General features: G+C 37.5%; 112 protein-coding genes, 1 tRNA gene and 1 riboswitch (1 of these 114 running past the window's edge). Of the genes, 49 read left to right on the top strand and 64 right to left on the bottom strand.

The window, feature by feature from the left end; all coding sequences use genetic code 11:
* On the top strand, nucleotides 1-708 hold the 3' portion of the coding sequence (gene lolE / locus CW745_RS12335; RefSeq protein ID WP_101108989.1) for a lipoprotein-releasing ABC transporter permease subunit LolE. Its footprint begins 537 nt before the window's first position; 708 of the gene's 1245 nt are visible here — the last part of the coding sequence; the start codon falls outside the window, past its left edge; its stop codon occupies nucleotides 706-708.
* 425 nt (nucleotides 709-1133) lie between these two features.
* On the opposite strand, the gene CW745_RS12330 is transcribed toward lolE, so the two are convergent.
* The gene (locus CW745_RS12330) at nucleotides 1134-1793 is read right to left on the bottom strand and encodes a Bax inhibitor-1/YccA family protein (RefSeq protein WP_101108988.1); all 660 of its coding nucleotides are present in this window, start codon (nucleotides 1791-1793) and stop codon (nucleotides 1134-1136) included.
* Between the two features lie 215 nt (nucleotides 1794-2008).
* Between CW745_RS12330 and CW745_RS12325 the strand changes: the two genes are divergently transcribed.
* Nucleotides 2009-2887 (top strand): hypothetical protein, encoded by an 879-nt coding sequence (locus tag CW745_RS12325; RefSeq protein ID WP_101108987.1) that lies wholly within the window; start codon nucleotides 2009-2011, stop codon nucleotides 2885-2887.
* 73 nt (nucleotides 2888-2960) lie between these two features.
* Here CW745_RS12325 and tpiA read toward each other — a convergent pair whose 3' ends face one another.
* The 11 genes from tpiA to yegQ form a co-directional block, all read right to left on the bottom strand.
* The gene (tpiA, locus tag CW745_RS12320; protein WP_101108986.1) at nucleotides 2961-3713 is read right to left on the bottom strand and encodes a triose-phosphate isomerase; all 753 of its coding nucleotides are present in this window, start codon (nucleotides 3711-3713) and stop codon (nucleotides 2961-2963) included.
* A gap of 137 nt (nucleotides 3714-3850) precedes the next feature.
* Nucleotides 3851-4780, bottom strand: a complete 930-nt coding sequence (gene ttcA, locus CW745_RS12315) for a tRNA 2-thiocytidine(32) synthetase TtcA (RefSeq protein ID WP_101108985.1) — start codon at nucleotides 4778-4780, stop codon at nucleotides 3851-3853.
* 89 nt (nucleotides 4781-4869) lie between these two features.
* Nucleotides 4870-6714 carry an EAL domain-containing protein gene (locus tag CW745_RS12310; protein WP_101108984.1) on the bottom strand — a complete coding sequence of 615 codons (1845 nt, stop codon included), beginning with the start codon at nucleotides 6712-6714 and terminating at the stop codon, nucleotides 4870-4872.
* A gap of 128 nt (nucleotides 6715-6842) precedes the next feature.
* Complete coding sequence (locus tag CW745_RS12305) at nucleotides 6843-7622, bottom strand: ATP-binding cassette domain-containing protein (protein ID WP_101108983.1); 780 nt, start codon at nucleotides 7620-7622, stop codon at nucleotides 6843-6845.
* Between the two features lie 3 nt (nucleotides 7623-7625).
* Entirely contained in the window at nucleotides 7626-8621 is a 996-nt protein-coding gene (locus CW745_RS12300; RefSeq protein WP_101108982.1) for an oligopeptide/dipeptide ABC transporter ATP-binding protein, read from the bottom strand.
* The gene (locus CW745_RS12295; RefSeq protein WP_101108981.1) at nucleotides 8621-9511 is read right to left on the bottom strand and encodes an ABC transporter permease subunit; all 891 of its coding nucleotides are present in this window, start codon (nucleotides 9509-9511) and stop codon (nucleotides 8621-8623) included. Before CW745_RS12295 ends, CW745_RS12300 begins: the two co-directional genes overlap by 1 nt.
* Nucleotides 9498-10460 carry an ABC transporter permease subunit gene (locus CW745_RS12290; protein ID WP_101109044.1) on the bottom strand — a complete coding sequence of 321 codons (963 nt, stop codon included), beginning with the start codon at nucleotides 10458-10460 and terminating at the stop codon, nucleotides 9498-9500. The genes CW745_RS12295 and CW745_RS12290 overlap by 14 nt, the downstream gene beginning before the upstream one ends.
* Nucleotide 10461: 1 nt before the next feature.
* Nucleotides 10462-12090, bottom strand: coding sequence for an ABC transporter substrate-binding protein (locus CW745_RS12285; protein WP_101108980.1), 1629 nt, complete (start codon nucleotides 12088-12090; stop codon nucleotides 10462-10464).
* Between the two features lie 71 nt (nucleotides 12091-12161).
* Complete coding sequence (locus CW745_RS12280; protein WP_238596807.1) at nucleotides 12162-13472, bottom strand: MATE family efflux transporter; 1311 nt, start codon at nucleotides 13470-13472, stop codon at nucleotides 12162-12164.
* Between the two features lie 59 nt (nucleotides 13473-13531).
* Nucleotides 13532-13780 (bottom strand): YfhL family 4Fe-4S dicluster ferredoxin, encoded by a 249-nt coding sequence (locus CW745_RS12275; protein WP_101108978.1) that lies wholly within the window; start codon nucleotides 13778-13780, stop codon nucleotides 13532-13534.
* 1 nt (nucleotide 13781) lies between these two features.
* Entirely contained in the window at nucleotides 13782-15128 is a 1347-nt protein-coding gene (yegQ, locus tag CW745_RS12270) for a tRNA 5-hydroxyuridine modification protein YegQ (RefSeq protein WP_193755605.1), read from the bottom strand.
* Between the two features lie 279 nt (nucleotides 15129-15407).
* On the opposite strand from yegQ, the gene proQ reads away from it, so the two are divergent.
* From proQ to CW745_RS12255, 3 genes are all read left to right on the top strand, one after another.
* Nucleotides 15408-16043, top strand: coding sequence for an RNA chaperone ProQ (gene proQ / locus CW745_RS12265; protein WP_101108976.1), 636 nt, complete (start codon nucleotides 15408-15410; stop codon nucleotides 16041-16043).
* An 11-nt stretch (nucleotides 16044-16054) separates the two neighbouring features.
* A complete protein-coding gene (gene prc, locus CW745_RS12260; RefSeq protein ID WP_101108975.1) occupies nucleotides 16055-18049 on the top strand; it encodes a carboxy terminal-processing peptidase in 1995 nt (664 codons plus the stop codon).
* 68 nt (nucleotides 18050-18117) lie between these two features.
* Complete coding sequence (locus CW745_RS12255; RefSeq protein WP_101108974.1) at nucleotides 18118-19770, top strand: AMP-binding protein; 1653 nt, start codon at nucleotides 18118-18120, stop codon at nucleotides 19768-19770.
* A gap of 5 nt (nucleotides 19771-19775) precedes the next feature.
* On the opposite strand, the gene CW745_RS12250 is transcribed toward CW745_RS12255, so the two are convergent.
* Nucleotides 19776-20504, bottom strand: coding sequence for a UDP-2,3-diacylglucosamine diphosphatase (locus CW745_RS12250; RefSeq protein WP_101108973.1), 729 nt, complete (start codon nucleotides 20502-20504; stop codon nucleotides 19776-19778).
* Between the two features lie 2 nt (nucleotides 20505-20506).
* Nucleotides 20507-21001 (bottom strand): peptidylprolyl isomerase, encoded by a 495-nt coding sequence (locus CW745_RS12245; RefSeq protein ID WP_101108972.1) that lies wholly within the window; start codon nucleotides 20999-21001, stop codon nucleotides 20507-20509.
* Between the two features lie 125 nt (nucleotides 21002-21126).
* On the opposite strand from CW745_RS12245, the gene cysS reads away from it, so the two are divergent.
* Together cysS and CW745_RS12235 are read left to right on the top strand one after the other, a co-directional pair.
* A complete protein-coding gene (gene cysS, locus CW745_RS12240) occupies nucleotides 21127-22515 on the top strand; it encodes a cysteine--tRNA ligase (protein WP_101108971.1) in 1389 nt (462 codons plus the stop codon).
* Nucleotides 22516-22771: 256 nt separating this feature from the next.
* The gene (locus CW745_RS12235; RefSeq protein ID WP_101108970.1) at nucleotides 22772-24172 is read left to right on the top strand and encodes an undecaprenyl-phosphate glucose phosphotransferase; all 1401 of its coding nucleotides are present in this window, start codon (nucleotides 22772-22774) and stop codon (nucleotides 24170-24172) included.
* Between the two features lie 52 nt (nucleotides 24173-24224).
* Here CW745_RS12235 and rsmF read toward each other — a convergent pair whose 3' ends face one another.
* From rsmF to CW745_RS12215, 4 genes are all read right to left on the bottom strand, one after another.
* Complete coding sequence (gene rsmF / locus CW745_RS12230) at nucleotides 24225-25670, bottom strand: 16S rRNA (cytosine(1407)-C(5))-methyltransferase RsmF (protein WP_101109043.1); 1446 nt, start codon at nucleotides 25668-25670, stop codon at nucleotides 24225-24227.
* 82 nt (nucleotides 25671-25752) lie between these two features.
* Nucleotides 25753-28419: an MlaD family protein gene (locus CW745_RS12225; RefSeq protein WP_101108969.1), complete on the bottom strand. Its 2667-nt coding sequence runs from the start codon at nucleotides 28417-28419 to the stop codon at nucleotides 25753-25755.
* The gene (locus tag CW745_RS12220; protein WP_101108968.1) at nucleotides 28412-29089 is read right to left on the bottom strand and encodes a paraquat-inducible protein A; all 678 of its coding nucleotides are present in this window, start codon (nucleotides 29087-29089) and stop codon (nucleotides 28412-28414) included. The genes CW745_RS12225 and CW745_RS12220 overlap by 8 nt, the downstream gene beginning before the upstream one ends.
* Nucleotides 29086-29586: a paraquat-inducible protein A gene (locus CW745_RS12215; protein ID WP_238596804.1), complete on the bottom strand. Its 501-nt coding sequence runs from the start codon at nucleotides 29584-29586 to the stop codon at nucleotides 29086-29088. The genes CW745_RS12220 and CW745_RS12215 overlap by 4 nt, the downstream gene beginning before the upstream one ends.
* 224 nt (nucleotides 29587-29810) lie before the next feature.
* On the opposite strand from CW745_RS12215, the gene CW745_RS12210 reads away from it, so the two are divergent.
* The 17 genes from CW745_RS12210 to secF all read left to right on the top strand — a co-directional run bounded on the left by CW745_RS12210 (nucleotide 29811) and on the right by secF (nucleotide 47929).
* Nucleotides 29811-30080 (top strand): YebG family protein, encoded by a 270-nt coding sequence (locus CW745_RS12210; RefSeq protein ID WP_101108967.1) that lies wholly within the window; start codon nucleotides 29811-29813, stop codon nucleotides 30078-30080.
* A 175-nt stretch (nucleotides 30081-30255) separates the two neighbouring features.
* Nucleotides 30256-32187, top strand: coding sequence for a threonine--tRNA ligase (gene thrS, locus CW745_RS12205; RefSeq protein ID WP_101108966.1), 1932 nt, complete (start codon nucleotides 30256-30258; stop codon nucleotides 32185-32187).
* The gene (infC, locus tag CW745_RS12200; RefSeq protein WP_101108965.1) at nucleotides 32178-32726 is read left to right on the top strand and encodes a translation initiation factor IF-3; all 549 of its coding nucleotides are present in this window, start codon (nucleotides 32178-32180) and stop codon (nucleotides 32724-32726) included. Before thrS ends, infC begins: the two co-directional genes overlap by 10 nt.
* Before the next feature lie 68 nt (nucleotides 32727-32794).
* Nucleotides 32795-32992: a 50S ribosomal protein L35 gene (gene rpmI / locus CW745_RS12195; protein ID WP_025564055.1), complete on the top strand. Its 198-nt coding sequence runs from the start codon at nucleotides 32795-32797 to the stop codon at nucleotides 32990-32992.
* A gap of 15 nt (nucleotides 32993-33007) precedes the next feature.
* A complete protein-coding gene (rplT, locus tag CW745_RS12190) occupies nucleotides 33008-33364 on the top strand; it encodes a 50S ribosomal protein L20 (protein ID WP_101108964.1) in 357 nt (118 codons plus the stop codon).
* 149 nt (nucleotides 33365-33513) lie between these two features.
* Nucleotides 33514-34695: a PLP-dependent aminotransferase family protein gene (locus CW745_RS12185; protein WP_101108963.1), complete on the top strand. Its 1182-nt coding sequence runs from the start codon at nucleotides 33514-33516 to the stop codon at nucleotides 34693-34695.
* Between the two features lie 122 nt (nucleotides 34696-34817).
* On the top strand, nucleotides 34818-35750 hold the full coding sequence (locus CW745_RS12180) for a dihydroorotate oxidase (protein ID WP_101108962.1): 933 nt from the start codon (nucleotides 34818-34820) through the stop codon (nucleotides 35748-35750).
* A gap of 94 nt (nucleotides 35751-35844) precedes the next feature.
* On the top strand, nucleotides 35845-38070 hold the full coding sequence (locus CW745_RS12175) for an ABC transporter permease subunit (protein WP_101108961.1): 2226 nt from the start codon (nucleotides 35845-35847) through the stop codon (nucleotides 38068-38070).
* Nucleotides 38071-38130: 60 nt separating this feature from the next.
* Nucleotides 38131-39789, top strand: coding sequence for a phosphate ABC transporter permease PstA (gene pstA / locus CW745_RS12170; RefSeq protein WP_101108960.1), 1659 nt, complete (start codon nucleotides 38131-38133; stop codon nucleotides 39787-39789).
* A gap of 56 nt (nucleotides 39790-39845) precedes the next feature.
* Nucleotides 39846-40658 carry a phosphate ABC transporter ATP-binding protein PstB gene (gene pstB / locus CW745_RS12165; RefSeq protein WP_101108959.1) on the top strand — a complete coding sequence of 271 codons (813 nt, stop codon included), beginning with the start codon at nucleotides 39846-39848 and terminating at the stop codon, nucleotides 40656-40658.
* Between the two features lie 159 nt (nucleotides 40659-40817).
* On the top strand, nucleotides 40818-41525 hold the full coding sequence (gene phoU, locus CW745_RS12160; protein WP_101108958.1) for a phosphate signaling complex protein PhoU: 708 nt from the start codon (nucleotides 40818-40820) through the stop codon (nucleotides 41523-41525).
* Nucleotides 41526-41746: 221 nt separating this feature from the next.
* Nucleotides 41747-42187: a DUF4124 domain-containing protein gene (locus tag CW745_RS12155; protein ID WP_101108957.1), complete on the top strand. Its 441-nt coding sequence runs from the start codon at nucleotides 41747-41749 to the stop codon at nucleotides 42185-42187.
* Nucleotides 42188-42325: 138 nt separating this feature from the next.
* Nucleotides 42326-43384 (top strand): tRNA preQ1(34) S-adenosylmethionine ribosyltransferase-isomerase QueA, encoded by a 1059-nt coding sequence (queA, locus tag CW745_RS12150; RefSeq protein WP_101108956.1) that lies wholly within the window; start codon nucleotides 42326-42328, stop codon nucleotides 43382-43384.
* A 74-nt stretch (nucleotides 43385-43458) separates the two neighbouring features.
* Nucleotides 43459-44586 (top strand): tRNA guanosine(34) transglycosylase Tgt, encoded by a 1128-nt coding sequence (gene tgt, locus CW745_RS12145; RefSeq protein WP_101109041.1) that lies wholly within the window; start codon nucleotides 43459-43461, stop codon nucleotides 44584-44586.
* Between the two features lie 96 nt (nucleotides 44587-44682).
* The gene (gene yajC, locus CW745_RS12140; protein WP_101108955.1) at nucleotides 44683-45018 is read left to right on the top strand and encodes a preprotein translocase subunit YajC; all 336 of its coding nucleotides are present in this window, start codon (nucleotides 44683-44685) and stop codon (nucleotides 45016-45018) included.
* Nucleotides 45019-45099: 81 nt separating this feature from the next.
* Entirely contained in the window at nucleotides 45100-46962 is a 1863-nt protein-coding gene (secD, locus tag CW745_RS12135) for a protein translocase subunit SecD (protein ID WP_101108954.1), read from the top strand.
* Between the two features lie 19 nt (nucleotides 46963-46981).
* Nucleotides 46982-47929 carry a protein translocase subunit SecF gene (gene secF / locus CW745_RS12130; RefSeq protein WP_101108953.1) on the top strand — a complete coding sequence of 316 codons (948 nt, stop codon included), beginning with the start codon at nucleotides 46982-46984 and terminating at the stop codon, nucleotides 47927-47929.
* Between the two features lie 494 nt (nucleotides 47930-48423).
* Here secF and CW745_RS12125 read toward each other — a convergent pair whose 3' ends face one another.
* Nucleotides 48424-48705, bottom strand: coding sequence for a peptidylprolyl isomerase (locus CW745_RS12125; RefSeq protein WP_101108952.1), 282 nt, complete (start codon nucleotides 48703-48705; stop codon nucleotides 48424-48426).
* A gap of 131 nt (nucleotides 48706-48836) precedes the next feature.
* On the opposite strand from CW745_RS12125, the gene htpX reads away from it, so the two are divergent.
* The 5 genes from htpX (at nucleotide 48837) to CW745_RS12100 (ending at nucleotide 59045) form a co-directional block, all read left to right on the top strand.
* Nucleotides 48837-49706, top strand: coding sequence for a protease HtpX (gene htpX / locus CW745_RS12120; RefSeq protein ID WP_101108951.1), 870 nt, complete (start codon nucleotides 48837-48839; stop codon nucleotides 49704-49706).
* Nucleotides 49707-49899: 193 nt separating this feature from the next.
* Nucleotides 49900-50877, top strand: coding sequence for an ABC transporter substrate-binding protein (locus CW745_RS12115; RefSeq protein ID WP_101108950.1), 978 nt, complete (start codon nucleotides 49900-49902; stop codon nucleotides 50875-50877).
* Complete coding sequence (locus CW745_RS12110) at nucleotides 50870-53341, top strand: EAL domain-containing protein (protein WP_101108949.1); 2472 nt, start codon at nucleotides 50870-50872, stop codon at nucleotides 53339-53341. Before CW745_RS12115 ends, CW745_RS12110 begins: the two co-directional genes overlap by 8 nt.
* Before the next feature lie 17 nt (nucleotides 53342-53358).
* Nucleotides 53359-55080 carry an autotransporter assembly complex family protein gene (locus CW745_RS12105; protein WP_101108948.1) on the top strand — a complete coding sequence of 574 codons (1722 nt, stop codon included), beginning with the start codon at nucleotides 53359-53361 and terminating at the stop codon, nucleotides 55078-55080.
* Entirely contained in the window at nucleotides 55077-59045 is a 3969-nt protein-coding gene (locus CW745_RS12100; protein ID WP_101108947.1) for a translocation/assembly module TamB domain-containing protein, read from the top strand. Before CW745_RS12105 ends, CW745_RS12100 begins: the two co-directional genes overlap by 4 nt.
* A gap of 956 nt (nucleotides 59046-60001) precedes the next feature.
* On the opposite strand, the gene CW745_RS12095 is transcribed toward CW745_RS12100, so the two are convergent.
* Nucleotides 60002-60238 carry a hypothetical protein gene (locus CW745_RS12095; RefSeq protein WP_101108946.1) on the bottom strand — a complete coding sequence of 79 codons (237 nt, stop codon included), beginning with the start codon at nucleotides 60236-60238 and terminating at the stop codon, nucleotides 60002-60004.
* A gap of 252 nt (nucleotides 60239-60490) precedes the next feature.
* Between CW745_RS12095 and CW745_RS16685 the strand changes: the two genes are divergently transcribed.
* Nucleotides 60491-60664: a hypothetical protein gene (locus CW745_RS16685; RefSeq protein ID WP_193755600.1), complete on the top strand. Its 174-nt coding sequence runs from the start codon at nucleotides 60491-60493 to the stop codon at nucleotides 60662-60664.
* Nucleotides 60665-61023: 359 nt separating this feature from the next.
* Here the strand turns inward: CW745_RS16685 and CW745_RS12085 are convergent, their stop codons facing one another.
* From CW745_RS12085 to CW745_RS12065, 5 genes are all read right to left on the bottom strand, one after another.
* The gene (locus CW745_RS12085; protein ID WP_101108944.1) at nucleotides 61024-61695 is read right to left on the bottom strand and encodes a cold shock and DUF1294 domain-containing protein; all 672 of its coding nucleotides are present in this window, start codon (nucleotides 61693-61695) and stop codon (nucleotides 61024-61026) included.
* Nucleotides 61696-61734: 39 nt separating this feature from the next.
* On the bottom strand, nucleotides 61735-62340 hold the full coding sequence (locus tag CW745_RS12080) for a class I SAM-dependent methyltransferase (protein ID WP_101108943.1): 606 nt from the start codon (nucleotides 62338-62340) through the stop codon (nucleotides 61735-61737).
* Nucleotides 62341-62358: 18 nt separating this feature from the next.
* Nucleotides 62359-62796 carry a hypothetical protein gene (locus CW745_RS12075; protein WP_101108942.1) on the bottom strand — a complete coding sequence of 146 codons (438 nt, stop codon included), beginning with the start codon at nucleotides 62794-62796 and terminating at the stop codon, nucleotides 62359-62361.
* Nucleotides 62796-63158, bottom strand: a complete 363-nt coding sequence (locus tag CW745_RS12070) for a rhodanese-like domain-containing protein (protein ID WP_101108941.1) — start codon at nucleotides 63156-63158, stop codon at nucleotides 62796-62798. The genes CW745_RS12075 and CW745_RS12070 overlap by 1 nt, the downstream gene beginning before the upstream one ends.
* 403 nt (nucleotides 63159-63561) lie before the next feature.
* Entirely contained in the window at nucleotides 63562-63810 is a 249-nt protein-coding gene (locus tag CW745_RS12065; protein WP_101108940.1) for a DUF3297 family protein, read from the bottom strand.
* A 248-nt stretch (nucleotides 63811-64058) separates the two neighbouring features.
* Between CW745_RS12065 and CW745_RS12060 the strand changes: the two genes are divergently transcribed.
* On the top strand, nucleotides 64059-64562 hold the full coding sequence (locus CW745_RS12060) for a fasciclin domain-containing protein (protein ID WP_101108939.1): 504 nt from the start codon (nucleotides 64059-64061) through the stop codon (nucleotides 64560-64562).
* Nucleotides 64563-64835: 273 nt separating this feature from the next.
* On the opposite strand, the gene CW745_RS12055 is transcribed toward CW745_RS12060, so the two are convergent.
* Both CW745_RS12055 and umuD read right to left on the bottom strand, forming a co-directional pair.
* On the bottom strand, nucleotides 64836-66092 hold the full coding sequence (locus CW745_RS12055) for a Y-family DNA polymerase (protein ID WP_101108938.1): 1257 nt from the start codon (nucleotides 66090-66092) through the stop codon (nucleotides 64836-64838).
* Nucleotides 66092-66502: a translesion error-prone DNA polymerase V autoproteolytic subunit gene (gene umuD / locus CW745_RS12050; RefSeq protein ID WP_101108937.1), complete on the bottom strand. Its 411-nt coding sequence runs from the start codon at nucleotides 66500-66502 to the stop codon at nucleotides 66092-66094. The genes CW745_RS12055 and umuD overlap by 1 nt, the downstream gene beginning before the upstream one ends.
* A 338-nt stretch (nucleotides 66503-66840) precedes the next feature.
* Here umuD and CW745_RS12045 point away from each other — a divergent pair, with 338 nt between their 5' ends.
* Nucleotides 66841-67158, top strand: a complete 318-nt coding sequence (locus CW745_RS12045; RefSeq protein ID WP_101108936.1) for a hypothetical protein — start codon at nucleotides 66841-66843, stop codon at nucleotides 67156-67158.
* A gap of 31 nt (nucleotides 67159-67189) precedes the next feature.
* Here the strand turns inward: CW745_RS12045 and CW745_RS12040 are convergent, their stop codons facing one another.
* Together CW745_RS12040 and CW745_RS12035 are read right to left on the bottom strand one after the other, a co-directional pair.
* Nucleotides 67190-67543, bottom strand: a complete 354-nt coding sequence (locus CW745_RS12040) for an NINE protein (protein ID WP_101108935.1) — start codon at nucleotides 67541-67543, stop codon at nucleotides 67190-67192.
* Between the two features lie 240 nt (nucleotides 67544-67783).
* Nucleotides 67784-68701: a M14 family metallocarboxypeptidase gene (locus CW745_RS12035; protein ID WP_101108934.1), complete on the bottom strand. Its 918-nt coding sequence runs from the start codon at nucleotides 68699-68701 to the stop codon at nucleotides 67784-67786.
* Between the two features lie 269 nt (nucleotides 68702-68970).
* On the opposite strand from CW745_RS12035, the gene CW745_RS12025 reads away from it, so the two are divergent.
* A complete protein-coding gene (locus CW745_RS12025; RefSeq protein ID WP_101108932.1) occupies nucleotides 68971-69906 on the top strand; it encodes a glucosaminidase domain-containing protein in 936 nt (311 codons plus the stop codon).
* A gap of 74 nt (nucleotides 69907-69980) precedes the next feature.
* On the opposite strand, the gene CW745_RS12020 is transcribed toward CW745_RS12025, so the two are convergent.
* Nucleotides 69981-70793: a Cof-type HAD-IIB family hydrolase gene (locus CW745_RS12020; RefSeq protein ID WP_101108931.1), complete on the bottom strand. Its 813-nt coding sequence runs from the start codon at nucleotides 70791-70793 to the stop codon at nucleotides 69981-69983.
* Between the two features lie 390 nt (nucleotides 70794-71183).
* On the opposite strand from CW745_RS12020, the gene CW745_RS12015 reads away from it, so the two are divergent.
* Nucleotides 71184-71396 carry a cold-shock protein gene (locus CW745_RS12015; protein ID WP_101108930.1) on the top strand — a complete coding sequence of 71 codons (213 nt, stop codon included), beginning with the start codon at nucleotides 71184-71186 and terminating at the stop codon, nucleotides 71394-71396.
* Nucleotides 71397-71766: 370 nt separating this feature from the next.
* Here CW745_RS12015 and CW745_RS12010 read toward each other — a convergent pair whose 3' ends face one another.
* Complete coding sequence (locus CW745_RS12010; protein WP_101108929.1) at nucleotides 71767-72612, bottom strand: mechanosensitive ion channel family protein; 846 nt, start codon at nucleotides 72610-72612, stop codon at nucleotides 71767-71769.
* 216 nt (nucleotides 72613-72828) lie between these two features.
* Between CW745_RS12010 and CW745_RS12005 the strand changes: the two genes are divergently transcribed.
* From CW745_RS12005 to CW745_RS11995, 3 genes are all read left to right on the top strand, one after another.
* On the top strand, nucleotides 72829-73821 hold the full coding sequence (locus CW745_RS12005) for a 2-hydroxyacid dehydrogenase (protein WP_101108928.1): 993 nt from the start codon (nucleotides 72829-72831) through the stop codon (nucleotides 73819-73821).
* A gap of 96 nt (nucleotides 73822-73917) precedes the next feature.
* Nucleotides 73918-76182 carry a penicillin-binding protein 1B gene (gene mrcB / locus CW745_RS12000; RefSeq protein WP_238596801.1) on the top strand — a complete coding sequence of 755 codons (2265 nt, stop codon included), beginning with the start codon at nucleotides 73918-73920 and terminating at the stop codon, nucleotides 76180-76182.
* Between the two features lie 7 nt (nucleotides 76183-76189).
* Nucleotides 76190-76606 (top strand): tetratricopeptide repeat protein, encoded by a 417-nt coding sequence (locus tag CW745_RS11995; RefSeq protein WP_101108926.1) that lies wholly within the window; start codon nucleotides 76190-76192, stop codon nucleotides 76604-76606.
* On the opposite strand, the gene yegD is transcribed toward CW745_RS11995, so the two are convergent.
* The 4 genes from yegD to CW745_RS11975 all read right to left on the bottom strand — a co-directional run bounded on the left by yegD (nucleotide 76603) and on the right by CW745_RS11975 (nucleotide 80561).
* The gene (yegD, locus tag CW745_RS11990; protein ID WP_101108925.1) at nucleotides 76603-77916 is read right to left on the bottom strand and encodes a molecular chaperone; all 1314 of its coding nucleotides are present in this window, start codon (nucleotides 77914-77916) and stop codon (nucleotides 76603-76605) included. The genes CW745_RS11995 and yegD overlap by 4 nt on opposite strands.
* A gap of 75 nt (nucleotides 77917-77991) precedes the next feature.
* Nucleotides 77992-78312 carry a hypothetical protein gene (locus tag CW745_RS11985; RefSeq protein ID WP_101108924.1) on the bottom strand — a complete coding sequence of 107 codons (321 nt, stop codon included), beginning with the start codon at nucleotides 78310-78312 and terminating at the stop codon, nucleotides 77992-77994.
* Between the two features lie 203 nt (nucleotides 78313-78515).
* Entirely contained in the window at nucleotides 78516-80036 is a 1521-nt protein-coding gene (locus tag CW745_RS11980) for a carbon-nitrogen hydrolase family protein (protein WP_101108923.1), read from the bottom strand.
* 366 nt (nucleotides 80037-80402) lie between these two features.
* On the bottom strand, nucleotides 80403-80561 hold the full coding sequence (locus tag CW745_RS11975) for a YqaE/Pmp3 family membrane protein (protein ID WP_101108922.1): 159 nt from the start codon (nucleotides 80559-80561) through the stop codon (nucleotides 80403-80405).
* Between the two features lie 542 nt (nucleotides 80562-81103).
* On the opposite strand from CW745_RS11975, the gene CW745_RS11970 reads away from it, so the two are divergent.
* Nucleotides 81104-81283, top strand: a complete 180-nt coding sequence (locus CW745_RS11970; protein ID WP_101108921.1) for a DUF6435 family protein — start codon at nucleotides 81104-81106, stop codon at nucleotides 81281-81283.
* Nucleotides 81284-81415: 132 nt separating this feature from the next.
* On the opposite strand, the gene CW745_RS11965 is transcribed toward CW745_RS11970, so the two are convergent.
* Both CW745_RS11965 and CW745_RS11960 read right to left on the bottom strand, forming a co-directional pair.
* Nucleotides 81416-82687, bottom strand: coding sequence for an aminotransferase class I/II-fold pyridoxal phosphate-dependent enzyme (locus tag CW745_RS11965; protein ID WP_101108920.1), 1272 nt, complete (start codon nucleotides 82685-82687; stop codon nucleotides 81416-81418).
* An 89-nt stretch (nucleotides 82688-82776) separates the two neighbouring features.
* A complete protein-coding gene (locus CW745_RS11960; RefSeq protein WP_101108919.1) occupies nucleotides 82777-83097 on the bottom strand; it encodes a hypothetical protein in 321 nt (106 codons plus the stop codon).
* 402 nt (nucleotides 83098-83499) lie between these two features.
* Here CW745_RS11960 and CW745_RS11955 point away from each other — a divergent pair, with 402 nt between their 5' ends.
* The 3 genes from CW745_RS11955 to CW745_RS11945 all read left to right on the top strand — a co-directional run bounded on the left by CW745_RS11955 (nucleotide 83500) and on the right by CW745_RS11945 (nucleotide 86299).
* A complete protein-coding gene (locus CW745_RS11955) occupies nucleotides 83500-84375 on the top strand; it encodes a DUF3014 domain-containing protein (protein ID WP_101108918.1) in 876 nt (291 codons plus the stop codon).
* Between the two features lie 288 nt (nucleotides 84376-84663).
* The gene (locus CW745_RS11950) at nucleotides 84664-85767 is read left to right on the top strand and encodes a phosphoribosylaminoimidazolesuccinocarboxamide synthase (RefSeq protein ID WP_101108917.1); all 1104 of its coding nucleotides are present in this window, start codon (nucleotides 84664-84666) and stop codon (nucleotides 85765-85767) included.
* Between the two features lie 358 nt (nucleotides 85768-86125).
* Nucleotides 86126-86299 (top strand): DUF2897 family protein, encoded by a 174-nt coding sequence (locus CW745_RS11945; protein ID WP_101108916.1) that lies wholly within the window; start codon nucleotides 86126-86128, stop codon nucleotides 86297-86299.
* Between the two features lie 62 nt (nucleotides 86300-86361).
* On the opposite strand, the gene bamC is transcribed toward CW745_RS11945, so the two are convergent.
* On the bottom strand, nucleotides 86362-87480 hold the full coding sequence (gene bamC, locus CW745_RS11940; RefSeq protein WP_101108915.1) for an outer membrane protein assembly factor BamC: 1119 nt from the start codon (nucleotides 87478-87480) through the stop codon (nucleotides 86362-86364).
* Nucleotides 87477-88358: a 4-hydroxy-tetrahydrodipicolinate synthase gene (gene dapA, locus CW745_RS11935; protein ID WP_101108914.1), complete on the bottom strand. Its 882-nt coding sequence runs from the start codon at nucleotides 88356-88358 to the stop codon at nucleotides 87477-87479. The genes bamC and dapA overlap by 4 nt, the downstream gene beginning before the upstream one ends.
* A gap of 174 nt (nucleotides 88359-88532) precedes the next feature.
* On the opposite strand from dapA, the gene CW745_RS11930 reads away from it, so the two are divergent.
* Nucleotides 88533-89396 carry a tetratricopeptide repeat protein gene (locus CW745_RS11930; protein WP_101108913.1) on the top strand — a complete coding sequence of 288 codons (864 nt, stop codon included), beginning with the start codon at nucleotides 88533-88535 and terminating at the stop codon, nucleotides 89394-89396.
* On the opposite strand, the gene CW745_RS11925 is transcribed toward CW745_RS11930, so the two are convergent.
* From CW745_RS11925 to CW745_RS11915, 3 genes are all read right to left on the bottom strand, one after another.
* Nucleotides 89385-90053, bottom strand: coding sequence for a hypothetical protein (locus tag CW745_RS11925; protein WP_101108912.1), 669 nt, complete (start codon nucleotides 90051-90053; stop codon nucleotides 89385-89387). The genes CW745_RS11930 and CW745_RS11925 overlap by 12 nt on opposite strands.
* 1 nt (nucleotide 90054) lies before the next feature.
* On the bottom strand, nucleotides 90055-90675 hold the full coding sequence (locus CW745_RS11920; protein ID WP_101108911.1) for a glutathione S-transferase family protein: 621 nt from the start codon (nucleotides 90673-90675) through the stop codon (nucleotides 90055-90057).
* A gap of 205 nt (nucleotides 90676-90880) precedes the next feature.
* On the bottom strand, nucleotides 90881-91399 hold the full coding sequence (locus tag CW745_RS11915) for an SCP2 sterol-binding domain-containing protein (RefSeq protein ID WP_101108910.1): 519 nt from the start codon (nucleotides 91397-91399) through the stop codon (nucleotides 90881-90883).
* A gap of 124 nt (nucleotides 91400-91523) precedes the next feature.
* Between CW745_RS11915 and CW745_RS11910 the strand changes: the two genes are divergently transcribed.
* Nucleotides 91524-92519: a peptidase U32 family protein gene (locus CW745_RS11910; RefSeq protein WP_101108909.1), complete on the top strand. Its 996-nt coding sequence runs from the start codon at nucleotides 91524-91526 to the stop codon at nucleotides 92517-92519.
* 15 nt (nucleotides 92520-92534) lie between these two features.
* Nucleotides 92535-93413, top strand: coding sequence for a U32 family peptidase (locus CW745_RS11905; protein ID WP_101108908.1), 879 nt, complete (start codon nucleotides 92535-92537; stop codon nucleotides 93411-93413).
* 645 nt (nucleotides 93414-94058) lie between these two features.
* Here CW745_RS11905 and thiE read toward each other — a convergent pair.
* The 7 genes from thiE to thiD all read right to left on the bottom strand — a co-directional run bounded on the left by thiE (nucleotide 94059) and on the right by thiD (nucleotide 99933).
* The gene (gene thiE / locus CW745_RS11900) at nucleotides 94059-94682 is read right to left on the bottom strand and encodes a thiamine phosphate synthase (RefSeq protein WP_101108907.1); all 624 of its coding nucleotides are present in this window, start codon (nucleotides 94680-94682) and stop codon (nucleotides 94059-94061) included.
* A gap of 9 nt (nucleotides 94683-94691) precedes the next feature.
* Nucleotides 94692-95498, bottom strand: coding sequence for a hydroxyethylthiazole kinase (gene thiM / locus CW745_RS11895; RefSeq protein WP_101108906.1), 807 nt, complete (start codon nucleotides 95496-95498; stop codon nucleotides 94692-94694).
* A gap of 163 nt (nucleotides 95499-95661) precedes the next feature.
* Nucleotides 95662-96324 (bottom strand): thiaminase II, encoded by a 663-nt coding sequence (gene tenA / locus CW745_RS11890; RefSeq protein WP_101108905.1) that lies wholly within the window; start codon nucleotides 96322-96324, stop codon nucleotides 95662-95664.
* 203 nt (nucleotides 96325-96527) lie between these two features.
* Nucleotides 96528-97475 (bottom strand): ABC transporter substrate-binding protein, encoded by a 948-nt coding sequence (locus CW745_RS11885; RefSeq protein ID WP_101108904.1) that lies wholly within the window; start codon nucleotides 97473-97475, stop codon nucleotides 96528-96530.
* Nucleotides 97476-97515: 40 nt separating this feature from the next.
* Entirely contained in the window at nucleotides 97516-98331 is an 816-nt protein-coding gene (locus tag CW745_RS11880; RefSeq protein WP_101108903.1) for an ABC transporter permease, read from the bottom strand.
* The gene (locus CW745_RS11875; protein ID WP_101108902.1) at nucleotides 98324-99091 is read right to left on the bottom strand and encodes an ABC transporter ATP-binding protein; all 768 of its coding nucleotides are present in this window, start codon (nucleotides 99089-99091) and stop codon (nucleotides 98324-98326) included. The genes CW745_RS11880 and CW745_RS11875 overlap by 8 nt, the downstream gene beginning before the upstream one ends.
* 11 nt (nucleotides 99092-99102) lie before the next feature.
* Complete coding sequence (thiD, locus tag CW745_RS11870; RefSeq protein ID WP_101108901.1) at nucleotides 99103-99933, bottom strand: bifunctional hydroxymethylpyrimidine kinase/phosphomethylpyrimidine kinase; 831 nt, start codon at nucleotides 99931-99933, stop codon at nucleotides 99103-99105.
* An 80-nt stretch (nucleotides 99934-100013) separates the two neighbouring features.
* A riboswitch (TPP riboswitch) is annotated at nucleotides 100014-100110 on the bottom strand.
* Between the two features lie 167 nt (nucleotides 100111-100277).
* Here thiD and CW745_RS11865 point away from each other — a divergent pair.
* On the top strand, nucleotides 100278-101000 hold the full coding sequence (locus CW745_RS11865; protein ID WP_101108900.1) for a sulfite exporter TauE/SafE family protein: 723 nt from the start codon (nucleotides 100278-100280) through the stop codon (nucleotides 100998-101000).
* A 491-nt stretch (nucleotides 101001-101491) separates the two neighbouring features.
* On the opposite strand, the gene CW745_RS11860 is transcribed toward CW745_RS11865, so the two are convergent.
* Both CW745_RS11860 and CW745_RS11855 read right to left on the bottom strand, forming a co-directional pair.
* A tRNA-Ser gene (locus CW745_RS11860) sits at nucleotides 101492-101579 on the bottom strand.
* A gap of 73 nt (nucleotides 101580-101652) precedes the next feature.
* A complete protein-coding gene (locus CW745_RS11855; protein WP_101108899.1) occupies nucleotides 101653-102615 on the bottom strand; it encodes a glucokinase in 963 nt (320 codons plus the stop codon).
* 280 nt (nucleotides 102616-102895) lie between these two features.
* Between CW745_RS11855 and CW745_RS11850 the strand changes: the two genes are divergently transcribed.
* Together CW745_RS11850 and pyk are read left to right on the top strand one after the other, a co-directional pair.
* Nucleotides 102896-103756: a MurR/RpiR family transcriptional regulator gene (locus CW745_RS11850; RefSeq protein ID WP_101108898.1), complete on the top strand. Its 861-nt coding sequence runs from the start codon at nucleotides 102896-102898 to the stop codon at nucleotides 103754-103756.
* A 61-nt stretch (nucleotides 103757-103817) separates the two neighbouring features.
* Nucleotides 103818-105251, top strand: a complete 1434-nt coding sequence (gene pyk / locus CW745_RS11845) for a pyruvate kinase (RefSeq protein WP_101108897.1) — start codon at nucleotides 103818-103820, stop codon at nucleotides 105249-105251.
* A gap of 269 nt (nucleotides 105252-105520) precedes the next feature.
* Here pyk and CW745_RS11840 read toward each other — a convergent pair whose 3' ends face one another.
* Nucleotides 105521-105745, bottom strand: a complete 225-nt coding sequence (locus tag CW745_RS11840) for a DUF2835 domain-containing protein (protein WP_101108896.1) — start codon at nucleotides 105743-105745, stop codon at nucleotides 105521-105523.
* On the bottom strand, nucleotides 105745-106512 hold the full coding sequence (locus CW745_RS11835) for a methyltransferase domain-containing protein (protein ID WP_202973196.1): 768 nt from the start codon (nucleotides 106510-106512) through the stop codon (nucleotides 105745-105747). The genes CW745_RS11840 and CW745_RS11835 overlap by 1 nt, the downstream gene beginning before the upstream one ends.
* A gap of 58 nt (nucleotides 106513-106570) precedes the next feature.
* On the opposite strand from CW745_RS11835, the gene elyC reads away from it, so the two are divergent.
* The gene (gene elyC, locus CW745_RS11830; protein WP_101108895.1) at nucleotides 106571-107341 is read left to right on the top strand and encodes an envelope biogenesis factor ElyC; all 771 of its coding nucleotides are present in this window, start codon (nucleotides 106571-106573) and stop codon (nucleotides 107339-107341) included.
* Nucleotides 107342-107355: 14 nt separating this feature from the next.
* Here the strand turns inward: elyC and CW745_RS11825 are convergent, their stop codons facing one another.
* The 7 genes from CW745_RS11825 to CW745_RS11795 form a co-directional block, all read right to left on the bottom strand.
* Nucleotides 107356-107538, bottom strand: coding sequence for a DUF1737 domain-containing protein (locus tag CW745_RS11825; RefSeq protein ID WP_101108894.1), 183 nt, complete (start codon nucleotides 107536-107538; stop codon nucleotides 107356-107358).
* Between the two features lie 214 nt (nucleotides 107539-107752).
* Nucleotides 107753-109207 carry a tRNA uracil 4-sulfurtransferase ThiI gene (gene thiI, locus CW745_RS11820; protein WP_101108893.1) on the bottom strand — a complete coding sequence of 485 codons (1455 nt, stop codon included), beginning with the start codon at nucleotides 109205-109207 and terminating at the stop codon, nucleotides 107753-107755.
* Nucleotides 109208-109256: 49 nt separating this feature from the next.
* Nucleotides 109257-109802, bottom strand: coding sequence for a YaeQ family protein (locus CW745_RS11815; protein ID WP_101108892.1), 546 nt, complete (start codon nucleotides 109800-109802; stop codon nucleotides 109257-109259).
* Nucleotide 109803: 1 nt separating this feature from the next.
* Nucleotides 109804-110232, bottom strand: coding sequence for a VF530 family DNA-binding protein (locus tag CW745_RS11810; RefSeq protein ID WP_238596799.1), 429 nt, complete (start codon nucleotides 110230-110232; stop codon nucleotides 109804-109806).
* A gap of 90 nt (nucleotides 110233-110322) precedes the next feature.
* Entirely contained in the window at nucleotides 110323-110847 is a 525-nt protein-coding gene (locus tag CW745_RS11805) for a lipocalin family protein (RefSeq protein WP_101108891.1), read from the bottom strand.
* 40 nt (nucleotides 110848-110887) lie between these two features.
* The gene (locus tag CW745_RS11800; RefSeq protein ID WP_101108890.1) at nucleotides 110888-111727 is read right to left on the bottom strand and encodes a DMT family transporter; all 840 of its coding nucleotides are present in this window, start codon (nucleotides 111725-111727) and stop codon (nucleotides 110888-110890) included.
* A 50-nt stretch (nucleotides 111728-111777) separates the two neighbouring features.
* Complete coding sequence (locus CW745_RS11795; RefSeq protein WP_343226083.1) at nucleotides 111778-112035, bottom strand: YkgJ family cysteine cluster protein; 258 nt, start codon at nucleotides 112033-112035, stop codon at nucleotides 111778-111780.
* Nucleotides 112036-112289: 254 nt separating this feature from the next.
* Between CW745_RS11795 and CW745_RS11790 the strand changes: the two genes are divergently transcribed.
* A complete protein-coding gene (locus tag CW745_RS11790) occupies nucleotides 112290-112472 on the top strand; it encodes a hypothetical protein (RefSeq protein ID WP_101108888.1) in 183 nt (60 codons plus the stop codon).
* A gap of 199 nt (nucleotides 112473-112671) precedes the next feature.
* Here the strand turns inward: CW745_RS11790 and CW745_RS11785 are convergent, their stop codons facing one another.
* The 4 genes from CW745_RS11785 to CW745_RS11770 all read right to left on the bottom strand — a co-directional run bounded on the left by CW745_RS11785 (nucleotide 112672) and on the right by CW745_RS11770 (nucleotide 115217).
* Nucleotides 112672-113115, bottom strand: coding sequence for a TM2 domain-containing protein (locus tag CW745_RS11785; protein WP_101108887.1), 444 nt, complete (start codon nucleotides 113113-113115; stop codon nucleotides 112672-112674).
* 375 nt (nucleotides 113116-113490) lie between these two features.
* Entirely contained in the window at nucleotides 113491-114210 is a 720-nt protein-coding gene (locus CW745_RS11780; protein ID WP_101108886.1) for a hypothetical protein, read from the bottom strand.
* A 206-nt stretch (nucleotides 114211-114416) separates the two neighbouring features.
* Nucleotides 114417-114662 carry a TIGR03643 family protein gene (locus CW745_RS11775; RefSeq protein WP_343226082.1) on the bottom strand — a complete coding sequence of 82 codons (246 nt, stop codon included), beginning with the start codon at nucleotides 114660-114662 and terminating at the stop codon, nucleotides 114417-114419.
* Between the two features lie 237 nt (nucleotides 114663-114899).
* Entirely contained in the window at nucleotides 114900-115217 is a 318-nt protein-coding gene (locus tag CW745_RS11770; RefSeq protein ID WP_101108884.1) for a hypothetical protein, read from the bottom strand.
* Between the last annotated feature and the right edge of the window lie 126 nt (nucleotides 115218-115343).

Genomic DNA, 115343 nt, shown 5'->3' with positions numbered 1-115343 from the left:
AAAGCACCGAAGGTGATCCCGTTAACGTTAGTCGGACTTTTTGAAATGGGGGGGCAAGTAGATCGTACCTTAGGGTTTATGCATATTGAAGATGCTCAAAATATATTGGGATTAAAGGCTGCCAATGCCATTGCATTTAAAGTGGATAAGGTTTTAGATGCACAGCAAATATCGCGTGATGTCGGATACAATTTAAAAGAGTATATGTATATAAAAAGCTGGATCACCAGCCAAGGCTACCTCTATCAAGATATTCAAATGGTCAAATCATTAATGTATGTCATTCTATTATTGGTGGTTGCAGTTGCTTGCTTTAATATCGTCTCAACTCTAGTTATGGCTGTAAATGAAAAGCGTGGTGATATTGCAATTTTGAAAACCATGGGGGCTTCGCGTTGGACTTTACGCTTTATTTTTATTGTGCAAGGGGCTTTTAACGGATTGATTGGCAGTTTAATTGGTGCTTTAGCAGGTAGTTATGTCGCGCTAAATTTAACAGCAATCATTAAGTCGTTTGAGCAACTAATTGGGCATAAAATTCTTTCCGGGGATATCTATTTCATCGATTTTCTTCCTTCAGAACTGAATATGGATGAAGTCATTATCATTGCATGTACTGCATTTGTGATGAGTGTATTAGCAACATTATACCCTGCATGGCGAGCTAGCAAGATTCAGCCTGCACAAGAGTTAGGTTACTCACATTAGATCTAAATGCTCTTTGCTCTGGGTAAACAAAGGGGGACAATCCCCCTATTTCTGCAACAATTATCTAATAATAACCGGTGCTACGATAATTTGTCTTTAATTCCGTAAAATGAACGGTGCTGTATATTAAAACATGTAATGCCAATCGAATTAAGTATGTGATCTAACTTTTGGGCAAGAAAAGAGATTTAACTCAAGGAAAAAATTGACGTAAACGGTTGTTCCCTTTACGAATTTTTAACGAAGGGGGAAGTTGTTTTATTCAGTAAAATAGTTCATCTATTTATTTCGTCTGGTATAACTCTCTGATTTAAAGAACTATAAAGCTTTCAACAACCAGAATTGAAGTTAAATATTTTTATTTACCAAGAATAAGAGACAAAAAAGCGCACTCGAAGTGCGCTTAAAGAGGCGTTATTAATTATTTAATCATCTAAAATATTTAATAAATTTAATAGGTGTATAAATAGATTAAACAGGTTTAGGTACAAAGAAACTGTTGCACGAATGTAATTAGTTTCGCCACCATTAATGATACGGCTAGTATCAAAAAGGATAAAGCCAGACATAATTAATACGACAACACTACTAATTACTACCTGCATCATAGGAATTTGAAGGAAAATATTAGCAATCATTGCAATAACGACAACAATCATCCCTGTCATTAGGAAACCACCCATGAAAGAGAAATCTTTCTTAGAGGTTAGTGCATAAGCTGATAAGGCGAAGAAAATTAAAGCCGTAGAGCCTAATGCTTGCATAATCAGTGATGCGCCATTTTCCATAGCAAGATAATGGTTAAGCATGTTACCGAGTGATGCGCCCATTACGCCAGTAAACATAAATACCCAGAATAAGCCTTTGCTAGTATCAGCTGTTTTAGAAACAACAAATAATAAGCCGAAACCAACAAGCATTAACACAAGAGATGCAATGCCGCCGATATTCATCATGGTCGCAATCGTTGCTGTTAATGCCGAAAATGCGAGTGTCATGCCTAACAGGATATAAGTATTTTTAAGTACTTTATTAATTGAAACAGCAGGTGCGCCTGTTTGCGTTTGAACAAATGGTGAATTCATTTTATCTCCTAAAAAATAAGTAAGTTACTAATGACATAATACGCCCTTTAATCGTAAAGACAAATAGTTATTAATTTTTATAGTCTCTAATTTTAAGGTCATTTTTTGCAAAACCTTGCGCTTAGCGACAATATAACGAGTTTCTTCGGCAGTATTATAACTTATTGGCTAAACTTAAATTTTATCCATTACCCATGTTTCAGAGGACTATCTCTATGAAAAAATTATGCCTGTTTTTGATGCTTCTATTCCCAATATTTTCTTCCATCGCCAAAATTGACGAAGCAAAGCCTGTATTGCGTGAAGAGCTTATCATTGTAATTCCTGGAGATGTTAAACGTGATTACGATCTGTTTATTGCCGGAAGAGATCCATTAAAAATTAATGACTATAACGGTGAAGGATCTCGACGTGATGTTGTTGAGGTAGTGCTTATCCAGCAAGCATTAGCATTAGGTGGGATTAAAGATCCAATACGTTTTATCGTTGCTTCTTCTCATGCTCGTATAATTAAGCAAGTTCATTCAGGGACAGCGGTCATGTCAGGAAATTCAATTTGGTATGATCTACTTAATGATCGGGATCTACTTTACGTTTCTGAGCCGATAATTGAAAATGGTCAGTTTGAAGCTGGTTTGTACACTATTTTAGAAAACCAAAAGGCGTTAGCTGCTAAATCCTTACAGGATGTGCAAACTTTAACTGCAGTTTCGAGTAAAGCGTGGATCATTGATTGGCAAACATTAAACTCAATGAAAATGAACTCGCTTATAAATACAGTCAAATGGTCCTCAATGGTTAAAATGGTCTCTAAAGGCCGAGCAGACTTTTTATTAGCACCATTCCAACCAAGTAATGATATGTCGTTTACTCCAGAGGGTATTCATTTAGTACCGGTTCCTCGTATAAAGATTGGATTGCAAGGGACGAGACATTTTGCCGTATCAAAGCGACATCCAAAAGGTAAGGAGGTAATAAAGGCTTTAGATACCGGTATTTTATTACTAAAGCAGCAGGGTATAGTTGAAAAAGCGTATACGGATTCTGGTTTTTTCAATGCTAAAGTGAAGGACTGGAAAAAAATTAATTTATAGTTTGGTGATAACTCAAGGTAATAAAAAAGGCGTCTTTAAAAGACGCCTTTTTAGTCGTTATCAGATAAGATGCTTATTTAGCGCCTTCAATAATACCAACGAATTCTTCGATAATTAATGCAGCACCACCAACTAAACCACCATCGATGTCTGTTTGTGCAAATAATTCTTTAGCAGAAGCTGCTTTAACACTACCACCGTAAAGAATTTGTACTTTCTCTGCAACAACTTCGCTTTGAGCTTTTAGCCAGTTACGGATATGTGCGTGTACTTCTTGTGCTTGCTCTGAAGTTGCAACTTTACCAGTACCAATTGCCCATACTGGTTCGTATGCAATAACACAGTTTTCAAGTGCGTCAATACCAGCAAGGTCGATAACTGCTTTAAGTTGTTTTTCTACAACATCAGTCGTTACGTTAGTTTCACGCTCTTCAAGTGTTTCACCAATACAAAGCACAGGAACTAAGCCATTTTCTTGAATAGCAACAAATTTAGCTGCAACAACTGCATCAGTTTCGTTGTGGTACTGACGACGCTCAGAGTGACCTACTAAGCTGTATTTAGCGCCAAACTCTTTAACCATTACAGGTGAAGTTTCACCAGTGAAAGCACCAGAAACGTTAGTGCTTACGTCTTGTGCACCAAATTCAATGCTGTTGTTTGCTGTTAATGTTGCTACTTGCTCGATAAAGATAGCTGGCGGGCAAACTGCCACTTCTACATTCGTTGCTGCGTCTGCAGCTGCTTCAAGACCTTTGATTAGCGTTGAAACTGATTCTTTAGTTCCGTTTAATTTCCAGTTACCCATTACAAGAGGTGTTCTCATTGTTATTCTCCGTTTGTTTTAAAATAAATTTACTAAAGTGTGCTGATTATAAATGACTATTAGCGTAAACCTATAACTTTTTCGATAAATCTGTAATTTTATTACTAAAAGTAACTTTAAAATGATCTAAAACAACTCTAAGTAAGCTCTTTAATATTCAGCGATTGCTGCTCTTGATAATACATTTCATCGATTGTTTTTTCGGTCGTTGCTGGCATTGAAACTGCTTCTTTATCAAAAGCAATGTCGCCACCATTAATGATTCCTGAATCTTTGGTTATTGATTTGAAATCAAAAATATCAGTGTCAGCAAGGTGTGATGGCACAACATTTTGTATCGCAGTAAACATAGACTCTAAACGACCTGGAAATTTATCATCCCATTCATTAAGCATATCTTTGGTGATTTGACGCTGAAGATTTGGTTGTGAACCACATAAATTGCAAGGAATGATTGGGTAGCCCTTAAGTGTTGCATATTGCTCAATCTCTTTTTCTTTGCAATAAGCCAGAGGACGAATAACAACATGCTCGCCATTATCAGAAACAAGCTTCGCTGGCATTGATTTTAATTTTCCTCCAAAAAACATATTTAGCATCATTGTTGCGAGCATATCATCGCGGTGGTGGCCTAATGCAATTTTGCTTGCACCTAACTCTTTCGCTGTTCGATATAAAATACCACGGCGTAATCGAGAGCAAAGGCTACATGTCGTTTTACCTTCTGGGATTTTATCTTGCACGATACTGTAGGTATCTTCTTCGATAATATGGTACTCAACGCCAAGTTCTTTTAGGTATTGCGGGAGGATATGCTCTGGGAAACCGGGTTGTTTTTGATCTAAATTAATAGCTACGATATCAAATTTAATGGGTGCAACAGATTGCAACTCTAATAAGATATCCAACATGGTAAAACTATCTTTACCGCCTGAAAGACAAACCATGACACGATCACCATTTTCGATCATGTTGTAATCAGCGATTGCTTTACCGGTTAAATGGCGCAAGTTTTTATTTAGTTTTTTAATGGTGAATTGTTGTTTCTTTGACAGAGAGTCAGACATGCGCAAACCTGTTAATAATAAAAAGCGCATTGTACAAAAAGTTGATTTAAGATGCAAAGAGCCCTGTATTAAACAGGGCGAAGAAAAGACTAAAGAGGGCTGGGGCGTGCGATTAGGAAGCCCTGAACACCATCAATATACATATTTTCAAGTATCTGTTTTTGTTCTAAATGTTCAATGCCTTCTGCGATGACACGACAGTCCATACGGTGGGCAACATCAATTATCATACGTACAAATTGTTGGTTTGCACTATCACGTTCAATGTTACTGATTAAGCTTGCATCTATTTTAACAAAATCAGGCTTAAGTTCTTTAAATAAGCGGAAAGAGCCGATGCCTTTACCAAAATTACATATAGCTGAGCGAGAGCCAGTCCTTTTGAGCATATCAAATACGCGTTTACTCGCGACTAAATTACTATCTAAGACAACTTCTTGCATCTCAAAGATGAGTGAAGCTGCGATGTTCGATTCTCTGAGTAATAGTCGCTCAAGCCATACAATGAAGCTACTATTTTGGATTGCTGAACTAGTGATATTAATTCCCCACCGTGTACTGCCATCGGTTTTGTGGCGACACTGACTGACAACGGTTTCTAAAATAAGTTGTTCTAATTTGACGCTTAAGTCTACGCGTTGCGCCATTGCAAAAACAGTGTCCGTTGGGATCATGCTATTGTTTTCCCCAATGAAGCGAGTGAAAATCTCTTGATAACCCTTCATATTCCGATGAATGGCTTGGATCGGTTGGTGTAATAGCATCAATGCTCGTTTGGTAATGATGTCTTCAATAATATTACGCCAATGTTGTTGCCCAAATTGACTGTCATCGCTATCTTGCTGTTCAAAGGCCCAGTTGTTTACTCCCTCTGTTTGAGCTTTAGCTAGGGCCATGTCAGTTCTCGCTAATACTTGTTCTGGTAACTGCCCAGAAATAATCGAAGAAATTCCATTGTAAGCAATGCTATCAAGCTTATTTAATGCCTGATATTGGTCAAATTGCATTTTAAGGTTTTTGGCTAAGACCTGTGCGTCACTAATGCTCATGTCTCGCGCAATAAGTGCAAAGTCGGAGCCACTAATACGGTACAAAGATGTCGCAGGGTATCGTTCTGCGACTTTACTGATTAAGTTGGCAATGCTGATGATGTATTCATCACCATGCTGAAACCCTCGTTGAGCATTAATAGTGTTAAGTTCGCTTGCTCGGATGATCGATAATATAGCGTGCTGTTGATCTTCTTCATTACTAAGAATGTCTGTTAGTTCTTTTCGAAAAGCATGACGGTTATTTAGGCCAGTCAGGTTGTCCATATTGACTTGATGCGCCAGTTGTAAAATCTGTTTTTCTTGGTTTTGTAAAGCGCGGTGAAACAGGCGTTTTTGTTCATGTAATTGTTCTGATACTTTGGTAAAAGGGCTGACTGCATCGCTGTCATCCGCTATTTCTTTAATGAGTGTTTTTTCAATGCGTTTGAATAGTCTGTAATAAAGAATGTTAATCATTAAAGACATCAAAATAAGGGTGCTATAAATAACAAATAACACCTGTTTAATAAGTGCAATTAATTTGCTATTTTTAGTTTTGTATTCAATTAATTGAGCCCCATTATCAGAAATAAATGTTGTTGGAGCAATTTGTCCTAGGTAATAATCGATGGGACTCAATTGTTCATTTTCGTAGATGAGCGGAGTATTTAACTCACTGTGGCTAATTTTAATATAATCAAATAAATTTTGTGCAACGAGGGAATCTAGTGCCGTCAAATCGAGAGGGGAGGTGCCAATATTTGTATTAATTTTTTTTGCAGTCAGCTCTTGTTGTTGAATTAACAATTCATTAAAGGTAATTTTACAAGCAAATGTTGCCAAAACGGCAAATAACAACACAATTATGTTGCTAAGCCATAGGCTTTTTTTATATTCATTCATCTAAAATCTACTCCGTGATTTGATGTTTTTCTGTCATTGCTTCTATCTAAAGCGAAAATAATAAATATGTTTTTGTGCTAAATGTTTGTTATTTTTATTTAAAAGATAAAGTATACGCTATGCTAGCTTTATTTCCTATAGTCTGGTTGGTGACTTTGTAACAGGTGTTTTGTTTTATTTGACTTCGGTGAATTATATACATTCTCAGTTGTATCATTTTCAACGATATTACCCTGATGCATAACAATAAGGTTATCACTAACATGCCTTACTAAACTCATATTGTGAGCAACCATAATATAACTAACTTGCTTTTCTTCCTGTATGTTTAACAATAGGTTAACGAGCTTAAAACGCAAAGAAATATCTAAGCCCGCCAATATTTCATCTGCGATAATGATGTCTGGTTCAAGTATCATCGCTCGTGCTAGTGCGACTTGGTGTTGCTGAACACTAGAGAGCATGTTCGGGTAAAAAGCGAGATAATCAGGTAACAGTCCAACTAAATTTAAGGTTTTTTTTATTTGAACTTCCCGTTCTATTGCTGTGAAGTTACTATTTAGTTCTAAAGGTGCTGTTAGTATGCGACCAATCGTTGCTTTTGGGTTAAGTGAATTACTTGGTGCATGGAATAACATACGAATTGATTTACATCTCTCCTGTAAGCTGACATTACTTAATGCTTTGCCATGCAAGTATATTTCACCATGAGTTTGTGTTCTCAGTCCGGCAATTGTTTGTACTAATGTACTTTTCCCTGATCCACTTTCTCCGATGATTGACAAAGTCTTACCCTTATCTAATGAAAAATTGATATTACGATAAGCATCTTGCAGTTGTGAACGAAACAAGCCATTACTGCGTCGGTACTCTTTTGCTAGGTTAGTAATATTGAGTAAATTTTGCATTAATTAATGTTCCAAGGTAGGAAAATGGCAACGAATAATATGTCCTTTATAATTCACTGCATCTGGGTTAGTCACACAGACTCTTTGTGCTTTAGGACACCTAGGGCCAAGCCGACAACCGATAGGCAATTGATTCGCTGGAGGAATACTACCTGGTAAAGTATAAAGTTGTGTCTTGTGGCCAATATTTTCATCAAAAGACAAAATCGTTTTGATCATCGCCTGTGTGTAAGGATGCATAGGTTGTGTGGTGATCTGTTTATAGCTTCCTGACTCAACAGTTTGCCCACAATAAATAAGCGAGATGTAATCAGATAAGTTACTAATACTTCCAAAGTTATTACTTAACAATAGGATAGTCGTGTTGTGTAATTGATTTAATTTATACAAGAGCCTAAATATCTGTGCCTGTGTCACCGCTTCCATTGACGTTGTTGGTTCATCGGCAATCAAAAGGCGAGGGTTGTTGGCGATTGCCATTGCAATCATTACCTTTTGACATATGCCTTCAGATAAATCGTGAGGGTAACTGCTGATTACACTCTTATCATTTTGGATCCCGACTTTGTGTAATAGTTCTTTTATAAGTTGTCGGTGTGCAGATTTTGTAGCTATCTTTTTAAAGATATGCGGTTTAGCAATATTGTCAGGTAACACTTCACGCATTTGATCAAATATTTTCTTGCTAGGATCTAAATATGAACGTGGGTTTTGGAATATAATCGCAATTTCCTTACCCATTATCTTACGTCGCTCTTGCGATGACAGTTTGTTTAAATCGATATTACCTAAATACATCCTATCTGCAGTCACAATCCAATTTTCGTTATGAAGTCCTAATATTGCTTTGGCAATTAGGCTTTTACCAGATCCTGATTCTCCAACCAAGCCGTGAATTGAGCCATCAACGATGTTGAGGTTCGCTTTGTCAATAACACGTATTTTTCCCTGAGCAGTAATAATATCGATGCTCAAGTTTCTGACATCAAGTAACGCCATTATTCTTCTCCTTCAATAACGGCATGACGAACACCTTCTGAAAAAATGTTGAATATGATGATGATTAAAAAAATGGCGATGCCTGGAAAAAGAACTAAATAGGGGGATAGATAAACGAGATCTAAGCTTTTAGCTATCAGTGCACCTAACTCTAACTCTTCAAGGTTTGCACCAAAGCCTAAGAAACCGAGGGTAGTAATTTCAAGCACAGCCATGGTAAATACACGGTTTACGAGGGTAACAAGTGGCTCTATGATATTAGGGAAAATACCAAATCGAAGTAACCGTAGGTTAGTTGCTCCATCTAAGCGAAGTGCAATGACGTGTTGTTTATTAAGTTCATTTTCAATACAGATATAAATGCCACGAATAAATTGTGGCAATAGTGATAACAGCACAGCAAGTAAACTATTCTCATAGCTCATACCAAATAAGACAATTAAGATCAGTGCAGTGAGTAACGTTGGTATGGTTAATAGCGCATCGAGGAGGTGATGCATAACACTGGCTTTTACCCCTTTAGTTAATGCGGCTGTTGCCCCGACCATCAGCCCTAACATGGAAATAATAATAGTAATCGTTAGTGCGCCACCTAATGTTAATTGAAGGCCTTTTAATAAACGAGAAAAAGTATCTCTTCCTAGATCATCGGTCCCTAATAGGTGTGCCGGATTAGCGCCATCAGCCCAATATGGGGGAAGAAGTAACATTTCTGGGTGCTGTAATGTCGGTGGATAAGGAATGATATAGTTACAAAAAAGAGTTATGAGAACTAATAAAATAACTGCCCACATCGAGATTACAGCAATGTTTTTGCCTTTAAAAATAGCCCAAATATATTGCAATGGAGACTGAATCTTTTGTTCGTTAAATTCATTATTGATCAGCATATAAAGTTTTCCGTTTCGTAGGAGAGATGATCACTAACAGCAGATCGACAAGAATGCTGGAGATGAGAATAAAACCAGAGATGATAAGCAGGGCGGTTGACAAGGCGATATAATCCCCTTGTTGAATACTTGCGAATAACCACATTCCCGCTCCTTGATAAGCAAATACAATTTCAATCGCCATAGCAAAAGAAATGATGGTACTAATTTGCAATCGAAGTTGATGAATGATTGGCGGTAATGCATTTTTTAATACATGGCGAAAAACGATTTGTCGTCGTCTTAACCCTTTTGTATGAGCGGCTTTAATATAATTACTTTTCATCACCATCGTAATTGCATGGCGTGTCAATCTAATAATTTCTGACAGTAGAAAGATGGCCAAAACAGAAGACGGTAAAATAATATGGACTAGGTGATTATAAAATGCATCAAGATCGTATTTATCAGAAACTAGCAGGCTATCAAAAAATAGAAAACCAGTGATAACAGGCACTTCAAAGATTGGGCTTATATTGCCATCTATCGGCATAACCCAACCCAATAAATTTGGTAAAATAGTAAAGATGATTGCAACCCAAAAAACAGGTAATGCAAGACCGATTAAGGCAACGCTCATTATTGTGTAATCTAACCCTTGATTACGATCTAAGCCAGCAAAAATACCTAATGGAATACCAACAATACTGGAAAAAAGAAATGCGAAAAAGCACAGCTCTAATGTTGATGCGAAAGCAACAAGCCCTGTTGAAATGATCGGTTTTTGATCCACTGACGAAAGCCCAAAGTCACCATTTAATAGAGCGATTACATAATCAAAATAGTGTGTGAAAATATTTAGATCAGTGTGGTTATGTACCGTCCAATGCTCAATCAAAAAAGCAAGTATACTAAGTATAAAAGCAGTAATCGCAAGCAGGTATAAGCGTCGTATAAAATAGTTAAACATGTTATTGCGCCATTACCTGGTGAATAGGAGGTGTTTTTTGTACTTTATCGAAATTAATACCTGTAAGCGGATCTATTTGTAAGCCACTAATATTTTGATTAAATACATCAAAACGTAATAAGTGCGCGATGGGAAGGTATATTCGTTGCGATTGAATTTGTTCTTGTAGTTGATAATAGTTTTTTACACGTTGGATAAAGTTGGTCTCTAATAAGGTATCGTCAAGTAATGATTGAATGTTGTCATCACACCACTGACTAGTATTCCCCTCTAAAGGGTTTGCGTTACAACTCAATAATGGTCTAAAAAGGTTATCAGGATCTTTGATATAAGGACTGATTCCAGTTAAAAATAGATCATAATCACCACTGAGTAGTGCTGCCTGTAACTCTGCCTGTCTTAACTGTACTATAACACTGCTAACACCAACATCGGTTAGATTGGACTGTATAAGTTCTGCAGTTTTATAAAAATTAGGATTAAAAATAGAGTTTTTAATCGGCGCTAAAATTCGCAATGTACGAGAAAAATCAAATTCATTTTTTTGTAATTCTTGAATACTTTCCTCTGGTGAAAAACGTACTTTTTCGGTACGTGGGTTATAGGCCCATGACTGGTTGGGTAAAAGGTGATCGCTAGCCTCAGCGGTCTCAAAAAAAACAGCATCTATAATCGTCTTCTGATCAATTGCATGACTTATCGCTTGTCGAATTTCAGCACTATTCAAATCTTTTGCTTTGCTGTTAAAGGCTAATAATGCAACATTACCTGTTGGATGACTACTTAACGATACACTTGAATTTCTACTAATTTGTGTAACTTGGCTAGATGCGGGATTGGTGATGATATCGCATTCTCCCGATAATAACTTTGCATATCTTTTAGTCGCATTTGGGGTGATGTCATAAATTAAATTCTTAATAGAAACTGGTTTTTGCCATGGGTTGTGGTGCGCTTCATAGCGAATGACTCTATTGGTACTGTTGGTCTTTAATTGGAATGGTCCAGTACCAATAGGGAAGTAATCAATCTCTTCAGGGTGTCCGGACTGCAAAAGTTTTAAGGCATACTCTTGTGAGTGAATAACTGCATAATGGGCAGCTAAATTGGCAAGTAATGATGCATCGGGTTTATTAAGGTTAAACTGAATGGTGTAATTATCTACCTTTACTATTTTTGTCACCAAATTAGAAAATGGGTGGTTATAAAGGTAAGTCTCAGTATCAGCATTAATATTAATCGCGTGATAGGGATGGTTATCGGAAAGCATGCGTTTAAAGCTAAAAATGACATCGTTTGCATTCAATTTTCGGCTTGGAGTAAAACGTTCATTTTGATGGAAATTTACATCTTTACGTAAGAAAAAAGTATATTTCGTTTTATCATTGTTTATTTGCCATTCATGTGCAATATCAGGAATGAAACGTTGGCTGATAGGATCTATTTTTACTAAGCGGTTAAACAATTGATTGGTGGTGGCATCAAGTGTTGCGACATCATGACTAATTTGAGGATTAAAGGAATCTGGAGCTTTGTCTAAACAATAAAGTAAACTATCAGTCTGAGTAGTTTCAGCCTCATAACAAGCAGATAAAAACGCTAGGCTAAAATATATTGGTAAAAATCGCATGATAGATCAGGCATTCCGTTAATGTATTTGTTTATTAGAACAATAATTGATTAAACAATTAATGAAGTTGATCAAGAACTTGAAGGTTGATCATTTTTTTTTCGTTTATGTTTCATTTGTATCGTAAACATTAAATGTCGAGTTAGAAAAAGGGCAATAAAACCAAAAACAATACTGCCTAATGCTTGCCCATAAAGTATACCTACTCCACCAAACAAAAAAGCACCAATTGTCACAAAAGGGATGGTGCCCAGCGTCATCTTTCCGATATTTAACAAGGTAGCATATTTGGGGTAGCCTAAATTGTTCAAGAATGCCATTGCAATAAAAGTGATCCCTGTAAATATAAATGTAACTGCAATATGCTGACAAAATATTCTAATTAACATCGCTGTCTCGTGTTCTGCATTAAATATTGTCACGATCTTTTCTTGGCCAAAAGATAAAGCAAGTGCGACCACTAAACAGTATCCGGTAGTAAACTTCAACGACTCAGTGAAGGTTTGTTGTAAACGCGAAAAATTCAAAACGCCGAAGTTTTGACTAATAATAGGGCCGATTGCCCCCGAAACGGCAAACATTACGCAAAAAACAACGGGGATTATTCTTCCGATGATAGCCCAGGCAGCAATATACGCGGTACCATATTTAGCTATTTCATAGGTAACATATAAATTACCAAAAGGGGTTGCAAGTTGGGTAAACATCGCCGGTACAGCGATCTGTGATATTTTTTTAAAGTCAGTAATTAATTTTGCATAGTTGAGTTTAATTAGCATTTGGTGCTTGTTAATGACATAAAATAAAGCAATAAATAAAGCACTTATTCGTGCTATTAATGAAGCATACGCTGCACCTTGAAGATCCATCGCAAATACAAAAATAAAAACAGGATCTAATAATGCATTGATTATTGCGCCTGAAACTGTCGCATACATCGCGTGTTTTGCATCCGCTAGGCTACGAAGAGTTGCATTCATTTGCATGGTAATAGCAAGGATTGGAGCGCCAAATATAACAATACGTACGTATGATGTAGCTTGAGTTAGTGTTTCGCCCTGCGCTCCTAGTGCTGACAATAATAAAGGTGCAAAATACCAGATAAAAAATGCAATCAAAGAGGTAAAGAGGGTGGCAAACAGAGTAAGATGGGAGACATAGCGCTTAGCATCTGCTTGTTTTTGTTGTGCAATTAACTTGGCAACTAAAGCACTATTCGCGATGGTTAATCCAATACTCAGTGCCGTGGTAATAAAAATAATAGCGCTCGCGTAACCAACTGCAGCAGTATAATCATTATTTTCCAACAAACTAATAAAATAGATGTCTACTAAATCAACCATGAAAATGGCGAGCAAACCAATGGCATTAGTAGTAGACATAGTGATCACATGTTTAAAAATGGATCCCTTTAAGAACTTGGCTTTTTGCATCTCACTTCTTAAGTGTAGAGTTGTGCAAATTTATCTAACAACTGTGTTTCGCTTTCAACATTGTTAGGATCAACAATAATACAGTTATTGATTGGACAAACTGCCATGCAAGTAGGCTTTTCATAATGCCCAACACATTCAGTGCATCGTGTTGGGTCAATCTCATAAATCTCTGCCCCAAACGAAATGGCTTCATTTGGACACTCCGGATCACACATGTCACAGTTGATGCAATTATCTTTAATTAAAAGTGCCATATTAAGACTTGTGTGGGTTACGTGTATCAGACCCAGTGTTTAAGTTGCGCATTAATAAACCATGGTTTAAATCAATCTCTTTTGGGATTGGCATGTATAAGACATGACCAGAGCCTGGCGCGACATCAACGAGTTCACCTTTGCGATTTTGGAGCTCTTCAAGTTTAAAGTTGATGTTACCTTGAGGCGTCATTAACTCGAGTGCATCACCGACCAAAAATTTATTTTTAACGGCAACTTCTGCTAAACCATTTTCATTTCGTCCGGTCATTTCTCCGACAAACTGTTGGCTTTCACTGATCGAATATCCGTAATCATAATTTTGGTATTGATCATGTGTATGGCGACTGAGAAAACCTTCTGTGTAACCCCTGTGTGCAAGATTTTCAAGGGTCCCCATCAAGCTTGGGTCAAAAGGGCGACCTGCAATCGCATCATCCATCGCTTTACGATAAACTTGTGCTGTGCGTGCACAGTAATAGAAACTTTTAGTGCGTCCTTCAATTTTAAATGAGTTAACACCGATACTAAGTAGACGTTCAACATGCTGAATCGCACGCAAGTCTTTAGAGTTCATGATGTATGTGCCATGCTCATCTTCAAAAGCAGGCATATATTCATTCGGTCGGCCTTCTTCTTGGAGAAGAAATATTTGATCTGTGGTTTGCCCCGTGCCTAAAGTTGGCTCTGGTTTATGTATCGCGACTATATCACCAGTTTCATTTTCAGTCGCTTCATGAGCATCATACTTCCAGCGACAAGAATTGGTGCAGGTACCCTGGTTGGGATCGCGTTTATTAATATAGCCAGATAATAAGCAACGACCAGAATAAGCCATGCAAAGCGCACCATGAACAAACACTTCGATTTCAATGTCTGGGCAGTGCTGACGAATATCTTCTATTTCATCGAGAGATAATTCTCTTGAAAGAATGACTCGTTTAATACCTTGAGACTCCCAAAATTTAACACTTGCCCAATTTACAGCATTTGCTTGTACACTTAAGTGAATTGTCATTTCTGGAAATGCTTCACGTACCATCATTATTAAGCCGGGATCAGACATGATTAAAGCATCTGGTTGAAGATCAATGACTGGTTTCATATCCCTTATAAATGTTTTTAATTTTGAATTATGGGGTTGAATATTACACACCACGAAAAGTTGCTTTCCCTGAGCATGTGCTTCATCAATACCAATTTTCAATTTTTCTAAATTAAATTCATTATTACGAACACGAAGCGAATAGCGAGGTTGACCTGCATAAACAGCATCAGCACCGTATGCAAAAGCATATCTCATATTTTTAAGTGTGCCTGCGGGGGAAAGTAGTTCTGGTTTCATAATTTTCTCTATCTGATTTTATATCAGGGTAGTAAACAGGGAGTCTTTAAAGGCGTAAAGTTTACGCTTTTTTAAATCAAAGAGAAAGGGCAGTCTTATTTTCATTAAATTGTAAAATTAATAGGTTTTATTTTAGTAGCTTATAGTTTAACTAGTTAAAAAATCAGGGAAAGTTAAATTAAGTTTCACATTTCTCCCGCGCATCACTATAATGTGGCAATATTTCGATTTTAAAAAATTACTTTTTCGTCAATACATTGGCATCAATCATTTAGGTTTTACATGGAAAACACAGAAAAATTTACCAACAACAAACAGATTATTGCTTTTTTAACTGAGCAGTTTCCACTATGTTTCACTGCGGGAAGCGTGGACGCTAAACCATTAAAAATTGGTTTGTTTCAAGAGCTTGCAACTCGTTTATCGGAAGAGCCTCGTGTTAGTAAAACACAATTACGTGGTGCACTACGCCAGTACACTTTAAGTTGGAGATACCTACATTGCATTAAGCAATCAGTAAAACGTGTTGATCTAGAAGGTGTTGAAGGTGATGAGGTGTCTGCTGAGCATGCTGAGCATGCATTAAAAACGCTTAAAGAAAGTAAAGAAAAAGCGTTTGCAAATAAGAAAAAAGAAAGCAATACAACAAACAACGAAGAAAAAGCTAAACGCGCACCTAAAAAGGTGAATGTGCCTAGCCGTAATAAGAAGCCTGCGCCAAAAAAAGAGATAGTAGAAGATCTTAGTAAGTATAAAGAAGCGACACACTCTGAACTCTCATTAAATCAAGGTGTCAAAGTTTTATTAGGCAAAGCGCCAGTATCAGGTGTTGTTGTTGAAATCATGAAAGATGATGTTCAAGTTCAATTGAACTCAGGCATGACTGTTAAAGTTAAAGCCAAGCATTTAATCGTATAAAAGGTATTTTAATGAATAAATTTTTTCGTCACTCGTTATTTATTGTCGGTACGTTGTGTGCTGGCTTTGTTTTTGCCACATCAGCAAATTATGATGTCAAAGATATCCCGCAACTCGCACAACAAGAACAACATGCCAAAGTGGTGAAAAGAGTGAGTGACTTATACAGTCGCTCTCATTATAAATTTATTCCCCTTGATGATGGGCTCTCACAAAAAATATTTGAGCGTTATATCGAGCAACTCGACTATAATAAACAACTATTTTTACAGAGTGACATTGATGAGCTAAAAGTTCATCAGTTTGCTTTAGATGATAGTTTAAAGTCAGGTAACGTTGATCCTGCATATATAATTTATCAACTTAACTTAACGCGTCGATATGAACGTTACTCTTATGCACTTTCTTTATTAAATAAAGAGATGAAGTTTGATGTTGATGAGAGTTATCAGTTTGACCGTAGTGATGCGGATTGGGCTAAAACATCAGAAGAGTTAGACCAAATTTGGCAACGTAAAGTTAAATCTGACGCATTATCATTAAAACTAACAGATAAAGATTGGCCTGCTATTAAAGAGCGTTTGAGCAAGCGCTATAAAAGTGCAATTAAGCAGTTGACTCAAACTGAAAGTGAAGATGTCTTCCAAGCATTCATGAATGCATACTCACATACCGTTGAACCCCACACTAGTTATCTTTCACCACGTAATGCCGAGCGATTTAAGCAAGATATGAATCTATCCTTAGAAGGTATCGGTGCCGTTTTACAATTAGAGGATGACTATACTGTAGTACGAAGCCTTGTACCTGGCGGGCCCGCTGATCGTTCTAAGCTTATCGCAAAAGACGATAAAATAATCGGTGTTGGCCAAGATGGCGAAAAAATTGTCGATATAATTGGATGGCGTCTTGATGATATTGTTGATTTGATCAAAGGTCCAAAAGGCACAAAAGTACAATTACAAATACAGTCTGGTAAGGCTGGGGATAAAAACCGCGTGATAGAAATTGTGCGGGAAAAAATACATCTTGAAGATCGTGAAGCTAAGTCATCGGTTGAAGAGATTAACGGGAAAAAAATTGGCGTGATCACTATTCCAAGTTTTTATGTCAAATTGAGTGAAGATATCGATAAAGCACTTACTGAGCTTAAAGAGCAAAAAGTTGAAGGCGTTATCATTGATCTTCGTAACAATGGAGGAGGCTCACTTTCGGAAGCCACTTTGTCTACAGGTTTATTTATTAGCGAAGGACCAGTGGTACAAGTTCGTGATAGTCGTAATAAAATTGAAGTCCAAGGTGATGTAAACGAAACGGTCAGTTATGATGGCCCACTGACAGTACTTGTTAATAGGTATAGTGCTTCTGCTTCCGAAATTTTTGCCGCTGCATTGCAGGACTATGGACGCGCGATTATTATCGGAGAACAAACATTTGGAAAAGGTACCGTTCAACAGCATCGACGTATTTCACGATTTTACGATGAAGATGCCGATGTAATCGGATCTGTTCAATATACCATTGCAAAGTTTTATCGAATAGATGGTGGCAGTACACAGCATAAAGGTGTTATTCCTGACATACTTTTTCCATCTGCTGTTGATCATAAAGACACAGGTGAAAGTCTCGAAAAGAATGCACTACCATGGGATAATATAAAATCTGCAAACTATGAAAAACTAGAAGATCTTAAATCAAATATCGCTAAACTGACTCAGATTCATGATGAACGTATTAAGAATGAAGTAGAATTTAGCTACTTATATAACGATATTAAAGAGTATCAAGAAGAAAAAGATCAAACTTCAATTACACTGATGGAAAGTGAGCGTATTAAACAACGCGAAGAAAAAGAACAACGTGCTCTTGTCAGAGTAAACGAAAGGTTACAGCGTGGTGGTTTAGAAAAGGTAAAATCATTAGATGATATTCCGGATGACTTTGAGCCTATTGATGCTTTTTTACTAGAAGCTGCTGCGATTACATTAGATTATTCAAAAATGTAACTACCAGTAAGTTTTACTGACCGGCTTTATAGTCGGTCTTTTTTTATCTTTTTTTTGTGGTGATCAATATGTTTGCACCTTGGTTTAAACACTTGCCAAAAGATATTTCAAGCAATCAACTCGACTCTACACTGAACTCGCTTAATGAATTATTTGAATTGAGCTTTAAACAATTCTCAGAAAAGCCCGCATTTATAAACATGGGAACAACGCTAACTTTTAGAGCATTAGAGCAACGATCCCGCAACATTGCATGCTATCTGCAACAGTCTCTTAAATATAAGAAAGGGACTCGTGTTGCCATTATGATGCCTAATATTTTGCAATACCCTATCGTTTTATTGGGTATTTTAAGGGCTGGAATGATAGTCGTTAACGTGAACCCATTGTATACAGCGAGGGAGTTAAAGCACCAAGTCAAGGATGCAGGTGCAGAAGTAATCTTCATCATTGAAAATGTTGCACATACACTGTCTGAAGTTATTGAAGAGCTACCTATTAAGCATGTTGTAATCACCCAAGTTGCTGATGAATTACCATTTTATAAACGTAATTTTTTAAATTTCGCTATGAAGTATTTAAAAAGAAAAATCCTTCCTTATTCTTTGCCTAAAGCCAACTCTTATTTAACAGCACTTTCGCTAGGGAAGTTAAACTGCTATCAATGTCCTGCATTAAAAGGAGATGATATCGCTTTTATTCAATATACTGGTGGCACAACAGGACTATCGAAGGGGGCGATCTTATCCCACCAAAATATTATTAAAAGTTTACAGCAAGCTGACCTTTTTTTTGGCCCTTCTTTTAATTGTAAAGAAAACTTAATTGTCACAGCCTTACCGCTGTTTCACGCCTATGCATTAACGGTTAACTGTTTGTATTTTTTAAAGAAAGGGGGCTGCAACTTATTAATTTCCAACCCAAAAGACACTGGTAGCTTCATTAATGAATTGAAAAACTATCAATTTAATTATTTTACTGGACTAAACACTCTTTTTGAAACGTTACTATCAGATTCAAAGTTTCATAAAATTGATTTCAGCCAGTTAAAAATTACGCTCTCAGGCGGAATGTCAACTCAAGCTACTGTTGCAAACCATTGGCATAAAGTGACCGGAAATTACATTATTGCTGGGTATGGCATGACTGAATGCTCCCCGATGATCAGTGTTTCACTACCTTGTATGAATTACTTTAGTCGCAGTGTGGGTATCCCGATGGTTGGCACTCAATTAAGATTGAGGAAAACTGACAATACGCTTGTCGATAGTCTACAAAAAAAAGGAGAAATTGAAGTCAAAGGTCCACAGGTGATGCGCGGTTACTGGAATAATATAACAGAAACTAACGAGGTATTAAAAAATGGCTGGTTTAGTACTGGTGATATTGGTTTTTTCGACGATGAGGGTTTTTTAAATCTTGTTGATAGAAAAAAAGAATTGATCATTGTCTCCGGGTTTAATGTGTATCCCAATGAAGTCGAGACTGTTGTTAATCAATTATCTGGAGTAACGGAATGTGCTGTTGTTGGTGTGAATGATCGATATAGCGGTGAGCGAGTTAAACTTTTTGTCGTCTTAAATAATCCAGACTTAACATTTGAAAAAATTATTCAGCATTGTAAACAGTATTTGACAGCTTACAAATGCCCTAAACAGATTGAAATTGTAGAAACTTTACCTAAAAATAACCTAGGAAAAGTGTTAAAGCATAAATTATGAGCTGGTTAATCAACCTTACTAATATGTAATTGACAGGATTGTTCAGTAACTTCAAGGTAACTATAGTTGTGGAACCAATCACCTACATCATAGCGCTTAAAACTCTCCCCACTAATTTTAAATTGATGTTCCGCAACTTGGTGTGTATGTCCATGGATCAAAGTATGACAGCGATGAAATAGTAGCAACCGTTCAACTTCGTCTTGGGTTACACCCATGATATTATTTTTTTTGTGTACTTTTTTAGATTGGCTTGCTGTTCTTATCTTCCAGCCAATTTTTTTTCTAAAATGTAATGGCAGTAGATTAAAAATCGTTTGTAAAATCGGGTTGTGGATAACTTTTCGCATCTTCTGATAATTTTTGTCGGCTAAACAAAGCGTATCACCATGCATTAATAATACTTTTTGCCCATAAAGCGTTACCACGTAGTGCTCGGGTAATAATTGCATCGATGATTGATTTGCATACTTTTTACCAATCATAAAATCACGGTTACCATGAATATAATATATTGGGATGTGATGCTGTTTAGAATATTGCGATAATTTATCTGCAACTAAATCCATTAACGGGGTATGCTCATCATCGCCTATCCAAACCTCAAAAAGATCCCCTAAAATATATAATGCATCGATATTTGTCGTATGCGAATCTAAAAAAGAAAAAAATGTTTCAGTTATTTTAGGGTGTTGCTCGCTAAGGTGAAGATCGGCGATGAAGAGAGTTGACATTATTAACCCACTGTTACATTAGTAATAAGAACATCTTCAAGTGGTACATCTTGGTGAACAAAGCCAAAATTACCAGTGGCTACATCTTTAATTTTATCGACCACAACAAAACCATCAACAACTTCAGCAAAAACACAATAACCCCAACCATCTGTTGTTTCTGATTTAAAATCTAAAAACTTGTTATCATTTACGTTAATAAAAAACTGTGCAGAAGCTGAATGTGGTTCCATTGTACGGGCCATTGCAACAGAATATTTCTTGTTAGATAAGCCATTATTAGCTTCATTTTTCACTGGCTTATTGGTGCTTTTTTCTTCCATACCAGGCTCGAACCCACCGCCTTGGATCATAAACCCATCAATTACTCGGTGAAAAATAGTGTTGTCGTAATGACCTGATTCTGCGTATTTAATAAAGTTTGCAACCGTTTTAGGTGCTTTTTCTTCATTAAGTTCAAGCTTAATATCGCCAAAGTTTGTATGTAAAGTAATCATTATCAGATCCTATTTGTTTTAAAAAAGCCATCATAACCGATCTCATTAATTCAATAAATACAAAGGGTGAATTTGTTAGCAGAGCAGGTTAGAATATCCTTTTATTTCGCATAGATGGAAAGCTAATGTTAAAGATATACAACACACTAACAAAACAAAAAGAGCAATTTAAACCCCTTATCGCTGGTAAAGTTGGCATGTATGTGTGTGGTGTTACCATTTATGACTATTGTCACATTGGTCATGGACGTACGTTTGTGGCATTCGATACTGTCGCACGTTACTTACGTTTTAGTGGCTATGATCTTACCTTTATTCGTAATATTACAGATGTAGATGATAAAATTATAAAACGGGCTAATGAAAATGGTGAAACCTGTGATCAATTAACGACACGTTTTACACAAGCAATGCATCAAGATTTTGATGCATTAAATATGTTGCGTCCAGACATTGAGCCACGAGTAACGGATCACATGCCTGAAGTTATCGCCATGATTGATACTCTCATTAGCAAAAAACATGCTTATGTTGCTGAAAATGGTGATGTTCTGTTTTCGGTGGCAAGTTATGAAGATTACGGCAAGCTTAGTGGGCAGAATTTACAGATGTTACAGGCAGGCTCTCGCGTTGACATTGATGAAAAAGAAAGTAAAAACAATCCACTTGATTTTGTTCTCTGGAAAATGGCCAAGCCTGATGAACCATTCTGGAAATCTCCATGGGGTAACGGCCGACCAGGTTGGCATATTGAATGTTCTGCAATGAATAATAAGCACCTAGGTGAGGTTTTTGATATTCATGGTGGTGGCTCTGATCTTGCTTTCCCACATCATGAAAACGAAATAGCTCAGTCTTGCTGTGCACATCATGGTAAGTATGTTAATACTTGGATGCATTCCGGTATGGTACAAATTGATAAAGTGAAAATGTCCAAATCGCTGAACAATTTTTTTACTATTAAAGACGTATTAGATGTATACGATAGTGAAACAGTTCGTTATTTTTTAATTTCGGGCCATTATCGTAGCCAATTAAATTATTCAGAAGATAACTTGAAACAAGCGCGTGCGAGTTTAGAACGTTTATATACGGCTATTCGTGATGTTGATTATACCAACGGAATGGTTAATAAAGAGTGCCCTTATTACAAGAAATTCATTAATGCAATGGATGATGACTTCAACACACCAGAGGCATTGGCTGTCATATTTGAGTTAACTAAAGAGTTAAATAGACTTAAAACGAATGATATTGAACAAGCCAAATCTATTGCATTTCAGCTGGTATCATTTGCAAATGTACTTGGCTTATTATTCCAAGACCCTGAACAATTCATGCAGGGCAATGAATCTAAAGATGAAGTTGCAGTTATTGAAGCATTAATTAAGCAACGTAATGATGCCCGGGTCAATAAAGATTGGCCAAGTGCTGATGATGCCCGTGATAAGCTGGCTGCGCTTAATATTATTTTAGAAGATGGGCCTAATGGTACGACTTGGCGTAAGCAATAAGCTTTATTAACGGTAAAGTTTTATTTAAAATTTGATATTCGATTGGGCATATAAAAGATAAGTTTATCTATACTGTCATCTTTGCTTAATCGAATTTCAAACTCATTCCAGCGGATTCAAATAAATATAAATCGCTAATCAGATAAACGTTATTTAACTATTAACATTGTGAATTTATTGTCAAATGCGCTGTGTTTTGGTAAGCTCATCACACTTTTTTGTGTGGCGATTAACATCGCGTTTTCGAAGGGATTTCATGGTTCAACTTAGTTACGTAAAAGATAACATTAATCAATTTTCAGCCGTTTATCGGGTGGTCGATTTTTCAATAATTCAAATTATTCTTTTAATTTGTATTAAATCATATTCCATACAACTTAGTGACACCTATGTAATGATTGGCTTAATTGCAACGATCGCATTTTTCGTCGTAGCAGAAAGTATTCAATTATATCGTTCATGGCGTACTAGTAATGCATTACGCCTTCCTCTTTATACCTTTGCAAGTTGGGTTGTAGCAGTGTTTGCTGTGACTACCTTCCTCTTTTTTAGTAAGACCAGTGTAGAAATATCAAGGCTAGTAATTGGTTTTTGGTTCGTCCTTACTTGTTTTTCTTTAATTAGCTGGCGTTTAGCGGTTAGAGTGTATTTATTCAAACGTCGTCGAATGGGATTTAATTCACGTAAAGTGGCTATTTTTGGATTGACTCATTCAGGCGTCGAGTTAGCAAATCAGTTTCAAAACTCACCTGAAGCGGGTTTTACTTTGAGTGCATTTTTTGATGATCGAGATGCAGAGCGTCTACCTAATCAGTTCAATGATAAATTACAAGGCGATGTAAATCATGGAGTTGAACAAGCACGCTCAGGTCGTTTCAATGCGGTTTATATTGCATTGCCCCTTGATGCGCAAAAACGTATTGAATCTATCTTGCGTTCATTAGGTGATACAACAGTTGATGTGCATTTGGTACCTGATAATTTCATCGGAAATTTATTACACGCTCGCACCTCCTATGTTGGCAATATACAGACTATTAGTGTTTATGAATCGCCTTTGAATCTTTTTACTTCAATGGCTAAACGCTTAGAAGACATCATTGGCTCAATCATGATTCTTTGTGGGATTGCTATCCCGATGCTCATTATTGCAATGCTAATAAAGCTTGATTCATCAGGGCCTGTCTTTTTCAAACAAAAACGTTATGGTTTAGATGGCAAAGCTATTAATGTATGGAAATTTCGCTCAATGACTGTTGCTGATAATGGTGATGTTGTAAAACAGGCTACGAAAGGTGATGCGCGAATTACTAAATTAGGGGCAATGTTACGCCGTACTTCTCTCGATGAATTACCTCAATTTATAAATGTGTTACAGGGGCAAATGTCAATCGTGGGCCCTCGTCCTCATGCTGTTGCGCATAATGAGCAGTATAGGAGCCAGGTTGATTTTTATATGTTACGCCATAAAGTAAAACCAGGGATTACAGGTTGGGCACAAATTAATGGCTGGCGTGGTGAAACAGATACGCTAGATAAAATGGAAAAACGTATAGAATTTGATTTAGAGTATATTAGAAACTGGTCAATTTTATTAGATCTTAGAATTATATTTTTAACAATATTTAAAGGCTTTGTTAATAAAAATGCTTATTAACAACTAAGGCACCTTATATAGTTCGCTGAAAAAGCTATATAAGGTGATCAACTTACTGTTCAAATAGATTATTATCTCGAATTAGTTCCCTTGGTAAGTTGTTTTTAAAACGGTTATTGAGCCCTTTACCTAACCCAATTATCACCCCGCGATAACTCGCTAACGCCTCTCCAGTTGCTTTTGATGTATTAATGTCACGAATATCGACGCCTTGATAAAAGCTTTGAGCTTGTTGTGCAGTTAATTCTATGATGTTTTTAGTTGCTAACTGCCCGAATGTAGTCACAAATTCATGTTGTGTTTTAAATCCGACTTTACGAAGATTACCGAACTCTTCGGCAATCTTAATACCTAAACGAGAAAATCGAATTTCATTGATAAATGGTTTGATATTATCTGGAAACAACCAAAACTCTTTATCGCGTTGATATAACATGCCATCTATATTTTCAATGCCAAACTGTTTCGAAAAATAGCTGTATAACTGAGCTTCTTTTTGTCGAGTTGGCCTGATAAAAGGAATTTTACCAAGTCGCTTCTTAGCATGGCTGACTTCTACCTTTGCTATCTTACGAATCGCTGCAACAAAGAACCCTTCACTATCATAAACCTGTGGCCAAATATGAAGAAAACCCTCTGCAGTTATTACTTTTTCTGCTCCTTCATAAAGTGAACCTAAACTTAAGAACTCAACACTATCAGGGTATTTTGTTTGTAAATGTGTACAAATATTTTGGTTTTCTTCAAGGCTTAATGTACATGTTGAGTAGATTAACACTCCGTCAACTTTTAATGCTTGAAAAGCACTTTCAATCAATCCTTGTTGCATTGAAGCAATATCTTCGATGGCTATTTGACTCCAATTTTTCATCGCTAGTTTGTCTTTACGAATAGTTCCTTCACCAGAGCAGGGGGAATCAAGGAGTATTGCATCAAAACTATCAGGTAACCAAGTGCCGAAAACTTTTGCATCAAAATGAGTAAGAGCAACATTTTTAATTCCACAGCGCTGAATGTTTGCATGGAGCATCTTTATACGACTTGATGAAAACTCGTTAGCAATGATTAATCCTTTGTTGTCCATCTTCGCGGCTATTTGTGTGGTTTTAGATCCAGGAGCGGCCGCTGCATCTAACAGTGTTTTATCTTCATCTGCCTGAAAGTAGTGAAATAAAGCAGACACAGGCATCATTGAACTTGCTTCTTGAATGTAGAAAAGGCCTGCTAGGTGTTCAAAGCTATTACCAAGTGGTGAAGTTTCATTTTCAATTGAGATCCAAAAACCTGTTTCACACCAAGGGATCGGAGATAATATCCAGCCGTGTTCCGCTGCTCGATTGATAAAATCGGTAATTGATATTTTTAAAGTATTGACACGAATTGAACGACGTAATGGTTGATGGCAGCTATCTACAAACTCTTGTAATGACAGCGATTCAGGAAGAATAGTTGCCATCTTTTCGATAAATTCTTGTGGCAATAATGTGTTATTTTCTATTGGTTGGCTCACTGATGATCCTTGATGGTCATGTGAGATGGTTACAGATTTGTAATCATCTCACGTTAATGTTATGTAATACCTAAGGCTTAGGAATTGCGAGTTTCCAAGATAACCATTTTTCATTAAACTCTTTTTTTAACTCAAATCGTTTAAATGCACTGGCAGCCGGTTTTAAGGTTTCTTGATCACTGGTGGTCATGTTAATCCCACCCTTAATTAAAGATGTTAACGAAGTAGATTTAAGGCTAGCACCTGTTATGCCAATATCTAAATTAAAACCTGATGCTGGCCAAAATATTGAGTTATCACGAATGAGGTGAGAATATTGCGGATATATATTAAGCGTGATCTCTACCCCAGATGCATCACTGCTTAATTGCTTGTCGATCACTTCACCAATCTTAATTTGTCGGTGGTATACCGGGCTTGATATATCTGTAGAGCCTGCGTTGGTAGCAAGCAGAATTATGGGTAACCCAACATTTTTGTTTGCAACAGTAGGGGCGTTGCCTTCCCCTGTAAAGTGATTAATCGGCTTCCCTTTGCCAGGGGAAACATTTATATAGACACCTGATACTATAGTAGATAGATTTTTTGCCCCTGAAAGAGAGAGCTCACTGCGAATAATCCAAAATCGGGTTCCAGCTTTTGTTACTTGCTTTACAAACTGTGGCTCGATACTGACCGTTGCCTCTACTTTATTGGCGTTATTTAGCTGTAAGTCTGCGATTCTACCAACCACTAACCCCTTTAGCCTTAGCTTCGTACCAATTTGTAATTCATAACCTTCATCAAAGGTGATGGTGATCTGTTTGCTCGGCTGTGTTGCTTCTTTATAGCTATCATAAAGTCTATAAGTACCATTACTGTGCTTGTTACCTTTTATTTTTGGAACAATATCTACTGCAATGCCGCCACTTGCAATAGATAATAGTGATTCTGCTTCAATATTCACTCCTGATAGATCTGCGTTCACTTTAAAACCACTGATATTCCAAAAAACACTATTCTTTTCAATAAGGTGCTTATATTGGCCTTTTATTGAAAGGATAGTTCGCATCAATCCTGAATTATCAATTGCAAAACCACTCACCTCGCCGATAGGGTACTTATGGTAATATACTGGTGACCCTTTAGAAACAGAGGGAAGGTTTTCACTCAGCAGTGACACATTAAGCGGTTTAGTAAATACATTTTTGCCAATTTTAGCCGTTTCTTTAGAGGGGTATAAACGAAAATATGTATTTCTAGGAAGTTGCGATGGTTTATTGTGTTTTTTTATTGCAAACTGATTATATAAGCCAATACCGCCAGATATCATATGGGTAAGCGGTGAAGATTGGATTTCTAGCCCTTTTAATGACGCCTTTACATTAATGCCACTCAATAAATAAAATTGACTGCTTTTATTAATTAGGTATTGATAGGGGGGAGCGATATGCAATATTGATTCAATAAATTCACCATTTTTTGTGAAGTTGATACTGTTAATCTTACCAATGCTTATACCTTGATATGAAATGGGATCGCCAACATTTAACCCAGAAGCATCATCAGTTAACAGTGTTACTGCTAATATAGGACCAATCGGTGCTTGAGAAGACTGTACTATAAATGTGTCGAGACTTTTTTTATCAACACTCTCTACTGCTGGCGCGAAACCAATATAGTCACCTTTGATAAGGTTGCCAATATTTTCAATTTTTGAAAAAGATATTGCTGTTTTTTCTATCCAAAATTGTGCGCCTTCAGTCATCATGTCGCTAAACTGTGGATTAATATAAGCGGTCGCTATAAACTTTTGCTTTTCTATTGAGTAAGTTATATCTGTTATTCTACCTATACCATGACCTTTAAACATGATTCCTGCCCCCTTAGGCAGATTGGTAATATTGTTTAAAGTAAGTTCGACTTTTATTCCAGCATTACTAGCATCGATATTATCAAATAAGATAAAAGGTGTGTTCCCAGTGACTCGTTTGCTATTTTCAGGAGAGCTAAATGTAATACCGCCAGCAATGAGGGACGAGATGCTAGCCAACTGAATATCAATACCAGATGTTGATATATTAGCGCGCAGGCCACTGATGTTCCAAAACTGACTCTGCTCTTTAATTAAGTGGCTATATTGCTTATTGATAAACGCCTTGATATTGACAAATTGATCGCTTTTATCTAAGCGTACTCTAACGACTTCACCAACCTGGATTTTTTTATAAAAGAGCGGGGTTCCGACACTGATTGAGCCAGCATTTTCACTCTTAAGGTTTACCAACAATGCATTATCCGGAATGGTGATGGGTTGTTCACTCACGGCATTAAAATTGGATGCACTATCACCATCACCCGGGTGTAAATTAATATAGCTGCCTGAAAAAAGGGTATCTAAGCCAGAAATTGAGGTGAGTGATGCTTTTGGAGAGACTAACCAAAATTGTGTTTTTTCACGTAACATAAATTTTGCATGTGATTCTATTTCTGCTATCACATTGACGCCACTGCTACTGTCTAATTCAATTTTTTTGACAGTACCAACAATGACCCCTTTATAACGGATTCGTGTTTTATCAACGATAATGCTGTCTGCATTTTCAAAGTGAATCTTAATGGTAGTATTAGCATGTGTTACGTTTTCAAAAAGTATCCAAAACCCAAGCAATGCAGCCACAATGGGTAAGAACCAAATAGGAGATATTGTCGCGTTTTTAGTTGTTTGCGCTTGTGATACAAGATGTGCTTCAGTCATTATGATTGCAGTCCTGAGAGTGTTGTTGATGATGAATAGGTGTTTTACGCTGTCTGGCGTCCCAAATTAAACGGGTATCAAAGCTATAAGCTGCAAAAAGTGTCGTAATAACAACAATAGTAAAAGAGGTCGCTGCAATACCTGGATAGACAGAAAGCAGATTACCTTTATCGAAAACGGCAACCATAATTGATATTACAAACAGATCCAAAATTGACCATCGACCGATCCAATCTACAAATGAAAAAATAATTAATTGCTTTCGAGCTGAAAGTTGCCAGCGCCTTTGAACTGCAATGACAATAAATATTAGGGCAACTATTTTAAAAATAGGCACTAGTATAGAAGCGATAAAAACAATAATTGCTATCCCCAGCATTTCACCTTCGATTAATGTGATAATACCGCTGAAAATGGTATCTGGGTATAGAATGTTATTTTTAAGCAGGTACGTTATTGGATAAAGATTAGCAGGAAAAATGAAAACGATCGCTGTGATTAATAACGCCCATGTTTTTTGAAGACTTTTGTGCTTACGTAGGTAGATATCATTACCGCAAGTTGGGCATTGCAACTGCTCACTTGAAAATGCTGAATAATTTCCACAAATAGCACATACTTGTAGAGATTGTTGTATGCCTGTTTGTCCTGCTATGGCTTCCTTTGTCATAAGCGACTATATCTTTCCCAATATTGGTGATTGCTGTAATTACTGATAACGGTAGTGTTAATTAATAGCAGAGCAATAAAAAAATAAAACCCAGTGCCAATATATAGATCTGCATAATTCATTAACTTGAACATCGCTACCATCAGGCTCACCATATATACTTCTAACATCGACCAATGGATCAATATACGCGTTATTTTAAAAAGTTTCGGTAATATCAGAAGTTTTAAGTTAAAACTTAGGCATGCACTACTTATAGCAATACTGATAATTAAAAGTGTTGGGGCTATAACCGCACAAAATAAAACGACAAATGAAACGATCGGGGCGCTGTCAATCATCATGAATACCCCTTGTAATAAATTTGTTTCTTCAGTGATCCCTAAAAGATGAAGTGAGATTAAGGGAAGGTTAAATGCTGGGATGGTAATGATAAGTGCTGTTAAACATAAGGCCAACATACCAGAAGGGTTACACCAACTATTCTTATAGATCACGCTATTACATCTTATACAGCGGGCGACATAACCTTTTTCCATCTTGGGAATCTTGGATGTCATATCACAATGTCGACAGATGATTGTTTTCATTATAAAACTTCTTCTTGTTTGTGATCTAAAATAAATGGAATGACATTTCATTATACTAACAAAAGTTGCATTTTTCACAAAAAACATTTACTGTATAAAAAAACATGATTAACCAATAGGAAGAGGCTACCGTGGCAGTCATCATTAAATACATAGTAGAACGCAAGGGTGTTGAAAAAATGACCTTTACTAGCAAAAAAGAAGCAGACGCATATGACAAGATGCTTGACAGTGCAGATCAATTGGCTGAATTTCTGAGTGAAAGTTCAGTAACACTAGACGATCAGCAGCTTGAAGAGTTAGGTTTGTATCTCGCTAGCAACAAAGAGATTGTTCAAGGTTTATTCAAAGGTAATGATTACGCTGTACTTCGAAAAGAGCAAGCAAGCGACAACGAATAATTTTAAGGAGTGTTAACAAGTTAGTGAAGCGCTCCTTTGAGAAATGTTTATCCTCTGAGATTAATTACCCTTTAAAAGTGGACTTGATTGCTTTAAAATGCGCCACGAGTTTATGGATTAATTAATAAATACAAATGCTTCCTGGTTTGAAGCATCACTGTGAGGATAAAATAAAATGCCAATCATTACACTTCCCGACGGAAATCAACGTCAATTCGAAAACACAACTTCTATTATGGAAGTTGCTGCCGATATCGGTCCTGGCCTTGCTAAAGCTTGCATTGCAGGTCGTGTTGACGGGAAACTTGTTGACGCTTGTGACCCAATCGAAAACGATGCAAATATTTCAATCATCACTGCTAAAGATGATGAAGGTTTAGAAATTCTACGACATTCTTGTGCTCATCTTTTAGGTCATGCTGTTAAACAGCTTTATCCTCAAGCCAAAATGGCGATCGGGCCTACCATCGATAATGGCTTCTATTACGATATTGATGTAGATGTCACTATTAACGATGAAGAGTTAGCTAAAATTGAAAAGCTAATGAATAAGTTAGTTAAAACTAATTATACCGTTGTGAAGAAGAAAGTATCAGTTGATGAGGCAAAAGCTGTTTTTGCTGATCGTGAAGAGCCTTATAAGCTTGAGATTCTTGAAGGCATTGATGCTGATGACCGTCCTGGTCTTTACCATCACGAAGAATATATCGATATGTGTCGTGGACCTCACGTACCGACAATGAAATTCAGCCAATACTTTAAATTGATGAAGGTAGCCGGTGCATATTGGCGTGGCGACTCAGACAATAAAATGCTACAGCGTATATATGGCACAGCTTGGGCTGATAAAAAACAACTTAAAGCTTACTTAAAGCGTCTTGAAGAAGCCGCTAAACGCGACCATCGTAAAATAGGTAAGCAATTAGACCTTTACCATATGCAAGAAGAAGCACCAGGCATGGTATTTTGGCATGCTAATGGCTGGACAATATACCGTGAACTCGAAAACTATATTCGTGAACAAACGGTTGCATTTGGTTATCAAGAAGTAAAAGCGCCACAAATATTAGATCGTTCTCTGTGGGAAAAATCTGGTCACTGGGATAAATACAAAGATGGCATGTTCTGTACTTGTAGTGAAAACCGTGATTACGCAATTAAACCGATGAACTGCCCTGGCCATGTGCAAATTTTTAACCAAGGTTTAAAATCATACCGTGACTTACCAATGCGCTTATCTGAGTTTGGCTCTTGTCACCGAAATGAGCCGTCAGGTTCACTGCACGGCTTAATGCGTGTACGTGGATTTACACAAGATGATGCACATATATTTTGTACAGAAGAGCAGATACTTGAAGAAGTATCAGCTTGTATCAATATGGTTTTTGAGTGTTACAAAACATTTGGATTTGAAGATATCGTTGTAAAATTGTCAACTCGCCCAGAAAAACGTGTTGGTGACGACGCTACTTGGGATAAATCTGAAGCTGCATTAGCGAACGCACTTGATGAAAATGGTATTAAATTTGAATATTTACCAGGTGAAGGCGCTTTTTATGGACCTAAAATTGAATTTACTTTGTATGATTGTCTAGGTCGTGCGTGGCAATGTGGTACAATACAGCTCGACTTCTCAATGCCTGGTCGATTAGACGCAACTTATGTTGGTGAAGATAACGAACGACATACACCTGTAATGATTCATCGTGCAATTCTTGGTTCATTAGAACGTTTTATCGGTATTTTAACCGAAGAGTATGCAGGCATTTATCCAACATGGTTATCACCGCAACAGGTCGTTGTGATGAATATTACTGATAAACAATCAGATTTTGTTGCAGAAGTAGTAAATAAATTGAAAAAAGAAGGAATTAGAGCCATTTCGGACTTGAGAAATGAGAAGATAGGCTTTAAAATCCGCGAGCATACATTAAAACGTGTTCCTTACTTACTTGTCGTAGGTGATAAAGAAGTAGAAGCAAATGAAGTTGCTGTTAGAACGCGTAAGGGTGATGATCTAGGTAAAATCAAAGTCGATGACTTTGTAAGCCAAATTAAAGAAGAGATCAGCACACGTAAACAAGAACTTATAGGAGAATTGTTATAAAAGGTGCAAGAAAAGCCCCACAACAGGGCAATAAACATCGCTTGAATGAAGAGATCACTGGAACGGAAGTGCGTTTATCAGACTCAGAAGGCAAGCCAGTTGGTGTTGTTTCTTTAGAAGAAGCGAAAAACATGGCATTTGAGCAAAATCTTGACTTAGTTGAGATTAGCCCTAATGCAGAGCCACCAGTTTGTCGCATCATGAATTATGGCAAGTTTCTCTATGAAAAGAGCAAATCCGCAAAAGAACAGCGGAAAAAGCAAGTTCAGGTCCAGCTGAAGGAAATCAAATTCCGTCCTGGAACTGACGAAGGCGATTATCAGGTAAAACTACGCAACCTGACTCGCTTTTTAACAGAGGGTAACAAGGCTAAAGTAACACTACGTTATCGTGGTCGTGAAATGGCGCACCAATCACTAGGATTAGATCTACTAAACCGTATTAAAGCGGACTTAGCAGAAATATCTAACGTTGAATCTTTCCCGAAAATGGAAGGTCGACAAATGGTAATGGTACTTGGCCCTAAACGTGCTAGCTAAGGCATCAAGTAGTGGTTCGCCACTCGCCTTACTGGTTTATATTAACTTAGAACAATGCGGAGTTCGCAATGCCTAAAATGAAATCGAACAAAGGTGCTGCAAAGCGCTTTAAAAAGACTGCTTCTGGCGGCTTTAAGCGTAAGCAATCACACTTACGTCATATCCTTACTAAAAAATCTACTAAGCGTAAGCGTCACCTACGTGCACAAAGCATGGTAGCAAAAGTAGATGTACCTAGTATTAACAGAATGTTACCATTCGCTTAAGTAAGGAATTAAAAAATGCCAAGAGTAAAACGTGGTGTACAAGCGCGTGCACGTCATAAGAAAGTCTTAAAACAAGCTAAAGGTTATTACGGTGCTCGTTCACGTGTTTATCGCGTAGCAGTACAAGCAGTAACTAAAGCTGGCCAATACGCTTACCGTGACCGTCGTCAACGTAAACGTGTTTTCCGTCAACTTTGGATTGCGCGTATTAACGCTGCATCTCGTGTTAGCGGTCTATCTTACAGCCGTTTCATCAATGGTCTTAAAAAGGCTTCTGTTGAAATCGATCGTAAGATTCTTGCTGATATCGCAGTATTCGATAAAGCAACATTTGCTCATTTAGTTGAAGTAGCTAAAAAAGCACTTGCTTAATTAATCTTTACTTGAAGACTGATTAATAATCGATTTATAAAAGGAGACAATTTGTCTCCTTTTTTTTTGTCTTTGTCTCTTGTTATTTCAAGGTAAATAACATAAAAATAGCCTCTCAGATTTAATCACAGTTAATATGGATAATTTATATGAATGAACTTTTCTCTAATCGAATCTCTAGCGTGCCTCCCTCTTTTATTCGTGAAATTTTAAAAGTCGCTGTCGATCCTCAAATTATCTCATTTGCTGGCGGTTTACCAAATCGTGATCTATTCCCTGTAGAAGCTTTACAAAAAGCAACTAACGATATTTTCAGCGATGATGGCAAAGATATTCTTCAATACACCGGCACTGAAGGTTATTTACCATTACGTGAGATGATTGTTGCCGATTATAAGCGAAAAGGTATTGAAGTTAATGTTGACGAAATTCTGATCACCAATGGTTCACAACAGGGTCTTGACCTTTTAGGTAAGGTGTTACTTAACGAAGGTGATGAGGTGATCATCGAAGAGCCGGGTTATCTGGGGGCTATTCAAGCATTTGAAGTTTATCTTGCTAAATTCAATTCGGTTGCCGTTGGTCAAGATGGAATGGATATCGATGCGCTTGAGAAGACACTACAAAATAGTCAATCAAAGTTGATGTATACCGTACCGAACTTTCAAAACCCATCAGGTATTTCATATACCAATGAAAATCGCCAAGCGGTTGCTGAAGCATTAAGTAAAAGCAAAACATTGTTAATTGAAGACAACCCTTATGGTGATTTGAGATTTGCTGGTGAAGAGAAAACCTCTTTTAAAACACTATTACCAGAACAAACAATTTTGTTGGGGTCATTTTCTAAAATTGTTGTGCCTTCATTCCGCCTTGGTTGGATTGTTGCACCTAAAGTATTGATGGAAAAATTAGTTATTGCTAAACAAGCAGGTGATTTACACTCAAACTATTTTTGCCAACGTGTGCTGCACCGTTTCTTACAAGATAATGACCTACAGGCTCATATTAAGAAAATTATTAATGTTTATGGTAAACAAAAGTTAGTAATGGAAAATGCGATAAAGCGTTGTTTCCCAAAACAAGTTACTTACTTGAACCCCGAGGGGGGAATGTTCCTTTGGGTGACTTTGCCTGAGTCACTTACAGCTACAGCTGTTTTTGATAAAGCGATTGCAGAGAAAGTTGCTTTTGTACCTGGCGACCCTTTCTACGTGACTAAACGCGGAATGAATACATTACGTTTAAATTTTTCGAGTGTTGATCCGGATATTATCGAAGAGGGAATTGAACGTTTAGGTAAAGTATTACATGATTTACTTGATGACTAATTCTATGTAACGTATTAAATTCTTTATAAAAGCCAATCAATTGATTGGCTTTTTTGTTTCTAATCAAATTGAAAAATGTGATCTGTATTACACTGTGCCGAAATTAAACATCGGAGAATGAAATGCGTGTAGATCTATCAACATCAATTGCGGGTATTAACCTTAGTAGTTATTTAATGAATGCTTCTGGGCCTAAATGTACTACTTGGGAAGAACTCGAAGTAATCGGTCAGTCTAACTCTGCCGCTATTGTCACTAAATCTTGTACGATTTCTTTTCGTGAAGGTAACCCTGAGCCACGTTATAGCGATTTACCGTTAGGCTCAATCCAATCTATGGGATTACCCAACCTTGGCTATAAAGCTTATCTTGAAATGGTTCCAAAACTTAAGAGGCTTGGTAAGCCAGTTGTTGTTAGTATCTCTGGTTTTAGCATTGAAGATAATATTGAAATGGTGAGTGCATTCCAAAACAGTGATATCGATTTAATAGAAGTTAACTTTTCATGCCCAAATATTCCAGGTAAAGCACAAGTTGCTTATGATTTTTCTCAAGTAGAGAGTGCGCTGCAAGCACTCACTGTATTAGGTGATAAACCTTTAGGTATTAAACTTGCTCCTTATTTCGATATGTCGCATTTTGTTGCAATGGCTGAAATATTAAACAAATTTCCTGTAAAATTTATTACCTGTGTTAACTCTATTGGTAATACGCTCATTATTGACCCTGAAACGGAATCTCCTATCATTAAGCCAAAAGGTGGTTTTGGTGGTTTATGTGGTGATTATATTAAACCCATTGGCCTTGCTAACGTACGTGCTTTTCGGGAATTATTATCTGACGATATTCAAATCATTGGCGTTGGCGGTATTAAAACGGGTATCGATGCCTTCGAATACTTACTTGCTGGAGCGGATGCGGTACAGATTGCGACCTGTTTTGAAAAAGAAGGGGAAGGATGTTTTCAACGAATTGAAGCAGAACTTAAGCACTTTATGGCTACAAAGGGTTACTCAAAGCTTTCTGATGCAAAAGGGAAACTAAAACCGCTTTAAAAATAGCGACAATTAACACAATTGTGACACCTGTAATATAACTGTCACAAAAGCGCAATATACTCTCCTCCATCAATAACATTGGAGAGTTTTAATGCAAAGCGATTTGTCAAATCGATTACGCGCCAATCAAAAGCGTGTTATCAAAGATAAACTAGTTAAGTACAGTATTAGTAGTGGTGGAGCACTTGTATTAGTGACGCTACTGCTTATATTTGGTTACTTACTCTACGTAGTTTTACCTATTTTTGCACCGGTAAGCATCGAAGTCGAACGTCAGTTCACACAGAATAAGAGTGAGCAAATATATGCTCTTGGACTTGATGAACAAAATGATGTTAGTTACCAGATCAATGAACAAGGTATTATCTCATTTTACTCTTTACGTGAGCATGATTTAGGTGAGTTGCTGCTATCTAAAACTATACTCGAAAATCCCATTGCGTTTGCGCAATCTTCACCAGGTCATAATACTCATCTTTTAAGTAATGATGCTGGGCAAGTGGTCATCTTTAAACCTGAATTTGACACTACTTACCCTGATGACAAGCGTCTAATCACTCCTCGTATATCTTACCCGCTTGGTGAAGAATCTATCGACATTGATCCTCAAGGTAAAGCAATTACTGTCGCTAGTTTTGAGATCACAGATGAAGCCGGTGCTATTGCTGCAATTACTAGCGATAATCGTGGATTGATGCTTTTTTTAACTGCGACAGAAGATATGATGACGGAAGAGGTTGTATGGGAGCCTGAGCTTGTTGAATTGCCTTCATTACCAAACAACGTTTCACAAATGCTGTTAAGTCCCGATTTAAAAAATCTCTTCATTCGCGCTAATAACGACCTTTTAGTTTACGATGTTTCGGATAGTAACGATATCAGTCTTAAATCTGCATTACCCATTAATGCGCCAAATACCCATGTCACAGATATCCAGTTATTAACCGGTGCAAGCTCTTTGATCGTTGCAAATGATAATGGCGTGGTGAGTCAATGGTTTGAAGTGTTAAAAGATAACCAACGTACCTTCACATTTATCAGGGACTTTACAGCAGAAGAAAGCGTTGCTGATATCGTGCCAGAGTACTTTAGAAAAGGTTTCCTAACGACTGATCAACAGGGGTACTTATCAATTTTCCATACCACTGGCGATACCCGTTTACTGCATGAAAAAGTAAGCGATAATCAAAACCTTGCTGTTGCTTTCTCGCCACGTGCCAATGCTCTGCTAGTCGCAGATGCTAAACAAGTTACATTATATAAACTAGACAATGAACACCCTGAAGTGACATGGTCTGCTCTTTGGCAGAAGGTTTGGTACGAAGGTTATCCTGAGGCAAGTTACCTTTGGCAGTCAACATCAGCAAGTGACGACTTCGAAGCTAAAATGAGCTTAGTGCCAATCTCTTTTGGTACCATTAAAGCGGCTTTCTACGCAATGTTATTTGCGGTGCCAATCGCTATTTCTGGTGCTGTATATACGGCATACTTTATGTCGCCAGCGATTCGCTCATATGTCAAACCAACAGTTGAAATTATGGAAGCATTACCAACTGTAATACTAGGTTTCCTTGCTGGTTTATGGTTGGCGCCCCTGATTGAGAATCAATTACCGGGCATTATATTATTGTTGCTCACTTTACCGTTAAGTATCTTAGCAACCGCGATGCTTTGGACGTTATTACCTAAATCATTCAAGGAAGCTATACCAGAAGGCTTTCACCCTCTGATTCTGCTACCGGTATTACTATTTGCTGGCTACATCTCAATGAGTTTTAGCGATACATTAGAATTGTGGCTGTTTAATGGTGATACACGTATGTATCTGACTAATGAGTTAGGTATTAACTTTGATCAACGTAACTCATTAATTGTTGGTATTGCGATGGGATTTGCTGTTATTCCAACTATCTACTCAATTGCAGAGGATGCGATATTCAGTGTTCCTAAAAGTCTAACTATGGGCTCATTAGCATTGGGTGCTACACCATGGCAGACACTCGCCAAAGTTGTAATTTTAACAGCAAGTCCAGGTATTTTCTCTGCTGTAATGATGGGAACTGGACGCGCTGTTGGTGAAACAATGATTGTACTAATGGCTACGGGTAATACGCCAATTATGGATTGGAACATCTTTGAAGGGATGCGCTCTCTATCGGCAAATATTGCGGTGGAAATGCCAGAGTCTGAAGTAGGAAGTTCACACTACCGCGTACTGTTTTTAGCTGCTTTTGTATTGTTCCTGTTCACCTTTGTATTTAATACGGTGGCTGAATTGGTACGTCAACGTTTACGTGAAAAATATTCAAGTCTGTAACGTAATACAAGCAACCAAATTGTTAAGTCATAGCAGTAATGTCTGTTAATAGGAAATTTTATGAATAAGTGGTTTAAATCGGGTACCCCATGGATATGGATGACCGGTGGTGCAGTGAGTTTAAGTTTGATCATGGTGATCGGCTTGTTTGTTCTGATTGGTTGGAGAGGCTTAAGCTTCTTCTGGCCTGCGACGGTATATGAGTTTGATATGCTCGATGCGCAGGGCAACCATATGAATGTGATTGGTGAAATTTATGACAGCGAAACCGTACTAAAGCAACAACTTAAAGAGGCTGGTATTGCTGGCCTTGAAAATCGCGGTGATACGTTAGAGCGTTACTTGATAAAAGTGGGTAACAGAGAATATGTTGATCTGGATTTTCAGTGGGTACTCGAAACGGTTATCGTCGAAAAGCATATCCCAAGTGATATTGTCGTATTAGAGCGAACTAAGAACGGTAACTTCTATGGCTACATCAAAGAGATTCAAGAAAATGGTGTTGTGTTGCCAATAACAGGAGAGGCGCTTGAAGCTGAGCTTGAAGCACGACTTGCGGTTACTAAAGCACTTAAAGATAAAGAAAATGATCTATTGAAGGGTGATATTGGACGTATTAACTTTGATCTTGAGCGAATTCGTCTTAAAAAACGTAAGCTTGATTTAGAAGGGCAGTTAACTGCTGAAGCATTAGTTGAACTTGATGGACAGGCTCAAGCGTTACGCGATGAGTATCTAGTATTAGAAAAGGAACTTTTTGCCTATCGTACAGAAGCGCAAAGAGATGCTGTTGTGATAACAGATATGACCGGACGTAATGTTGTAATGCCAATGGCTAAGGTATTAGATTTCTACCTACCAAATAAAATGACATTTATTGAGAAGATACAACATTGGTTCCATCAGACTGCAAAATTTGTTAGTGACGATCCACGAGAAGCTAATACAGAAGGTGGTGTATTCCCTGCTATTTTTGGTACTGTGTTTATGGTAATGCTAATGGCGGTAATCGTGACTCCCTTTGGTGTTGTTGCCGCTATTTACCTTCATGAGTATGCGCCTAAAAATACAATTACTAAGTTTATTCGTATCGCCGTGATTAACTTAGCGGGTGTACCTTCAATTGTATATGGTGTATTTGGTTTAGGTTTCTTTGTATATATTGTTGGTGGCAGTATTGACCAACTCTTATATCCTGAAGCATTGCCATCGCCAACATTTGGTTCACCGGGCGTATTATGGTCTGCATTAACCTTAGCTATCTTAACGCTACCAGTTGTTATTGTATCAACCGAAGAAGGGTTAAGTCGTATCCCAAGTTCATTGCGTGAAGGTTCATTAGCATTAGGTGCAACAAAATCAGAAACGTTATGGCGTATCATTGTGCCAATGGCAAGTCCTGCGATCATGACTGGTCTTATTTTAGCGGTTGCACGTGCTGCCGGAGAAGTTGCTCCATTGATGCTTGTTGGTGTAGTAAAAATGGCGCCAACATTACCAGTTGATGGAAACTTTCCATACCTACATTTAGAACGTAAGTTCATGCATTTAGGTTTCCATATTTATGATGTTGGTTTCCAAAGCCCGAATGTTGAGGCCGCACGCCCACTGGTTTACGCAACCTCATTTTTATTAGTAACCGTTATTATTGGTTTGAACTTAGCTGCCATCGGTATCCGTAATAGCTTACGCGAAAAATACCGTGCTTTAGAGCACTAAATCAAACTTGCACACAAAATTACAAGATAAATATAAAGAATTAGTAGGAAAAAAAGATGATCACATTACCAAAGTCAACAAGTGAAAAAGATGTACTAACACATTTGAGTGCAGATAAAACAGCACTAGAAATTAAAAATTTAGATTTATATTACGGCGATAAACAAGCGCTATTCGATGTGTCGATGAAGATACCAAAGGGTAAAGTAACTGCCTTTATCGGTCCTTCAGGTTGTGGTAAATCAACACTATTACGTTGTATCAACCGTATGAATGACCTGGTAGATATTTGTCGTGTAGATGGCAATATTGAACTACAAGGGACTAATATTTATGATAAATCAGTTGATGTAGCCGCATTACGTCGTCGTGTTGGCATGGTTTTCCAGAGACCAAACCCCTTTCCTAAGTCTATTTACGAAAATGTAGTTTATGGTCTGCGTTTGCAAGGCATTAAAGATCGTCGTGTATTAGACGAGGCTGCTGAGACATCACTACGAAGTGCCGCGTTATGGAATGAAGTAAAAGACCGTTTACATGATAATGCTTTTGGTTTGTCAGGTGGTCAGCAACAACGTCTTGTAATTGCTCGCGCTATTGCAATTGGACCTGAAGTGCTTTTGCTAGATGAACCAACGTCTGCATTAGACCCAATATCTACATTAACAATCGAAGAGTTAATCACTGAACTAAAGTCTAAATTTACGGTTGTTATTGTTACTCATAACATGCAACAAGCTGCACGTGTTTCTGATCAAACTGCCTTTATGTATATGGGTAAGCTGATTGAGTACTCTGACACTAATACGCTCTTTACAGCACCAAAAGAGAAGCAGACAGAAGACTACATTACTGGCCGTTATGGCTAATAACAGTTCAAGGCGACGCCATTAAACTTATTTTGGCGTCGAAAAATGCACATTTAGGCAAACTAAAGTGCACTTTTTCTTGAACTAAGCATAAATGACTTAGTTCTGAATAGTTATACTTTAACGTGATCTTAAAAAGAATTAGGAAAGGAAAATACAATGGAAGCATCAAATATTAATCGTCATATCTCTGGGCAGTTTAACACTGAGTTAGAGAGTGTTCGAAATCAAGTTATGCAAATGGGCGGCCTAATAGAGCAACAATTGAACGATGTATTGGCCTCGATGGCAGAGAATAATGTCGAATTGGCTAAAAAAGTGATTAGTAAAGATAAAGAAGTTAATCAGTTTGAGTCTAATGTTGACCGTGAATGTTCACGTATCATCGCTAAGCGTCAACCAGCCGCAAGTGATTTACGTTTAATTTTAACCATTATGAAAAGCATCACTGAACTCGAACGCATCGGTGATGGTGTTGCTGGTATCGCATCAATGGTTATTGAAAATCATGATAAAGAAGTACCATCTTTGATTGGTCTAGAAAATATGGGGCAAATTGTATTAAAAATGCTTCATAACTCATTAGACGCGTTTACACGTTTAGATTTAAAAGCAGCAATCGAAATTCACAACGAGGATAAAAAAGTAAATCGTCAATATGAAAGTATACTTCGTGAGTTAATGACTTTCATGATGGAAGATCCCCGTTCTATTCCCTTTATTTTAAAGGTACTGGCTTCTGCACGCTCAATTGAGAGAATCGGGGACCGATGCCAAAATCTATGTGAACATATCGTTTACTTAGTAAAAGGGGTGGATGTACGACATGCTACAGAAGAAGAATTAAATTCTTTATTAGCGGATTAATGCTAAGTATTTGACCCACATCGCTTAAATTGACTTTTTTAGTATCTTTAGCAAAATTTCTAAATTCGTAGCGAGAATAATGTCGAGAGCTTTATGTGTAAATGCAGACTAGCTCTCGTTTCATAGGTCCTTAACCCCATAAAAATAGTTACTTTTTGACATTAACTTGGTTATAATGCTCAAAATACATAAGGAAATACGAATTTCAGGGATTTGAAGTGATGAAATATATATTATTAATGCTGTCAATTTTGGCCTTCTCGCCAATTGCAAATAGTAATACTACAACGACTACCGTTTTCAGTTGGGTTGATGACAATGGTGTTATGCATTTCACCGATAAAAAGCCGAAAGAAAGTGTTGTCGCTGCTGAATTTTTAACAACTATCGACATCGAAGTTGCTAATGTTCCTGAAGCTCCTCGCATGAACACTCAACCTGCTCAATTACCTGCGGTTGCTCAAAACGTTCGCTCTATAGCTGAGAAAGATTGGACATATAAAGAATTATCTCCAACCTGTCGTTGGATTGCTAAACGTATTTCATTACTTGAAAACATGATCGAACAAAATTCAGATGTATATGATGAAATATTCCGACAAGAACTAAGTAAACGTCAAAAAGACTGGAACTCACAAAGCTGTTTTTCTGGTATTAGTTAAGACTTATTGATGCATCTCTCGGGAAGTTGTTGTCAACTTCCCTTTGTAACCCTCTGGTCATATATCTTCATCTCCTAATCAAGTTGCACCACTTTCATAGTAGGGTATAATCCTCGCTTTATTTTGCGGAAGCTACTCATGAAAGTCTCTGATTTCTCTTTTCAATTACCCGAATCATTAATAGCTCGTTATCCCAAAGCTGAGCGAACTGGTAGCCGTTTATTATCACTATGTGGTATTTCGGGTGACATTAAGCACCAACAATTCCCTGATATTATTGATTTAATTAATTCAGATGACCTTCTCATATTCAATGATACTCGGGTTATACCCGCACGTTTGTTTGGCGAAAAGGAAACAGGCGGTAAAATTGAAGTATTAGTCGAACGCGTAATAGACGATAAAAGCTTTCTTGCTCACGTACGAAGCTCTAAGTCCCCTAAACCGGGTTGTAAATTACGCCTAGAAAACACAGTTGATGCTGTGATGGTGCAACGTCAAGGCCCTTTATTTGAGATTTGTATTGATGATACATCATCGGTTTTAGAGGTATTAGAAAATATTGGTCATATGCCATTACCACCCTATATCGACAGACCGGACGAAGATGCGGATAAAGAGAGATACCAAACTGTTTATAATAAAAACCCGGGTGCTGTTGCAGCACCCACAGCAGGTTTGCATTTCGATCAAACAATATTAGATAAAATACAAAAAAAAGGGGCTGAGCTTGCTTTTGTTACCTTGCACGTTGGTGCTGGTACTTTTCAGCCTGTTAAAGTTGATAACGTCCTTGAACATCATATGCACAGTGAATTAGCGCAGGTATCTCAAGAAGTTGTTGATAAAATTATCGCGACTAAACAAAAGGGGGGCCGTGTTATCGCAGTTGGTACTACTTCAGTGCGCTCTATCGAAAGTGCTGCACAGGCAACACTTGCTCAAGGGTTACCGCTCACGCCCTATTTTGCAGAGACCGATATTTTTATTTACCCTGGATATAAGTTTCAATTAATTGATGCGATGGTGACTAATTTTCACTTGTCGGAGTCAACATTACTGATGTTAGTAAGTGCCTTCGCAGGAAAAAAACATATCGAAAAGGCCTATCAGGTCGCTATCGAAGAGCAGTATCGCTTTTTTAGTTATGGTGACGCGATGTTTTTAACTAATGCAAACTCAACCGCTGAACTTTAAGCATAATTTGAAGAAAACTAAAATTTTTACAACCAACTGTCGGACTGTTTTTCCGACGAGGAATCGCAATGAAAATGAAATTTGATTTACTAGCCACTGCCGGACGCGCTCGACGTGGTCGCCTTACATTTGAACGTGGTACAGTGGAAACTCCCGCATTTATGCCAGTAGGGACCTACGGGACAGTTAAGGGAATGACACCAGAAGAAGTGGATGCAACGGGAGCTGAGATATTATTAGGTAATACGTTTCACCTTTGGCTTCGACCTGGGCAAAAGGTGATCAAACAACATGGTGACCTTCACGACTTTATGAAGTGGAACGGACCAATCTTGACTGACTCTGGTGGTTTTCAAGTTTTTAGTCTTGGGAAAATGCGTAAAATTAAAGAAGAGGGGGTTTATTTTAGAAGCCCTGTGAACGGAGATGAAGTTTTTTTATCTCCGGAAATCTCAATGGAAATTCAGTACGATTTAGGCTCAGATATCGTAATGATATTCGATGAATGTACACCTTATCCTGCTACCGAGCAAGAAGCTGATACCTCGATGAAATTGTCTTTGCGTTGGGCTGAACGTAGTCGCAAACGTTTTGATGAACAAGAAAATCCGAATGCACTTTTTGGCATTATTCAAGGCGGATGTTATGAAAATCTTCGAGATGTTTCACTCGCAGGTCTTGAGAAAATTGGTTTTGATGGATATGCAATTGGTGGCCTTGCGGTTGGCGAGCCGAAAGAAGATATGCACCGCATTTTAGATCATGTCACTACAAAAATACCTGAGGGAAAACCTCGTTATTTGATGGGGGTAGGTAAACCACAGGATTTAGTTGAAGGTGTTCGTCGTGGCGTTGATATGTTTGATTGTGTGATGCCAACACGTAATGCGCGAAATGGTCATCTATTCACAACAGATGGCGTTATTAAAATCCGTAACGCTAAACACCGCGAAGATACAAGCCCTTTAGATTCAGAATGTGATTGCTACACGTGTAAAAATTATAGTCGTGCATACCTATATCATCTTGACAAATGTGGAGAAATCTTGGGTGCAAGGTTAAATACGATCCATAACCTACGTTATTACCAACGTTTAATGAAAGGTTTGCGTGATGCCATTGAGCAGGGTACATTAGATGAATTCGTCGATACCTTTTATAAACGCATCGGTGTTGAAAAACCAGTAATAGACGAAGCATAAAATAAGGGCCAATTAATCAATACGCATTGAAAAGTGTTAAATTGACCCAATAATAAATATAACAATTTTTAATTTTAATAAAGAGGGGATATCTCGATGAGTTTTTTCATTTCACAGGCACATGCAGCAGCTGAGGGCGCACCAGAGCAAGGTGGTTTTTCGTTTATCTTTATGATGGTAATCTTTGCAGGTATTTTTTACTTCATGATTTACCGTCCACAAGCTCGCCGTACAAAAGAGCATAAAAGCTTAATGGAAAGCATGGGTAAAGGCGATGAAGTATTAACATCAGGAGGTTTAATTGGCCGTATCGTTAAAATCAGTGCAGAAAACGATTATGTTCAAATTGAATTAAACGAAAATAACGTTATTTCATTGAAAAAAGATTTTATCTCTGCTGTGCTACCAAAAGGCACTTTGAAATCTATTTAATTTAACAAAGCGAAATCGATACCGATTTCGCTTTTTTCATGCCAATGTGAACTGATATTGGCAGACATAAAGGACTGTATTGTGTTAAATAAATACCCAATGTGGAAGTATATTCTGCTAAGCATTATCGTGCTAGTCAGTTTACTCTACGCAGCGCCAAACCTATATGGTGAAGACCCCGCTATTCAAATCTCTGCAACACGTGGTGCCAAAGTTGAATTAGCTACCCTCGATAAAGTTGAAACCTTACTTACTCAAGCAAATATTACACCTAAAAGTACTGTACTTGAGAATGGCCAGATTTTAATTCGTCTTAATTCAAGTGAAGATCAACTAGTTGCACGTGAAACGATTGGTGAGCAACTCGGTGATGGATTTGTAAGTGCGTTAAATCTTGCTCCTGCTACCCCTGCTTGGTTAGAAGCGATTGGAGGCTCACCGCTTAAACTTGGATTAGATTTACGTGGCGGTGTTCATTTCTTAATGGAAGTGGACATGGATGAGGCGGTTGCCAAAGCTCAAGAGCAAATGGTTCAAGATTTCCGTTCGGAGCTACGTGAGCAAAAAATCCGTTTTCGTGGTATCCGTAAAGACAGCAGTGAAACAGGTGTTGTTTTGCGATTTGTCGATGAAGAGACCCTTGATAAAGCGGTTAATCACTTAAAACCAATTAACCCTGGTTTCTTATTTGTTGATAGTGAAGCTAACGGTGAATTCGTATTAACTGTTTCAATGGGTGATGAAGAGCTTAAAGCAACAAAAGAAGATGCATTACAACAAAACTTAAGCATTTTACGTAATCGTGTAAATGAACTGGGTGTTGCAGAACCTCTTGTTCAACGTCAAGGTGCAGATCGTATCGTTGTTGAACTACCTGGTGTACAAGATACTGCTCGTGCTAAAGAAATTTTAGGTGCAACGGCAACACTTGAATTCCACCCTGTTGACTCTACAACTGATATCAGTGATGCACTGGCCGGACGTTTACCTTCTTCAAGTGTCGTTTATAAGGAACGTAATGGACGCCCCGTTGTTGTAAAGAAAAATATTATCTTAACGGGTAATCATATCGTTGATGCACAATCGAGCATGGATGAATATGGCCGTCCACAGGTAAATATTTCTCTTGATGCTAAAGGTGGCAGTAAAATGTCGCGTTTCACAAAAGACAATATCGGCAAGCCAATGGCTACTTTGTTCATCGAATATTTACCAACAGGTAAAAAGAAAGCAAATGGTAAATCTGAAATTGCAAAGCGTGAAGAAATAGCGAACGTTGCAACAATTCAAGCACAGCTTGGTCGTAGTTTCCGTATCACCGGACTTGATAATGCAGCTGAAGCGCATAACTTAGCATTGCTATTACGTGCTGGTGCATTGATTGCCCCGATTCAAATCGTCGAAGAGCGAACGATTGGTCCTAGCCTAGGTAAACAAAACATTGATAACGGTGTTAAAGCGATGATTTACGGTCTATTAGCTGTTGTTATCTTTATGTTTATCTACTATCGAAAATTCGGTGCCATTGCTAACACAGCCCTATTGTTTAACATTGTCATGATTGTCGGTTTAATGTCGATGATTCCTGGTGCAACGTTAACTCTACCGGGTATTGCGGGTATCGTATTGACCGTCGGGATGGCTGTCGATGCAAATGTGCTTATTTTTGAGCGTATTCGAGAAGAGATAAAAGCCGGTAAATCAATTCAGCGAGCGATCAATGAAGGCTATTCAAATGCTTTCTCGACTATTGCTGATGCAAATATTACCACCTTGATCACTGCAATGATTTTGTTTGCTGTTGGTACAGGTCCAATTAAAGGCTTTGCAGTAACACTGATGATCGGTATTGCTACCTCTATGTTTACCTCAATATTTGGTACTCGTGCATTAGTGAATGCAATATGGGGCGGACGTAATGATATTAAGAAACTGTCTATCTAAAACGAGTTAAGGAAAAATTATGTTTGAATTATTTAAAGGAACGACTCCTATTCGTTTTATGAAATATTCAAAGCCAGCAACTTGGCTTTCAATGTTTCTTGTGATCGCATCTATTGTTACATTAAGTATCAATTGGATTAACTGGGGACTTGATTTCACAGGCGGTACACTCATTGATGTGGGTTTTGAACAACCCGCGGTATTACCTGAAGTACGTGAAACGTTAGCACAGGCGAATTTCCCGGGTGCAGTTGTTCAACACTTTGGTAGTAGCCATGAAGTTATGATCCGAATTGCACCGCAGGATGGTGTAAAAGGTGTGGTCGTTGGTAATCAGGTTTTAGATGCTTTGCAAGCTGCCGATTATGGTGAAGTGGTTATGCGTCGTATCGAATTTGTTGGTCCAAACGTTGGTGCTGAACTAGCAGAAGATGGTGGACTGGCAATTATTATCGCACTAATCTGTATCATGATTTATGTAAGTGCTCGGTTTGAATGGCGACTTGCTGCTGGTGCTGTACTGGCACTAGGGCATGATATTATCATTACGCTGGGTGTATTTTCATTGTTCCAATTAGAGTTTGATTTAACCGTTTTAGCTGCATTACTTGCGGTAGTTGGTTACTCATTAAATGATACTATTGTTGTTTTTGATCGTATTCGTGAAAACTTCCGTTTAATGGCCACTTCAACACCTGATGAAGTGGTTGATCACTCAATTACGCAAACACTGAACCGAACAATGATCACCTCTGGTACAACTATTTTTGTACTTGTTTCACTATTCTTAGTTGGTGGCGCATTGATACATGGCTTTGCTACTGCATTGTTGATAGGTATCTTTGTCGGTACTTATTCATCTATCTATGTTGCGAGTGCACTGGCTGTTAAGTTAGGTGTTAGCAGAGAGCATATGATACCTGAAGTAGTTGAAAAAGAAGGCGCAGATCAAGAAGCGTTAATGTAAATAATCATTCGATTTTGATTTTAAAATGCCACTTTTATAGTGGTATTTTTTTGTCTTCAGTTTGAAGATTATAAATAATGTAATACCAATTCCACTAATATAGTGTTCAAATTTTACGTAAGAAAAAGGGGGTAGCACAAGTCGAAAGTTAAAGTAAATAGTTGCTCTATTTGCAACACTTTTAACGCAGAGATAGCTCTTTTTAGCCAGTAAAAATAATCAGTTATTTAATGGATTTGGTATAAGCTATTTCCCGATCAAGCGCTTTATTCTCATTTATTCTCATCAATTTTCAAGGTAATACTAGGTGCTGTTGATGTTTCAAGGTTATTTTTACAACAAATGTTGGTATTTGGGCTCAATACTCGTTGTGTTGAAGAAAGTTTAATACCAAACTAAATAAATAGCGTAAAGAGGGGGGAAGCAATATGGACTATGGAAGGTGTTTATCAACTAACTTAAATCGTAATCTAAGTTAGTTGATATATTAAAGATTAGTCTTGGCGAGACGTCACTTCTAATAAATGGTAGCCAAACTGTGTTTTCACTGGGCCTTGTACAACGCCGACAGGAGCACTAAAAACAACTTTGTCGAACTCTGGTACCATCATTCCAGGTCCAAACTCACCTAATTCACCACCTTGCGCGCCCGATGGGCAAGAGGAATGTTTTTTTGCAACTTCAGCGAAATCAGTTCCTGCTTCAATTTCATTTTTAAGTGTTAAACAACTCTCTTCAGAGCTAACTAAGATATGACGTGCACTTGCTAAAGCCATGATATATTCCTATTTTTTGATTGTGAAAATGCACGATAAAGTAAAAATTGAGATCAATCAATATTTTGCTTGCAATAATTACCGATAGACATATGATGTCACTTATTTTCTTATCATTAATAGAGGTAACTATGAAACGTATTGCTTTATTCTTAATCACTAACTTAGCGGTTGTGTTGGTTTTAGGCATTGTTTTAAATATTATTTTTGCTTTTACCGGCATGAATTCCCGCAGTACCGAAGGCTTGTTGATCCTTGCTATCGTCTTTGGATTTGGTGGTTCTTTTATCTCTTTAGCTATGTCTAAGTGGATAGCTAAACGCAGTACCGGGGCGATTGTCATCGAAAACCCTGGCAATGAAACTGAATCTTGGCTCGTAAATACGGTGCGTGCTCAAGCGCAAAAAGCAGGAATAGAATGCCCAGAAGTCGCAATATACAATGCACCAGATATGAATGCGTTTGCAACGGGTATGAATAAAAATAAGGCGCTTGTAGCTGTAAGTACTGGTTTATTAAATACGATGACACGCGATGAAATTGAAGCTGTATTGGCGCATGAGGTTAGTCATGTGGCTAATGGTGATATGGTTACACTGGCCTTAATCCAAGGTGTAGTAAACACTTTTGTTATTTTCATTGCACGTGTTGTGGGGGGGATCATCGATAACTTTCTGAGTAATAACGATGAAGAGTCATCAGGGCATGGCTTTTCCTATTTCATCATCGTATTTATTCTAGAAATGGTGTTTGGTGTGTTAGCAAGTACCATTGTCATGTATTACTCACGTAAACGCGAATTTAGTGCTGATTCAGGAGCAGCGGCATTAGTTGGTAAAGAAAAAATGATTGCTGCATTACAACGTTTACAAAAAGGCAGTGAACCACATCTAGAAGGAAGCTTGATGGCATTCGGAATCTCTGGTAAACGTAGTGGTGGATTATTTATGTCTCACCCACCTTTAGCATCTAGAATTGAAGCTTTACAAGCGATTTCTTAATCTTGTGATAGCACAATTTATTTAAACAAGATGTATTTTTAACTGTGTTTAAATGAGAATGGCTTTTAACAACTCAAATTAGAAAAAAACCGCTATTTTTAAGTAAATAGCGGTTTTTTTGTGTCCCTATTTCTGTCATGATCATCGACAAATATCTTTTTTCTCGACTGATTTGTGCGTATTTAGGCCTTCTATGAAATTACCAGTTTTACTTCCTAAGCGATTAACAATTTTGTTGATATCGCTTTTTTTTATATCTGCCTGTAACCCCTATGAGCGACCATTAACAGTTGCCGCTGCGCCTTGGCCTAATTTTGAATTTTTGTTTTTGGCCAAAGAGCTTAATTACTTACCACAAAGTCAATATTCACTTTTTGAATTACCCTCATCAACCAGTGTAATACAAGCATTTCAAACGGGTAAATTAGATGTCGCATTCCTCTCGCTCGATGAGGTACTGACGCTAGTTGCTCTTGGCATTGATCTTAAAATTGTCTCTGTAATTGATCAATCAAGTGGGGGCGACGCACTGTTAGTGAAGCCTGAAATCAAAACACTTGAGCAGCTAAAATGGCGCTCTATCGGTTATGAAAATAAAGCGGCAGGCGCATTGTTGTTAGATGAAGTATTTACACTTTCTGGATTAAATAATCAAACAGTTCAATTATTTGAAGTAAAACAAAGTGAGGCCAAAGATGCTTATATGCAAGGCAATATTGATGCACTCATTGTACGAGAACCTGAAAAGCAACAGTTGATACAACTTGGTGCGCGAGAAATACTGAACTCTCGACTTTTACAACAAAGAATTACCCATTTAGTTGTGGTTAGAAAAGATATTTTGGTGAGTAAAGAAGCGCAAGTAACAGATTTATTAAAACGTTTTTATAAAGCACATGAGTATTATTTAGATAACGAAAAAGATGCATTAACAACAATAGCTGTGCGTCTGCAGATTTATCCGTATCTTTTAGAAGAGTCTTTTAAAGGTACGCGTTTTATTGAGCCTAAAGATGCATTAATGCGCCTTTCAGGTTCACCTTCTAATGTTGAGTTGCAGGCAGCTCAACTCAGTAAGTTTATGACCCAGAAAAATATGTTGGGCAAGATACCAAGTGATTTTAAATCAATTATATCGACTCGTATTTTGGAGCGTGTGATCTATGAATAATTTTAATAAGTTATCTCTTAATTTCGCAGTGCCTCTTATATTATTTTTGGTGTTTATATTCTTACAAGGATCGGTTTTCTTTCTCGAGTATCAATATGCACAAAAGAAACTTTATACTCAGAAAGAGCAATATATAAAAGGGATTGCAGGAAATTTACAAACAACGCTATCAAATTCTTTAATGCGTCTTGAAAAAGCGCAGGCACAGAATATTGTTTCAGAAATTGCATTGGATCAAAACTTCATAAGCATCGCCGTTATCGACCATAACCAGCAAATTGTTTTGAGCAATAGTTTGCGCTATAAGTATATGTTTGCAAAGCTTCAACTCGATTATTATGACGGTGACTTATTACAACAAGTTATCGAAAAAAATGAATTTATCTTCCAATATAACCAAATTACACAAGATCTTATTGTTTATGCCCCTCTGCAAATGCTCTCCAAAGGAAATAGCTTAAATCGTAAGTTTAACGGATTGATATTCATTCGTTATTCATTAACAAGTGCTATCACAGAGTTACGTTATGAAGCGCTATTTTCATTGATTAAAATTACAATGATTTTGCTGTTTAGCTTAGCGGTGCTTGTATATATTATTAATCGCATCATTATCAAGCCTGTTAGCAAGCTTACCGCATCCACTCGTCATTACGAAGTTTCTAATAATGCAGATATCGACCAATCAGGCTTGGGAGAAATTGGCGCATTACAGCGTTCCTTTGCAGATCTTTCTTCACAAATGAGCGATAAATTCAATCAATTATCGTTCAATGAACAACGCCTATTATATGCACTCAGTGGTGCTAGGGATGGTGTTTGGGATTGGAATATCGAACAAGATTGCGTTTATTATTCAGAACGTTGGAAAGAGATGATTGGTTATAGTAATGAAGAGATTAATAACTGTATTGAAGAGTGGGAATCACGTATTCATGAGGATGATCTCTTTCTGGTTTTAAATGAACTCCAGATGCATTTTTCGGGGAAAAATTCATTTTTTGAAAGCACCCATCGCATCCGATGCCACAACGGCGAATACCGTTGGATTTTAACACGTGGGCAAACGGTTTCTTGGGATTCAAATGGTTTACCTCTTCGCGTTATTGGTACCAATACCGATGTTAGCAATTACAAAAAATCCCAAGAAAAACTTAGTTATCAAGCACAATTTGATGAGGTTACTTTGTTGCCTAATCGCAGACAATTGTTAATTAACCTTGAGCAAGAAACCTTACGAGCCCAACATAATAATCTGTATGGCGCGATAATTTTTATAGAATGTAATCAATACAAGACCATTATTGAGTTTCAGGATCATTACCGGAGTGAACAACTATTATTTGCGATTGCTAGGCGTATTGAATCATCTAAAACGGGTCCTGATTTTATTGCGCACCTTAATGAGAGTGAATTTGTTGTCTTGCTCCCTGATCTACACCAAAATCGAGAATATGCAGCAGAGATGGCGCTCGAGTTTACTAAAAAGTTAGATCAAAACTTAAAGGGTACTTTTACCATAGATAGCACTGAATTAGCCTTATCGTGTGCATTTGGTATTGAACTCTTCCCGCTTATTGAATGTGATGCAAATGATTTGTTACGACAAGCTTCCATGGCGCTTAAATTTTCTGAAGACAGCCACTTTAGTAATATCTCATTCTTTGCCAAAGAGATTGAGCAAAAAATTCAGGCTAGACATACTTTACAAAAGCAGATTCATTATGGATTAGATCATGATGAATTTAGTCTACATTTTCAGCCTCGTATAGATGCACAAGGTAAATTAATTGGAGCCGAAGCATTAATCCGATGGTTACATAGTGCACAGGGATGGGTCAATCCCGCAGAGTTTATCCCTGTCGCTGAAGATAGTGGTTTGATTCTCCCTCTTGGGGATTGGGTGATTAAAAGCGCATTTGAGCAACTGGCAAAATGGCAAGCTATTGGCTTGCCAGATAGTTTCACCACGCTTTCTGTGAACGTTAGTCCTAAACAGTTTATACAATCAGGGTTTACGGATGCTATTGAATTTTACTTGGCCGAAACCAAAGTTGATCCTAAATTAATCGAAATAGAGATCACTGAAAATGTTTTACTTAGCCATAAAGATCTCGTCATTGAAAAATTAAATAAACTACGCGCACTGGGTTTATGCTTTGCAATCGATGATTTTGGTACGGGGTACTCTTCATTCTCCTATTTAAGCGTATTACCCGTTTCTACTTTAAAAATTGATCAATCCTTCATTGTCAATCTAATGCAAGATAATAATCAACAGGTCATAGTTGGTACCATCATCAGTATGGCGAAAGCATTACACTTAGAGGTTGTAGCTGAAGGGGTCGAGTCGGATCAGCAGTTAGCATTTTTAATCGATAAGGGATGTACGCAATTCCAAGGTTATCTTGTGGGAACACCAATGGCTAAAAATGATTTTCAAACGCTACTTTTTAAACGCTAGGTTGCTGTCACATTACAATGAAAATACAGATAATATTCCTGACTGCTTGCTTTGCCATTTTTTCAAGCACAAGTTGTTTTGCTAAAATAAAATTAGACATTCAAGGTATCAGTGGTGAGGAAAAAAAGAATGTTAAAGTCTACCTCGAAGGTTTAGACGAACCAAGAGACGCAAACGATGATGACTATTTAACAGAGGTAAAAAAATCTGCTACCTCTGCACTCAACGTGTTCGGCTTTTATCAACCTAACATTGCTATTGTCGTCGATGAAATTAAAGATAAAGATGAGCAATTATTAACTGTCACAATTGACCAAGGTCCAGTTACTTATATTACGCACTCGGAAATAGCAATCACTGGTGCAGGTAAAAATGCACCAGATTTTGTTGCACTATTAGCAACATTTTCACTTAAGGAAGGCGATATTCTGCTTCATAGTAATTATGAAACAGCAAAAAGTAGCTTTAAAAGCATTGCTCGCCGAGATGGGTATTTTGATGCGAAGTTTGATAAATCTTTGGTCGAAGTAAAGTCAAAGCAAAACAGTGCCAAAGTTTCTCTTATTTTCAACACTGGCGAACGGTATCTGTTTGGGCCCCTTGTTTTTGAACAAGCGTTACCGGCAGACAAATATGTTTTAAGTCTTCAAAACTTTAAACAAGGCGATCCGTTTGACACACGAAAATTGAGTGAATTTAATAATGACCTAACCGAAACAGGTTACTTTAAAAGTATCAGTTTGCTGCCTGACTTAGAGCATAGAGAAGGGCTGCAAGTACCGCTTAATGTACTTGCAACAATGCAACCTGAAGATTCTTTTAATGTTGGTTTCGGTTATTCAACCGATGAAGGAATTCGAGGTAAATTCCGGTGGAATCGACCCTGGATAAATCAATATGGCCATTCTATTGAGGGTAACTTAGTCGCGTCAATTCCTAAACAAGAAGCCTCTCTTACCTATAAAATCCCATTGGAAGATCCCGTATATAATTACATGTCAGTGCAAACGGGTTATAAAATGGTTAACCAAAATGACACCGACACGACGCAGTATGTGGCGAGTCTAAACCGGCATTGGCGACTCAGTAATCATTGGCAACCAAATCTTTTTATCCGGTATGACAAAGAGCAAGGTATCCAAGGTCAGCAGTCTTTTTCAACATCATTGATTATACCCGGTGTTAGTTTTAGTCGTACACGTGCAAAAGGTGGTATCAATACTACTTGGGGCGATAAAATAATGACTTCATTTGAAGTTTCAAATGAATGGTGGCTTTCAAGTGACGATTTAATCAAGCTATACGGGCAAACCAAAATAATTCGTACCTATTCAGGACATCAGTTTGTTGGTTCAATGGAGCTTGGCGCAATTCAAACCAGCTCAATTTATAATGTTCCCTCGTCGATGCGTTTCTTTACCGGTGGTGATCAAAGCGTGCGAGGCTTTGACTATGAGAGTATTGCACCTGAAGATGACCAAGGCTATTTAGTTGGAGGCAAATACCTCGCTGTGGCGAGTCTTGAATATCGTTTCCCTATTTTAGAGACATGGAAGATAGCCGTTTTTAGTGACATTGGTACCGCAACGGATGATTTTTCAGAAACACTTTCTAGCAGCGCCGGCCTAGGTGTTGTCTGGGCCTCACCCGTTGGGCCTATCCGTTTATATGTCGCTAAACCGCTTACTAATGGTGTGAATGATTTTGGTATTCATTTTATGTTAGGTCCGGAACTATGACCCCGATTAAATTTATCCTTAAAGGGTTAAAAGTTGCTAGCTATAGCCTTATCGCTGTATTGATTACAACTATTGTGTTGCTGACACTGACGCTATTTACTCATCCCGGAAATCTTGCACTAATTAAACTTGCACAACATTTTGAATCGCGATTGACGCTTGAGTTAGCCGAAGGCTCCGTGCTTCGTCAGCCTGTATTTAAGAATATCTCTTGGATTGATGCAGATACATCGATCAATATAAAGCACATTGGTTACCAATTTAATTGGTCGTGTTTAGTCGATAAGTTTTGCTTACAACAGTTAACCGTAGATGGTGTCACGGTAAAGCTACCTGAAAGCAATGAATCTAACGAAGTTGTCGAAGAAGGAAGTGGCGACCCGTTGGTGATAGATATTCCCATCGCGCTTGAAATCGGTGATATCAGTATCAGTAATGTTGATTTCAGCATGGGTGGCTTAAACGTTGTATTGAACAAAATATCGTTACAGGCAAATGCCGTTCACAATGATCTATCTTTAGCATCTCAAATTAGCGGATTACTGGTGACACTTCCGGATAGTGAGCCCGTTGTAGCAGCAAAAAAAGTGGCTGTGAATAGATCCAAAAAACGCATTGATCTTGATATCAAGTCATTACCAGCAATCTTAACACCAGAGATGTTACCAACGGTTCAGATGCCTATCAATCTAGATGTTAAGCCGATCAAAATTGATACATTGAAAATAATTCAGAATGAACAGTCCCTATTTGAGCTTAATAGCCTTTCAACGGCGTTCACTTTTTACGATAGCAAACTTAATATCGATGACTTTTCACTGGACATTCCTGAGACAACGCTTGCTTTAACAGGCAATATTAATTTTATAGATGATTATCCACTCGCTTTAAATATTGACGGTGAAGTAAAAAGTGTTAAACAATTACAGCCCAAAACACTTCTCAAAGATACAGCATATAGTGTAATAGCATCTGGTAGCTTATCTAATCTTAGTACAGCGCTTAATCTATCAAATACAATCGAATTACAGTTAGCCACACAGTTGAATCTTTTTGCTGAAAATCTCCCACATGAAATTACCTTGCATTGGCAAGACCTACAATGGCCATTAACAGGTGATGCGCAATACAGTGCAAAGGAGGGCAGTTTCAGCAGTAAAGGTTCATTATTGGATTATCAAATTAATCTACAAAGTGACTTTTTAGCGGCTGGTGTCCCACCTGGGGCGGTGGATTTCAATACATCAGGTGATCTCAAGCATTTGCAAATAGAAACACTGAACATCGACACTCTTTCTGGCAATATCGATTTCTCCGGCCTTTTAACTTGGCAAGAAAAAATTGATTGGTTAGGTGATCTCAGTATCAAGAATATCGATTTAACGCAGTTACACAGTGATTATCAAGGAAGTTTTTCAGGGGATATACAACAAAAAGCAACTGTTATTCTTTATGAACAACATCCACCTGAATGGCAATTTGACTTTCCCGTACTCGAAGTTGTTGGTCAATTACTTGAACGACCACTTAGTTTGACTGGACGCGTGTCTGGCAATGACAAAGAGGGCGTACTATTTGATGATCTTGCGATTAATAATGCAGAGAATAGTCTCATTGTTAATGGGCAGTTTGCCGAACAAAGTGATCTTAATATTGTGCTTAATATCGCAGATATAAGCCATACAATCCCACAAGCACATGGCAATATCACTGGTACCGTTAACGTTACAGGCCCTAATGACACATTAACAATTAACAGTCAGTTAATGGCGACAACGTTACAATATGCTGATTATCAGCTGGAACAAATTGGCTTAGACACTGCGCTTACTTTATCGCAGAAGCCTAAGCTAAATTTGTCCCTGAAGGCGGAAAAAATCCATATTGAAAAGCAACTGATTGACGATATTACACTCAATATTGAGCATCAAGTATCTAATAAAGATAATGTAAAACATGAAATTAAACTGTTAGCGAACAGCGAGTTGCTATCTACAGATCTTTTATTGTTCCTAACGCAAACTGATACCAACTTACTTACTCAACTTAGTGAAGCGACAATAGGTTTACCACATCAATCATTAAATCTATTAACGCCATTTGATGTTTTAGTTGAAAATGAACGTATCGAAATAACCCCACATTGTTGGCAAGCGACTTCATCTGACTTACCAGAAGCAGGGCAGTTGTGCGCCCAAACCGTGCAAATTGGAGAGTCTGGTAACGTTGTATTAACGATTGATAGATATCAACTTGCTAGTCTTTCTACTTTTCTACCACCGCACCTTAAAATGCAAGGAGCTATCACTGCAGATGCAGATATTAAGTGGCTTAAAGATAATCAACCAGATTTTGATGTATCGATATTTACAGATAATATGCTATTACAAATAAGTGCAGATCCGAAAAAGAACAGCTTTAACGACTACCCAATGGAGCACCTAAATATCAAGGCAAAAGGTGCGGGTAATGAGGTTGATGTAAATGCAGTTGTATTTGCTCAAAACCTTATTGATGTAAAAATAGAAGGGCAGTTACAACCTTATCAATCACAGCCAAGCATCAATGCAAGTATTGCAGCTAAGTTACCAGACTTCTCACTCTTCCTGCCTCTCGTTCCTGCCCTAGAAAAATTACAAGGCCAGCTTGATAGTGATATAAAAATTACTGGGCTACTTCACAAACCAAGCATCAATGGTAAGGTGAATGTGCTGGATGGCCAAATTGCAGGTACTGGGATCCCGATGAATATCGATGCATTAAATGCTGATATTAAGTTCGATGAAAGCAAAGCTACGTTACACGGATCTTTCGATAGTCGTGGTACGCATACTGTTGTTGAAAAAACGGCAAAATTACCGTTACTTAGTGGCACCATCAACATCTTTGATAAATCAGTGAAGAAAGTCAGCAATAGAATTGTACATCCAATAAACAATAATAAGTTAGTGAAAGAGGTCGCTGATAAAAACGAAGGTCATGCTTTTTTGACCGGGCAGTTGGATTGGTCGAATAAACTCAAAGGTGATATCCATATTTATGCAAATAAATTAGAAGTTTATGATTATGGCAAATTAGATTTACTCATTAGCCCTGATATGCATATTGTCTTTGCAGACCATATTAAAGTTAATGGTGAGTTATTAGTCAATAAAGGAAAAGTAGTTGTAAAAGAACTGCCTGCAGGTGCGGTTTCAACCTCGCCTGATATTATCGTTGTTGACGTCGAACACGAAAAAGTAGCTGCTGATTTACCCGTTATTCTGGATTTAGGCGTTGATCTAGGCACTGATTTCCAAGTAATTGCAGTTGGTTTAGATACCTTCATTGAAGGTAAATTACTCATTAGCAAGCCTTTAAAGAAAGATCTCAATATTAATGGTGTATTGCACCTAAACGATGGAAGTTATCGCGCTTTAGGCCAACAACTCGTATTAAGAGAAAGCCGTGTTATTTTTCAAGGTGCACCTGAGTCGCCAAATTTACAAATTGAAGCGATACGTGATCCCAATAAAATTGAAGATGACGTCGTTGCAGGTGTTCGTGTAACCGGAACTCCAGATGAGTTAGAGTTAGTTATTTTCTCAGAGCCCGCAATGGCACAACAACAAGCGTTATCATATTTAACTCGCGGCCAAGCACTGACAAGCTCATCAGAAGGAAGCACAATGGCCAATATGTTGATTGATTTGGCTGCGGGTCAATCGGATGGCGTAATGAGTACTATTGGTGAAGAGATTGGCATTAAAGATTTAACGCTTGCGTCTAGCGGGACTGGCGATGAACAGTCCGTTGGTATCCGTGGTGAAATCGCACCTGGCATTGAGTTGAGTTATGGTGTCGGTGTGTTTGATAACTTCTCAATTTTATCGATACGCTATGAAATACTAGAACGTTTATATTTAGAAGCTTCAAGTGGTATATACCAAGCTGTTGATGCGTATTATGAATGGGATTGGGATTAGCCTAAAATATTTACTATATGACATAACTGCGCATAATGTATATTATGTTAAATATAGACTGTGTTAATGAAAATAGAATTTTGGATCCAGATCTGATCCAGTCTAAATTTCCATGCTATTGAACATAATCGTATTTAACATAAAATGTATAACATACTGTTATCATTAATTTTTTTAGCAGTTTGCTGATGTTGGTACTAATCTGGCTGGCAATGTCTAAAATACGCTATGGAAATTTAACTCTGGATCAATTCTATTAGATTGGCAGCGATTTGTTTATAAAATACTCCAATAAACTACCATTTATCAGTTTGTTACAATCATTCGTCTTACCCAATTCTCTCCTGAAACCCTTGTTATCACTGTCTCTAACTAGCAGTTTGAATGGTATTTAGGCGCTCTGTGTTAAAATCTGGCGCGTAATTAAGGTATTTCCCCTAACTAATAAAAGCTACGCGACAAAATTATTAGGAAATAAGTTTTAGGAAAATTGATTTCAAATTCTCTGATTCGTCAAACTAGCTTTCAGCCTTCCAAAATAATATGAAAATATTTAAGATAAATTTAAGGGGCTTCTGCGACTACTTTAAGTCTTCTTTCATATGGTCATCCGCTGATACTCTGGCTCTGATCCTTGCTTGAGATTATTATCATTATCTACTCCCCATCATCTTGCTCTGCCTATTAGAAAGCTATCAATACTCATTTTTGCTAAGGTTGTTTAATTTATGCTCTCTCGTTTTTTCTTCAATACCTATATATGTACCATCATCAACTTTCTCTAGAAATTTTTTAGTGTTTTTACTTACGACATCTTTACCTATATCTGGATTTTCTGATCTATCTTTTAAAATGTCCTACTAACCTATTTGCTGAATACCTATTCTTGTCGCAGAAAATCAGATTAAGACGCTAATTAATCTAGCTTTACAGCTTTTTAATTTAGGTTATAAGCACTATTGAAACTCATCACCCTGATTATCTAAACGCTTACAACCGCACTGTTGGCAGACAACATATCTGTCCATGAGATCAAGTGCTGCGCCTACCGGGCTTGCTGAGCCTGCGATAAATCCTGAAATAAATGCACGAAATTTTTCTTTTCTCGTTGTGCCAAATTTTGAAGGTTTTTGTTTAATTAGTTCTTTATGAAGCGTTTCATGATTACATTTACTGCAAAATTGTTTACTCATTTTTCTCTCCCAATATTGAAAATATTATGCTGTTATTTTTCACCCATAAAGATGTGCAATACGTTTTTCACACTCATGTAATTGTATACGCAGTTTGATCAGTTGCATTAATAGCAGTGTGGTATCAACGCCCCACTCTGCTGTAGTGCCTTTCGATCTTTAGACATAATATGCCTTTATGTTATTTGTGGCAAATAAATATCTTTAAAAGGTTATTTTTATCATTTCAGGGGGATATTTGATAAGGCAATAATGACAACTATCAATGATGGCAGTAATACTAATGTTCCATATCGCAGTGAATCTTTATCTTCCTTTTCTGCGTTATTGTGCCGATTTAATTTTGTGGCCAACTGGGCTGCGGACTCAACGTTACTCCATCGCAGTAACAACATAGCGCCTAAGAACATTCCGGCTAAGCCATAAAATAATAGGTAATAAGCACTTTCTACGGTGTGAGATATAAAATAATGAGTGTATGCACTGTTTAGTATGAATATAAATATCAACGTAAAGTGTGTTATGTATTTAATCATTTTCCCTCCATTTATTGTCTTGGCAATAAATTTTATTTTGATAGTTACATTGCAAACTTTACTCCAATAGATAAGCTTTTGATTTTATTGGCTTTTCCTTTTTTATGATTGTGGGAGGGGTAAAAATATTCCCATAATTGGGACGTAAAAATGCCAGTTTTGGGAATATTTAAGAAGAGGTAAATGAAGGTGATTTAGTTTAGGCGGATATCTGCCTCGCCTAATAAGCTTAACTTATGCAAATTGCCATCAGAGTATCGAACTTATTAACGGTAAAATAATATCATTTAGGAGATAATGCCCCTGCTCTGTATACATAATCAATAGTGCACTTATATTAATGAATACTGTTAGCCGGTATGTGGTAATGAATTCACTTTTACTGGTTTTATGTCGTAATTGCTGTTGTGCAAACATCGCTCCAGGCCACCCACCTAATACTGACAATAAGTGCAAAGTAGACTCTGGTGTTCGCCACTTATTATGCTGTGCTGAATATTTATCTTTCGCGTAGGCAAGGATAGTTAGCAGACTAATAATGAGATAAGTAAAACCAACAACAACAGGTAACTTCCCCATTAAAACCGCGCTAAGTAAGGCAATACTAAATAGTAGAGACAGAACGGAACCAAACAGAGCTCGCTTTACTCTTTTGTGCTGTTTACTTGTCGCGTTTTTGTGTATTTTGGGTTGCGCCCTCTCTTGGGCGCTATCGCGTGCAAATTTTATATTAATTGCTTTGTAGCGGTTGTTCGCTTCATTGACTAGTTGATAGGTGATCACTTCGCCATTTATCGGTCGGCGTGATCTTGGCGTAAATGCTTTAATATGTACAAACGCACGCGTACCTCCGCCATTTGGCTCAACAAAACCAAATCCTTTAGCATCATTCCATTGACTTATTTTACCTTGATACTTCATTTTTTTTCCAAATAGGTTAACGATGAACTATTAGCGATTTTACTGTTTATTTTTTTGTATTATAAAATAGCTATGCAATTCTGGATATTGGTCAAACTCAAAGTGTTTAACACTACACTGCAAATTTAATATAAGTGTTAAAAAGCCAGTAATACCTAATGTTGAATACGATACTGTAGGCCCCATAAAACTATCAGTTTCCTGCCCCTCTTTTTCTGTGCCTCCACATGAAAAAATGAAAACGCCTTCCGGTGATAAACTCTCGACAAGTTTACTGATCACCGTCACTTGCTGATCTAAAGGAATATGCCAAATACTATCCCAAGCACTAATAAAGTCATATTTTTTCGGGGGAGTCCATTGGCAAATATCGGCATGATAAAAAGTGATTTTAGGGTGTCTTTTTTGTGCAATAGAAAGCATCTTTTGAGAAATATCAAGGCCTTCAGGTTGAAGACCTTGCTCTTGTAATAAATCGATAAAGCGACCGGTACAACCGCAGCCTACGTCGAGTGCATTACCATGAGCAGTGATAAATTTAAGTGCCCTTTGGTGGGCATTAATACCATTGTTACGGTTAAATTTTTTACTTTGCCATAGGTGAGTTATTTTATCATAGGCCTTAGCGATATCAGTTGGTAGCATGGCTAGCCTTTGATTTTTTTAAATATACTTTTGGGCCCATTTTATTGCCTCTTCTTTATTTTCAAAATGACGGTATTCTAACCCCGCTACTTCGAAACAGCGTTTGTATTTGTCTATCATTAATATCGCCCCTTCTATGTCTTGGTTGAAAACAAGCGCACTGACTCTGGCTGATAAACCGGCACGCTTTTGCGCTTTTAAGTGACTTACAAATGCGCTAAATACCTCTTCGGTAGCCAAGCAAGATTGCTCAAATATAATAACTTCCGCCCAAGGTTTTTGCTTAACTTTCTGCAACACCTTTGATTCTATCTCATCTAGTGCACCAAGCAGTTCTAAGTTAAAGGGACCTAGCGCTTGAAACTGTGCTATCTGATTATCAATGATTGAAATATTGACACGTCCATGGGGCCTAAATTTTTGGTAATCAACACTATCCGTAGAGCCTTTGCTCATTAGTTTTGTTCCTGTTGGCTTGCTTGCGCCTTTAAGCGTTGTTGAGTTTGTCTTGCTTGTTCAATACTCCCCTCGTTAAATACGTTCTTATAGCCGAGCTTGTTAAGCGCTTGTTGTGCAATTCCTGCTCTGTTGCCACTGCGACAATAGAGGTGAATCGGAGTCTCTTTGTTTGGAAATAGCTTACTAATCGTATTTACTATTTCTGTGTGTGGAATAAGAAGATCACCTTCAATGTGGTTAATTTGATGCTCTGCAGGAGATCTCACATCCACCCAAACAGCCTCTGCGTGAGAGAGAATAGGAAAAACGAAAAGTAGTAGTATTAGTGCCTTCTTGAGTACCAGTGTTAGATTGTGCATTCCATGCTCCTTTTATAAGCTTTTATCTATGCGCTGATTTATCCTATAAACGTAATGTTCAAGAAAAATATTTAAGTGCACTAAACTACCCCATTGAAGGTAATGAGTACTAGAAAAACTTATTATTTTACAACTAAAGTTGATTTAACTAGGGTCTGTTGAACTTTGTCGTTTAAATTTTGTTCAACACAACGCGGTTTGAGAAAGGTAGACGCAATGTGGTTTAGCTATTCTAAGCAAACTTCCTCTAATTATGTGGAATAACCACAAGCCTTAGACTCTGCTTTGTATAAATAGCAAAATGTTTCTTTATTTTGTCATGTTCAGAAGTACTGTTATTGCTAAAAAGCCAGTAAATTTCTTTACTAGCTTTGATCTGATAAGTGGTTAGTAGGCATTTAGGTTACTTGTAAAACGCTTCTACTGTCCCTTTTAGAGTTCTCATTAGTGGTTGGCCACGACGATCTAATGCTTTGTGTGCAGGGACTTTTACCCAGCCTTCGCTAATGCAATATTCTTCAACGTCAAAACGTTCTTTACCATTCAAGCGGATACCGATGTCATATTGAAAAATTTCTTCTACATGATGTGGGCTACGTGGGTTTCCTGAAAGGCGATCCGGTAATTCTGGTTGAGTCTGTGTATCGTTCATGTTGTGACCTACTGATAAATAAAAAGTGCATCATTGTAGTCAATATCCTGAAAGTGCTCAAGCTTTGCTAACACAATTACCTTCGCTTTAATTTACTCTTGGTTTTACGCGATGATCAACTACTGAAAAATAATATTCATCAATTTTATTTTTCAGTAGTTGATCGATTTGACTCAGCCCTTCGTAAATATCATTAACACTGCTACAACGATAAACACTTACATACCAATCATTACAAGGAATATATTATGTTTAACACATTAAAATCGATGACTACATCACTACTACTAGTATCAAGCTTGGCATTTAGCGCTTTCTCACATGCAGGGCATCATGGCATGAAAAAAGATATTGTTGATGTCGCTGTAGAAAATGGCTCATTCACAACGTTAGTGGCGGCTGTTAAAGCGGCTGATCTGGTCGGTACCTTAAAAGGAGAAGGTCCATTTACTGTGTTTGCACCAACTGATGAAGCATTCGCTAAACTACCAGCTGGTACAGTGGAAATGCTTCTCAAGCCTGAGAATAAAGACAAGCTCATCGCTGTACTTACTTATCATGTCGTAGCTGGAAAAGTGATGGCAGAAGATGTTGTGAAACTTGAAGTTGCTCCTACTTTACAAGGTCAAACCGTGATGGTAAAAGTTGAGGATAATAAAGTAATGATTAATAACGCTACAGTTATTGCTGCTGATGTAAAAGCTAAAAATGGCGTTATTCATGTTATCGATACGGTGCTTTTGCCAAAATAACTTATGATATTGATATTATGCCTCATACGCACTCATTGATGAGTGCGTTTTACTTCAGTCTGTTTAATTGTAGAGTTTTTCGCGAGCAACATTTAAACGGCAAGATAAGCAGTCCTAGTATTGCAACCTATCACTTGTATTACCTTCCAAAGACTATTTAACCTCAATTATACTTAACCGCAATTTTGCTTAATGGAAGCGTTATCTAAGCGTGATAGCATTTTAATCAGATAGTGGCATTTTATCGCTTTGCTTATTCATAATTAAGGTTATTTAACAACGAATAGGTGGAATATGACGCCAATTCGTTGTGTATTGAGGTGTTAGTCCTTCACGACGCATAGACCATTTTTGATCAATGCCCTGTGCAGCTAAAAATGCACTATCGCGACCATAACGCTGATTTATTTTATCTAATACCGTCATTAAAGGAATATTTTCCGGCGCAGGGGTAAATAGATCCCACTGTTGGTGTGCTTCGCTAGAAAGATTTAATAAACCTACTCCAACTTTGTAATAGGCAACCCCCTGATGATATAGCTGATGGATATTGTCATTAATTATTTTAATCAATGATACCGTGTTATTAGTTGCAGGGTGAATTGATACGAGTATTTTATAACTACAGTGCTGTTTATCAAAAGGACTATTGGCTGCAAAAACCATTAATGACGCGCATAAAGAGTGTTGCTTACGTGCTTTAACTGCGGCTATCGAAGCATGTTTTGCCAGCACTTGCTTTAGTGAGTCAATATCAGTGATGCGTTTCCCTAAACTACGTGTTGAGAATATTTGTAATTTATCTGCCCTGGCTTGATCCCACTGTTTACATGGTTGTCCATTTAATTCGTTAATCGTACGATGTAGTTCAACATTAAACCCTGCGGGTAGGTGATGAGGTTTTAGTTGGCTAAGTTGCCCTGCTGTTGTAATACCATTTTGCTGTAGTTTATGCGCGGTTTTTCGCCCTATTCCCCATATATCTTGCGGACTAAGTTGTGCTAAGGCTTGTTGTTTAAAGTGTTCGTCATCAAGTACGCAAACTCCATTAAACCCCGGCCACTTCTTCGCGAGATGGTTTGCGAGTTTGGCTAATGTGAGTGTTTTTCCAATACCAACACAGACCGCTAATCGCGTTTCTTTCCACACTGCCCGGCGAATTTTTTGTGCGTGTTGAGCTAAGTCTGTGATGGCATATTGGCTGTTATGAAAGCTTAAAAAAGACTCATCGATTGAATAGATATGCTGCTGTGGTGCAAAACGACCAATCACCTGCATCATTTTATGAGACAAATCTGCATACAATTCGTAATTAGAGGAACAAACAATAATACCTGCGTTTTCACACAGGGTGCGCACTTTGTAAAAAGGCTGGAATTTTTTAATACCAAGTGCAATAGCCTGCTTATTGGCTGCAACAATACAGCCGTCGTTATTAGAAAGTACAATCATTGCTTTTGCCCGCCATGCAGGTCGAAAGACTTGCTCCGCGCTGCAATAAAAGGCGTTTGCGTCCACCAGCGCAAACATTATAAGTGTGCTTCAAGTAGTTGTGAATGACGATGACAACGGATAGAGCGTATCACCACGCCTTCGATAGTAAACTGATCATCTTCATGGATATGAATCGCAGTGTAATGAGGATTAGCAGAAACTAATAAGCGCGCGCTTATATTGAGTATTTTACAAATAAACTCGCCATTTAAGTTTGCCACAATCACATCGGACTCTTTGGCTGTGATATGGCGATCAACGATCAGTATATCACCACTAAAAATCCCAACCCCTTGCATCGAGTGCCCATCTGCTCGACCAATAAAAGTTGCACTAGGGTGCTCAATAAGTAGTGCATCTAAGCTTAAAGGAAGTTGTAGGTAGTCGCTAGCTGGGCTTTCAAAGCCGGTAATGCCTGCACTTGCTGTTATTGGAATAAATTTCATAAATTACCGCTGTATATAAAAACAGTTTAATTATAATTTAGAATTTTATAAGTACAAGTAATACTAATCGAATTGAGTATGCGATCTAAATTTTGCGTAGAGAAAGTGATTTATGCTGTTTGCTATGAAGTGTCTTTGCGCTATCAAAGTGTAAATGGCAAAGATTTTTTATTGTTCCTATACTGCTTAGATAATCAGGCTTAAGGCGAATATATTAAATAAAACAACGGCGAATAATAACTGCCCTATCTCACTGGTTAAACTAAGCGATTCCTACGCAATATTTGCGCATTAAATGAAGGAGTTGTTATACATAACATAGCTATAGGGGACTAAATATGAGCGTCTTTTTTGTTATTTTACTTATCGCTACAATCACTTATTTATTTATTAAGTTTGCGCAACAAGAAGCGTTAGAGCCTTTTTATCAGCAAGCGGTGTTAGATATCGAGGGGCGCTTAGATTGGGCGCTTAGTCGCTCTTATTATCCTTTTGGGATGAAAGCACAGATAGAAGTCTCTGATACGTTATTGCATAAAGCAAAGGATTTACGCGACCATCAGCAATTGCATCAAGCTTATCAAGTAGCGTTACAATCACAGCATGCGATTGATAACGCACAAAATATTTATATTGATGCTTTGCATAAGCGATAAGGTCGCGTTTTAATGACGTATAAGAAGGTCGCTATACTTGTCCATATTTTTCATTGAAGGCGTCATCACTCATCGTCAAAAAGAGAATGAACTCAATAAATGCAACAATTGATGGAATTAGTGTCCAGCAAAAAAGTAGGTATAAAAAACCTAAACCAATCTGCCCTAAATAAAAACGGTGTACACCAAAGCCTCCTAAAAAGAACGCTAATAATGCAACGGCTATTTTGCTTTTACCATTAGGCGCTGTCGCCCCTAATGCACCAGGTACTGGTGTTTGTCTTACACCACATTTAGGACATATCTCTGCTTTTATATTGATCACATTACCGCAATCAGTACAAAATTTTTCATCTGCATTTTTGCTTTTAAACTCTGCATCCATTATTAATGACTCTCTCTTATGTGAAAAAAAATCTACCATAAATTATAAAATATTGGCTCAATTATTATCAATCTAAAATAACCTTTACTGTGATAATTCGCAATCTAATAAGGCTTAGCTCAAGGTAAAATTTTATCTAAATAGTTGTCCTATTTGCAAAAATTCAATAAAGAGGTAGGTTATTTTAAGCAGTAAAACAGTTCAGCTATTGATATAAACAGGCTGTAACGTTTTACTAAACTATCGCTTTTGCAAAAATTCGAGAGCAGCGACAATAACTTCAACCTGTGCATCAATACAGTCTTTATCGTTAACACGTGGGCTATCAGGATAAACTTCTGTAGTCGTTACATAGGGGGCATCCGTTAATCCCATGCATAAGCCAAGTGCACGCGCTTCATAATTTATTACGCCAAACTGTGTAATAGGTGTACCAATCAACTCTTGATTTGTATCGGCCTGCGCAATATGTGAAACACTCTGAACACGCTCTATAATTGCTTTTTGAAAATCATGCTGTGGTTTTTGCTTATCACCGACGAGATAAAAACCATCTGGTATCTCTGAATATTTGTCGATGAAGGCATCTCTAGCTGCCAAAGCAGGCCTAAACTCACTGTTATCGGTATCTGTTGTTTCATGAAGATCAATGTGAGCTAAAAAACTTACCCCTTCAGCGTGTAAAAAGTCCATGATAGCTTGAGACTCTTGCGCTGGACTATTACGATAGAATGAACGATTAGGATCAACTGCATCTGGGTTCCAACGGTTAATTGTTTCATATCCCCAAGGGCTGATGCAGGGAGCGATGATAAAATTAAATTGTTTTAGGTACTGACTAGCGATATTTTTTGCAAAGTGAAGTGCGCCATGTACACCACTGGTTTCATAACCATGAACTCCTCCTGTCACTAATATAGTAGGAAGATGATCTTGCCAATTTGAAGATTTCAATGCATATAAAGGATAATTACCTTCAAGATAGAAAAGTGTTGCATATTGCTGTTTTTTAAAATGATCATCAATGCTCTCAAGTTCGGTAAGCACATCTTTTTTATAGCTACGTTTAATTGATTGTTGTGCTCGCCACATCGCTTTTTCAGGGGCTCCCCACTTTTGACCGATGCTGCCAATGGGGTAATCTACGGTTTCGTGCATAACTGTTTCCTAATAAAATTGATAGTATTAACATTAATGGCTTAAGCTAACATAAAAACTGTGGCTGAATGATGCTTTTACAGTAACCTCAAGGTATTAAAGGTGCTTATGACTAAGCCACACCCCATCTGCCTTGCTAAAAACGCGTTGTGTTGAACAAAATTTAAACGGCAAAGATCAGCCGCCCCTAGTAATTCATGTTCGAATAATTGTAATATTAATGCGTAAAAACGGCCCCCTCTTTTAATCATACTTTTAGGAAGTAACCTGTGTTTAAACATATTACCTATACAACGCTCGCGACAATTATCGGCGTAAGTTTATCATTAACTGCATGCAGTGAGTCTAATCAGACAGATAATGTAATCGCCAATAGTGAACAATGTACATCGGCACCCAAGCAAGTTTCTGTTAAATCACTGGATGAATTAAACGCACTTTTCACAGAGCTCAATTACACCGAAAAGAATTGGAATGACAGCACACGAGATATACCTTGCCTTATGTTTAAGAAAGTTTCGTCTAAATGGGTTAAAAATTCTCCTGACTTGCCCGTTGAGACTAAAAAAACAATCTTTTTTCGTTTAATGTCGCCGTTGATTTTAATGGCAAATGAAGAGATATTACAACAACGAAAAGTGGCAATAAAGGCACCATTAGGGTCAAAAGCATTAAGGGAATTAGCACTTAACTATGCAGTGATTAAAGATTTAGAGACGCCTATTTCAGAGCAACTTAGAAGTGAATTATTATCGCGGATCGATATTGTACCAGTGTCTTTAGCGCTAGCACAGGCTGCTGAAGAGAGTGGCTGGGGGACGTCACGCTTTGCCCTTGAGGGAAATGCTTTTTTTGGACAATGGGACTTCTCTGGTAACGGCATGAAACCAAAGCAACAGCGAGAACATTTAGGTAACTATGGGGTGGCTAAATTTGACAGCCCTCTTGCTTCAGTCAAGGGCTATATGTTTAATATCAATACCAATAAAGCTTATGCCAACCTGCGTTCATTACGGGCAGAGATGCGAGATGGTGAAAGCGTTATTAGTGGCTATGAGCTGGCATCTACTTTAGATAAATACTCAGAGCGAGGTGAAGCCTACATAAAAGGATTACGTCGAATGATTCGAGTGAACAAACTACAACCTTTAGATGAAATGAAGCTGGACAATAGGCAAGTAATAGCGCTAAAAACAAGTAAATGAATTAATTAAACTCAGTGTTGGTTAGCGCCATGTCAATCCAATCGCGCTAACCTATTCATAGCTATAGAGATAAGTTATCTGTGTTTAAGTGCATGTTGCTCAATCGCGACTGCAACGCCATCATTAACATTACTCAATGTGATCACATCAGCCAGCGCCTTAGTAGCATCGTCGGCATTTTCCATCGCTACTGCGATACCTGCAAAGGATAACATCGCGTGATCATTTTCAGCATCTCCTACACACATTACCTGTTCTTCAGAAAGATTAAGAACTTGCGCAAGCTGTTGTATGGCAAAACCTTTATCACATTGCGGATGTAATACCTCAAGAAAAATAGCCGCACTGCGGAGTACGCTATAGTTGGCTTTTAATGAGTTTGGTAATTGCGTAATCGCATTGCTGAGAGTTTCTTCGTCTGCCACCAGCATTACCTTGATGATCGTTTCATCATCGTCAATAGTGGTAAAATCTACTTCTTTAGCAACAATATCATTTAAAGTCGCTTCAAGCTCAGTCCAAGGATTATGTTGGTGTGTAATAAGCCCCTGTGTTGCAGAAAAAGCATGGATATGCACGCCTAATTGTTGGCTCACTGCAAAAACAGCTTTCGCATCTGTCCCGGTGAGGCTAGTTTGATATAGTATTTCGTTACTCGCAACACGTTGAACTAGTGAGCCATTATATGAAACAACAAAATCTTGTTCAGTTGTTAAACCTAATTGTTGAAGGTATTTTTGTAGCCCATGACGTGGTCGCCCAGAGGCTAATACTACGTTAATCCCCGCTTTTTTGGCTGCTTTAATCGCGTCACAGTTGCGCTTAGAAATTAGTTTTTCCTGATTTAAAAGAGTGCCGTCCATGTCGAGTGCGATCAGTTTAATCATAGTCATATGCCTTATAGTCATTCAAATTGAATGTGATTGCGGAATTGCTTAGCAGGCTTAGTGTATCTTGTTTTCATTTTGAAAAAAGCGATGAGGTCAAAACAAAAGTATTCTGGAGGGGAATACCAATCTCGATAAACAAGTGATCTAAAATAGTATCTTAAGTTAAAAATAAAATTAGGCGTTAAGACTTTTGTAGGGTACGATGCACTTGCTCTGTAAGTCAGAGTTATTAATGAAATTATAAAGTCCAAGTTATTCTCTCAGTTACTCCCGCGTCACCGTAGTTGTCCTTAGTGTATCCCTTAGCTTCATCGTCACATTCAATAATTCAGTTATCAGCGCTTCGCATATTGCGATATTTTTATGAATTTATATAAGGGACACAACATGTCTAATTCAACAACAGGTTTAGTAAAGTGGTTTGATGAAGCAAAAGGCTTTGGATTTTTAACACAAGATAACGGCGGTGCCGATGTATTTTGTCATTTTCGTGCTATCGCTTCTGAAGGCTTTAAAACATTAACAGAAGGCCAAAAAGTTTCATTTGAAGTCGAACAAGGTCAAAAAGGCCTACAAGCATCAAATGTTATCGCTTTATAGTTAGTTGTATCTAACACGATAAGAGGTTGGCTTAACATGGCAAACCTCTTAATTTTACGGTTCGTTATAACGTTTAGATTTATTGCTGCTACTAATGTTCATTCCATTCACACGCTTGTGTTATGTCATTTTATATTTAATTAGCTTAATCAAATCAACGGTGTCACGATCTCTCTTTCAATATTAAGGAATATTTCTATGGCTCGTACAACGGGAAGAAAACGATTTTGGTTTCAACAAAATCGTGATCAAAAAACAGAAACAAAAAATATCATTAAACCATTACAATCACTAAATAAGTAAACCAACTCGCGGTGTTATTTTTGAGGACTCCTCTACCCTCTTAAAATAACTAAGCGGACTTCCAACCTCACTTATCCTCTTTTACTAACGCCTTTTGAGTAAACCAGAAACGCATAAAATCCGACGTTAAATTTTGTTCTATTTCTAATGCTCGCTCTGTGGGACAAAAAATTGTAAAAATTACCTGTGTGGCACCGATGTCTGAAGTGGCCACTTGAATATGAGGCTCTGGCCCTGCAATGTGCACATCTAAACGGCTCTCAATCAACTGATTATATCGAATAGCAACATCTCTAAAATCTGCACAATATTCCTGGGCTTTTTCTTGTAACTCGTCGATAAAAACAAATGGATTAACACTCTCGTCACGTGTAATGGTGAAATGATGCATTGCATAACGTTTTAAAAAGTTTAAATTTTTGATTGATGAAGTGATCAGTTTACTATTCGGTAGGTATAGCGTTTTACCCGTATATTCGTAGGAATCAATATCAACTTCTAATAATGTCAGCTTTGCCCAATCTGTGGAATGTACTTCACCATAACATTCGCCGACTTGAATCCAGTCTCCCACTCGAAAGGGACGACTTGAGAGAATATATAAAAAACCGATGAAACATTGAATAAATTCACGCGTAGCAATAACAATGGCCACTATAAAAGCGGCAATTGAAATAGCAAACTTTTGAAATTCAACGGACCAAATATTAAAAATTCCAATTAAGATGCAAACTGTGACTGCATTGTTAACCATATTTATTTTTACACGTTTATTTTTACTTTTTTTGTTAATAAGGGAAACGATGTAAATTTTAATGACTAATACCAACGCAATTAAACTGGCCGTAAGGACAACTTTATTATCTGCCAGTGTGTGGAAAATATCAGTGGCAAATGCAAATGCTTCAGTCATGATGAATATACCTTTGTACAATAATTGGTTAAGCAATTGAATAGGCTGTAAATGCGGTAAATGTTGTAAATAGTGAGAGTGCCCATTCAGTCAAAGTAATATAATACACTAAGTCGCAAAGCAGAATCAGTGTGGAGACAAAGAAAGTTATAATGAATGCTTTTTTTTAACGTATTGTTTCGTCATACTGACTAAAATCATTGATGGAGTTCCCCTATGAAAGTCGCCATGTTTAGTGCTCGCAGTTATGATAGTCAATATTTTAACCCGCTTATTCCAGATTCGATAAACATTCACTATTTTGATACACAACTCAACATACAAACAGCGCCCTTAGCAAATGGCTATGACGCGGTGTGTGCATTTGTAAACGATGATTTAAGTGCTCCCGTGTTGGAACTACTGAGTCAATCAGGCATTAAATGTATCGCTATGCGCTGTGCAGGATTTAATAACGTAGATTTAATGGCTGCAAAGCGACTGGGTATCGCAATTATGCGCGTGCCCGCTTATTCTCCCGAGGCAGTTGCAGAGCATGCGATTGCGTTATTGATGACACTTAATCGTCGTATTCATAAAGCTTATCAACGAACAAGAGATGCTAACTTTTCACTGCAGGGCTTGGTCGGATTTAATTTACATGGAAAAACCGTGGGGATTATTGGCACCGGTAAAATAGGTGTTGCAACAATGGCAATCTTTAAAGGCTTCGGTTGTAAAATTATCGCTTCCGATCCCTATCCATCGGAGCAAGCGATTGCATTAGGCGCAGAATATGTCAGCCTAGAAACACTATTCGCAAATAGTGATGTGATTAGTTTACATTGCCCGTTAACTAGCGAAAATAAACACCTTTTAAATCGTGAAACATTTAAACAAATGAAAGATGGCGTGGTTATTATTAACACTAGCCGAGGTGCCTTGGTGAATGCGACCGACGCGATTGAAGCATTAAAGTCGGGAAGAATTGGTGGTTTAGGTTTAGATGTTTATGAAGAGGAAGAGCATCTCTTCTTTGGAGATCACTCTAGTGAAATTATTACCGACGATATATTTAGGCGTTTGTCTGCGTGCCATAATGTAATATTTACTGGCCATCAAGCATTTTTGACGCAAGAAGCGTTAACGAGTATTGCGCAAACGACCTTAGATAATTTATCTGCCTTTATGAAAGGCGAGCCATTAATTAATGAGGTGACGACGCAATAGATTATGGCAATAACACTATGCAATAAAAGCCATCTCTATTTGTGATATTATGGCACTTCAATTTATGACTTACAGTGAATTTCATTGAGGTGCCCTTTGGCTTTATCCCGCAAAAAACTACTCGTTAGCTTCCTGATACTATTAACCACCCTTTTATGTGCATGGATCGTCTATTTAGACATCACCATCCGCAGTACCTTTGAAGGTAAAAAGTGGTCGATTCCCGCAACCGTTTATGCACGGGCGTTGGAGCTTTATCCTGATGCGCCAATATCTCAACAAGATTTAATCACTGAATTAACACTTTCAGGCTATCGCTTTGTTGAAAAAGTAACGAAACCGGGACAAGCCTCAATCAATAAAGGCTCAGTGGTTGTTTATAGCCCAGGTTTTAGATTCCCAGATGGAAACGAACCTGCTCAACGTATCAGCATCCATTTTTCTGATGACAAAATTCACGCGCTTGAAGCTGAAAATGGACAGTCATTATTGCGCTTACCACCTGTAATAATTGGTGGTATTTACCCTACGCATAATGAAGATCGTTTACTGATTAAGTTAGATGAATTACCTCAATCACTGCTTTCAATGCTGGTGGCGGTTGAAGACAGTGAATTTTATGATCATTACGGTATCTCATTACGCGGTATTGCGCGTGCTGTTATTGCAAACATCAAAGGCGGTGGCATCTCTCAGGGAGCTTCTACCTTAACCCAACAATTAGTGAAGAATTTTTACTTGAGCGCAGATAAGACATTTTCTCGTAAGGCACAAGAAGCGATCATGTCCATTTTACTCGAGTTTCACTTTAGTAAAGAAGAGATCCTTGAAGCTTACATGAATGAGATCTACCTCGGGCAAGATGGGCCAAGAGCGATTCATGGTTTTGGACTAGCGAGCCAGTATTATTTTAGAAAACCAATCACTCAACTTTCACTTGAGCAGCAGGCTATGTTAGTGACTTTGGTCAGGGGCGCAAGTTATTATAATCCTTGGCGTCATCCAGAAAGAGTTAAAAAGCGTCGTAATTTGGTGTTAGATATCAGTGTTCGTGAAGGTCAACTTGATCCCGAGCTGGCGAAAATAGCACAACAAAGCCCGTTAATTTTAGGCGATAAAGCCAAAGCGAGTCGTAAGCGTTATCCTGCATATTTAGATCTTGTGCGTCGACAATTACAGCGGGATTATGACAGCAGTGTCCTTGCTTCCGATGGGCTAAACATTTTCACCCACTTTGACCCACTGGTGCAAACAACAGCTGAGAACAGTTTAACGAGCAAAGTAGCCCAGCAACAGAAAACCACACGAGGTAAAAATTTACAGGGGGCCGTTGTTGTCACGCGACCCAATACTGGTGCGGTTATTGCGATTGTAGGGGGAAGTAATGCACGTTATGCGGGTTTTAATCGTGCCCTTGATGCGAAGCGCCAAGTCGGATCTCTGATCAAACCCGCTCTTTTTCTCAGTGCTCTCACACAACACGAAAACTATAATCTAGCGACGTTAATTAGTGATGAAGAATATCAATTAATGCAAGATAACGGACAATTATGGGAGCCAGAAAACTTTGATAAGCAACACCATGGCGACGTGTTGTTATATCAGGCACTAGCGAACTCTTATAATGTTTCAACCGCGCGTCTAGGTAATACACTTGGCATAAATAATGTCATTAATACGCTACACAAATTAGGTATTGAGCAAGAGATACAGGCTCTCCCCTCTGTTGCTTTAGGTGCAGTGCCTTTATCTGTGTTTGATGTGGCACAGATGTATCAAACGTTGGCTGCTGATGGTTTTTACACACCTTTATTAAGCATTAGTGCCGTAGTCGATGCACAAGGAGAAACCCTCAGTAGTTATCCTGTTGTTATAGAGCAACGTTTTAAAACTGAAGATATATATATGTTAAACCATGCTTTACAAGCGGTTACCCATGAAGGTACCGGAAAGGCATTGAGGCGATTATTACCTGAATTTTCAGTTGCAGGAAAAACGGGCACTACTAATGATTTACGTGATAGTTGGTTTGCTGGTTTCTCTGGCGATATGATGGCGGTGGTCTGGTTAGGCAAAGATGACAATAGTAATAGTGGCTTGACCGGATCATCTGGCGCACTGCCGGTTTGGGCATCTGTTTTTAAAGAGCATGCAAAATTACCCATTCAAAATATACCGCCAGAAACGATAACCATAAGTTGGGTTGATAAAACAACGGGAGTGGGTAGCCAAGAAAGCTGTGACAATGCCATTCCATTGCCTTTTATCAAAGGGTTAGAGCCAGATGTTGAAATTAGATGCAGTAAAGGGGTCGATAAAGTAATAGATTGGTTCCGTGATATTTTAAATACACAACAGTGAGTCACTAATGAAAAAAATTATTCCAATCATCATGCTGTTATCACTGAGCGCTTGTCAAACTGTGCCGACTGAGCAAACAGAAAACGAAACAAATGTACCGCAAAACGATCAGAGTGTTAAACAGGAGAAAGTTAAGCCAAAGCCTGTAGATAGTGCCAGTGAAGTTTCGCCGGTCATTGTTTCGTTATTAGCACAATCCCAGATACAACTGGATAGTGGTAATGTTAATCATGCGGTTGCAATTTTAGATCGGGCGATTAGGATCTCGCCCAGATACCCTGAAAGTTATTACCGTTTAGCGATTATACGCTTGCAACAGGGAGAACAACAACAGGCTAAAAGCCTTGCGCAAAAGTCAATCAGCCTTGGCGCAACAGGTAGGCTTAAAAGGGATGCACTGCAGTTGATTAACGGTCTACATTAAGAAAATTGTCGTTTCGCTTTTAGTAAAGCCCCCAAAACGACAGAGCTAAAGGCATCGGCCACTTCGATGTTAAGCCTTGGGAAGCGCATTGTTAACGCTTGTTGAACGAGTGGTGAAAGCCCCATACCACCGGTTAAGTAGATCATTTCAGGTTGTTTCTGTGCCTCTTTGATTGCTTCATCGATCATCACAAACATTTTTTCAAGCCACTTATCCATTGTCTGCTCTACTTGCTGGTGGCTGATATTCACAGTTAATGTTTTTTCAACAAAGGGTAAAGCAAGTGTTGTTTCAGCATGATCGCTTAGATTAATTTTAGCCGTCTCAACAGCATGCATAAGTTGGTGAATTAATCGTTGTTTTTGTACACGTTGTAAACGCATTAAAGGCAGCGGATCTTCACTTTCAAAAATATACTCCGCGATGCTTTTAGCCCGTGAAGCTGAATAAAAATCAGTCATCTCTGGCATGTTATCAATCGCATAAACACCGGAAAAGAGCATATTGGGAATAGCGCGACCTTTTGCCGTTCGCCCTTCTCTTCCAAATAATGGTGATACGACACCACTGGCGAGGTATTTATCACTGACGATCCCCCCTTGGCGGATCCCTTTCGTCGCATAAATGTCTGAGCTACGATCAAGGTTATTTGCTTTTTGTTGGCTTAATGCACAAAAAGTAACGTCGGAGGTACCACCACCAAGATCAACAACCATCGCATTAGTTGGTTTCTCAATTTTTTGTTCAAAGTGATAAGCAGCAGCTAAAGGCTCATGAATAAAATCGACTTCTGCAAAGCCTGCTTTTGTAGCCGCACGTAGCATCAGCGCTTCTGCTTGTTGATTACCCAATTCACCCATCGTAGAATGATAATTAACTGGTCGCGCAATCACAGCTTTAGTTATGGTCTTTGATAACTGTTTTACAGCACACTGCTTGAGGTAGGAAAGGAAACGTATAACCAGGGTTTCGAAGTTATCTAATAAACGTTTGGGTATTTTAGCGCCAAGGAAGTTTTTGGGGCTGTTAACATAGCGCCCTTCATGTGGCGTTTGCAAAAAAGCATTAAAGCCTTGCTCACCAAATAGAATATCTCCGTTAGATAGCATCTCATTAAGCGTTCGCTCATTGTCTTGGGCATTGTCACTGTTTAAACCAGATTCATCATGACTAAGATAGATGGCTGAACGAATTTTATAAGGATTACTACTGTTTTCATCAACCACAATTAATTCGGGTTGTTCATTAACCCAAGCCGCTACAGCACAATTACTTGTACCAAAATCAATCCCAATAAAATCACTGACCATTTCAAATCCTGATAGATAAAAAAGGGGCAGATTTTACACGATCAAACAGCAATTAATAGAGACTAATAGCCTACTTTATATGTCTTCGAAGGACTCTGGCTCAGGGGCTAAACGCAAACGCGCTTCGTGAGAATCAAAAAACTCTCTTTGAGCAAGTATCGTTGATAAAAATTCGACGTCGAAAACATGCTCATCAAGACCTGATTGCAATCGTGTTATACAGCAATGCTTAGCTTCGTCTTCATCTAGTGCGAGATATTCGCGACAAAAATAGAGTTGGGGAATTGCGTAGGCAAAGGCACATAATTGAGCAAGTTGCATTGCATCTTGTGTTTGCGTCAATTTTACTAGGGCTGCACTTTTATTTGTAACTGAAGCGTTGTTTTCACTACTCATAGCATTACTTATATCCAATTTTGATAGTGTTAGCCTACAGTAAAATAGATGAAATGTTAGCGAGCGACTTATGTTGTGTTAGCAAGGTCAATAAATATTAAATGTATGTTTATATTGTAAACAATCAGATTAAAAATAGCGTTTCGTTGATGGCTAGAGTTACTTCCTAATACTTAAGGAAGTAACTGCAGAAGGTAAAAACATTAACGCTTTTTAAGTTCAAAAAGATCTAGACGGCGATCCTGTAGGTTTTTAACACTCCCAAATTGGTTAAGCTCACGAAGCAAGTAGATATCAACGTCGGCAATCAGAATCATTTCGGTATTAGGTGTTGCTTCAGCTTTTATGCCGTTTGCAGGAAATGCAAAGTCACAGGGCGTAAACACCGCTGATTGTGCATATTGAATATCCATATTATGAACTTTTGGTAAATTACCGACACCACCAGCAATGGCTACATAACATTCATTTTCAATAGCGCGCGCATGGGCACAAGTTCTGACTCGAGAATAACCATTTTGAGTATCAGTTAAAAATGGGACAAATAAGATATCCATGCCATCATCCGCTAGAATTCGGCTTAACTCAGGAAACTCTGAATCGTAACAAATCAAAACACCAATTTTTCCACAGTCGGTATCAAAGGCTTTTAATTGTGTTCCACCTTCCATGCCCCATACTTTTACTTCATCGGGCGTGACGTGTAGTTTTTCGAAACGCTCTTTGGTGCCATCACGACGACATAGATAACCTACATTATAAAGGCGATCATTGACAATCTCGGGCATACTGCCAGTAATGATGTTGATATTGTAACTAATTGCTAAATCGGTAAACTTTTGCACAATGGTTTCAGTATATTTTGCCAGTTCTCGAATCGCTTGTGGCTCACTAATATGGTTATTTTCAGCCATTAATGGTGCATTAAAAAACTCAGGGAATAAGGCAAAATCTGAACGATACCCAGCAACGGCATCAACAAAATATTCAGCCTGTTGCATCAGCTCTTCTAAATTACTGTATGGGCGCATTTGCCACTGAATTAAACCTAAACGTACCAGTTTTTTAGTGGGGACATCTATTTTATTTGGTTTTTCATAATAGATATTGTTCCATTTTAATAACACCGCATAATCGTTAGAGTCTTGATCCCCTTCAAGGTAGCCTTTTAATATTCGTGCCGGATGAAAATCGTTAGAAATTTGGAAGTTTAATACAGGATCATGTATCTCTTTACGCTTCACTTTGTCGATGTATTGTTTAGGTGATAGCTCATTTGCATAACCATGGTAATTGGGGATACGGCCACCAAAGGTTATCCCTTTTAAATTCAGACGTTCACATAGTTCTTTACGATAGTCATAAAGACGTCTTCCGAGGCGTAAACCTCTAAATTCAGCTTTAATGAAAACATCAATACCATAAAGGGTGTCACCTTCAGGAGTATGCGTATTGAAGGTATCGTTACCTGTTACATCGTTATAGGTATGTGCTTCACCAAAATCGTCATAATTAACTTGAATTGACAACGCACATCCTGCAATTTGATCATTGACTTTGATGACCACTTGGCCTTCAGGGAATTTGCTGATCAGTGTTTCAATTTGATGCTCTTCCCAGTATGGGTTGGCGACATTCGTATAAGCTTCGATCATTGCAGTTTTAAGCTCTTGATAATCATCAAGACTTAATAATGATAATTCGACGTTTTCAATATTTTGCATTGCTGCATTCCTGCTGAGTGAATAGATCTCGAGTATATTTTAAGTTAGTCCGCTTTTATAGAAAATAGTGTAATGGAAAGAGATTATTTTATCGCTAATTGAATATGAGCTTATCACGCTATTTATAATCTTTTAAGACGCCCATTTTGAACTAAATCACCGGAGTTTGTCAGTTAGAAAATTAATGATTTAACGTTGTAATGAAAGATGATGTAACGAGGGTGGATGTAGCAGGGAAAACCATTACTGACTAGGGGTTGTTGATCTTTTTCGGTTTAAATTTTGTTGATCCCGAAGGGCAACATATTTTGCAAAAATAAACTTGAAAGCTCAACAGCCCCTAGAATAATAAACACAGATGTAAAGTTATTTAGTGGTTAGCCACAAAGCATGGATCGCACCGGGGATATAAAAGAAGAAAGTCAAAATCAGGTTAATGATAAAGTCTTTTCCAAAACCAAATCTTATAATCACTGCCAATGGCGGTAATAATATACAAATAATAATATTTAAAAGTGGGTGCATTACGTTCTCCGAAGCATTAATTATGTTCATTTTTATAACAAGCCAATAAGGCTTATCATTAACTTTCTACCAAAAATGTTTAACTTGTTTTTTTCATCATACTAAAATTAATGTAAATAGTTGTTCTTTTTACATGAATATTAACGAAATGATTACTCGCTTTAAGCAGTAAAATAGATCCGCTATCAATTCATTTTTTATTAGCAAGTAAATGAAACATAGAGATATTTAATGTCTCATCACTGGCTAACATGCTCTCATCTAATTGTGATAACTGCTAAAGTTTAATAATAAAAAGTAAACTTATTATGCACACATAAAAGGGAAGATTTAAATACAAAGTTCCATTTGTGTGACTTGCGATATGACAATTTACAGCTTACTAACTCTGCTTAGTACAGCTCATATGATCTGCGTTTATAAGCCTGTAATTGCATGAAAATTTTTTCATAACACAGTAAACCACCAGCCAGCTTAGTTCGTATTAGTTAATATCTCAGTGATGGATAATCAAACGATATAATGCATAAAAGGAATCAATCATGTTTTCACTATTTAAATCTAACCCAATAAAAAAGTTAAACAAACAACTCTCAAGAAAATTAGAAGAGGCAATGAATGCTCAAAGAAATGGAAATATCAGACTATATTCACAGTTAAGCTATGAGGCTCAAGAAATTGAAAAGCAACTAATAATAATAGAGAAGCAACAAAATAAATAATATCTCTGGGGAAGTTATCTGAGTTGATCTGGTTATTAACGTCTGATGAGAGTTAACATGAGTTAACAGATTTCATTTATATCCCATAAAGTATCACAGAAAAGGTAGCCCAATAGGCTACCTAATTAATGTTTAAACTTTTGCCAGCGCTTGTTCAACATCGGCAATAATATCGTCAATGTTTTCGATACCTACTGATATTCTAATTAACTCTTCACTAACACCGGCTGCTTTTAATTCTTCATTATTGAGTTGTCGGTGAGTTGTCGATGCTGGATGACAAGCAAGAGACTTAGCGTCACCGATGTTAACCAAACGTAAGATCATTTGTAAAGCATCAATGAATTTAGAACCTGCTATGGCTCCTCCTTTGATACCAAAACTCAATACACCAGAGGCTTTACCTGAACAAATTTTCTGGCAAGTTTGGAAGTATTGGCTGTCCTCAAGCGAGGCATAATTTACCCATTCTACTTTGTCATGAGACGATAAATATTTTGCTAAAGTTAATGCGTTATCACAGTGGCGCTCCATACGTAAACATAAAGTCTCTAAACCTTGCATGATCTGAAAAGAGTTCATGGGCGAGATAGCCGCACCGGTATTACGTAAAGGTACAACGCGACAACGACCGATATAAGCTGCTGGACCTAGCGCTTCAGTGTAGATAACATCATGATATGAAGGATCAGGCTCATTAAGCACGGCAAAACGTTCTTTGTTTGCTACCCAATCAAATTTACCTGAATCGACAATGATGCCACCAATAGAAGTGCCATGACCACCGATATATTTTGTTAAAGAGTGCACAACAATGTCAGCGCCAAACTCAAAGGGTCTACATAAAACAGGGGTTGCGACGGTATTATCCACAATAAGTGGTAATCCATGTTTATGTGCAATATCAGCTAATTTTTTTAGGTCTACAATGTTACCAGCAGGGTTACCAATGGACTCACAAAAAATAGCACGTGTATTTTCATCAATAGCATCTTCAAAACCTTGATAATCATCGAATGACACCATGCGTGTTTCGATACCCTGTTTCGGCAATGAGTGTGCGAAAAGATTGTAAGTGCCACCATATAATTGACTTGTGCTAACAATATTAGTGCCCACTTCACAAATACATTGAATGGCATAGGTAATCGCAGACATACCCGAAGCTACCGCCAGTGCTGCAATACCGCCTTCCATCGCAGCAATACGTTTTTCTAATACATCGGTCGTTGGGTTCATAATACGGGTATAAATATTCCCCGGTACTTTTAGATCGAAAAGATCTGCTCCATGTTGTGTATCATCAAAAGTGTAAGATGTGGTTTGATAAATCGGTACGGCTGCGGCCTTTGTGGTTGATTCAGACTCATAGCCATGGTGGAGTGCAAGCGATTCTAGTTTCATAACTTCCCCTAATTAAGACAATACTCAAAACTCATACTAACGATGATAACTTTATATTTCCATATGATTTGTTTATATACAGCACATATTTAAGTAAAATATTCTTGCATGAAAGTGAGAATAACGGGCACTGTTAACTCACTTAAAGAAATTTGCCGTGTAGAGTTAATGTCACCCGCTTTATTTCCAAATGCAATATCAGCTTGATCTGGTTTAGCATCATGCAATAAAAATACAATTTTCTTGTTAAGTGGCACACAGTCGATACTAATTGCCTCTGCTTGCATTCCTTGTTTTCGTAAGCTTTTATCCATAATTCCGATAACAGTATCAAGGGATTTATTATTTAAATAAAAAAGATCATTAGCTTGTGCGATGTTATCAGATAGGGATTTCAGTGATGCTTTCATAGTTTCCTTTTATATTCATTTATATTGTCTGCAATATGGGAAAATTTTGCCTTCCCTTTTCATTTGTTAATTATCTGTTATTCGTTTGATAACTGATACCCTCTGGCCATGTAATGTTTGAATTTTAATATTGCCTATTTTATAACGTCTTAAGCTATAAATTAGTCATAAAATACTTCATTCTTTTTTTTATTTTAGCTCTGAACCCCTTGCCAAACGTGCCCTGAAGGATTTTTTGTGTAAATATTAAACGCTCGTACGTGAAATCTGTAAAAAGTCCTAGTAATAACTGCGAGTTACGAAGATATAAATACGTTTTAACTATCATTTTATTGTATCGTTTGTGGTGTTAAATAAAAGATTTTGACACAATAATTAAAATTATTATTGAAGGTAAGCATCATGGTAGAAGAAAAAAAAGGCGATAATAAAATTACAAAAGCAATTATAATTGCCTTGGGTACTATTGCAATTGGCGGTGGTTTAGGCCCCTATTTACTTGATAGCATGTCGGCAGATGTAAATGACGTTTCACCAACCATTGTTGAAACTCAAGAGCATAACCTAAAGGTCGAAGAGAAAGACTTAGCTGCAATAACTAAAATAAAGAGTGAAGCGGTACAAACATCGCAAACAATAGCTAAAGTAATAGAAAATGATACAACTCTTGATACTAAAAAAAATGAAAAAAAATCAACGTCACCTTTACCCGAATTAGACGCCTCGGATCAATTTTTCATCGAAAAAGTAACGACTACACAAAACAGTAAACTTTTTATTGAAGTTGACATTATCAGAAACATTGTTGTTTTTGTTGATAACTTTTCTCGTGGAGATCTACTAAGTAATTTCAGCCCATTAGTCGAACCTAGCACAGCTTTTTCAGTCACTAATAAGAATGGGAAAATAGTGATCGCAGAAGAAAGTTACTCACGTTATGATGATTATGCTCGAACCATTAACAATATTGATGTTGATGAATTTATTACTCAATATCAAATGCTAATGCCATTAATTGATCAAGTTTACGAAGAGATTGGTTATCCCAAAGGCACATTTACTCTTACCTTTGATAACGCACTACAACATATTTTGGAAACGCCAATCATTCGCTACCCGCTAACAGTAATTTCTTCCTCTGTTAACTATAAATTTAGTGATGAAAATATAGAATCGTTACCTGATACGCAGAAATTACTACTGCGAATGGGCCCAAATAATTTGCAAATGGTACAGCATAAAATGCAGCAAATAAAAAACGAATTACAACGTTTATAAGTTTATTTTTATGTGCTCTGTTAATTTAAGTCGACAATGTGTTGATTTTAAATATTGTCTTTATTTTGAATAGTTAAGCGAATAACTCACAATAATAGTGGCTTCTTATTCTCGAAATAAATGAAAAAATTGGTCAATTGTATGACCGAATCTGTTTAGTTAACCTAAATTATGGTTCATCAGCTATCAATTATTTTACTGGGATATTGATAGTCTTTAAGACTAATTATCTGATAAACTTGCACTCAAATTCTACACTCCATAATTGTCAAAGAACAAGGATACTTCATGAGTCTTGCCAACAAAGTTTTAGCGGTTAATAACGATTTACCAATTCGTACTGACAAACCAGTACACAGTGGAAAAGTTCGTTCAGTTTATTGGTTAACAGAAGCTGATAGTAAACGTTTAATTGAAGAAAAAGGCTACGATGTTGCACCGGATTCTCCGCTAGCAATTATGGTTATTAGTGATCGTATTTCTGCTTTTGATTGTATTTGGCATGGCGAAGGTGGCATGAATGGGGTGCCAGGAAAAGGCGCTGCACTGAATGCAATTTCAAATCATTGGTTTAAATTATTCAAAGAGCAAGGTCTTGCTGACAGTCATATTCTAGATATCCCCCACCCTTTTGTATGGATTGTTCAAAAAGCTAAGCCGGTGATGATAGAAGCAATTGCGCGTCAATATATGACTGGTTCAATGTGGCGTGCTTATGAAAAAGGTGAACGTGAATTCTGTGGTATTAAAATCGCAGAAGGTTTATCAAACAATGAAAAACTGCCTGCACTTTTAATCACTCCATCGAGTAAAGGTATTTTAAAAGGGATCCCTGGTGTACCAGAAGTAGACGATGTTAATGTAACCAGACAAGACATTGAACAACATTTTTCTTCATTCAATTTCAGTAAAGCGTCAGATATCTCACTGTATGAAAAATTATTAACTGAAGGTTTTATTGTCATTAGTGACGCGCTTGAAAAAATTGATCAAATATTTGTAGATACAAAATTTGAATTTGGTTATGTAAAAGATAAAGCTGGTACTGAAAAATTAATTTATATGGATGAAGTTGGCACGCCTGATTCATCTCGTATTTGGGATGGTGCTGCTTTTGCTGAAGGAAAAATTGTTGAGAATTCAAAAGAAGATTTTCGCCAGTTATTATTAAACCACTTTCCTGATCCTGATATCTTATTAAATAAAGATCGTATGCAAGAGCGAACTTTGTTGGCAAAAGAAAATGCACTACCTGAAGCAGTTTTAATGAAAATTTCTGAAACTTATATTGGTATTGCGGAAAAAATTATAGGTAAAAAAATAATTTTGAGTGAAAATCCCAAACAAGAAATTGTTAACATTCTTCGTGATGAATACAACTTAGTAGATTAATTTTTTCTACAAATATTATTTTAAAAGCAGAATTAATTTTCTGCTTTTTTATTTTAAAAATTATTTTTACCAAGAGAACTAAGTCTGTGATCTAAATTTTGTGTAAGAGAAATGACTTATAGCAATTCCGCTAATATAGTGATCAAATATTAGGTAGGAAAAGGAGTTAGTTCAAAATGAAAATTGATGCAAATGGTTCCCTTTACGAAACTTTTAACGCTGATCAGTTATTCAGTGGATCTGGTATTAGTATAAATCGTAGTGCTTGTTCCCTTTGTGAAATTGTAAGAAAAAGATAAGTTATTATAATTTTTAAATAGATCAGTAATTTATTTCGTTTGATATATTTGGAGAGAAGATGAATGGTTGGTTAATATTTTTAATTATTTCGTTGGTACTCGGTATCATCATTAGTAATTTATTATTATTAAAACAGAGCGCAAAAATAAAAATACCTGAGAGTGTATTGAAATCAATTGCCGAAAGGAAAGAAGCAGAAAATGAGAGCAGAGAGGAAAAAGAGAAAAAGTAAATAAAAAAACCAACGGATTATAAATCAGTTGGTTTTTTATGGTTAGCTATGAGCTCTGTAAACTAAAATTCTTTAGTTTGTTTATTATTTTCAATAAGTACGCCACGAACCTGTTCAGTAATACTTAAATAAATTTCTGTTACTTTTTGATCTGGTAAAGGTTTTTTATCTTCATCTAACCAAGTAATTGAAGTTGTACCACCGGTTAACTCACCTAGCTGCACGAAGTATTCGGCGTTATCGAGTTCGAAAGGCTGTAAATTATTCTCAGCCCAATAATCACTATCAGGTTGTTTAAAGTCGAGAAGGAAATAACCTAAATTCTTATCTTGTTCAACAATACTAAAACTTAGTAATTTGAATAAAGCTGGCAACTTACGCCATGTATCTAAGAATTCATTATCAACAATCCAAGCACTTTGATGGTTGTCATCAAAACCCAGTTTAATGCTTAGTGGCTGGTTATCGTTAGCAGCAAGTTGTTCTGACTCTTTCAAATTGTAAGCAAAGTTTAAGAGATCATTCACAAAACGAAGCTCGATATCTTGTTTAGTTGAGCCGACTAATTTTAATTTTAAATCTTTATCTTCATTCTTTTCACTGTAACTTAACACATCTACCAGCAACCCAACACTGTAACCATCTTGTTGTTGTTCGACTGTTAAATTATAAGAAGACTCTTTTAAGATTGTATTTTTATTAAGTGCACTACCAAAAGTATATTTATCGATTAAAGTACCAGTTTGTAGATGATTTTCATCACGCTTAACAATGGCTACATTTTTATTATGCAAAAAAGTATCGATTAGTTGCCAAACCTTTTCCTGCATATCATCGTTTTGGCTAAATGCGTTGAACCATACTTTGGTTGCGCCATTTTTTGTTGGTTCGAGTAACACGCCATCTAATACTGGAATCAGTTGCGTTGGAGGACGAACATCAACATCAACACCTTGAAAACCAACTTTTTTTTGCTCTGCAGTTAATTCCGGGATATCAAAATTATTGCGTGCTTCATGGTTGCTATAATTACCTGTTTTATACGGTGTTGTTAATTCAGTTTGTTGATATTCAAAACTACCATTTGCTTGCATGCGCGTATCAAAGCGAGCACAGGATGAAAGTGATAGTGAAATCATGATTGCCGCAGTAATACGGCAATGTTTAAAAGTTATTTTCATGAAAATAGATTTGCTTCTGTTAAGGCACCGCGCACTTCATTATGTAATTCAGGCGCTAAAATAGTCAAAGGTAAACGACAATCTGCAGATGGAATTAAACCAAGCTCTGCACAAGCCCACTTAACCGGAATTGGGTTTGATTCAACAAATAGTTTTTGATGAACGGGCATCAGTTGTTGATTAATTTTATCAGCTTCAACTTTATTCTCAGACAATGCGAATTCACACATTTTAGCCATTGCAGCGGGGGCAACATTACTGGTTACCGAAATAACGCCATCGCCACCTTGTAACATAAAGTCACAACCTGTTTCATCATCACCACTATAAAGTAAGAAGTCATCAGCAACTAATGCTTTGATGTCGGCAAGGCGTTGTAGATCGCCGGTTGCTTCTTTAATGCCGATAATATTGTCAATCTTCGCAAGGCGCGCAACAGTTTCAGGTAACATGTCAACAGCAGTACGACCTGGCACGTTATAAAGAATTTGTGGTAATTGTGAAGATTCCGCAATCGCTTTAAAATGTTGGTATAAACCTTCTTGAGTTGGTTTGTTGTAATATGGGGTTACGTTTAACCCTGCAACAATGCCACTGTTAGCAAACAGTTTACTAAAGGTAATTGCTTCAGCCGTAGAATTAGCACCGTTACCAGCGATCACATCAATACGCCCTGCTGCAAACTCAACTGTTTTCATTACTACTTTAACATGATCATCAACATTAAGTGTTGCAGACTCCCCCGTTGTGCCAACGGCTACAATTGCTGCCGTGCCAGATTTGATATGGAATTCAACAAGCGCTTTAAGAGAAACAAAATCAATTTCGCCAGTTTTATCCATTGGGGTCACGAGTGCGACAATACTACCTGTTAACATATTAAATCTCCTATTTATAATCACTTAATGTTACTTTTGCGCGCTACTAAAAACAAGCAATAAAGCAACTAGATTCGCTATGTGACGATAATTTTTCCAGTTTGTTGCTTGCGTTCAACGAATAAGAAGATAATCTAAGCGCAATTGAACTTTTTTTACATTATTGAGGTGTCCATGACAGTTAATAATCATGACGTTAACGTTTCTACTTTTCCACAAGTTATTTTAGAAGGCTCTAAAGAGAAGCCTGTTTTAGTTATTTTTTGGTCGCAACAGTGCCCTATCTGTTGTGAGCTATTACCCTTGATTGATAAAATTCATGCTGAGGATGATCAAGCATTTGTTGTTGCGCGAATAAATTGTGATGTTGAACAGCAGATAGTCAACCACTTTGGTGTGCAAAGTGTGCCAAGTGTCTTTATGTTTATCGATGGTAAAGGCGCAGATGGTTTTGCTGGAGAGCAGACCGAACAATTTATTCGCGAGTTTATTGCTAAACATACCCCAGACCAAGCGCTTACTTTATTGCAACAAGGGCAAACACTTTTTGCTCAAGGTGATGTTGAAGAAGCAAAAACGATCATCTTACAGGCGTTACAAAGCTGTAATAATGATAATGAAAATATTCATGATATTAAGCTGGCATTGGCGCAAATTTACCTCGCATTAGGTGAATTTGAAAGTGCAGAGCCACTGTTACAAGCTATCCCGATGGCAAGCCAAAACATGATCTATCATAGTTTGATGTCACAGTTAGAATTAGCGAAGCAATCTTCTCAAACCCCAGAAATTACGGCGCTTGAAGAAAAACTTGATAGCGCACAAGACAAAGCGCCAATTCAGTATCAACTTGCTGTGCAATACAATCAGGTTAACCGAAATAGTGAGGCGCTCACTTTGCTTTATCATATCTTACTCACCGATCTCAATTATGCAGAGGGTGATGTAAAGAAAACATTCTTAGATATTTTAGCAACCACCGATGATCCTAAACTGGTTAGTGAGTTCCGCCGTAAACTATATAGCTTACTGTACTAATTTTTGTAACAGTGATTGCGCTCCAATCATAGGGCTACTGAGAATCTGCGCCCTTTTTTCTATTACGTGATCTATTGCGCCAGCCATTGAGGCTTGCGCAAGTACGATACAATCGTAATCGGCTTGATGAAGTGATATCGTTTTAGCAATCATTGCAAAATATCGACTAAAATCCCCTGTTTCAAAGTAATGCCAACACCCGTCAACCACCTGATAATCAACAGTGCATTGGCTGTTAAGCTTATGTTGTGAGCTTTGCATTAAGTGTGTAGTTGCTTCAAGAGTACTTTGCAAGGCAGCTAAAACTAATATTTTTCCATCATTACTGACGGCTAAATCAGACATCGCGCGATCAATTCGAATCGCCTGCTGACCTGCAACTAATTGTGTATTTTCAGCAATACTGCCTAATGTCGAACAACTACATACCACTAACTTACTCTCTGTAGAGGCGCTGTACAATAATGCGCTTACTTTAGTGATCAATGCTGGTGTTATTCCATCGCGTGTCGCTTCATGTAATAGCTCGGCATCAACAATATGTTTGATACTAAGCTTATGGGGACGTAATAGTTCATTAAATGTATCGACATGGACCGCCCCTGTGTGTAAAAAAGTGATGTCATAGCGCGGCTTATCCACCCTTGCTTGTTCCATTTTAGGTTGCTCCATCAGATGGAAAGTCATTCATTGATACATAATCAGGCAAGCTATTAATACGTTTTATCCAAGCTAATATGGCAGGATATGCACTTAGATCAAAGCCTCCTTCATGAGCGACATGCGTATATGCATACAGTGAAATATCAGCGATACTCAGATTTTCTCCCAGTAAAAAGTCCCCTTTTTCAAGCTGTGTTTCCATCACTTTTAAGGCGTTATGGCCACCCGTTTGTAACGCTTCATATTCCTTAGCGCGAGATTCAGGTAACCCTAAATACACATTAATATAACGGGCAACTGCGATAAATGGTTCATGACTGTACTGTTCAAAAAATTGCCATTGTAACAATGATGCTCGCTCAAAAACGTCGTCCGGTAATAACGCACTCCCATTCGCTAAATAATTGAGAATAGCATTTGACTCCGACAAAAAGCGTCCGTCATCGGTTTCTAGCAAGGGAATTTTACCATTTGGATTCTTTTGCAAAAATTCAGCAGTTGAGGTCTCCCCCTTTAAGATATCAATCGCAATCCATTGATGCGGAATTTTTAATAACGAACACAACAAAGCGATTTTGTAACAGTTGCCTGATTTTATATCAGCGTAAATTTTCATGAAAATGCCTCTGTGAAAAGGAGATAAGAATGATGAAATAGGGTGATATTTGGTTAATTAAACATACTTGGCGAAGTTGATATGTGCATTGTAATAATTTAACGAGCGATTATTTAGTGGGGAGACTTTTAACACCCAGTTAACATATTAACGACTAACAAGTTAACTGGGCAATGCTAATAAAGCAATCTATTTTCGACTTTCTTTAGGCCTGGACTGTTTGAGGAGGTTTCATACCCTGTTGGACAAAGTTTGAAAAACGTTGAATGCTTTGTTGTGCTAGATCTGGCAAGGTCTCAAAATCGATATTATCAAGTAGGTTCTTAACCTCTAAACCTAGCTCAGTATCGCCTTGAATGGTTAATCGACGCTGGAAAAACAGCGTGTCAGGATCTTCTTTGCGCCCTGCTATTAGAATGAGTTCATTAACATCACCAGAAAAAATAACATCAACCTGCTCAGCACTTTCATTAATCACTAACTTTTCATCTTTAAAACTTAAAAACCAAGTTAATTTAAGATCGGTTACTTCCACTTTTAACCATTTATCTTGCAAAAATTCAAGATCGCCATCTTCAATCGCTTCTTTGAACAACCGCGCTAATAATTCACCCAGTAACTTTTTCTGAATGAAAAAAGGCATAAGTGAGCTGGGAAGCGCAAGAACATTCGGGGCATTTTTTACCAGCTGGTGATGGATATTTTTTAATAATGGGTTAAACATGCTTATTCTCTATGCAAAAAGGTGATTATAAATCGATTAGATTAAGACAACCCTGCCCTATATCAATAAATGTTTTAGCAAGCTTTTTACAATGACTCACTCTTTCTAATGCCTTGGAATAGCTATGGAACTTCTTTGTCCTGCAGGTAGTTTACCTGCCCTAAAAACTGCCATCGATTGTGGCGCAGACGCGGTATATATTGGCCTTAAAGATGATACCAATGCGCGTCATTTTGCTGGATTAAACTTTAACGATAAAAAACTTGCTAAAGGTGCTCAATATGTTCGCGATCACAATAAGCATCTTCATGTAGCGATAAATACATTTGCTCATCCTGGTGGAGAGAAACGTTGGCAAAATGCCGTTGATAAATGTGTCGACTTAGGTGCTAATGCAGCCATCATTGCTGATATTGCAACACTTGATTATGCGGCCAATAAATACCCTGATTTAGAGCTACATTTAAGCGTGCAGGCCTCTGCAACAAATACTGCTGCTATCGATTTTTATAAACAAAATTTCAATGTTAGACGTGTCGTGTTGCCACGTGTTTTATCCATTCATCAAGTAAAGCAACTTGCACGAAATACAGATATGCCACTTGAAGTATTCGCCTTTGGTAGCCTTTGCATTATGGCCGAAGGACGTTGCTACCTTTCTTCATATTTTACAGGTGAGTCCCCAAACACAGTCGGAGCCTGTTCGCCCGCCAAATTTGTTCGTTATAGTGAAACAGAACAAGGACTTGAGTCTCGCTTAAATGACATTTTGATTGATCGTTACCAACAAGGTGAAAAAGCGGGTTATCCAACACTGTGCAAAGGTAAGTTTAATGTTGAAGACAACCTTTATCATGCACTAGAAGAGCCAACGAGTTTAAATACCCTTTCCATGGTTCCTGAGTTAATGAAGGCAAATATCTGTTCGGTAAAAATCGAAGGAAGACAACGTAGCCCTGCCTACGTAGAGCAAATAACTAAAGTGTGGCGAGCGGCGATTGATCGTTATAAAGCCAACCCAGAAGGCTATCACGTAGATGATGAATGGAATGCGGTATTAGCTAATGTCTCTGAAGGGACTCAAACCACCTTAGGTGCCTATCACCGAGATTGGCAATAAACATAAGGAATTAAAATGAAATTATCATTAGGCCCACTACTTTATTACTGGCCAAAACAAACCGTTGAAAGCTTTTATAAGCAAGCATTAAACAGTGAAGCAGATAGTATTTATCTCGGAGAGACAGTGTGTAGTAAGCGTCGTGAACTAAAAGCACGCGACTGGATAAATTTAGCGAAAGAACTAAACGGCAACGGTAAAGAGATTATTCTCTCTAGCATGGCCTTACTTGAAGCCCCCTCAGAAGTTAAAATTTTAAAACAGTTATGTGAAAATGGTGAATTAAGCGTTGAGGCTAACGATGTTGGTGCAATACAACTGTTAAGCGAAAAAAAGGTGCCTTTTGTATGTGGTCCTGCCATTAACTGCTATAACGCTTCGGTATTAAAAATGTTTGTTAATAAAGGCATGCAACGTTGGGTTATGCCCGTTGAACTGTCACGCGACTGGTTAGCTAAAACGGTCAATGATTGTGAAGATTTAGGTATTCGTTCGCAATTTGAAGTAGAGGTTTTTTCACATGGTTTTATGCCGCTAGCGTATTCTGCCCGCTGTTTTACAGCACGCTCTGAAAATAAAGCGAAGGATGATTGTGAACTTTGCTGTATCAACTATCCGCAGGGGCGAGCAACCACCACGCAGGAAGATCAACAGGTATTCATTTTAAACGGCATTCAAACACAGTCGGGATACTGCTATAACTTGATAAATGATCTTCCCTCAATGCAAGGTTTAGTCGATGTAGTTCGTGTTAGCCCTTCCGATGAACAAGCATTTACAGTATTAGAGCAATATAGAGAGGCACTGACAACGGGGACTTCGGCAGTTAAACTTGAAAGTAAAGAGTGTAATGGCTTTTGGCATCAGGTTGCAGGATTACAAACGCAACTTTAACAAAAGCCTCAACTGATACACAGTTGAGGCTTTTTCACTGTTCACAGTGATTTGTTAATCTTTGTTTCCATTTTTTATAATGGACAGAGCGATGACTAAACCAACTGCGGTAACAGCTGCAAAGAGTGTAAATGAAGATAATAAAGACATTGATATTGCTTCTCGTTAAGTAATAAAGCAATCCTTTGGGGTGAGTTGTATCCATTGATTTCTAAACAGTAAATTATCTTCGTTTGGGTGTTATTACAAGCACTTTTTATCTGAAACATGTTTTGCTATGATCTATATCAGCTCATTTGATGCTATTGCTATAATACCAAATCCACTAAATAACTGATCAATCTTCGCCTTGAACTGACTCCTTTTACCTGCGTAATATTTGATCACTATATTAGCGAAATTGGTATAAATTCAAATCACGTATAAACCAGGTAAAAATATTTAACCTAATTCTAGACAAAGGAATCGCACAGGTAGTGTATATCAATAGGTTTAAATGTATCTCATACAGTGCTGTTATTTTTGTGTAGTTCAAGGCAAATTATCGAAGCAATAACTGGTTATTGGAAGATGATTTAACACAGAAATACTCTAAACTAATAGTGCTGTATCTATTTGCTTATCCAGAATTGAGGTTACATCGTTTTAAACGCTTTTAATTAGCGCTAATAACTTTTTACTCGCCTGTTGTGGGGAATTCGAATGACAAATTGCAGAAACTAACGCTATGCCTTGCACTTTTGTCATTGCAATTTGCTGGATATTTTTTGCATTAATCCCTCCAATTGCAACCAGCGGTAAATCGCTTTGCTTAAGAGCGTTGACTAGGCCTGTTATGCCCCACTCTTTTAAGGTATTGGTTTTCGTTGGAGTTGAGAAAATCGCACTAATACCTAAATAATCGACGGGTAGTATTTGTGCTTGTTGTAGCTGTCTCTCATTTTCAACAGATAACCCCAATATTTTATCAGGGCCAAGAAGCTGTCGTGCAATATGTGCAGGCATATCACTCTGTCCTAAATGCACACCATCAGCGTCTACTGCTAATGCAATATCAACTCGATCATTTATAATAAGCGCTACACCACTTCCTTCAAGTACTGATTTGACAGCTTTGGCGCGTTCAAGAAAGTGTCGAAAGCTAGTTTCTTTTTCACGAATTTGCACCATGCTAACGCCACCTTTGACAGCTTGATCAACAACGTGACACAGAGTTGCGATATCTTGCTTTTCATCGGTAACTAAGTATAACTGATAGGGATTATTCATAATTAACGCCTAATAATCAGTTGCTGTTAATTTCAATCGTTCAATTACCGTCTTTGCATCAAGTTGGTATAAGCTGTCTAGTAAATTAAGTTGCAAACTTCCCGGGCCTGCTGAATTTTCGGCTGCTATCTCGCCGGCAACTCCTAGTATTGCGGTGGCTGCTACCCCACTTACTTCTCCAATAGCTGCAAAGGCACCCGTTAACGCGCTGTGAGTACAGCCCATTCCAGTTACATAGGGCATCATTTGATGGCCATTATTTAATTGGTAGCAATATTGCGATGTGACCACAAAATCAGTACTTCCAGAAATGACAACATTACATTGGTATTGCTTCGCAATCATTTTGGCTGCGTCTACTGCAATTTCACTGCTATCAAGTGCATCTACGCCTTTACTTTGTGCAACTTCTCCGGCTAGAGCGATAATTTCTGAGGCGTTGCCACGAATAATTAACTGATTTGCCGTTTGAGCAATGTTTCGAGCAGTATCAGTCCTCAGTTTACTTGCGCCACAACCTACGGGATCAAGAATGATTATTTTATTGTTTGCGTTGGCTTGCTGAACTGCAAAATGCATACGAGTTGTCCAGACACTATCTAAAGTACCAATATTAATTACTAATGCTCCGGCATAGCTCATCATCTCAGCCATTTCTTGCTGGCTATGTGCCATGATCGGTGAAGCTCCAATGGCTAACAATGCATTTGCAGTGTTATTCATCACGACATAATTAGTGATGTTAACAACTAATGGTTTTTGAGTACGTAATTGCAGTAGTGCATCAACAATATGATTTGAAGTTAATAGCGTCATAGTGATCCTTAAATTTATACCAAATGGGTAGACTGGTAATCAATTTTACGGCTTGAAACAATTTATCTCTGATTGATATTCTCAAAGAGAAACAAGCGATTATGTAAAGTTTTGACATGAGCTGTGTTGTTTTTGTATACGTTGAAAAACAGTAACGTACACGTTAAGTGTCATCTAGGCTTTGCTGCCAAAAAGCAACTTCCATACGTGTAGCAGTTTTGAATATATGACATAAACGTTGACCACGTTCACTACTAAGGTCGACGTCTTTCAATAAGGTATCAAGTTGTTTAATACCTGTTTGTACACTCTCTTGAAACTCTTCTCCGCCATACATCGTTATCCAATTAGCGTAAGGGTTACCTTGAAATTTTGTCGTTGGGCTAGCTAACAGCTGAGCACCAATGGTAGCGTAGCCAATCGAACAGGGAGCCAATGCCACATAAAGGTCTATTACATCGCCGGACATACCGGTATCCAAAACAAAACGTGTATAAGCAACTGTGCCAAATGTTTCAGGTTCAGCTTCCATTTGCGCTTCAGATATGCCCCAGTCTGCACAATAGCTGACATGGTGAGAAATTTCTGACTCTAAAAGTGCCTGAACACTTGGTAATGCCATACGCATTTCGGCAAGAGTGCGTGCTTTATAGATAGCTAATGCATAGGCACGGGTATATTGTTTTAAGAAGAGAAAATCTTGCTTTAAATAATGTAAAAATGCGTTGTGTTCGAGTTCACCTGATGCTAATTGTTGCACAAATGAGTGCTTCGTATATTCTGCCCAATCGCTGGCACAGGCATTAATTAAGTCTTGGTGATTCATCGTTGCTCCTTAGTGAGATAGTTGATGACTTAACCTCAATTTTGGATAAGCAAAGCGATACAATACCGCTATTGGTACGTAACTTTGCGTCATGGAAAGCTAACAGCACAGTATAATAAAAACAAACATTGTATTATTTAAAATACTAAAACGCTTCTCTTGTCCAAAATTGAGGTTACTTAGTTAACTCATACTGTTAACAACTATAGGCTAGGTACAAAATCGACAGCTTTAGGCTGTTTTTTAATTATTTTGTGATTAAACATAAATTCAGCAAAACGGTCATATCTTGGTAAGTCAACCGCACCAGGGCGCAGCGCAAAGCGAGTTAACGTATCATTCCATGCACGTTTATTTAATTCATTATTCAAAGTATCTGGTGAGTAAGCGACAAATGTTTTCCATGAGTCACTTGGGTGATTAACAATATATTGCGTAGCTTTTTCGATAGCACGGTTAAATTTTTTCAATGCTTGTGCGTCATACGTTTTTGCATTGGCTACAAAGACTAATTCATCGTAAGAAGGTACGCCGTGCTCTTCTGGAAAAAAGGATTTAGCCTTGTAACCTTCAAGCGCCAACTGATTACTTTCAAAGTTACGTAAGCCACCCCAAATAGCATCTACTTTGCCTGAAGCTAGAGAAGAAGAAAGTGCCCAGCCAATATTTATAATCTGTACTTCAGAGAAATCAACCCCCGCTGTTTTTAGCATCGTACCAACTGTTGCTTCCTCATTACCGGCGATTGCGATACCAATTTTTTTGCCTTTTAAGTCTGCTAATGTTTTAACTTTTCCGTTATCTAAAACCATTAGCGTGTTTAAGGGCGTTGCTATTAACGTAGCAGAACGAATCAATGGTAAACCTGCAGCAACATCAATCGTTAAACTGGTTTGGTAAGAGATAGCAAGATCAACATTATTAGCTGCCACTAGTTTAGCTGGCATGCTTGGATCGGCTGGCTCTTGGATCTTAATGGTGAGCCCCTCGTCTTTGAAATACCCTTTTTGCTGTGCAATTATAACAGGACCATGATTAGGGTTAACGAACCAGTCGAGCATCAAAGTCATGGTTTTGTCTTGTGCAACTACGAATATTGAGTAGCTTGAAATTAATAGCGCTACTGCGCCTTTGATAAAGATGTTTGTCATTGTAATCACTTCCTTTTAAAGTATAAAAATGGGTATTGATTTAATTATCTATTTGCCATGGTATGAGTTTTTTAATTAATAAGTCAGCTAAAAAATAGAGGCTGATTGATAAACTTGCCAATATAAAAAGCGCCGCAAACATCTCATCAATCATCATTCTTGCATTGGCTTGTAACATTAAATAGCCGAGTCCTTCACTTGAGCCAACCCACTCTCCAACTACAGCTCCAATTGGTGCAACAACAACAGCAACGCGAATACCTGAAGCAAGAGCAGGTAATGCAGCGGGCAAGCGCACATGTTTGAGTAATTGCCATTTTGAAGCCCCCATCGTTTTAGCGAGGTCCAAATATCCTACTGGGGTATTACGTAAACCGTCGTAGCAACAGGTTGTTACAGGGAAAAAGATGATTAACGCTGCCATTACCACTTTTGAAGCAATACCATAGCCTAGCCACAACATTAATATTGGTGCGATAGCAAAAACGGGTATCGCTTGGCTTGCAACAAGAATTGGCAGTAACCAGCGTCTTAGTGGATCAAAGAGTAACATCTGTAAGGCAAAAAGCAGGCCCATACTTAAGCCTAATAACAGCCCGAGGATGATCTCCTGAGTAGTTACCCACGCATGTGCTAATAACACATCAGAGCGCTCAAAGAGTTTGCTAAATACATCGACAGGGCTCGGTAAAATAAAGCTTGGTAAAGAAAATAGCATTACAATAAGTTGCCATAAACTCAAAATAATCAGTGCGCTAATCATAATACGAATGAGTGACTTGCTACTGTTTTGTATTGCAACCGGTGTTAATTTGCTCGCAATAGTAAATAGATTCGCTGATTGAGTTTTATTCATAATCTACCTCAAGCAGTGAGATTATCTGTTGTTGTAGGCTGGCTAATCCCGGGGCATCTAGATCACGTGGAGTAGCCGTATTTGGAAGGATTAGTGGCGTTGCTTGTGCCGGTTTTCCTTGCATAATATAAACCGAATTACTTAGCCTCAGTGCTTCCTGCGGATCGTGTGTGATAAGTAAAACGGTTTTATTCGCTAACAGTCTCGCGGATAATGCTTGCAAGCGGTAACGCGTGACTGCATCGAGTGCAGAAAACGGTTCATCCATCAATACCAATGGTTTATCTTGCATAAGTGTTCTTGCCAAAGCAACGCGTTGACGCATCCCTCCCGATAACTGTGCGGGTCGTTTCTGTGCATGATCTTTTAATCCGACCAAATCTAATAATTGCTTAGCACGATTTTTATCATTGTCCGAAAGGGGTTTATTGGAAAACTTTGTAGAAAAACAAACGTTATCGAAAACCGTTAACCAAGGCATTAAAAGATCTTGTTGTGCCATATAAGCGACATGATTTTCAAGTTTACCAGCACTACTTTGTAAACCTTTAACAGTTAAAGTGCCTTGCCACTGTATTTTATCAGGCAATAATCCTGCTAAATAACGTAAAATGGTTGTTTTTCCACATCCACTTTTTCCTAATATAGCGGTCCATTGTGAAGGCAAGATAGTCAAAGATAAATTATCAATGATAGCTTGCTTTGCATCACTATAGCGTAATTGACCATTCTCAATGTTAAAACCGACAGCGGAGGTCATCAGCAACTTTCCTATTTATGCAATGCAAAGAAATGATTTACCGGACCATGTCCCTGACCTATTTGTAATTTATCTGCTTGCTTAAGCGCTTCGGTAATGTATTGCTTAGCTAAACTTACTGCTTCACCTAATTGGAAGCCTTGTGCTAAGTATGATGCTATCGCTGAAGATAAACTGCATCCTGTTCCATGCGTATTTTTAGTAATAATTCGAGGAGTTGATAGGCGAATGACTTGATGCTCAGTAATAAATAGATCTGTACTATTGCTTTCATGTTGCAAAAAACCACCTTTGAGAAGCACATTTTTAGCTCCTAAACCTCTTAATTTATCAACCATACTGTTCATGACATTTTCATCATTAGGTATGTCACTTTCAATGAGGGCAGCCGCCTCTGGCAAATTAGGGGTTATTACATCTGCTAGTGGAAATAGTTCACTTTTAAGTGTTTCGATTGCAGAATCTTCTAATAGTAAATCACCATTACGGGTTACCATCACTGGATCTAAAACTAGATATTTGGGGGCATATTGCTTAATTTTTGAAGCCACAGCACGAATAATTCCACTGTCACTTAACATACCAATTTTTACCGCAACAACATTTAAATCGGTAAAAACAGCATCTAATTGCTGTTCGATAAATTCGCCACTAATTGGGAATATTCCACTTACACCTTGGGTGTTTTGTGCCGTCAGTGCCGTCACTACGGAACAAGCATACCCCCCCGTAGCAGAAATCGCTTTGATATCTGCTTGAATACCTGCCCCACCGCCACTATCGGATCCTGCAATTGATAGTACAATTGGTGATGGGGTATTGATCTGTGTGGTTAAAGACATAATATTTCCTCACTGAAATAGAGGGAAATAGTGTCATTGGAAATAAGCAAATTTTTTAGGATGAAAATCAGCTAATTACTCAGTGAAGACTATTAGTTCCCTACGTCAGTATTAACTGAATCAGGTTCAACGGGTTCGCAATGCGATCTCAACCAAAAGGTTCCCCGACTAATAAAATCATACTACCATTATTCGTTTTACAAATAATAACCATTTTTATATCAAGTCAGGCTAAAATTAAGTTTACGCAATACAATGATAACCTAAAAGCTATTTCACCAATCAACGATTAATGCTATCTTTTTAAATACCTCTAAATGAGTATCTAGTTTAAATGAGTGTAAATGGAATCACAGATCCTTATTGCAATGTTACTTGTATTTACCGGTGCATTTATACAGAGTGCTACTGGTTTCGGGCTAGCAGTTGTTGCTTCTCCTTTGTTAATTATGCTTTCACCTGAATATATTCCCGGCCCTATTATTGTTGTAGGTTTTTTCTTAGCCTTAATCAACACCATCAAATACCGAGGAACAATTTCTATTGGAGGTTTAAAACATGCTGTGATTGGCCGAATACCCGGTTCAGTGGTTGGAGGGATGTTACTTTTCTATATCGACACAGCACAACTCTCGCTTTTATTGGGAATCGTTGTTTTACTTGCCGTATTTATCAGTTTATTACCGATTAAATTACAACCAACACGGCATAGGTTACTGTTTGCCGGCTTCCTTTCTGGTTTTTTAGGAACAAGCTCAGGCATTGGAGGACCACCAATGGCATTGTTATTGCAACATCAGCAAGCAAATTTCATAAGAGCAAATTTAGCTGCATTTTTCTTAATAAGTTGTACTATGTCGCTAATGGTACAAATCCCGATCGGATATATGAGTATTAAACACCTTCTATTAGCCTTGCCATTATTACCAGCTGCCTATTTAGGATATCGTTTCGCCCAGTTATTTATGGATCGAATCTCTCAAAAAGTAGTTCGTTACACCTCTTTAATTTTATGCTTGATAGCAGGTTTAGGCGCTACTTATTCAGGTGCTTCAGCAATATTATAAGTCAATCAGAAGAGACCCGTTTACAATCAAAGCACTTTTGTCAGCTGCAGTGTGCTCACCTTTCGAGAATCTTCTATCGACATCAATTAAATGTAAGGATTTAAGAATTAGTTATAAACTTACGATTGAACTAGTTAGAACTTCAATTATCTTCTTACATTAAAGTAATACCAAATCCATTAAATAAGTGATCATTTTACTTGTTAAAAGGATCTATCTCTGCGTTAAAGGTTTTGCTGATAGCAGAACTATTTACTGTAACTTTCGCCTTGTGCTACTTCCTTTTTCCTACGTAAAATTTGAACACTATATTAGTGGAATTGGTATAAGATCTTTTCGCCATACAGCTTGTTGGATTTTTCACCTTGAATGAAAAACAGGTTTAAAATTAATGATATTAAGAATATGTAGAAAAACAGAAAAGGCTGAATTCTTTTGAATTTCAGGTAATAAAAATGAAAAAGTCTCGCAAATGCGAGACTTTAAGAATGTGGCGGTGACGGAGAGATTCGAACTCTCGAAAGGTTTCCCTTTACACACTTTCCAGGCGTGCTCCTTCAGCCACTCGGACACGTCACCTTTTTTATGCTTATTAAACTAAGCGGAGCGCATGATAGAGAACTCCCCTTATTAAATCAACCACTAATCTATATTATTCTTTAATAAAGCCTAACTCTTGGCGTAAGTAGACAGTCGCACCCAGTAATCCTGGATTATCATGCGTAATTAAATAGGTAGCAATAGACTCAAGATATGTACTAAAACGGCCCTTGTGTTCAAAAAACTCTCTAAATTCACTATCTTTAAAGAATTCGGTAAAACGTGGGACAATCCCCCCTGCTATATAAACACCACCAGTACAGGCTAAATTCAATGCAAGGTTACCGGCAAAGCCCCCCATAATTTGGCAAAAAAGATGTAAACTTCGGTTTGCTAATTCACAATCATCACTGAGTGCAGCTTCGGTAACTAACTTAGGCTCATGATACTTAACTTGTTTTCCTTCTAAGCGACACATTGCATGATAAATATTTACTAGCCCTTGGCCTGACAGCAAGCGCTCAGCAGAAACGTGCCCGAATTGCTCTTGCAATAGTAACAATATATCTGCTTGCTCACGACTATTTGGGGCAAAGCTAACATGCCCACCTTCACCGTCAAGGCTAATCCATTTTTGCCCAGAATAGACAATATGTGAAACACCAAGGCCGGTTCCTGGACCAAATACAGCAGTTACACCTTGTTTTTGTACAACGCCACCACCAATTTTTATTTTATCGAGGTCAGATAGAAAAGGGACTGCAAGTGAAATTGCAGTGTAATCGTTGATTACATAAAGTTGTTGTAACTTTAGCTTTTCTTTTAAAGCTTTTTTGGAAAATTGCCAGCTTAGATTAGTCATTGAAACAAGATCATTTTCAACAGGGCATGCAATTCCGATACATAAAGCACTCACTGGTTCGCTCAGTGTTGCAAAATACTGTACCAATGCAGCATCTAATGTCAAAAACTCAGCACATGAAAATGTGCGAATATGGCTAGTTTCACCAGTTTCGTTACTACAAACTGCTAAACGGATATTGGTTCCGCCTACATCAGCTACAACAGATAACATATATTTTTCTCCTAAATGGTCAAACAAGCGATGATCAATCTCTCATTTGCGTAACTAAAAAACAGATTTTTTGATCTAAAACAGTTTTATTCTGTAATAAAATGACGTTAATAATTCAGTTACTTATAATACACAACGATTTATAAGCGTTTATGTAATATAATTTCATCTGTATATATTGTGAATTTCAGAAATGTGCTTCATGAACATTTACAACTTTCAAATTAAATCATTATTTCAATTAGTTTAACGTAAAAAAAACAATTATTAGTAGAGTCGTATGAATACTTTAGAGTTAATCCAAAAAAACATTGATACTTTTAGCAAATCTGAAAGGAAAGTTGCAGAAGTTATAATTGCATCACCACAAGTTGCAATTCACTCAAGCATTGCGACGCTTGCCAAAATGGCTGAAGTCAGTGAACCTACGGTTAATCGTTTTTGTCGTCGTTTAGATACTAAGGGCTTTCCCGATTTTAAATTACATCTTGCACAAAGTTTGGCGAACGGAACTCCCTACGTCAATCGTAATGTGAATGAAGATGATGGCCCTGATGCTTATACATCTAAGATATTCGAATCCACCATGGCATGTTTAGATGTTGCTAAAAATTCAATCGATATCGCTTTGGTTAACCGCGCTGTTGATGTACTGACCCAAGCAAAGAAAATTTCCTTTTTTGGATTAGGTGCATCATCTAGTGTAGCCCATGATGCGCTTAATAAGTTTTTTCGCTTTAACATCCCAGTTTCCTGCTTTGATGACATCGTTATGCAAAAAATGAGCTGTATTAATAGCAGCGATGGTGATGTCATTGTGCTTATTTCACATACTGGCAGAACGAAAGCTCTGGTTGAAATTGCAAGGCTTGCACGTGAAAACGATGCATTTGTTATCGCACTAACTGCTTTTAATTCTCCACTTGCTGAACAAAGTAACCTCGTGCTTTCGATGGGAGTGCCAGAAGACACTGATATTTATATGCCAATGGCCTCACGCATTGCACAGTTGGTTTTAATTGATGTGTTAGCCACGGGGTTTACTTTGCGTCGTGGGCCAAAGTTTAGAGATAATTTAAAACGTGTGAAGCAAGGCATTCGAGAATCTAGATTTACCAAATTTAGTGATAATAACGAATAATATTATTGTCACGATTTTTAACTACTATTATGGATAATATTTAATTTTACTGGAGTATAAAATGACAAGACGTACGAAGATTGTAACCACACTCGGCCCTGCAACAGATAGAGATAATAATTTAGAAAAAATCATTGCCGCTGGCGCAGATATGGTTCGTATGAACTTTTCACATGGTGAAGCTGTTGATCACGTCAAACGTGCAAACGAAGTGCGTCAGATTGCAGCTCGCCTAGGTAAAGAGGTCGCAATCATGGGCGACTTACAAGGGCCTAAAATTCGTGTTTCTACGTTTAAAGACAATAAGATTCAGCTCGCTGTGGGCGATAAATTTGTGCTTGATAGCGATTTAGAAAAAGGCCAAGGGACACAAGAAGCGGTCGGTTTAGACTACAAAACGCTACCACAAGAAGTGAAAAAAGGTGATCTTTTATTGCTTGATGATGGTCGCGTACAAATGGAAGTTGACTTCGTTGAAGGTAATAAAGTACATGCAGTTGTTACTATCGGTGGTCCACTTTCAAATAACAAAGGTATCAACTTAAAAGGTGGTGGTCTTTCTGCTCCTGCTTTAACTGACAAAGATAAACGCGATATTATTACAGCAGCAGAAATAAAATGTGATTACCTTGCTGTTTCTTTCCCGCGTAAAGGTGAAGATTTACATTACGCCCGTAAACTAGCACGTGAAGCTGGCTGTAATGCAAAAATAGTGGCGAAAGTTGAGCGTGCAGAAGCGGTTGAAACAGAAGAGGCTTTAGAAGATATTATTTTAGCTTCTGATGTAGTTATGGTTGCTCGTGGTGATTTAGGGGTTGAAATTGGTGATGCACGCTTAGTGGGCGTTCAGAAAAACATGATCCGTACAGCAAGACGCTTAAATCGTGTTGTTATTACCGCAACGCAAATGATGGAGTCGATGATCAGTGCTCCGATGCCAACGCGTGCAGAAGTAATGGATGTTGCTAATGCTGTGTTAGATGGAACAGATGCGGTAATGCTTTCTGGTGAAACCGCTGCGGGCGATTACCCAGTCGAAACGGTTAAAGCAATGAGTGACGTTTGTATTGGTGCAGAAAAACACCCAAGCATCAATGTTTCAAATCACCGTATTAATTACACGTTTGATGATCCAGGTGAAGCATTAGCAATGACTACTATGTTCGCGGCTAATCATACTGTTGGTGTTAAAGCCATTGTTGCTTTAACGGCTTCTGGTACAACACCTCTATTAATGTCTCGATTAAGCTCTGGTTTACCAATTTATGCACTTTCTAGTAAGCAACAAACACTAAATTACTGTGCATTATATCGTGGCGTAACACCAATTAAATTCGATTCTACAACAACTGATAGCGTTCAATTTATCCAAAATGCAATTGATACGCTTAAAGCCGAGGGAGCGATCAACACAGGCGATCGAATTCTTATTACCCACGGTGATAGTAACGGTGCTGGATTTACTAATACTTGTAAGATTGTTGAAGTAAATTAAGAAACCTTTCATTGGCAGTAAAAAAAGGATCGAAAGATCCTTTTTTTGTTTTCACTGATTTATATATGCTATTTATTTGTATCTTTTAAAAAGCAGGCTAAACTAAATGTGTGCAAACATATTATTCCTTATTGGAAATAAGCCGTTTCCCAAGCCTAGGTTCCCCTTTACCCTAGGCTTTTTTTTGTCCTAAGCATGTATTGTTCTTAACGAGTCTTGAAACATTCGGCTGTAAAAAATTACAGTGAATAATATTATATTGACTGAATTCACTGCCCCACCTGTTGTAACCTTTGTAATTTATTGTTTTCATCAAGTACCAATTCAAAACGCCCTCTAACACCAAGCTGTGAAAAAAAAGGGACAAAGCGCATGGCTGGAATTTGTAACATCTTGCCATTTTCATCACGCACTTTCACCACCGTGTTCGGAACACGGTAAAGTTGTTCAAAAGCTTGGTAAGTTATATTTAAACGAAAATAAAAGTACTTCATCACTGTGCCTGAATTGTTAAATGTGTATAACGCCCCAAAGATGCGTATGGCTCTTGTTGATTAAATTTTTGCTCCATTGATAATAATTGCTCAAATTTATCTTGGCAATGACTGCTCTCTTTTAAGTAGTCATGTAAAATTCGAACACCCGTTTTTTCTATTATTTGCATATTAGATTCACCCAACCAAATTCGCACATCTTTTTCGCTAATTGGGTTTGTAGGCGTGAGTCGCACTACTTTTTTACGTTTCATACCATTAGCGACAAATTCAAAATTACCTGATACTAGATTTTGAAAACGCTGACCATCAATGTTGTAAAACATTAACGAAAATAATCCTTGCGGAGCGAGAAAACTAAATAGCCCTTGCAAGGTTTGTTTTGGGGCCACTAACCACTCCAGTACCGCATGATTTAAAATTAGATCGAATTGCCCTTCTATATAATTTGGAAGATCCTGAATGGGACAATGCAAAAGGGTTACGTTTTTTTGATAATCTTTATCTGCTAGTTGTGCTTTGGCTTCATCAAGTAAAATTTGTGAAATATCACATATAACAACTTGGTGACCGAGTTTGGCCAAGCGTTGACTAAAAAAACCGAAACCACCACCTGCATCCAATATACGTAGCTTTTTATCGGGCAATAACGCTAAACACTTTAATAGTTCATTCCAAACAACTACCTCTCTTATTTTCCCCTTGTTTGAACCATAAATATTGTCAATGAATTTTTGTGCAATACTATCAAAATTATGATCGCTCAACTGAATCGCCTTAAGTCTGGTGTTAAACTCCGCATACAATTTTAAATGGATATTTAACATGTTATTTTTTATCAAAAAATGGCTAGGTGCAATGCTGATGCCCCTACCCCTGTTTCTCATGATCTTTTTTATCGCTTTGTTTTTGCTGTTTTTTACAAAAAAGCAAAAAAGCGCAAAAGGTTTATTATGCTTTAGCTTTGTATTTATTTTTCTAATGAGCATGCTACCTGTTGCAGATCAATTAGCACACCGTGTTGAGCGGAAGCACTTACCTATATTACAAGAAAATGCGACTCAAAATTTCGATTATATATTACTCCTTGGTTCGGGGGGGATTGCCGATCCAAGTTTACCAATAAATAGCCAATTGAGTGCTGTTGCAAATGTCCGCTTTTTAGAGGCTTTGCGTCTATATAAGGCAAACCCAAATGCGAAGCTGGTGGTTTCTGGTGCAAGTTTTGGTGATATAAAATCTCATGCACAGATGGCCACTGAACTGGCAATTTTAATGGGGGTACCTAAGAAGCAGATCATCACACTGGATAATAACCTTGATACGGATGATGAAGCACAAACAATGTCAGAGTTAATACGAGGTAAAAGATCGGCTTTAGTGACTTCTGCATCTCATATGGACCGTGCATTAAATCTCTTTTATAGATATGGTACTGCGCCAATTGCAGCACCCGCTAATTTTCTGGCTAAAAATCGTTTAGGCAAAACACCGAGCCATTATTATGCACCTAATGCTTATCAACTCTATAAAAGTAATGTCGCCTGGCATGAGTACCTTGGTGCAATGCAGCACTGGTTAAAACAGAGGTTTTAACCAGTTCAAGTACACTAAACCAGTTGTCTTTCTTGTTTAATTAAAGCCTGTGCTGCGACCATGTGCTCTCCATTAAAAGCGATTGATGGAGATCCATATAATTCATACCCTTCTGCTAAAAGTTTAGTAATACGGTAACAAAATTCTGAATCATCTTTACCTGTTACTAATTTATAATTCTCTGTAGGTTTTGGCATAACTATTTCCTTATTGTTGATATGTATTTACCTTCTGTAGCTAGAATACGATGTCGTGAAGGAAAGTAAAAATCAAAGAAATTAAAACTGTGAATTCTCACTTTGAAAGCATAAAAAAACGGCACAATTAGCGCCGTTTTTGTGAAGATAAACTTAAACGAATAAATAATCGTCAGTGCAAAAATAAAGCACCTTTGATCAGTATATGAATACCCTATGGGCGATATACTTTTACGTTTTCAAAGCCAGCTTCTTTTAAGTACAATGCCTGTAATTGACTCATAACACCACGTGCACAATAAAGTAAGTAGGTTTTATCTTGTGGTAGTTTTTCAAACTGTGTTGAAAGCTTAAAGAAGGCAAGGTGTTGTACTTCAATACCTTCAATTTCAAGGGGATATTCCTCTTCTTCTTCTGGCGAACGAATATCTAATATAACATCATTTTCAGCAAAGGCTGAGACTGAGTCAACTTCTGGTACCTCTTCATGCGCGGCTTTACCAATATCCCGAATATCAAGAACATCTGCATTTACAACAACTTGTTCTATCAGAGAAAGATCAAACTTTGCTTCCTCTTTTTCAATCTTTTTCATTACAGCTTTAACTGTTGGACGTTGTGAAATAACACCACAATACTCAGGAATGGTTTCAGAAAGTTCAGCTGTGCCGATATTACGTGCACAATCAATAATATCTTGTTTATCAGTGACGATTAATGGGCGTAAAATCAGCATATCAGTCACTTTGTCGATGACAGAGAGGTTACGCAACGTTTGGCTGGATACTTGCCCAAGCGCCTCTCCTGTCACTAACCCTTCTACATCTAAACGTTCAGCGACTAAGGCACCTGCACGCATCATCATGCGTTTTAAAATAACACCCATTTGACCGTTATCTACTTTTTCTAAGATTTCAGCGACAACTGGCTCAAAGGGAATAGAAACAAATTTAACGCGATGTGAAGCGCCGAAACGCTCCCATAGCCGATATGCGACTTGTTTAACACCAATTTCATGGGCTGCGCCACCTAAATTAAAGAAACAGTAGTGTACGCGAGCACCACGTTTGATAAATTGATAACTCGATACACCTGAATCGAAGCCTCCAGAAATGAGTGATAGTACTGATTCTTGAGAGCCTAATGGAAAACCACCTAAGCCAGCATGGCGCTTATCAATAAAAAACAGTTTGTCGTTATTAATTTCTAGCTGTACTGTAACGTCTTGTCCTTTAAGTTTTACGCCAATTGCATCGGTGTTTTGATTTAAACCACCGCCAATGTAACGCTCCGCTTCTATTGAAGAAAACTCATGTTTACCTATACGCTTAACACGTACACAAAATGTTTTGCCATCTAGCGTGTCTGCTACACGTTCTTTTGTTTGTTCGTAGGCATCATGTAGATCTGTAAATGCAGTTTCATTCACTTCAAGGAAATGAGCAATGCCTGGGGTGCTTGCTAACATGTGGATCAAGGTTTCTTTGTTTTCAACACTATCATTGTCGCTACGGACAATGATTTTATCCCACTCTAATATCACTTTGACATCGTCATCATAGTTACGCAGTACATTACGGATATTGCCTTGTAACATCTTGCTGAAACGTTTGCGTACTGGTTTACTTTTCATCATTATTTCTGGGAAAAGTTTGACAATAAATTTCATGTTAGTTCACTGTGTTAGTTGAGAAGAAAAAGAGGCGGGATTATAGCGCCTATTGCGATTGCTGTAAAACCGTGTGGTTTACTTCACATTCTCCAAGCTCTGTGGCGATATAAGTCGATTCACCAGTGATGGTAATCGAAAGCTCCATGGTTCGCTTTACGAGCTTTGCAAGCGCTTGAATCTGTTCAAATTGAAATTGATAAACAGACAAATTCTTAAGTGTACGAAAGTCATTTTCTGCCTGTTGCCACCAAACATCGGACTTAGTGTTAAAAGTATAGATACCAACTGTCTTTGCTAATCGACTGGCTTTCTTTATTCGTTCAAATGAAGGCTCGCCCATATCAATCCATAATAAAAATTCGTCAGCCAAGCTCTTCGCCCAAATATCTGGTTCCTCGACATTTGAGAGGCCTTTGGTGAAAGTAATAAATTCTTCTTGCGAGTATAAACATAGTGCAACCACACGCGCCATCATCCGTTCTAATGTTTCTGAAGGGTGTTGGGCAACTGTTAAATTAAGTGAATCATAGACATCATTGTTTAAGTCTGAACGGTTAATATTCATTTTATAAATTGTCGGTTTTAAAGCCATTTTAGCTATTCCATGGGTTAGTTGGATCATAGGCTGGCTCATCAGTGAAAAGTTTGTCTTTTTTATGACTGTTTCTTATCGATGATGCATGATCAATTAATGCACTTGTTTGAGCATTTATCTCTGCGGGTAATACACTTAAGGGCGTCCCCAAAGATGATCTATCTCTTGGTGGGATCAGAAGCTGTTTGTCGTCAGGCCAAGGGTAATTTTTATACATATAAAGGTAGCAATTTTCGACTTTTTCTTTCGCCCATTCATGGTTACGTAAAAACTTCATTGTCGATTTTAAACCTGTATGAAATTGAAATCGTTCTATATTCAGTACTTCTGCAAGTGTTTCCCACCCGTAACAATCTGAGATATCAGTGAGTAATTTATCGAGTTTTAATCCGTAAAGTGGGTTAGGTATTTTCGTTGATTGAGGCAAAATAGATATCCTTGTTATTGAAAAGCAATTCTACCGTTAATTAGACAGAATTGCTTTGCTATTTACGACTGTGTTTAAGCAACAAGGTCATTAATGTTTAACAAATATCAACTGTTTTGTATCAAAATCACGTGCTTCTGCCATTTGTAAAAACGTCTTAATAACTTCTGGTTGAACCGTTGGCGTTCTAGCGAGTAGCCATAAATAGTCTAAATTAGGTCCAGAAACAAATGCATATTCATAACCTTCATGCTCTAACTCAAAGATAATGTAAGAACCATAAAATGGGCCAAAAAATGAAACTTTTAGGTATCCCAAATTGCTGTTTTGGACAAAATAAGCTTTCCCTTGTGCTTCTTCCCATTTTTGTTCTTCGCTATTAAAACCGCGATTCAATACTGAAACACCGCCATCATCACGCAGACTATAAGTTGCACTAACTTGGCTGAGGCCCCTTTCAAATGAATGATCTAATCGTGCTATTTCATACCATTTACCAAGATAGCGTTGTAAGTCAAAATCTTTAACTGGCTTTACATTATCTGGCATACCTGTACATGCACTTACTATTAACACGACTGATACAATATAAACCTTTTTTAATATGCTGTTCATAGATGACCTTAAATTATATTTGGATGAATAAATGATGTATTTACCTTTCATTAGGTTTGATTATTGAAATTAAAATACCCCCTAAAACCAACAATGAAGAAAGTAACAGCTCAAATGTGACTGTTTCATTCAAAAAAAGAATGCCTGCAAAGGCGGCTAACACAGGAACACACAACTGAAAAATAGAAGCTTGTGTTACAGTTAGTCCTTTTAGCGCAACATACCAAATGGCATAGCCCAAACCGGAAGTCACCGAACCAGAGATGACTGCTAAAAAAACACCTGTTGTTGATATATTTAAGTATTCCAAACTAAATAGTAATGCCAGTAATGCTAAAGGAACTGATTTTATAAAATTGCTTGCAGACATGAATAAAGGCTTACAACTTTTTGTTCCTGCTACAGAATAAAGACCCCAAGCGATGCCAGAAATAACCATCAAGATAAAACCTGTCACCGGAGGTGTATTGCTAGCGGGTAATAATAGAAATACCAACCCAGAAAATGCAACTATGAGCCCTAACCACTCAAAGTTAGAGAGTCTTTTTCCCTTTAAAAGACTGCACATCACCATTGTGACTTGTACGGCACCAAACAAAATTAATGCGCCAACTCCAGTTTGTAATGATACGTAAGCCAACGAAAATGTGAAGGCATAAACAAAGAGCCAAACAGCGGGCATCCAACTGCCTGATACAACACTTGTAGCGTTGTTCTTTTGAAATGCAATCAATGCAAACAAACACAAAGCACCGGATAACAATCGTATAGTGGTAAAACTGTATGCATCAGATACACCATCTGCTAACGCATAACGACATAGAATTGAGTTCCCTGCAAATGCGAGCAAAGCAAGAAATGTATACATATATGTTTTCATTCCATATGCTCCTTATTTATTTGTGTAAAATACAATCATCATATTAGTATTTAAAGTTGCCCTCTTTCCTCTTGGCATTCATAGGAGCCCATTTCAAATTCTCGACAAATCCAAGGGCGATTTTCATAAATTGAGCACATTAATGTCTCTCTATTCACGGCAGCACACCAACCATCGTCTAGTCTTAACATTGTTTCTGTGCCCCAATCATCTCGATGAATAAATTTCTCTGGTACACCCGTATCTGAAATAATCATAACTTCTAAACGGCAACAACACGCTTCACAGGTAGAACAAGTAATATTCATATTTTTTATTGGAATTGCTTGGATAACATGCACCATTAGTATTGGGGAAAAAATATGTAATCATAATACGTTAAATTTTAGCGTTAAGTGCAGTTTGTTTTTATGCAGACCAGTGTTAAGTTTGAAATAAATCTCTACCTAATAGCTGATAAAAAATTCGAATTCTCCATGTGACTCGTCATCTAGCATGAATTGACTTGCATCTTATCAAGTGTAATATATTTAGAGAATTTAATGAGTTATAAGGTCTAACTATGTATGAAACTATTCACGTAATAAAAGTTGGGAACAAAGATTACATGTACGATGCGATTAAATCTGCAGTTCGTAAAAATGGAAAAGTGACTACTTTTATGCGTACCTACGGAGAAAAACGCACTAAAGAAGAGGCTATCGCTTTAGTATTACAATGGGAAAAAGAGAATAAAGTCAAATAGCTATCTCAAATAATATTCGATTATCGGGAGGCGCCTCAGTCTAAACTAAAACACTTTAAAAGGAGTAAAAACGCTTCCATTACCCATCATCTCATACTGTGTAATTGACAATAATGCGGAAAAAAGAAGCATTTTATGTGAGGGAAATAATTGCATTTATAATCGCGATTTTTGTTAAAAACTTATTCCCGGTGTTAATTTAGAACCAGACCTTTTTATTTGTTACGTATGTCTCTTCAAACTCATCATCAGACTTAACCAGATAAAGGATAAATTCTATAAATGCAATGACGCCAATAACCATTGAAGGAACCCCTAATAAAATAAACCCAAGTATGAAAACTAAAAGCATGATCACACCCTGCTTCTTATAACCTAAGTAAAATTTATGCGCTCCAAAAGCACCTAAAAAGAAAGCAAATAATGCAGCGGTTATTTTTTTCGATGAAGCACTAGATGACGCTGAGTCTCTATAAATACTTTCAGCAATATCCCCATTAATCGAAAAGTCCACTTTATTACCTGCGGCAGGTAATGTATTAGCTTTCCAAGAATCAACTAAAAATGTGTATCTATTCCCATCTTCACCAGAAATAATGCCTTCGCGAGTATTCTCTGAAAACTCAAGAATTTTGCCTTTCATGTTTCTTCCTTTATATTAGTAAATTAATAAAATTAAACTGAGCACAATGTCTAGAAATCATTTCTCGTCTCGAAAATGACACTACATCATTTTGTAAATAAATCTATAAAGAAATATAAATTATGATTTATTCATCGAAAATAAACTAAAGAATTAAATTGAAATATAATTTTTTATCAGTCGCTTATTGAACTTTTCAAAATTTTATTAAATATAATTCCGCGTGACCATTTTTTTATTTTAGGGTTGCAAAATAAAGGGTAAATGCAATAGGTTGAATTATTCAGTCGAAAGACAGATTGATGAATTTAAGAGTGAATAAGCATTAGTGACTGAATCATGGTGAAGTAACTCGAACATAGTCTGAACAAATAATTAAAATATTGGGCTCAAGCCATATTTATCGAATAATAGTTGCCACTCTGGCTCTTGTGTTAATTGAAAAATTTCGTCTTTTAAGTCTACTCTGTTAGGAGGAAACATAGAAGAAGCGATAAAATATTGATAATGCTGTTGGCTTATTTTTAATTTTTTCACATCCTCTGCATAGCGACCCATCAAGTAAAAAGTGAGTGTAGATTTTTGCATTGCAATGCTATCAACTCGCTTTTTTAAAACACGTAATATTAATGTTTCTTCATCATTCGTATCATGTCGTAATATCTGGCCACTCACTGCTAACTCATCTATTCCCGCGTATCGATGACCAGCGAGCCCACCAAAGCTTGATCCTATCAATGAATTTGCATCGATAAAATTAATATTAGAATCAACTAGACTAACAATAGCGTCATAATCACTAAATAGCGGTAACCACAGGTAATTTTCTTGGGCATTTTTACCCCAGCCCCATTTCGGGTTGGTCCATAACATTATCCAGTTTTCGTCACAGGTTGTACTTTTAAAACAGTTACCATTTATCCAATCTGCAATTGTTAGTTGTGCTCGCTTTTTGGGAAGAACAGATAATTGATATTGAAAACGTTCAGACTTTGCATTGAGCGCATTTACAATATCAAAGCTAAGCCCCTTTTTGCTCGCTTCGTTAATGATAAAAGGCGGTTGGTTGTGATATTCGATTACGTTAATCCGCATCCTATTATCGTTAGAAAGTACACTGAAACTAAACAAGTACAATATGGTGGAAATAAACAGTTTCATAGCGACTCCAAAATTATTCATTAATCATAAACAGTCTCGCTCTATGATAGTCGCCAAAATATCTTTAGTAAAATGTATGAGGGCAATCGAGAAACCCTGACTAAATATTTTTAGTGAAGTATTAATGAGCAGGTAAAACTCTAACGGTGCTTGTACTGTGTTGAACAGTAACTTCTGGATATAGCTGGATTACGAAGTTTAAGATGTTTTGTTTTGCGACCTGAAACGCGAGAACGCCAAAGTTTGAAGCTACCAACTTTGAGATGGCGTCGCATGAAACGGATGACGTCTGATTGATTCATACCAAACTGAAGTTCTATTGCTTCAAAAGGAGTTCTATCTTCCCAAGCCATTTCAATGATTCTTGATTCTATTTCTTTATTCAACTTTAAGCCCACACTTCATAAATTAATTTAAATAAAGGTACGTTAAATATATATGTTTAGATCAAATTAAATTATTAAAATTTAAGAGATGTTAAGGTTGTAATTGCTGACTACATTTCCATTTAAAGGGTATATAAACATAACGTCGCACTCAGCGGAACGTAACCCACTGTTTTAGTTCGCTTAGTGCCTTGTTATGTGGCTATGTAACTATTTATTTTCATTAGGTTTTACATTCTATTTTTTAACAGATAAGAGAGTAAAGAAAGTGAACAATACCCCACACCAAGTAACAAATATCCAAATCGCAGGCTCAAGTTCATGCCAACCAGTAATATTAACAACTGCAAAACAGAATAATCCTAACGAGATAAGTGGCAATATAAATAAAGAATAAAAGAGGAACATAATCGTGTGCGATAATGCTTTTTGATACATATTTTCAGTTGCAGTTCTGAATTCAATAAGGCCAAAAATACATTGCGTTGACACAAACAAAAGAAAAACTTGTAATAAAGTCCAACCTAAAGCGGTAAGAATAGCAATCCACTGCATTATAAATTCTCTCAATTATAAAAACACTGACACATAACGCCCACATTAAGCGGATTAAAATTGTTGGTTAAACTTGTTGAGGAACGAAACATAGCCAACTGTTTTTGTTCCACTTAAATTGCTTGT

Source organism: Psychromonas sp. psych-6C06 (assembly GCF_002835465.1).
GTDB lineage: Bacteria > Pseudomonadota > Gammaproteobacteria > Enterobacterales > Psychromonadaceae > Psychromonas.
This window is presented reverse-complemented; position numbering and strand designations above follow the sequence as displayed.

Coding starts and splice junctions, on each gene's coding strand:
- CW745_RS12330 (WP_101108988.1), bottom strand. CDS start 1,793: ATGAATTCACCATTTGTTCAAACGCAAACAGGCGCACCTGCTGTTTCA.
- CW745_RS12325 (WP_101108987.1), top strand. CDS start 2,009: ATGAAAAAATTATGCCTGTTTTTGATGCTTCTATTCCCAATATTTTCT.
- tpiA (WP_101108986.1), bottom strand. CDS start 3,713: ATGAGAACACCTCTTGTAATGGGTAACTGGAAATTAAACGGAACTAAA.
- ttcA (WP_101108985.1), bottom strand. CDS start 4,780: ATGTCTGACTCTCTGTCAAAGAAACAACAATTCACCATTAAAAAACTA.
- CW745_RS12310 (WP_101108984.1), bottom strand. CDS start 6,714: ATGAATGAATATAAAAAAAGCCTATGGCTTAGCAACATAATTGTGTTG.
- CW745_RS12305 (WP_101108983.1), bottom strand. CDS start 7,622: ATGCAAAATTTACTCAATATTACTAACCTAGCAAAAGAGTACCGACGC.
- CW745_RS12300 (WP_101108982.1), bottom strand. CDS start 8,621: ATGGCGTTACTTGATGTCAGAAACTTGAGCATCGATATTATTACTGCT.
- CW745_RS12295 (WP_101108981.1), bottom strand. CDS start 9,511: ATGCTGATCAATAATGAATTTAACGAACAAAAGATTCAGTCTCCATTG.
- CW745_RS12290 (WP_101109044.1), bottom strand. CDS start 10,460: ATGTTTAACTATTTTATACGACGCTTATACCTGCTTGCGATTACTGCT.
- CW745_RS12285 (WP_101108980.1), bottom strand. CDS start 12,090: ATGCGATTTTTACCAATATATTTTAGCCTAGCGTTTTTATCTGCTTGT.
- CW745_RS12280 (WP_238596807.1), bottom strand. CDS start 13,472: ATGTCTACTACTAATGCCATTGGTTTGCTCGCCATTTTCATGGTTGAT.
- CW745_RS12275 (WP_101108978.1), bottom strand. CDS start 13,780: ATGGCACTTTTAATTAAAGATAATTGCATCAACTGTGACATGTGTGAT.
- proQ (WP_101108976.1), top strand. CDS start 15,408: ATGGAAAACACAGAAAAATTTACCAACAACAAACAGATTATTGCTTTT.
- prc (WP_101108975.1), top strand. CDS start 16,055: ATGAATAAATTTTTTCGTCACTCGTTATTTATTGTCGGTACGTTGTGT.
- CW745_RS12255 (WP_101108974.1), top strand. CDS start 18,118: ATGTTTGCACCTTGGTTTAAACACTTGCCAAAAGATATTTCAAGCAAT.
- CW745_RS12250 (WP_101108973.1), bottom strand. CDS start 20,504: ATGTCAACTCTCTTCATCGCCGATCTTCACCTTAGCGAGCAACACCCT.
- CW745_RS12245 (WP_101108972.1), bottom strand. CDS start 21,001: ATGATTACTTTACATACAAACTTTGGCGATATTAAGCTTGAACTTAAT.
- cysS (WP_101108971.1), top strand. CDS start 21,127: ATGTTAAAGATATACAACACACTAACAAAACAAAAAGAGCAATTTAAA.
- CW745_RS12235 (WP_101108970.1), top strand. CDS start 22,772: ATGGTTCAACTTAGTTACGTAAAAGATAACATTAATCAATTTTCAGCC.
- CW745_RS12225 (WP_101108969.1), bottom strand. CDS start 28,419: ATGACTGAAGCACATCTTGTATCACAAGCGCAAACAACTAAAAACGCG.
- CW745_RS12220 (WP_101108968.1), bottom strand. CDS start 29,089: ATGACAAAGGAAGCCATAGCAGGACAAACAGGCATACAACAATCTCTA.
- thrS (WP_101108966.1), top strand. CDS start 30,256: ATGCCAATCATTACACTTCCCGACGGAAATCAACGTCAATTCGAAAAC.
- rpmI (WP_025564055.1), top strand. CDS start 32,795: ATGCCTAAAATGAAATCGAACAAAGGTGCTGCAAAGCGCTTTAAAAAG.
- rplT (WP_101108964.1), top strand. CDS start 33,008: ATGCCAAGAGTAAAACGTGGTGTACAAGCGCGTGCACGTCATAAGAAA.
- CW745_RS12185 (WP_101108963.1), top strand. CDS start 33,514: ATGAATGAACTTTTCTCTAATCGAATCTCTAGCGTGCCTCCCTCTTTT.
- CW745_RS12180 (WP_101108962.1), top strand. CDS start 34,818: ATGCGTGTAGATCTATCAACATCAATTGCGGGTATTAACCTTAGTAGT.
- CW745_RS12175 (WP_101108961.1), top strand. CDS start 35,845: ATGCAAAGCGATTTGTCAAATCGATTACGCGCCAATCAAAAGCGTGTT.
- pstA (WP_101108960.1), top strand. CDS start 38,131: ATGAATAAGTGGTTTAAATCGGGTACCCCATGGATATGGATGACCGGT.
- pstB (WP_101108959.1), top strand. CDS start 39,846: ATGATCACATTACCAAAGTCAACAAGTGAAAAAGATGTACTAACACAT.
- phoU (WP_101108958.1), top strand. CDS start 40,818: ATGGAAGCATCAAATATTAATCGTCATATCTCTGGGCAGTTTAACACT.
- CW745_RS12155 (WP_101108957.1), top strand. CDS start 41,747: ATGAAATATATATTATTAATGCTGTCAATTTTGGCCTTCTCGCCAATT.
- queA (WP_101108956.1), top strand. CDS start 42,326: ATGAAAGTCTCTGATTTCTCTTTTCAATTACCCGAATCATTAATAGCT.
- tgt (WP_101109041.1), top strand. CDS start 43,459: ATGAAATTTGATTTACTAGCCACTGCCGGACGCGCTCGACGTGGTCGC.
- yajC (WP_101108955.1), top strand. CDS start 44,683: ATGAGTTTTTTCATTTCACAGGCACATGCAGCAGCTGAGGGCGCACCA.
- secF (WP_101108953.1), top strand. CDS start 46,982: ATGTTTGAATTATTTAAAGGAACGACTCCTATTCGTTTTATGAAATAT.
- CW745_RS12125 (WP_101108952.1), bottom strand. CDS start 48,705: ATGGCTTTAGCAAGTGCACGTCATATCTTAGTTAGCTCTGAAGAGAGT.
- htpX (WP_101108951.1), top strand. CDS start 48,837: ATGAAACGTATTGCTTTATTCTTAATCACTAACTTAGCGGTTGTGTTG.
- CW745_RS12115 (WP_101108950.1), top strand. CDS start 49,900: ATGAAATTACCAGTTTTACTTCCTAAGCGATTAACAATTTTGTTGATA.
- CW745_RS12110 (WP_101108949.1), top strand. CDS start 50,870: ATGAATAATTTTAATAAGTTATCTCTTAATTTCGCAGTGCCTCTTATA.
- CW745_RS12105 (WP_101108948.1), top strand. CDS start 53,359: ATGAAAATACAGATAATATTCCTGACTGCTTGCTTTGCCATTTTTTCA.
- CW745_RS12100 (WP_101108947.1), top strand. CDS start 55,077: ATGACCCCGATTAAATTTATCCTTAAAGGGTTAAAAGTTGCTAGCTAT.
- CW745_RS12095 (WP_101108946.1), bottom strand. CDS start 60,238: ATGAGTAAACAATTTTGCAGTAAATGTAATCATGAAACGCTTCATAAA.
- CW745_RS16685 (WP_193755600.1), top strand. CDS start 60,491: ATGACAACTATCAATGATGGCAGTAATACTAATGTTCCATATCGCAGT.
- CW745_RS12085 (WP_101108944.1), bottom strand. CDS start 61,695: ATGAAGTATCAAGGTAAAATAAGTCAATGGAATGATGCTAAAGGATTT.
- CW745_RS12080 (WP_101108943.1), bottom strand. CDS start 62,340: ATGCTACCAACTGATATCGCTAAGGCCTATGATAAAATAACTCACCTA.
- CW745_RS12075 (WP_101108942.1), bottom strand. CDS start 62,796: ATGAGCAAAGGCTCTACGGATAGTGTTGATTACCAAAAATTTAGGCCC.
- CW745_RS12070 (WP_101108941.1), bottom strand. CDS start 63,158: ATGCACAATCTAACACTGGTACTCAAGAAGGCACTAATACTACTACTT.
- CW745_RS12065 (WP_101108940.1), bottom strand. CDS start 63,810: ATGAACGATACACAGACTCAACCAGAATTACCGGATCGCCTTTCAGGA.
- CW745_RS12060 (WP_101108939.1), top strand. CDS start 64,059: ATGTTTAACACATTAAAATCGATGACTACATCACTACTACTAGTATCA.
- CW745_RS12055 (WP_101108938.1), bottom strand. CDS start 66,092: ATGTTTGCGCTGGTGGACGCAAACGCCTTTTATTGCAGCGCGGAGCAA.
- umuD (WP_101108937.1), bottom strand. CDS start 66,502: ATGAAATTTATTCCAATAACAGCAAGTGCAGGCATTACCGGCTTTGAA.
- CW745_RS12045 (WP_101108936.1), top strand. CDS start 66,841: ATGAGCGTCTTTTTTGTTATTTTACTTATCGCTACAATCACTTATTTA.
- CW745_RS12040 (WP_101108935.1), bottom strand. CDS start 67,543: ATGGATGCAGAGTTTAAAAGCAAAAATGCAGATGAAAAATTTTGTACT.
- CW745_RS12035 (WP_101108934.1), bottom strand. CDS start 68,701: ATGCACGAAACCGTAGATTACCCCATTGGCAGCATCGGTCAAAAGTGG.
- CW745_RS12020 (WP_101108931.1), bottom strand. CDS start 70,793: ATGATTAAACTGATCGCACTCGACATGGACGGCACTCTTTTAAATCAG.
- CW745_RS12015 (WP_101108930.1), top strand. CDS start 71,184: ATGTCTAATTCAACAACAGGTTTAGTAAAGTGGTTTGATGAAGCAAAA.
- CW745_RS12010 (WP_101108929.1), bottom strand. CDS start 72,612: ATGACTGAAGCATTTGCATTTGCCACTGATATTTTCCACACACTGGCA.
- CW745_RS12005 (WP_101108928.1), top strand. CDS start 72,829: ATGAAAGTCGCCATGTTTAGTGCTCGCAGTTATGATAGTCAATATTTT.
- CW745_RS11995 (WP_101108926.1), top strand. CDS start 76,190: ATGAAAAAAATTATTCCAATCATCATGCTGTTATCACTGAGCGCTTGT.
- yegD (WP_101108925.1), bottom strand. CDS start 77,916: ATGGTCAGTGATTTTATTGGGATTGATTTTGGTACAAGTAATTGTGCT.
- CW745_RS11985 (WP_101108924.1), bottom strand. CDS start 78,312: ATGAGTAGTGAAAACAACGCTTCAGTTACAAATAAAAGTGCAGCCCTA.
- CW745_RS11980 (WP_101108923.1), bottom strand. CDS start 80,036: ATGCAAAATATTGAAAACGTCGAATTATCATTATTAAGTCTTGATGAT.
- CW745_RS11975 (WP_101108922.1), bottom strand. CDS start 80,561: ATGCACCCACTTTTAAATATTATTATTTGTATATTATTACCGCCATTG.
- CW745_RS11970 (WP_101108921.1), top strand. CDS start 81,104: ATGTTTTCACTATTTAAATCTAACCCAATAAAAAAGTTAAACAAACAA.
- CW745_RS11965 (WP_101108920.1), bottom strand. CDS start 82,687: ATGAAACTAGAATCGCTTGCACTCCACCATGGCTATGAGTCTGAATCA.
- CW745_RS11960 (WP_101108919.1), bottom strand. CDS start 83,097: ATGAAAGCATCACTGAAATCCCTATCTGATAACATCGCACAAGCTAAT.
- CW745_RS11955 (WP_101108918.1), top strand. CDS start 83,500: ATGGTAGAAGAAAAAAAAGGCGATAATAAAATTACAAAAGCAATTATA.
- CW745_RS11950 (WP_101108917.1), top strand. CDS start 84,664: ATGAGTCTTGCCAACAAAGTTTTAGCGGTTAATAACGATTTACCAATT.
- CW745_RS11945 (WP_101108916.1), top strand. CDS start 86,126: ATGAATGGTTGGTTAATATTTTTAATTATTTCGTTGGTACTCGGTATC.
- bamC (WP_101108915.1), bottom strand. CDS start 87,480: ATGAAAATAACTTTTAAACATTGCCGTATTACTGCGGCAATCATGATT.
- dapA (WP_101108914.1), bottom strand. CDS start 88,358: ATGTTAACAGGTAGTATTGTCGCACTCGTGACCCCAATGGATAAAACT.
- CW745_RS11930 (WP_101108913.1), top strand. CDS start 88,533: ATGACAGTTAATAATCATGACGTTAACGTTTCTACTTTTCCACAAGTT.
- CW745_RS11925 (WP_101108912.1), bottom strand. CDS start 90,053: ATGGAACAAGCAAGGGTGGATAAGCCGCGCTATGACATCACTTTTTTA.
- CW745_RS11920 (WP_101108911.1), bottom strand. CDS start 90,675: ATGAAAATTTACGCTGATATAAAATCAGGCAACTGTTACAAAATCGCT.
- CW745_RS11915 (WP_101108910.1), bottom strand. CDS start 91,399: ATGTTTAACCCATTATTAAAAAATATCCATCACCAGCTGGTAAAAAAT.
- CW745_RS11910 (WP_101108909.1), top strand. CDS start 91,524: ATGGAACTTCTTTGTCCTGCAGGTAGTTTACCTGCCCTAAAAACTGCC.
- CW745_RS11905 (WP_101108908.1), top strand. CDS start 92,535: ATGAAATTATCATTAGGCCCACTACTTTATTACTGGCCAAAACAAACC.
- thiE (WP_101108907.1), bottom strand. CDS start 94,682: ATGAATAATCCCTATCAGTTATACTTAGTTACCGATGAAAAGCAAGAT.
- thiM (WP_101108906.1), bottom strand. CDS start 95,498: ATGACGCTATTAACTTCAAATCATATTGTTGATGCACTACTGCAATTA.
- tenA (WP_101108905.1), bottom strand. CDS start 96,324: ATGAATCACCAAGACTTAATTAATGCCTGTGCCAGCGATTGGGCAGAA.
- CW745_RS11885 (WP_101108904.1), bottom strand. CDS start 97,475: ATGACAAACATCTTTATCAAAGGCGCAGTAGCGCTATTAATTTCAAGC.
- CW745_RS11880 (WP_101108903.1), bottom strand. CDS start 98,331: ATGAATAAAACTCAATCAGCGAATCTATTTACTATTGCGAGCAAATTA.
- CW745_RS11875 (WP_101108902.1), bottom strand. CDS start 99,091: ATGACCTCCGCTGTCGGTTTTAACATTGAGAATGGTCAATTACGCTAT.
- thiD (WP_101108901.1), bottom strand. CDS start 99,933: ATGTCTTTAACCACACAGATCAATACCCCATCACCAATTGTACTATCA.
- CW745_RS11865 (WP_101108900.1), top strand. CDS start 100,278: ATGGAATCACAGATCCTTATTGCAATGTTACTTGTATTTACCGGTGCA.
- CW745_RS11855 (WP_101108899.1), bottom strand. CDS start 102,615: ATGTTATCTGTTGTAGCTGATGTAGGCGGAACCAATATCCGTTTAGCA.
- CW745_RS11850 (WP_101108898.1), top strand. CDS start 102,896: ATGAATACTTTAGAGTTAATCCAAAAAAACATTGATACTTTTAGCAAA.
- pyk (WP_101108897.1), top strand. CDS start 103,818: ATGACAAGACGTACGAAGATTGTAACCACACTCGGCCCTGCAACAGAT.
- CW745_RS11840 (WP_101108896.1), bottom strand. CDS start 105,745: ATGAAGTACTTTTATTTTCGTTTAAATATAACTTACCAAGCTTTTGAA.
- elyC (WP_101108895.1), top strand. CDS start 106,571: ATGTTATTTTTTATCAAAAAATGGCTAGGTGCAATGCTGATGCCCCTA.
- CW745_RS11825 (WP_101108894.1), bottom strand. CDS start 107,538: ATGCCAAAACCTACAGAGAATTATAAATTAGTAACAGGTAAAGATGAT.
- thiI (WP_101108893.1), bottom strand. CDS start 109,207: ATGAAATTTATTGTCAAACTTTTCCCAGAAATAATGATGAAAAGTAAA.
- CW745_RS11815 (WP_101108892.1), bottom strand. CDS start 109,802: ATGGCTTTAAAACCGACAATTTATAAAATGAATATTAACCGTTCAGAC.
- CW745_RS11805 (WP_101108891.1), bottom strand. CDS start 110,847: ATGAACAGCATATTAAAAAAGGTTTATATTGTATCAGTCGTGTTAATA.
- CW745_RS11800 (WP_101108890.1), bottom strand. CDS start 111,727: ATGAAAACATATATGTATACATTTCTTGCTTTGCTCGCATTTGCAGGG.
- CW745_RS11795 (WP_343226083.1), bottom strand. CDS start 112,035: ATGAATATTACTTGTTCTACCTGTGAAGCGTGTTGTTGCCGTTTAGAA.
- CW745_RS11790 (WP_101108888.1), top strand. CDS start 112,290: ATGTATGAAACTATTCACGTAATAAAAGTTGGGAACAAAGATTACATG.
- CW745_RS11785 (WP_101108887.1), bottom strand. CDS start 113,115: ATGAAAGGCAAAATTCTTGAGTTTTCAGAGAATACTCGCGAAGGCATT.
- CW745_RS11780 (WP_101108886.1), bottom strand. CDS start 114,210: ATGCGGATTAACGTAATCGAATATCACAACCAACCGCCTTTTATCATT.
- CW745_RS11770 (WP_101108884.1), bottom strand. CDS start 115,217: ATGCAGTGGATTGCTATTCTTACCGCTTTAGGTTGGACTTTATTACAA.